This is a genomic window from Baekduia sp., from assembly GCF_035318805.1.
Lineage (GTDB): Bacteria > Actinomycetota > Thermoleophilia > Solirubrobacterales > Solirubrobacteraceae > Baekduia.
Map to the genome: position 1 here is coordinate 1 of NZ_DATHDY010000030.1, position 94,846 is coordinate 94,846.

Below are 94,846 nucleotides of genomic sequence, written 5' to 3' on the forward strand. Positions count from 1 at the left end.
ACCTCGGTGTGGACCTCGTAGGCGAAGTCCAGCGGCGTCGCGCCGGACTGCATCGACTTGACCTCGCCCTTCGGGGTGAAGACGAAGACCTCCTCGTCGAACAGGTCGACGCGGAGCGTCTCCATGAACTCCTTGGGGTCATGGAGCTCCTGCTGCCAGTCGAGCATCGACCGCAGCCACTTGAGCTTGTCGTCGGTCCCCGGGCCGCCCTCGGCGCCCTTCTTCTTGGGGTCCTGCTTGTACATCCAGTGCGCGGCGACGCCGAACTCGGCCATGTCGTGCATGTCGCGCGTGCGGATCTGGATCTCCAGCGGCAGCCCCTCCGGTCCGATGACCGTCGTGTGCAGCGACTGGTACATGTTGAACTTCGGCATCGCGACGAAGTCCTTGAAGCGGCCGGGCAGCGGCTTCCACAGCGAGTGGATGACGCCGACGGCGCCGTAGCAGTCCTTCACCGAGTCGACGACCACGCGCATGGCGGTGAGGTCGTAGATCTCGTTGAACTCCCGGCCCTTCTTGGTCATCTTGGAGTAGATGGAATAGAAGTGCTTCGCCCGCCCGGAGATCCGGGCCGCGATGCCGAGCGCCTCGAGCTCGCGCGACAGCTCGTCGCCGGCGCCCTTGACGTAGTCCTCGCGCTCCTCGCGCTGCTGGTTGACCAGGCCCTTGATCTCCTGGTACTTGCGCGGGTGCAGGGCGGCGAACGCGAGGTCCTCCAGCTCCCACTTGATCGCGTGGATGCCGAGCCGGTGCGCGATCGGCGCGTAGATCTCGAGGGTCTCCTTGGCCTTCTCGATCTGCTTCTGCTTGGGCATCGCGTCGATCGTGCGCATGTTGTGCAGCCGATCGGCGAGCTTGATCAGGATGACCCGGATGTCGGAGGCCATCGCGACCATCATCTTGCGGTAGTTCTCGGCCTGCGCCTCGTCGCGCGAGGTGAAGGTGATGCCCGTGAGCTTCGTGACGCCGTCGACCAGCGTGGAGACCTCCTCGCCGAAGAGCTCCTTGACCTCCTCCAGCGACGCCGAGGTGTCCTCGACGGTGTCGTGCAGCAGCGCGGCCACCAGCGTCTCGGTGTCCAGCCGCATGCCGGCGCAGATCTTGGCGACGCTGACCGGATGGACGATGAAGTCCTCGCCCGACTTGCGGCGCTGGTCGGCGTGGTGCTCGCAGGCGAAGACGAACGCGTCCTCGACGCGGCTCCGGTCGATCGGGAGCGCCGCCTCCTCGGCGTGCTCCTCGATGATCGCGAACAGGTCGCTGAGCAGGCGCCGCTCGTAGTCGGTGAGGTCCGGACGGGCGACCGGACGGTGCTCTTCCGGATGCGCGACGAGGTCGACGGGCGTGCGATCGGGGTGCTCGGCGGGCACCCCGCCGGTCATGCCGCCCGTGAGGTCGCGCTCGCGCTGGTCAGCCATCGCAGCCCCTCCGCGTGGCGCTGGGCCGCAGCGCGGAACGCCGGGGAGCGCTCGAGGTCGGTCGGCTGAGCCGGCGGGACGCTGACGCCGCCGGCGCCGTCGAGCTCGACGAGGCCGAGCTCGACCAGGACGGCGAGCAGGCGCCCCGCCGGGGCGACGGCGCGGTCGCCAAGCGCCGCGGCCAGCGCGGCACCGTCGCGCAGGGCGCGATAGGCGGCCACCAGACTGGGGCGCAGAGCGAGGTCTCGGTGCAGGACATCCCTCCCAAAGCGTAGCTCAGGGTCTCCCCAAGCCAGGTGGGCCATGCCCTCCGGGCCGCCGGCGAGCAGCAGCGCCTCGTGGTCGGGATGCAGCGGGGGATCGAGCGCCACCACATGGGTGTAGGCATCGGCCAGCGCGGGATCGCGCTCCAGCGCATCCCAGCTGCAGATCGAATAGCCGCCGAGGCGGCCGGTGAGCTGACGCCGGCGGACGACGGCGTCGGCGCACACGACCAGCACCGGCTCTCCGGTGTAGGCGAGCGCCGCCACCGTCCCGGCGATGCCGGCGTTGCGCCGGTCGCGGACGGTCCGGCGCCCAGCGGCCCGGCCGCGGGCGCGGTCGGCGAGCGAGGTCAGCGTCGCGCCGGACGTCGCTCCCGCGAGGGCGCTGGGCGGCGCGCCGCCGGCCAGCGCCACCGGGCCGTCGCCCCCGCCCGCGGCCACCAGCACGCGCTCCGGCGCCGCGGCCGCGATCACCGCGGCGTGCCACGCGGCGCTGCCCGGCGCGGGCTCGCCGACGAGCACCGGCGCCTCGGCGTCGGCGGGCAGCAGCTTGCGCAGCACCAGGCGCGGCTCGACCGCGCCCTGGTACTCGTTGAGCTCCAGCGTGAAGGTCGCGTGCAGGCGGCCCTCCTCGGCGCCGTCGGGCAATGCGCCGAGCCCGAAGGCGACCGCGCGCGCCCGCACGCCGCCGGCCTCGACGGTGAACCGCACGTGCTTGCCCTCGCTCATCGGGTGCGGGTCGACGAGCCGCGCGGCCGGCACGAGCAGCGAGACCGACGGGTTGCCGATCCCGAACGGCGCCAGGCGGCCGAGCTCCTCGGCCAGCTCCTGGCCCAGCTCGTCGCCGGAGACCACGGCGTCGACGCGCTCGACCGGCACGAGGTCCTCGGGTTGCAGCACCGCGGCGGCATGCGCGGCGAACGCGGCGCGGAACGCCGGGAGGTCGGCGCGGCGGATCGTGCAGCCCGCGGCGGCGCGGTGGCCGCCGTGGCGCAGGAGGTGCTCGGCCGACGCGTCCAGCCCGCCGAGCAGGTCGAAGGACGGGATCGAGCGGCCCGAGCCGGTGCCCTCGTCCTCCCCTGCGCGCAGCGCGACGAGCACGGTCGGGCGGTGCGTGCGCTCGGCGATGCGCGAGGCGACGATCCCGATGACGCCCTGGTGCCAGCCGTCGGCCCAGAGCACGTAGGCCGGCTGGTCGCCGAGGTCGGCCACCTGCGCCTCGGCCTCGAAGAGGATCCGCTGCTCGACGAAGCGCCGGTCGGCGTTCGCGCGGTCGAGCTCCTCGGCGATCTCGGTCGCGCGGCCCTCGTCGTGGGTCAGCAGCAGCTCGAGCGCCGCGTCGGCGCGGTGCAGGCGCCCTGCGGCGTTCAGGCGCGGCGCGAGGCCGAAGCCGAGCGCGCGGGCGTCGACGCGCGTCGGGTCCACGCGCGCGACACGCATGAGCGCGCGCAGGCCGACCTTCTCGGTGCGGCCCATCGCCAGCAGGCCGGAGCGCACGAGCCGGCGGTTCTCGCCCTTCAGCGGGACGCAGTCGGCGACGGTGGCCAGCGCGACGAGGTCGAGGTCGGCCAGCGCGATCGCCGCGTCGTGGCCGGCCGCCTCCAGCAGCGCGCCGGCGACCTTGTGCGCGACGCCGCCGGCGCACAGGTCCGGACACGGGTAGCCGCACACGGCCGGGTGGACGATGGGCGCGTCGGGCAGCGAGCCGTCGGCGCGCGGGCTGTGGTGGTCGGTGACCACGACGTCGAGCCCGAGCGAGGTCGCAAGCGCGACCTCGTCGACCGACGTGATCCCGCAGTCGGCGGTGACCAGCAGGCGGGTGCCGCGCGCGGCGAGCTTCTGCACCGTCGCGGCCGCGAGGCCGTAGCCGTCCTCGCTGCGGCTGGGCAGGTACCAGTCGACGTCGGCCCCGACGGCGCGCAGGGCGCGCACGAGGATCGCGGTCGACACCACGCCGTCCACGTCGTAGTCGCCGTGCACCGTGATGCGCGTCCCCGCCGTGGCGTGGCGCAGCAGGACCGCGATCGCGACGTCGAGGCCGCGGAAGTCCGAGGCGGGGTGCTCGTCGGCGCCCGCCATCCACGCGCGCGCGTCGTCCACGTCGGCGATGCCGCGGCGCACGAGCACCTGGGCGACCGGGAACGTCGTCCCGAGGTCGCGCGCGAGCGCCAGCGCACGGGCGCTGTCACACGGCGGGACGTCCAGTCGTGGCGTGAGCACCGTCGGAGAGTGGCAGCGCGACCCGACGGAACGGGCGCGCGTTCCCGCTACGTGCAGGGTTTCGGTGCGCGGGCGGACGGATCGCGCCGAGGCGGTCGGGGGGGCGCCGGGCGCGGGGCGCCGGGGCGCCCGGGCGCGGGGCGCCGGGCGCCGGCGTGTTGGCCGCCCGGCGCGGGGCGTCGGTGGTGCTGTGTGGCGTTGGAGAGGGCAGTGACGACGGAGGTTCGTCCGGGCCTGGGCGCCGTCGGTCTGCCGCGGCCCTCGGGGGCGGGTCGTTCGGGCGTGAACGGTGGGCGCGGTCGACGGACGGCGATTTGACGTTGCATCTCAACGGCAACTCGCCATCCGTCCGACCCTGGGTCGGCGAGCGGCACCTGGCCGTTGCATCTCAACGTCCAGGTGCCTTTCGCCGGCCGGACCGAGGACGGATGGCGAGGAGGGGTCGTATGCCGACCCCGGATCGCCATCCGTCTGCCGTTCGCGGCCGAACGACCCTCTCCGGCGCACGCGGAGGACAGCCGGCGCTCGCGCCCCGATGACACACTCGTCATCGCCGCCGAACCCCGCCCGCTCACCGGCCACGCCCGAGCGGGACGCCACCAGCCACCAGCCCTCCCACCTCGGCGCGCGGCGAGCCCCCGACCGAGTCCTACAAGTCGAGCGCCGGGATGCCCCGGCGGACGCCCGCGAAGTACACGGCCGCCATCCCCAGCACGGCGCCGGGCGCGGCTTCGATGGCCTGGAAGACGTGCGTGTCGCTCTGCCCCGGGATCGTGAAGCCGTTGACCAGCAGGCCGAAGATCGCGGCGCCGAACAGCGCGCCGAGGAACGCCCCGACGATGCCACCCCAGAACCGGTCCGGGATGAAGATGGCGAAGTGCCAGAGGGCGATGCCCATCATGATCCAAGCGAACATCGCCATCAGCGTGGCCTCCCGTGACGCTTGTTGCGTGCGCGCTTCGGCTTGTCGCGCTTGGGTTCCTTGAGCACCAGGTCCTCCGGCGCCGCGTCGGCGGTCGGATCCGGCGTGGGCTCGGGCTCCTGCTCGGGCTCGGCGTCCTTGCGGCGGGTCTTCGACGCCACCGACGAGGGCGCCGTCTCGTGCGCGATGTCGGCCACGAGCTCGTCGAACTCGCGCTTGGAGACGCCGCGCTCGGGATCGTCGGGCGTCGTGATCCGCCGCGACGGACGCTGCGGGCCCTTCGGGTCCACGGTGATGCCGTGGCCGGCCGTCGCGTAGGCCGGCACGATGCCGCCGCTCTCCTCGGCGATGCGGAGGCGACGGCGGCGGTAGACCTCCTCGCGCTCCTTCCAGTGCGCGAGCACCGGGGAGGCGATGAAGACCGACGAGTACGCGCCCGAGATGACGCCGATCAGCAGCGCGAAGGCGAAGTCCTTGAGCGTGGCGCCGCCGAAGAACAGCAGCGCCGTGATCGGCAGCAGGGTGCAGAACGAGGTCGCCAGCGATCGCGTCAGCACCTCGCTCATCGAGCGGTTGACGATCTGGGTGAACGCCGCACGCGGCATGCGCGGGATGTTCTCCCGGATCCGGTCGAACACGATGATCGTGTCGTACAGCGAGTAACCGAGGATGGTCAGCAGCGCCGCGACCGTCGACGTCGTCACCTCCCGGCCGGTGAGCGAGTACACGCCTGCCGTGATCAGCAGGTCGTGCATCAACGCGATCAGGACCGGGACGGCGAACTTCCACTCGAACCGCAGCGCGATGTAGAGGCTGATGACCAGCAGCGACGCGATGATCGCCTTGATCGCCGAGGACGCGACGGTCTTGCCGAACGTCGGCCCGATGGAGTCCGCCTGGTAGGCGCGTGTCGCCCCGAACCTCGACGTCAGGACGCGCTCGACGCCCGCCGCCTTCTGGCCGGTCTCGCCGAGCGAGATCTGCAGGCCGTTGGCGCCGAGCTCCTTGTCGCCCTTGACCTTCTGGACCTCGGGGTTGTTGAAGCCTGCCGCGCGCAGCGCGCTGCCGACCTGGTTCTCGGACGGGGTCTGCTGGACGAACGCCACCTTGGCGCGGGTGCCCGACTCGAAGTCGATGCCGAAGTTGAGGCCCTTGCCGCCGATCGCCAGCGCGCCGATCAGCAGGATCACGCCGGACATCGAGAAGAACCACTTCGACGCCCCCATGAAGTCCTGGGTCCACCGGCGCTTGGTCTCGCCGGCGCCGAGGGCGGCCGGATGCGAGATCCAGCGCGAGCGCTGCATCGTGCCGAGCGTCGCCTGCGTAGCGAGGACCGCGGTGAACAGCGAGGTCAGCGTGCCGATGCCCAGCGTGAAGGCGAAGCCCTTGACTCCGGCGGTCGCCAGGACGAAGAGGATGAACGCGACCATGAACGTCACGACGTTCGCGTCGATGATCGCCGCGATGCCCTTCTTGTAGCCCTGGGCGATGCCCGCGGGCACGGATCTGCCCGCGCGGATCTCCTCTTTGACGCGTTCGAAGATGACGATGTTCGCGTCGGCCGCGACGCCGATGGTCAGGATCAGCCCCGCGATGCCCGGCAGGGTCATCGTGATCGGGATGAGCTTGATCAACGCGAAGAAGTAGATCGCGTAGACGAACAGCGCCAGGACCGCGATCACGCCGAGGATGCGGTAGAAGGCGAGCAGGAAGAGCGCGACGATCGCGAAGCCGACGATGCCGGCGATCAGGCCCTGGTGCAGCGCCTGCTGGCCGAGCGTCGCGGAGACCTGCGACTGCGAGATGAGCTCGAGCTTGATCGGCAGGGCGCCGGTCTTGATCAGGTTCGCCAGGCGCTGAGCGGACTTGATGGTGAAGTTGCCCGAGATCTGCGACCCGTTGGAGCCGTCGATGCCGTCCGGGTTCTGGCGCGGATCGATGTACGGGACCGAGATGAGCCGGCCGTCGAGGACGATCGCGAAGTGGTTGGCGACCGCGGTCGAGTCCACCCCGGGCAGCAGCTGGTCGGCGCCGCGCTGGGCGATCGCCCGCGTGGTCTTCTGCCACTTCTTCTGGCCGGCGCTCGTGAAGTCGAAGGTGACCGTCGGCTGGCCGTTGCCGCCGGCGCCGTTGTCGACGTTCTGCTCGGGGTTCTTGATGTCGGTGCCGAGCAGCGCCGGGTCGTCCTTGAGGATGAAGTAGGCGTCGGCCGCCGTGGCCTGCGCGGCCTTGTCGTTGTCGTCGGCCTCGGCGCGGACGATGATGTAGCCGCGCGGCACGTTGACGTAGCTCGTCGGCTTCTTGCCGGCGGTCTGGCACGCCTCCGTCGCGTCGGCGACGGTCTCCTGCGGGCCGCAGAGGACGGTCTTGGCCTTGTCGTCGACGCCGTAGACGAGCCCGTTGGTCGTGTCGTCGGGCTCGTTGGTGGCCGGGAACTTCGAGGCGCGCTTGACGGCCTCGTAGTAGGTCTGCGTCCCGGCGCCGGGCTGGCCAGCCTGCTGGCCGCCCGTGACCGCCGTGTCGAGCGGATGGGACTTGCCGTCCGGCCCGAGGACGCTCTTCTCCCAGTCGTAGAACAGGAGCTGCGCCGTCGTGCCGACCTGCTGCTGGGCCTGGTCGGCGTTCTTGACGTCCGGCAGGGAGACGTCGATCTGGTCAGAGCCCGACCGCTGGATCTCCGGCTCGGCGACGCCGAGGTTGTCGACCCGCTGCCGCATGATGTCCATCGTGCGGTTGATGGAGTCCGACGTGACCTTCGCAAACCGGGTCGGCTTCGCCTGGTAGACGAGCGACACCCCGCCCTTGAGGTCAAGGCCCTGACGGGTCGGCTTGGACAGCGGCGACCCCGGGATGATGACCGCCAGGGAGGCGACCAGCAGCGCGGCGACGAGGCTGAGGATGATGAGATTTCGGCGGCGGTCGGTCATGCGGAGCGGACGGCAGGGTAACTGCTCGGGGCAGGGCTGACGCGACGGACTACTTGTCCGGCGTCAGGATGAGCAGCATCCCTCCGTCGTCATCGTACGCGGGGAAGAGATCGGCGGTCGCGTGGGCGGGCAGGTCGCCCTCCGCGTTGACCTGCACTGGCTGGCGGAGCTTGCGCACGCCCCACTCCAGGACGGTGCCGACCGGATCGTCGCCGTCGCCGAACCGCAGGCCGAGGACGTCGCGCACCGGGCGCCCGATGACCTTCTGGTCGTCCAGACCGGTGAGCTCGAAGGAGCCGCGGCCGCAGGCGATGACGTTGCCGTGCTGGTCGCAGGCGAAGAACGCCGCGTCGGGCGCGGGGTAGTAGTCGTCGAGCAGCTCGAAGAGGAAGCCGAAGCCACACTTCGCGCAGCCGCGGGCCTGGCGGCGGAAGCCGGCGTTGCGTTCGCTCTCGGTGGTGCGGTTGCCGCAGTTGGGACAGATGAAGAGATGAGCCATGTTCCGGCGTCGAAGGGTATCCGGGCGGGCGTCGTGGTTCGCGAACATCGACGTGCAGGCTTCATCTCCGCTCAACACGACCGCGGCCGGCGGACTCCTTCGCCGCCCGGATGAGGACCGTCAGGACGTCCAGCGCCAGGCCCTCCCGCCGGGTGCTCTGGTAGACCCCGGCCCATGGAAAGCTCCGGGCAACGGCCCGCAGAGCCCGAAGTCCCCCTGGCCGACGCCGCCATCGCGACGGAGATCGCGCATGCCGCCGCGCGCGGCCGTGGCGCCGACCGGGCCCCGACGCTCGAGCAGCTGCTGGCCGCCTTCGGCGAGACCGAACCCACGTCGGATGCCCGCCGCCGCGTGCGCGCCGCCCTGCAGGTCGCGGGCATGGGCGTGCGCCCCGACGTGCTGAACGCCGAGCCGGGACAGCGCCTGCTGCTGCTGCCGCCGGGTGCCGGCGGCAACCGGTCCCGCGGGCGCGCGGTCGGGGGTCTGCTGGCCCTCCTGGCGATCCTCGGGATCGCGGTCGGCGCCGCGGCCCTCATGGGCGGCGGCGGCAACGGGCAGCGCGCCAGCGACGACCTGCCGTCCGAGACGAGCGGCTTCCCGGTGCAGGGCGGCAGCCAGGCGAGCACGACGGCGCCGGCCGGCACGGAGACGACCGGCACCGCGACGGCCACGGAGACGACCACCGAGACCACGCCCGCCGCGACCGAGCCCACCGCCGCCGAGGTCAAGGCCAAGCGGCACGAGCGCGCGGTGCGGATCCGGCGCGAGCGGGCGGCCCGCCAGCGCGCCGCCGCGGCGAAGAAGACCGTCACCGTGCGCGTGGACGCCACCGCCCGGCCCACGTTCCTCTGCGTCGACGACGGCGCCGGCAAGCAGCTGTTCGGCGGCACGCTCACCGGCAAGCAGACCTTCAAGGGCAAGCGCGTGCGCCTCAACATCGGGCTCGCGTCGACCCTCGTCAGCGTCAACGGCACCCCGGTGCGCCTCGACGGCAGCCCCGCGGGGCTCGACGTCACGCGCACGGGCGGCGCACGCGCGCTGCCGGGCGGCAAGCGCCCCTGCAGCTGACCGGGGACTGTCCCCACCCACCCGATCGCAGACGACCCGCGACCCGACGAAGCCAGGGACTGTCCCCACCCCACCCGGGCGAGCGCTCAGAACAGCCCGGGGTCGCGCGGCGCCTCGAGGCCCAGATGGGCCCAGGCGCGCGCAGTGGCCACGCGGCCGCGGGGCGTGCGCTTGAGGAAGCCGCACTGCAGCAGGTAGGGCTCGTAGACGTCCTCGATCGTGTCCTGCTCCTCCCCCACCGTCACGGCGAGGGTCGAGAGGCCGACGGGACCGCCGTCGAACTTGGTGCAGATCGCGTCGAGGATCTCGCGGTCGAGGCGGTCGAGCCCGAGGTCGTCGATCTCCAGCAGGTCGAGCGCCGCGTCGGCGGACGACTGGTCGACGACGCCGGTGCCGCGCACGTCGGCGAAGTCGCGCACGCGCTTGAGCAGCCGGTTGGCGACGCGCGGCGTGCCGCGGGATCGCCGCGCGATCGCGGCGGCGCCGCCTGGGTCGATCGAGCAGCCGAGGATGTGGGCGCTGCGGTGGACGATCGTGGCCAGCTCGGGCCCCGTGTAGGGCTCGAGCCGGTGCTGGATGCCGAAGCGGTCGCGCAGCGGCGTCGTCAGCAGGCCCGCGCGTGTCGTCGCACCGATGAGCGTGAACGGCGGCAGCGGCACGGTCATGACGCGCGCCCCCGCGCCCTGGCCGACGGTGATCGGCAGCTCGCGATCCTCCATCGCCGGATAGAACGTCTCCTCCAGCGCGCGGCTGAGCCGGTGAAGCTCGTCCACGAAGAACACGCTGCGCGGCTCCAGCGCGCTGAGGAACGCGGCGATGTCGGCCTTGCGCTCCAGCGCCGGGCCCGCGGTCTGCACGAACGGGACCTCGAGCTCGGCCGCGAGGATCTGCGCAAGCGACGTCTTGCCCAGGCCGGGAGGTCCCGCCAGCAGCACGTGGTCCAGCGCCTCGCCACGCAGGCGCGCGGCCTCCAGCGAGACCTGCAGCTGGGCCTTGAGCGCGTCCTGGCCGACGAAGTCCCGCAGCGTCCTGGGGCGCAGCGAGCGGTCGAGGTCCTCCTCGAACTCGGCGTCGGGCGTCTGGATGCGCATCAGGCGCGTGCCGCCTTCAGTGCCTGCTGCAGGAGGTCTTCGGGCGTTTCGCCCACGGTGCCGGAGAGCAGCCGCTCGGCCTCCTCCAGGCTGAAGCCGAGCTCCACGAGCCCCTCGCGGGCCAGGCTGCGCGGATCGTCGGCGCGCCGCACGGTGATCTCGCCGCCGGCGACCGGTACGTCGTCGACGGTCACGACCTTCTCGCGCAGCTCGACGATGATCCGCTCGGCCGTGCGCTTGCCGATGCCCGGCACGGCGGTGAGCCGCTGGACGTCGCCGGCGGCCAGCGCGGCGACGAGCTCGCGCGGCGAGCCCCCCGACAGCACGGCCAGCGCCATCTTGGGCCCGACCGACTGCACGCCGATCAGCAGCAGGAAGAGGTCGCGCTCCTCCTCGGTGGCGAACCCGTAGAGCGCCAAGGCGTCGTCGCGGACGACCAGGTGCGTCAGCAGCGACACCGACTCGCCGGCGGCCGGCACGTGGCGCAGCGTCTCCGCCGAGACCGCGAGGCGGTAGCCGACGCCCGAGGCGGTCTCGACGACGACGTGGTCGGCGCGGCGGACGTGGACGTCGCCGGCGACGAGGGCGATCATCGGGCGCTCGCCATGGCCTGCGCCAGCGGCGCGTGGTTGGCGTGGCAGACGCCGACGGCGAGCGCATCCGTCGCGTGGTCGGGCAGCGGCTCGTCGGGCAGGCCGAGGACGGCGCACACCATGCGCGCGACCTGGTCCTTCGCCGCTCGGCCCGAGCCGCAGACGGCCTGCTTGACCTGCTGGGGCGTGTAGGACGCGCACGGCACGCCGCGGCGGCCGGCGGCGAGCATGACGACGCCACGCGCCTGGCCGACCGCGAAGGCGCTGCGGGCGTTCTGGCCGAAGAAGAGGTCCTCGAGCGCGACGGCGTCGGGCTCGTGGCGTTCGATCAGCGCGTCGATCTCGGCGAAGATCGAGACGAGGCGCTGCTCGAGCGGGACGCCGGCGCGCGTGGTCACGACGCCGCCGTCGAGCGCGACGAAGCGCGCCCCGCGGCGTGCGACGAGGCCGTAGCCCGTGTTGGCGAGGCCGGGATCGATGCCGAGGACATTCACAGAGGACTGCATTCTGCGGTTCGCTTCGGATGCCTCCCGCGCTGGACGCGGCGCCGCGCCTCGGCGATGTGTCCACGGTTGCGCCCGCGCGCACGAGCCCGGGTCCCTCGCCGCCGAAACGGGAAGGGTGTCGGGCGCACGCGATCTCAACAAGGACGGCCTCGGCGGCTGGGCGAAGAAGCCCTTCTCCGAGACGCGTCGACTCCGCGACGAGCTGCGCGTCTCGCACGCGCGGATCGCGTCGCTCGAGGCAGAGCGCAACGACTACCTGCGCCGGGACCGCCGTGCCGGCGTCCTGACCCACGACGCGTTCCGCGAGGCCGCGGCCGCCGCCCTGCGCGGCTCGCAGCGCCGGGGCGAGCCGGCCGCCGCCGTCCTGGTCGACATCGACGGGTTTCGCGCCCTCAACGGCCGTCGCGGCGCCGCCGCCGGCGACGCTGCCCTGGCCAGCGTCGCCGCCCGGCTGCGCGAGCTGGTGCGTGGCGGCGACGTCGTCGGGCGCACCGGTGCCGACGAGCTCGCCGTGATCATGCCGGGCGCGACGCTGGCCGGCGCGCGCGGCGTCGCCGAGCGCCTCGTCTCCGTGCTGGAGCAGCAGGGCCCCGTGACCGTCTCGGCCGGCATCGCGGTCGACGGCGGCACCGCCCAGCTCGACGGCCTGCTGGCCGACGCCGCGGCGATCCTCGAGCGAGCCCGCATCGCGGGCGGCGGACGCGTGGGCGCCCCCGGGCGCCAGCCGACGCCGGAGCCCTCGCGCGGCGCGATCGGCGCCCTGGCGCTCGCGCTGGCGGAGCGCGACCGCGGCACCGGCGAGCACGCCGAGAAGGTCGTCGCGCTGGCCGGCGCGGTCGCCCGCCGCCTCGGCATCGACGGCGAGGAGGTCGAGCGCATCGCGGCCGCCGCGCTGCTGCACGACATCGGCAAGGTCGGTCTCGCCGACTCCATCCTCAGCAAGCCCGGCGCGCTGAACGACGAGGAGTGGGCCGTCATGCGGCAGCACCCGATCGTCGGCGAGCGGATCCTGCGGGCCGTGCCGGGCCTCGGCCCCGTCGCGCGCATCGTGCGCCACGGCCACGAGCGCTTCGACGGCACCGGGTACCCCGACGGCCTGCGCGGCGAGGAGATCCCGCTCGGCAGCCGGATCGTCCTGGCCTGCGACGCCTATGACGCGATGACCTCGCACCGCCCCTACCGCGACGCGATGACCCACGAGCAGGCCGCGGCCGAGCTGGTGGCCGGCGCCGGCACGCAGTTCGACCCCCGCGTGGTCGACGCGCTGCTGCGCTACGTCGCCGACTGCCGGCCGCTGGACTACGCCGCGCGCGCCACCGACGCCCAGAGCGCGGCCGGCGCCCTCTAGCCTCGCGGAGCGGCCGGGAGCCGTTCCCAGCGTAGGGTGCACGCTGTGGACTTCGAGGCCGAAGGGTTCTACGAGGGTCTCGACGAGCAGGCGCGGGCCGAGCGTGAGGACCTCCTGCACTGGCTCGTGGAGCAGGGCTTCTCCGACCCCGAGCTGCGCCGCGCGCACCGCCGCGGCCTGCTGATCTTCCTGGCCGCCGAGCGCGAGGTCGGCGGCGAGCCGAAGTACACGGCGCAGGACGTCGCGGCGGCGTCCGGCGCGCCCGCGGAGCTGCTGGCCCACCTGCGCCGCGCGCACGGCCTGCCGGTGCCCGAGCCCGGCGCCGTCGAGCTGACCGAGGTCGACCTCGAGAGCGCGAAGGTCTCGCAGCGGTTCGTCGAGATGGGCCTCACCGAGGACCAGATGGCCGGGACCGGCCGGGTGCTCGGCCGCAGCCTCGCCACCGCGGCGGAGGCGATGCGCGCCGTGATGCTCGAGATCGTCTCCGAGCCGGGCAGCACCGAGCGCGACCTCGCCGAGCGCTACGCCGCGGCCGTCCGCGAGGTCATGCCCCTCGTCGGGCCGCTCGTGCTCGGCATGCTCAGCCAGCACCTGCGCAACATGGTCCAGGGCGAGGCGATCGGCGCGGCCGAGCGCCAGGCCGGGACGCCGCTGCCCGGCGCGCGCGACACGACCGTCGCCTTCGCCGACATGGTCGGGTTCACGCGCCTGGGCGAGGAGATCGCGCCGGAGGATCTCGGCTCGGTCGCCGAGCGGCTGTTCTCCCTGACGCGGGACGTTGTCGAGCCGCCCGTGCGGCTGGTCAAGACGATCGGCGACGCGGTCATGTTGACCTCGCCGGATCCCGCCGCGCTCGTCCGCGCCGCGCTGCGCCTGGTGGAGGCCACCGACGCCGAGAGCTCCGACGGCGCGTTCCCGCAGGTGCGCGTCGGCCTGGCCTACGGCCCGGCGGTGCCGCGCGGCGGCGACGTCTTCGGCCGCGCGGTCAACCTGGCCAGCCGCGTCACGTCGATCGCACGCGCCGGCAGCGTGCTCGCCACCCGCGACGTGCGCGACCAGGCCCCCGGCGACTTCTCGTGGTCCTCGGCGCGGGCGCGCCGCATCAAAGGGCTACCGGATCCGGTGCCGCTGTACCGGGCGCGGCGGCTCTAGGAGGCTCCTGAAATCAGGCGGTCCGGTCAGATGTGGTCGTGGACCGAGCCAGGCGCCGCACGATTCCGCAGGCAAGGCTTCCGCCTTGTCAAGGGATCGGGTGGCGATCTGGCGATGTGTCCACGGCCGCAGCTGGCCGCAGCGCCATTTTCAGGGGGCTCCTAGGCAGGTCGCGCACCGAGCGCACCGCGAGGCAGCCGATCGCGGCGGCCACGCCGATGACGGTCATGGCGGTGAGCGTCTCGTGGATCCCGACCGCCTCGGCCACAGGCCCGGCCACGATGATGCCGAGCGGCATCATCCCCGCGCTGGCGACGTAGTCGTAGCTCGACACGCGCGACAGCGACCCCTCTGGGATGTGCTCCTGCAGCGACGTCTCCCACAGCGCGAAGAACGCCGAGACGCCGATGGCCGCGCAGAACTCCACCGCGGCGATGGCGAGGATCGGCAGGCCGCTGCCGATGATCACGGCCTGGCAGGAGGCGAGCATCAGCGCGATGGCCGCGGCGCGCAGGGCGAAGCGCGGCCGCCAGCGCAGCAGCAGCAGGTCGGCGACGATCGAGCCGAGGCCGAACGCGGTGACGATGATCGCCCACGACGTCGCGCCGTCCAGCTCGTCCTCCATCAGGACCGGTCCCAGCACGTAGATCGAGGGCAGCACGACGACGTGGTAGGCGATCATCGCCAGCAGGAACGACCACACCCAGGAGCGCGTCCGCACCTCGCGCCAGCCGCCCTTGAGGTCGGCCGCGAACGGCTCCGGGTCGCCGCGCTCCACGACCCGCGGGCGCAGCGCCAGCAGGCAGAGGACCGACACGCCGAACGTCCCCGCGTCGACCAGCAGCGCGCCGCCCTCGCCCAGGGCCGCCACGAGGATGCCGCCGAGCGCCGGGCCGACGATCGAGCCCGTCGAGAACGACATGCCGCGCAGCGCATTGGCGGGCTGCAGGTGATGCGGCGCGCTGATCGTCAGCGGCATGAGCCCGCTGAACGCCGGCGAGAAGAACGAGTCCGCGGCGCCGAAGATCGCCGTCAGGACCGCGAGGTGCCAGATCTCGGCCTGGCCGGTGACCAGCAGCAGGCCGGCGATGCCCTGGCTGGCGAGGCGCACCAGGTCGGACGCGACGAGGATCCGCCGGCGCTCGACGCGGTCGGCGATGACGCCGCCGACCAACCCCAGGAAGATGAACGGCAGGAAGCCCGCCGCCGCGACGATGCCGACGTCGGTGACCGAGCCGCCGATCGACAGCACCGCGAACGGCAGGACGACCTGCGTCATGCGGTCGCCGACGACCGACAGCGCCTGGCCGAGGAACAGCAGCCGGAACTGGCGCTCCTCGCGGAGCACCGCGGGCAACATGGTGTTCTAGGAGGCGGCCATCAAGCGCTCGAGGACCTCGGCGTCGACGTCGAAGTTCGCGTGCACCGCGTCGACGTCGTCGTTGTCCTCCAGCGCGTCGACCAGGCGCAGCAGCTTGGCCGCGGTGTCCTCGTCGACCGGGACGAGCACCTTCGGGCGCTGCGTGACCTCGGCGTTCTCCAGCTCGACGCCGGCGTCCTCCAGCGCCTTGCGCACCGCCGTCAGGTCCGACGGCTCGGTGATGACCTCCCAGGCGTCGTCCTCGCGCGAGATGTCCTCGGCGCCCGCGTCGATGGCGACCATGAGGTCGTCCTCGCTGTAGCGCTCGGCGTCGACGACGATGACGCCCTTCTTGTCGAAGTTGTAGGCCACCGATCCCGGCTCGCCGAGCGAGCCGTTGCCCTTGCTCAGCGCGTGGCGCACGTCGGCGCCCGTGCGGTTGCGGTTGTCGGTGACCGCCTCGATGAGCAGGGCGACGCCGCCGGGGCCGTAGCCCTCGTAGAGGATCGTCTCCAGGGCGGCCGCGTCGGCGCCCGCGCCGGTGCCCTTGGCGATCGCGCGCTCGATGTTGTCCTTGGGCATCGAGGCGTCGCGCGCCTTCTGCACGGCCAGCGCGAGGGCGGGGTTGCCGTCGATGTCGCCGCCGCCCTCCTTCGCCGCGACGGTGACCGCCCGCGCGAGCTTGGTGAAGAGCTTGCCGCGCTTGGAGTCGACGATCGCCTTCTTGTGCTTGATCGAGGCCCACTTGGAATGTCCGGACATACGCCCCCGATTCTAGAGGGCGCGGCGGCCGAGGCGGCGTTGTCAGACCGCGAACCTGCTCGCGGAAACGCTGAAGGTGAGGGCTGTTCAGCCGATCACGGTGGACAAGTCCCACAGGCGTTCGGGGATCGACACCGATGGCCGCTCAGCGCTCACCCATGCCCTCGTCGTGCCCGCCCCGCCACCCGGTCCGCGCACGGACGCTCACGATCCTCACGGGGGCGGCGATCGCCCTCGGGCTGGCCGACCTCGCGGTGCTCGCCGGCGTGCGCCTGGCGTCGGACAGCATCGGGACGATCGCCCTCCCCGCCGCCACCGCCCTGGTGGCCGCCGGCCTCGCCGGCGCGCGCCTGGCGTGGTCGCGCGACGACCGCACGATCCTGGTGCTCCTGTGCGGCGGCCTCGCCGCGACCATGGCCGGCGGCCTGGCCGCCACGATCCTCGGCGGGCACCTCGACCGCGCCGGCGCGCCCGACGTCTTCTGGCTGGTCGCCTACCCGCCGTTCTACGCCGCGCTGATCGTGCTCGCCCGTCGCTACCTGGGCGGCGCCCACCGGTCGTTCTGGCTCGACGGCGTGCTGATCGGCCTGTGGTCGGCGTCCTACGTCAGCGCGCTCTTCCTCGACGACCTCACCGGCCTCGACGGCGCCTCGCTGGTGGTCAACGTCGCCTACCCCGCGGCCGACCTCGCGCTCCTCGGGATCCTCGTCGGCACGCTGCTGATGATCGGCCGGCCGGCGCCGCAGAGCCTCGTGCTCGCCGGCGGCCTGACGTGGACGCTCGTCTCGGACGTCCTGCGCGTGGTCGGCCTCTCGGCCGGCGACGGCGCGCTCACCCCCGCGATGGCCGTCACGTGGAGCCTGGGGCTGCTGATGATCGCCGCGGCCACCTGGGCCCCACCGGCGCCCGGCCGCGTCCTGCCCGTCGGCGGCTGGTGGGAGCTGACCTCGCCGGCCTGCATCGCCGCCATGGCGTGCGGCATCCTCGTCGCCGACCACTTCTCCCGCCTGCCGACGGCCGCGATCCTCCTGGCCGCCGCCACGTTCGCCTGCGCCCTTGCCCGCCTGGTCTGGACGCTGCGCGAGGTCCGGTCGCTGGCGCTGCACCGCCGCGAGGCGCTCACCGACGACCTCACCGGGCTGCCCAACCGGCGCGCGCTCTTCCGCGAGCTCGAGGTGCTGACCGCCGCCGGCGAGCGCTCCTCGCGCCGCCTCGCGTTGCTGCAACTGGACCTCGACGGCTTCAAGGAGCTCAACGACACGCTCGGGCACCACGCCGGCGACGACCTGCTGATCGCGGTGTCGCGCCGCCTGGAGGCCGTCGTGCCGGGCACGCTGGCGCGCCTGGGCGGCGACGAGTTCGCCGCGATCGTCCCCGAGGGCCACGACGCGCGCGCGATCGCCGAGGCCGTGGGCGTCGCGCTCAGCGCGCCCCTGGCCATCGAGGGCGTCGGCATCGCGGTGACCGCGAGCGTCGGCATCGCGCACTTCCCGCAGGACGCGCACGACTCGCGCGAGCTGGCCCGGCGCGCCGACGTCGCGATGTACGACGCCAAGCGCCTGGGCACGGTCGTGGCCGGCTACAGCGCCGAGCACGACGAGCACTCGCTCGACCGCCTCTCGCTCGCCGCCGACCTGCGCAGCGCGTTCGAACGCGACGAGCTGTGGCTGGCCTACCAGCCGCAGGTCGACATCCCGACCGGGCGGATCTCCGGCGCCGAGGCGCTGATCCGCTGGCGCCACCCCGTGCGCGGCGACGTGCCGCCCGGGATCCTGCTCCCGATCGCCGAGCGCACCGGCCTGATGCCGCAGCTGACGCTGTGGGTGCTCGACAACGCCGTCGCGCAGGCCGCCCGGTGGCGCCGCACGGGCCTGGACATCCGCGTCGCCGTCAACGTGTCGGCGATCGTGCTGGTCGACGCGGGGCTGCCCGATCGCATCGCCGAGACGCTGCGCCGCCATCTGCTGACGGCCGACAACCTCGTCATCGAGGTCACCGAGGACGCGGTCATGCGCGACCCCACGCGGGCGATCGACATCCTCAACCGCATCAAGGCCTCCGGCGTCGACATCGCGGTCGATGACTTCGGGACCGGCCAGTCGTCGCTGGAGCAGCTCAAGAACGTGCCGGCCGACGAGCTGAAGCTGGATCGCTCGTTCGTGCTGGGGATGGTCGACGATCCGCAGGACGCGGCGATCGTGGGCTCCGTGATCGGCCTCGGCCGCGCCCTCGGGCTGCGCGTGGTCGCCGAGGGTGTCGAGACGCCCCAGTCCTTCCAGCGGCTGGCCGAGCTGGGCTGCGACGTGGCGCAGGGCTTCGGCCTGGCGCGCCCGATGCCCGCAGGCCAGTTCGAGCGCTGGGCGCGCGAGCCGTCGGACCGCGCGAGGCTCCTCGTGCCGCAGCTGCACACGTCGCGGTCGGCGTGGCGGCGGCGGGCGCGGGTGGCCGCGGGGTCGTAGCCGGCCCGTCTCGGAGACTGTGTCGCTATCGCGACTGGGGACCCACCTCCGGCGGCGACGGCTGGCCGTCGTGGGCCTCGGCCTCGCTGGCCGCCTACGGCACCCCTAGCGGGTCGCCCGGTACCACTCCAGCGTCCGGCGGAGCCCCTCCTCGAGCTCGACCTGCGGCGTCCAGCCGCAGACGCGCTCGATCTTGCCGATGTCCACGTGCTGGCGGCCGAGCTCGCCGGGCGTGGCGTGCGTGGGGTCGTAGACGACGTCCAGCGGCGTGCCCGCCACGCGGCCGAGGGTGTCGACGACCTCGCGCACGCTGGTGGGTCGCCCGCTGCCGGCGTTGAACGCCTCGCCCCGGGCGCTGGGGCCGCCGTCCTCGCGGTCCAGCGCGCCGGCGAGCGCGAGGCAGGCCGCGACGGCGTCGCCGACGTGGAGGAAGTCGCGCTCGGGCGTGCCGTCGGAGCGGACCTTCGGGGCGCGGCTCCCGAGCGAGGCCGCGACGAGCTCCGGGATGAGGCGGGACGCGTGGCGGTCCCCACAGCCGTACAGGTTGGTCAGCCGTGCGACGGCGACCGGCAGGCCGTAGGCCGGCCAGTAGGAGCGGGCGATCAGGTCGGCCGCGGCCTTGGACGCCTCGTACGGCGCGGCCGCCCGGAGCGCCAGGTCCTCGGTGGACGGCTGCGCGGCGTCCGCGCCGTAGACCTTGTCGGTCGAGGCGACGACGGTGCGGGCGACGCCGCCCGCGCGCGCCGCTTCGAGCACCGCGACGGTGCCGCCGACGTTGGTGGCGAACGTCTCGGCGGGCGCGGCGCGCGCGACGCCGGCGATCGTCTGCGCCGCGAGGTGGAACACGGTCGCGACCTCGTGCTCGACGACCGTCCGGGCCAGCAGGGCGCCGTCGGCGACGTCGCCGACGACGACGTGGCAGCCGTCGCGCTCGGTGGCGGCGCGCTGGAGGACCACGACGCGCTCGCCGCGCTCCAGCAGCGCGTCGACCAGCCGGCGGCCGAGCATCCCGGAGGCGCCGGTGACGAGGGTCGCGCGGGGGCTCACGGGCCGGTCCACGTGCGCCAGGGCGGCGTGCCGGAGGCCCACAGGTCGTTGAGCAGGACCGCGTCCTTGTAGGTGTCCACGCACTCCCAGAACCCGTCGTGGCGGAAGGCGCGCAGCTCGCCGTCGGCGGCGAGGCCCTCCAGCGGCTCGCGCTCGAGGACGTGGCCCGGCTCGAGGCGCTCGAGCACCGGCGTGTCGAAGACGAAGAAGCCGCCGTTGATCCAGTGGTCGGACCGCGGCTTCTCGCGGAAGCCGACCACGCGCGCGTCGCCGTCGAGCTCGGTCACGCCGAACTGCAGCTGGGGCCGGACGACGGTCATCGTCGCCGCCCCGTCGTGCGCGGCGTGGAAGCCCAGCAGCGTGCGCAGGTCGACGTCGGCGACGCCGTCGGCGTAGGTGGCGCAGAACGTCGGGCCCGCGTCGAGATGGCCCGCGGCGGCGTGCAGGCGCCCGCCGGTCGGCGTCTCGACACCGGTGTCGACGCAGGTGACGAGCACGCCCTCGGGCCACGCGTGATCGGCGACGAACGCCTCGATCTGCTCGCCGAGGTACCCCGTGCACAGCACGAACTCGGCGAAGCCCGCATGCGCGTAGAGCCGGATCACGTGCCACAGGATCGGCAGCCCGCCGATCTCGACCAGGGGCTTCGGGATCGTTCGCGTGTGCTCCTGCAGCCGGGTGCCACGCCCGCCGCAGAGGATCGCCACCGGTGGGGTCCGCTCCATGCGGCGCGAAGGATGCCCGACGGCGCCGCGCCGCGGGGTCTGACCCCGTCACGCGGATTGGTGACGAGGACGTAGGATCCTCCGTGACATGAGCGTCCCTGCCGAGATCTTCAAGGCCTACGACATCCGCGGCATCCACGGCGAGCAGCTGGGGCCCGACGACGCCGAGCAGATCGGCCGTGCCTTCGCCCGGGTGATCGGCGAGCTGGAGGGCAAGCCGACGACCGAGCTGCGCCTCGGGCTGGGCCGCGACATGCGCCTGTCGGCCCCCGAGATGGCCGCGCGCTATCGCGACGGGATGGTCGCCGAGGGCGCGACGGTCATCGACGCGGGGCAGGTCGGCACCGAGATGTTGTACTACCTGGTCGGCTCGCGCGATCTCGACGGCGGGCTCATGTGCACCGCCTCGCACAACCCCAAGGCCTACACCGGGGCCAAGCTGGTCAAGCGCGGCGCGATCGCGCTCAGCGGCGACGAGGGCATCCAGGACATCCGGCGGATGGTCAACGCGGACCCGCCCGTCCTGGGCGACGCGTCCGCGGGCGGGCGGGCCGGTCTCGTCGAAGAGGTCGACATCTACGACGAGTTCCAGGCCGCGGCGCTGAAGGCGATCGACGCCTCCAACGTCAAGCCGCTGAAGGTCGTCGTGGACGGCGGCAACGGGATGGCCGGCCCGATGGCGGGGCCGCTGCTGCGCGACCTCGGCCTCGAGCTCGTCGAGACGTACTTCACGCCCGACGGCAACTTCCCCGACCACGAGCCCAATCCGATGTTGGAGGAGAACCGGCAGTTCATCATGGACAAGGTCGTCGGCGAGGGCGCCGACCTCGGCATCGCCTGGGACGGCGACGCCGACCGCTGCTTCTTCATCGACGACACCGGCCGCTTCGTGGACGGCGACTTCCTCACCGCGATCCTCGCCCAGCACCTGCTGCAGAAGCGGCCGGGCAGCCACATCCTCTACGACGCGCGCGCCTCCCGGGCGGTGCCCGACACGGTCGAGGCCGCCGGCGGCACGCCCCACATCAACCGCGTCGGCCACGCGTTCTTCAAGACGCGCATGCGCGACGAAGGCGCGATCTTCGGCGGTGAGGTCTCCGGCCACTACTACTTCCACGACTTCTACAACGCCGACAGCGGCACGCTGCCCGCGCTGCTCGTGCTGGAGAAGCTCAGCGTCGAGGGCAAGCAGCTCTCCGAGCTGCTGGAGCCCTACAAGGCCAAGTACTTCATCTCGGGCGAGATCAACTCCGAGATCGCCGACGCGCCGGCCAAGATGGCCGAGCTCGAGGAGCACTACGGATCGATGGACGGCGCGACGGTGACGCACGTCGACGGCGTGTCGGTCGACTTCGACGACTGGCACTTCAACGTGCGCGCGTCCAACACGGAGCCGCTGCTGCGCCTCACGCTCGAGTCGCTCGTCTCCCCGCAGGACATGGAGGCCAAGCGCGACGAGCTGCTGGCCCGGATCCGCGCGTGACCACTGCGCGCGCGATCCACGCGCTGCCCGTCCCCACGCCGTTCGCCGTCGGCCGCGTCAACTGCTATCTGATCGAGGACGACCCGCTGACGCTCGTCGACGCCGGCCCCAACTCCGGCACGTCGCTGACCGTGCTGGAGGCGGCGCTGGCCGAGCACGGCCGCCGAGTCGAGGACCTCGAGCGCATCGTGCTGACCCATCAGCACATCGACCACATCGGCCTCGCGCAGATCCTCGCCGACCGGTCGGGCGCCGAGGTGGCCGCGCTCGCATCGCTCGGCCCGTGGCTCGCGCGGTTCGGCAAGGAGATGGACGACGACGACCAGTTCTCGGAGTCGGTGATGCTGCGCCACGGCATCCCGCGCGACATCGCGATCGCGCTGCGCGCCGTCACCGCGCAGTTCCGCGCCTGGGGCTCGTCGGTGCGGGTCACGCGGCCGCTGGCCGAGGGCGACCTCCTGGAGTTCGCCGACCGCTCCTGGCGCGTGCACCACCGGCCCGGCCACTCGCCGTCGGACACGGTCTTCCTCGAGGAGGCCACGGGCGTGCTGATCGGGGGCGACCACCTCATCAAGCACATCTCCTCCAACCCGCTGATCAGCCGCCCGCTGGAGGGCGGCCGGCCGGAGGACCGCCCGAAGGCGCTGATCACCTACATGCGCTCGATGAGCGCGACGCGCAAGATGGACTTGAGCATCGTCTACTCCGGCCACGGCGACCCGGTCGAGGACCATCGCACGCTGATCGACGAGCGCTTCGACGGGCACGAGCGCCGGGTCCGCAAGATCGCCGGGATCCTCGCCGAGGGGCCGAAGTCCGGCTTCGAGATCGCCCAGCAGATGTGGGGCAACGTCGCCGTGACGCAGGCCTACCTCACGCTGTCGGAGGTGCTCGGCCACGTCGACCTGCTGCTGGAGCGCGGCGAGGTCGTCGAGGTCGAGGACGAGGGCGGCGTGGTCCGCTTCGCACCCGTGTCATGAGGCAGGCCGGGCCCGACGACGTCGCGGCGGTCGCGGCGCTGGTCGAGGCGGCGTTCGCCGTCCACGTCGCGGCCGTCGGCCGGCGGCCCGCGCCGATGGACGCCGACCACGCCTGGCACGCCGCGCACGGGGAGCAGTACGTGCTCGACGGCGCCGACGGCGAGCTGGTGTCGAGCGTCGTGCTCGTCGGCCAGACGGACCACCTGCTGGTGCACAACGTGGCGGTCTCGCCGGCCCATCAGGGCGCGGGCCGCGGCCGCGCGCTCATCGCCTTCGCCGAGGACGAAGCGCGCCGGCGCGGGCTGCCGGAGCTGCGGCTGCACACCAACGCGGCGATGGCGTCCAACCTCATCATGTACCCGCGGCTGGGGTTCGTCGAGACCGGTCGCGCGTTCGACGAGGGCTTTCACCGCGTGTTCTTCGTCAAGCAGATCTGAGCTGCGCGGCCGCGCGGCGGCGCCCGCTCACGCGACGATCTCGGCGAGCAGCGCGTCCATGGCGCGTGCGGTCGCGTCCCAGGTCAGCGGCGCTGCCTGCGACGGACCGGCCGCGCGCCACGGCGCGGGATCGTCGAGGGCCCGCTCCAGCGCGGCGGCGACCGCCTCGGGGTCGGTCGGGTCGACGAGCTGGGCGGCGTCGCCGCAGACCTCCGGCAGCGCGCCGCGGGCGCCCGCGACCACCGGCACGCCGGCGGCCAGCGCCTCCAGCGCGGTCAGGCCGAAGCCCTCGTACAGCGACGGCAGCACGAACGCGGCGGCGCCGGCGTAGAGCCCAGGGAGCAGCGCGTCGTCCACGTGGCCGAGCGTCAGGATCCCGGCGGTGTCGGCCTCGGTGCGAAACTGCGGGCGGTCGCCGCCGGCGGCGACGAGGTCGACGCCGCGCGCGGCGAGGCGGCGGGCGGCCAGGTCGAGCACGCCGAGGTTCTTGCGCGCCGTGCGGCTGGCGACGGTCAGGACGTAGGGTCGCTCGGTCAGGCCCAGCGCGGCGCGCGCGGGACCCGCTGCGGCGGCCGGCGTGAAGCGCTCGTCCACCCCGCCCGGCACGACCGCCACGCGGTCGGCGGGGACGCCCAGCAGCTCGACGACCTCGTCGCGCGAGAACGCCGACGGCGTGACGACGAGCCGGGCGCGCGCGGCGATGCGCGGGAGCACCGCGCGCTGCCAGCGCACGTACAGGTCGGAGTACCAGCCGGGCTCGCGCAGCGGCGCGACGTCGTGCAGCACCACCACGGTGCGGCGACTGGCCAGCGGCGCGAGGTTGGCCGGGCACAGGATCGCGCGCGCCCCGCGGGCCGCGGCCTGCGCCGGCAGCACGAGCTGCTCCCAGGCGTGGCCCGCACGATGGGCCAGCGCGGCGGGCGGCCGGGCCACGGCGTAGCGGTCCGGAGCCAGCGCCGGGAGCCGCGCGGTCAGCTCCCTCGCCCATCGCTCCACCCCGCCGAGCTCGGGCCGCGCGGCGGCACGGGCGTCGATGAGGACGGGCGCCGTCAGCGCGCCTCGATGTCGGCCAGGTGCGCGACGTTGGCCGCGTCGGCGGGATCCTCGCTGGGGCCGGCGGCGAACCACGCGTCGAGGATCTCGGCCAGCTCGGCGACGGAGGTCGTGCGCAGCGACAGCGCCAGGACGTTCGCGTCGTTCCAGCGGCGCGCGCCCTCGGCCGTGGCCGCATCGGCGCAGAGCGCGGCGCGGATCCCGCCCACCTTGTTGGCGGCGATCGACGCGCCGGTGCCCGTCCAGCAGCACACGACGGCCTGGTCGGCGCGGCCGTCGGCGACGTCGCGGGCGGCGGCCTCCGCGCACCACGCCCAGTCCTCGCGGGCGTCGGGCGCTAGCGCGCCGTGGGCGGCGACGACCTCGTGGCCGCGCTCGCGCAGCGCGCCGGCCACGGCGCCGGCGACGCCCGTCCGCTCGTCCGCTGCGACCGCGATCCTCATCCGCCCGAGTATGACGGCCTCGCCGCAACCTCCACCGCCCGCCGAACGCTCGTCCGCAGCGCCGCGCGCGTGCCGTGGCCCCGGTCCCCGAAGCGCCGCCGGCGCCCGTGACGGATGTCACGCGCAACCTCGTACGACCGCCACTACCGCGCCGCCGCAGCGCGCGCGATTATCCATGGATGGCCCTCCGCCGCCCATTTCCCGGTACGTCGGCGCTGGACGGTCGTCGTAGCGGAGCTGACGGATCGCCCTCGGACCGCCACCATGTCGCTGTGAGCACTGGGTGCACCGATGTTGCGATGCAGAAGTTGGGGGCCCATTGCCGGGCCGAAGCGGTGCGAGTGGCGGAGGACAAGGGATGGCTGTGACCGAGGGCCTGGACTACATGCCGCTGGAGGGCCGTCTAGGCTCCGCGACGATGGAGGGCTCGTCCAACGCTGCGGGAGTGACGCCGGAAGGCGTTCGCGCCGGGGATCGCGCCGCGCTGCAGGCGCTGGTGGACCGCCGCGGACCCGCGGTGGTCGCGTTCTGCATGCAGGTGTGCGGTCCGCAGGCCGCCGACCGCGCGGCCGCCGAGGCGTTCGCGCGCTTCCGCGCCGCGGTGCGCGACGCGCCCGAGCTACGGGGCCTGGATCCCGAGGCGCTGCTGCGCGGCGCCACCCGCCACGCCGCCGCGTCGATGGCCCGCCAGCCGTCGGGCCCGCCGCCGCACGGCCGCCTGCTCAGCCGCGGCACGCAGACGTGCGAGCACGTGCCGACGATGCTCGCCGCGCGTGCCAACGGCGCCCTCGGCGACGCCGATCTCGACCGCCTCGCCCGCCATCTCGACCGCTGCGAGCGCTGCGACGCGCTCGCCGAGATCTTCCGGCGTGCGGAGCTGGCCTACCAGGACCCGGTCGTCGACACGCTGGGCACCGACACCTCCACCGTGCTGCTCGTCGCCCTGCAGTCGGTCTCCGAGCACGGCGTCGGCACCGCGCCCGCGCCGTCGCCCGACGCCCCGGCCGCCGAGCCGCTGGACGGCGCGTTCGGCCACCTGCCCGACCTCGACGACGAGGTGCCGATCGAGCCGCCGGCGCCGCTGGAGACCACGCAGGTCGACGAGCTCGCCGCCGAGCCGCTGGCCGCCGAGCCGTCGCCCGCGGACACGCCGCCCGCGCCGGTCATCGCCGCGGCGGTCGAGGGCGAGATCGCGTTCTTCGCGACCGGCGAGCACGACGCGGTCGACCCCGGCGCGACCGTCGAGTGGGACGAGCTCCCCGACGTCGCCCCCGAGCACGAGCCCGGCGTCGTCGAGGGCGGCGGCCCGGCCGCCGGGCTGCTGGAGGGCGGACACACGCGCCGCACCCGGCCGCGCCCGCTGTTCGTCGCGCTGCCCGTGCTCCTGATCGCCGCCTGCGCCGCGGGCGCGCTGGCGCTGGCCGGCGTGTTCGGCGGCAACGACGCGACGCCGCCCGTCGAGCGGACCGCGCCCGCGCGGGTCCAGGCGCCGGTGACCACGCCGCTGCCGGTCACCGTCAAGGCGGCGCCGCCCGCCGCGACCGCCGGGGCGGGCACGACCGGGGCCGCGGGGACGGCCACGACCGGGGCGGCCGGGACGGCCAGCACCCCGACTCCCGGCGCCACCGCGCAGGGCGCGCCGGACGCCAGCAGCACGACACCCTAGAAGCGAGTAGAACGCGCCGCGCGCCCGTCCGCAAGTACGCTCGCGGACATATTCGCCGGTGGCCCCACACACCACACCCCTGCGGATCAGGCGCCGCCGGCCCGCTGCGCGTCGTGGCCTGCGTGCCCGCCGGACCTGACCGAGCTCCCGCCGTTTCACAACGAGCCGGTCCTCGACCTGACCTCGGCCGCCCAGCGCGAGCAGCTGCGGGCCTGGAGGTCATGCGCGTCGCCGCCGAGGTGGTGCCCGGGCAACGTCACCTCAAGCGGACGGTCGTCGAGATGGGCGGCAAGAACTGCGTGATCGTCGACACCGACGCCGACCTCGACGGCGCCGTCCACGCCATCGTCCACTCGGCGTTCGCCGACGCCGGGCAGAAGTGCTCCTCGGCGTCGCGCGTGCTCGTCCACGAGGCCGTCGCCGACGCGGTCGTCGCGCGGCTCGCGCACGCCGTCGACCGGCTGCGCGTCGGCCCGGCCGACGCGTTCGACACGTCGGTGGGCAACCTGTACGTCAACCGCGCGATCACGGGGGCCATGGTCGGGCGCCAGCCGTTCGGCGGCAACCGCCTGTCGGGCACGGGCTCCAAGGCCGGCGGCCCGGACTACCTGCTGCAGTTCGTCGATCCGCTGGTCGTGACGGAGAGCACCGTCCGCCACGGCGCACCGCGCTGAGAACGTCACGGCGCGAGAGCAACCGGACTCGCGGGTCCGGTTCGCTAAGGTATCCGGACTCCAAGGTCCATTTATGCCCCATCTCACTCCCCACGCCCGTCCCAACCCCATGCGCAGCCTGCTCATCCTGAGCACGGCCGCCCTCGCCTTCGCGCTCGCCCAGACGACGCTCATCCCCGCCCTCGGAGATCTCAAGACCCAGCTGCACACCGATTCCTCCGGCGTCGCCTGGACGCTCACCGGCTACCTCGTCGCCGCGGCGATCTTCACCCCCCTCTTCGGCCGCCTCGGCGACATGTTCGGCAAGCGCCGGATGCTCGTCGCCTCGCTGGCCGCGTTCGTCTTCGGCTCGCTCGTCGCCGCGCTCGGCTCGTCGCTGGAGATCGTCGTCCTCGGCCGCGTCCTGCAGGGCGTCGGCGGCGGCATCTTCCCGCTGTGCTTCGGGATCATCCGCGACGAGTTCCCGCGCGACCGCGTTGGCCAGAGCATCGGCCTCATCTCGGCCACGCTGGGCATCGGCGGTGGCCTCGGCCTGGTCATCGGCGGCCTGCTCGTCGACCATGCGACCTACCACTACATCTTCTGGCTCAGCGCCGTGATGTCGGCCGCCGCAGCCGTCGCGATCTGGCTCTACATCCCCGAGTCGCCCGAGCGCACGCCCGGCAAGGTCGACCTCCGCGGCGCCTTCGTGCTCGGCGTCGGGCTCGTGCTGCCGATGATCGCCATCTCGCGCGCCAACACGTGGGGCTGGAGCGCGCCCGAGACGCTCGGCCTCATCGCCGCCGGCCTGCTCGTCCTCGCCGCCTGGGTGCAGCTGGAGCGCAAGACCGAGGAGCCGCTGGCCGACGTCACCGTGCTGGCCTCCGCTCCGGTCCTCATGACGAACGTCGCGACGCTGTTCATCGGGTTCGGCATGTTCGGGTCCTACATCCTGATCCCGCAGCTCGCCGAGGCGGCCAAGTCCACCGGCTACGGCTTCGGGCTCTCGGCGACCGCCGCGGGCGTGCTGATGCTGCCCTCGGCGCTGGCCATGTTGTTCGTCGGCCCGCTGTCGGGCATCCTGGGCGCACGCATGGGCAACAAGGTGCCGCTCACGCTCGGCGGTCTGGCGACCGGCGCCGGCATGATCCTCATGGGCTTCATGCACGGCTCGGTGGCCGAGATCCTGATCTTCAACACCATCACCTCGGTCGGCGTCGGACTCGCCTACGCGGCGATGCCGAACCTGATCGTCGACGCGGTCCCGCGCCACCAGACGGGCCAGGCGACCGGCTTCAACGCCGTCGTCCGGTCCGTGGGCTCGTCGCTCGGCTCGCAGGTGACCGCGGCGGTGCTCGCCGGCAGCGTCCTGGGCGCGACCGGCCTGCCGGGCGACAGCGGCTATACCGCCGCGTTCGTCATCAGCGGCGTCGTCGCGCTCGTCGCGGCGGGCGCGGCCGTCCTCATCCCCCGCACCAGCCACGGCCACGGGACCGTCGGCGCCGAGATCGGCGCGGCGGCTCCGCTGGGCGAGCCGGTGCCGGTCTACGCCAACGCGGAGCGCTGAGCCATGGCCCTCGCCACCGATCCCCGTCCCCGCCGTGCCGACGCGCTCCGCAACCGCGAGCGCGTCATCCGCGCCGCGGCCGCGGTGTTCGCCGAGAAGGGCATGGAGGCCGGGATCCCGGAGATCGCCGAGCGCGCCGGCGTGGGCAAGGCCACCGTCTACCGCAGCTTCCCCTCCAAGGAGCACCTCGTCGCCGCGGTGGCCGCCGAGCGCCTGGACTGGATCACGACGCTCGCGACGCAGGCGCTGGCCGAGGAGGACGCGGGCGCGGCGTTCGAGCACGTCATCCTGGCCATCGCGGAGCGGCAGGCCGGCGACTGCGCCGTCGCCGGCAGCCTGGCCGCCGACATCCACCTGCCCGAGCTCGACGCCGCGCGCGCGACGGCCCACGCCAGCCTCGACGCGCTCGTCGACCGCGCTCGCCTCGCCGGCGCCCTGCGCGACGACGCAGGCGCCGAAGACCTCCGCGTGCTCTTCACCGGCGTCGCGCACGTGCTGCGCTCATCCAGGGAGCACGACCCCAGCGTCTGGGGCCGCTACGGCGAGCTGATCGTCAACGCGCTGCGCGCGCGCTGAGCGCGGGCGCTAGGAGACTGTGTCGCTATCGCGACTGGGGACCCACCTCCGGCGGCGACGGCTGGCCGTCGTGGGCGCCGGCCTCGCCGGCCGCGCCTACGGCACCCCTACCCGGCGGCCGACACGCGAGCTCGAACCCGGTCCAGGAACTGCGCGTGGAGGCGGTGCTCGCCGGAGAGCTCGGGGTGGAAGGCGACGACGGTGATGTCGCCCTCGCGCGCTGCGACCGGGTGGCCGTCGACCGAGGCCAGGATCGCGACGTCCGGACCGTGGTCCTCGATCCACGGCGCGCGGATGAAGACCGCGTGCACGGGCTCGTCGAGGTCCGGGAAGTCCAGGTCGGTCTCGAAGGAATGCAGCTGACGGCCGAACGCGTTGCGGCGTGCGGCGATGTCCATCAGGCCGAGGTGGTCGCGGTCGAGCATGATCAGCCCGGCGCACGTGCCGAGCACCGGCGCGCCGGAACGCACGAGCGCGGCCAGCGGCTCGGCCAGGCCCTCGCGGGCGATCCCGAGCGTCATCGTCGTCGACTCGCCGCCGGGCAGCACGAGGCCGTCCAGTCCGTCGAGGTCGGCCGGCGTCCGCACCTCGCGCACGCCGGCGCCGAGGTCGCGCAGCATGCGCGCGTGCGCGTCGAAGCCGCCCTGCAGCGCCAGGACGCCGACGACCGGAGCGCCGCTCACCGAGGCGCTACCAGCCGCGATTGGCGAGGACCTGCGACGCGTCCAGCTTGCGCACCTCGAGCGACTGCATCGCCTCGCCGAGTCCCTCGGACACGGCCGCGACGCGCCCGGCGTCGGCGAAGTGCGTCGTCGCCTCGACGACGGCGCGGGCCATAGCCTCGGGGTTGGACGACTTGAAGATGCCGGAGCCGACGAAGACCGACTCGGCGCCCAGCTGCATCATCAGCGACGCGTCGGCGGGCGTGGCGATGCCGCCGGCGCTGAACAGCGGCACGGGCAGCTTGCCGGCGCGCGCGACCGCGCGCACGATGTCGTAGGGCGCCTGCAGCTCCTTGGCCGCGACGAACAGCTCGTCCTCGTCCAGCGTCGTGAGGCGGCGGATCTCGCCGCGGATCGAGCGCATGTGGCGCACGGCCTCGACGATGTCGCCGGTCCCGGCCTCGCCCTTGGAGCGGATCATCGCGGCGCCCTCGCCGATGCGCCGCAGCGCCTCGCCGAGGTTCGTGGCGCCGCAGACGAACGGCACGTCGAACGCCCACTTGTCGATGTGGTTGGCCTCGTCGGCCGGCGTCAGGACCTCGGACTCGTCGACGTAGTCGACCTCGAGCGCCTGGAGCACCTGGGCCTCGGCGAAGTGGCCGATGCGGGCCTTGGCCATGACCGGGATCGTCACGGCCTCCTGGATGCCCTTGATCATCGCGGGGTCGCTCATGCGCGCGACGCCGCCGTCGCGGCGGATGTCTGACGGCACACGCTCGAGCGCCATCACGGCAGCCGCGCCGGCGTCCTCCGCGATCTTGGCCTGCGCGGCATCGACGACGTCCATGATGACGCCGCCCTTCAACATCTCCGCCAAACCGGCCTTGACCCGGAACGTCGCTTCGTCTCGCATACGAGCCCCATGATAGGGGTCCTCCGCGGCGACCAGCCTCCGCCAGTTACTTCAGGCGGAAGGCTTTGATCCGATCGGCGTACTGGTCGGCATCCCGGCTGTACACGCCGTACGCCAGCGCCTGGATCGTCGACAGCAGCGCCGTGTGCGAGCGCACGTAGGCGGGCGAGTTGCTCGAGTAGTACAGCTTGATCTGCGCGAGCTTCGCGACCTCCGACAGCGTGGCGTCGACCACCGCCAGCGTCGGCGCCTTGCGGTGGCGGGCGAGCTTCATCGCACGCACGACCAGCGGATGCGGGCGGCCGGCGCTGAGGCCGATCACCAGCGTCCCCTCGTCGATGCGGCCGAGGCGGCTGAGCGCCTCCTGCGACGGGCTGGCGACGATCTCGGCACGCAGGTCCAGCAGCATGAGCAGGTGGCGCATGTAGCTGGCGAAGAACGCCATCTGGTCGGTGCCGCAGACCAGCACGCGGTCGGCCGCGACGATCGCGTCGATCGCGGCCTCGACGTCGGAGCGCGAGACGCGCCGCGCCGTCTCCTCGACGTTCTGGTAGTCGGCCGCGATCGCGGTCTCGAACTCGTTCTGGTCGAGCGAGAACAGCGGCTCGGGCGAGGTGGTGCCCGCGGGCGCCCCGGCCGCACCGGCCGCCACCTTGCGGCGGTACTCCTCCCGTGCGGAGTGCTGGAGCTCGGGGAAGCCCTCGAACCCGAGCGCCTGCGAGAACCGCACGACGGTCGAGCTCGAGGTGTTCGCGCGGCGCGCTAGCTCCTCGGCAGTCTGGAAAGCCACCTCGTCCAGGTGATCGACGATGTACTGCGCGACGTCCTTCTGGGATCGCGAGAACTCGTCGAAGCGTGCCTGGATATAGGCGGAAAGGGTCTGGTGGCCGCGCGCCTCGTGGGGCGGGGCCGTGATCGTCGCAGCCGTCCTCTTCATGGGCGACCGGTCTTTCGACACCCCGGAGGCGGAGTCCTCCAAAGAGCGTGCCGAAGATCCTCGCGGGCCGCTCGCAGACGACGCGCGCCCGGCGGTGGCCGGGCGCGACGTCGCTGTGCGTGCGAGCCCTCGCCGCTTCCGCCAATCGGGGCTCGCAGGAGGGACGCAGGCGGGGGGTATGGCGCCGAACGCATCCCTCAGTTGGTGTCCCTATGGGCTCCCCGCCGGCGCGGCGTCGGGAACCGACTCCGGCGTCCGGGTGTCCGCCGTGGGACGCCGGCTGTGCTTGGGTAGGAGCGTCACGTGAGCTCGCGCCAGGTCATCGAGGATGCGGCGGAACGGTCGCGGGTCACGTTCCACGACCGCGTCGCGCGCCTGCGCGCGCTGGCCCCCACCCTGTTCATGGGCGCGATCGGCGCCGGCATCGCCTGGCTCGTCGCGACGCACATCGTCGGCGAGACGGGAGCGTTCTTCGCCCCGGTCGCCGCGATCATCACCCTCGGGCTGACCGTCGGCTCGCGGCTGAACCGCGCGATCGAGCTCTCGATCGGAGTGCCGCTCGGCATCGCGCTGGCCGACGTCATCGTCCTCGAGGTCGGGTCGGGCACCGTGCAGCTGATCTGCATTGTGTTCCTCGCCACCTCCCTGGCGGTGTTCCTCGGCGGCGGGCCGCTGCTGGTCACCCAGGCGGCGGTGTCGGCGATCCTGGTGGTGACGCTGCAGCCGCCCACCAACGGCCTCTCCTTCTCCCGCGCGGCCGACGCGCTCATCGGCTGCAGCGTCGCGCTGATCCTCAACTTCGTCATCGCGCCGATCGACCCGGTGGCCTTGGTCCGTCGCGAGGCCGCGCCCGTGCTGCGCGAGCTCGCCGGGGTGCTGGAGGACATCGTCGCCGCGCTCGAGACCCGCGACCGGGAGGCGGCGTTGACCGCGCTGGGCCGGGCGCGCGACATCGACGCCTACACCCAGCGCTTCCTGGAGTCGCTGACGATCGGACGCGAGACGGCGGCCGCCGCGCCGCAGCGCTGGTCGGACCGCGGGCCGCTGGCGGTCTACAGCGAGGCCGGCGGCCAGATCGACCTCGCCGTGCGCAACGTGCGCGTGCTGGCCCGCGGCGTGGTGCGGGCCATCGAGGTCGGCGACCACGTGCCGGCCGAGGTCGGCGAGGCGATCGGCGAGCTGGCCGGCGCCGTGCGCAGGCTGGAGCCGTGGCTGGACGACCCGCGGCGCGCCACCGGGGTCGTCGAGCCCGCCGTGCGGGCCGCCCGCCACGCGAGCGCCGTGCTGGAGCAGACGACCAACCTGTCGGTCAGCGTGATCATCGGCCAGATCCGCTCGACGGCGGTCGACCTCCTGCGCAGCGTCGGCATGTCGCCCGACGACGCTCGCGCCCTCATCCGCGGCGACCCCGCGCCGATCGTGGACGCGTAGCCTTCAGACCCGCTCGACGGCCAGCAGCACCGCATCGTCCTGCGGCTCGCCGCCGGCGAACGCCACGAGCGCGTCGCGCACGGCGTCCACGAGCTCGCCCGCGCCCGCGCCGGGGCCGGCGGCCTCCAGCGCGGCGCACAGCCGGTCGAGGCCGAAGCGCTCGTCGCCGTCGGTCGCCTCGGTGACGCCGTCGGTGAACAGCAGCAGCACGTCGCTGCGCCGGACCTCCACGTCCTCGTGCGCGCGGCCGTCCTCGGACTCCGGCAGGCCGAGCATCCGCCCCACCGGCCCTACGGCTCGCGCCCGTCCGTCGCGTACGAGCACCGGCGCCGGGTGCCCGGCGCACACGATCCGCGCCCGCGCGGGCCCGCCGCCCTCGCCCTCCTCGAGCACGACCGCCGCCGCCGTGCACAGCACGCGCTCGGGCTCCGGCTCGGCGGCGAGCGTCCGGTCCAGCAGCGTCATGCCGTCACGGGGATCACCGGTGAGCGCCGTTGCGGTGGCGATCGTGTGGCGGATGCGCGGCGTCAGCGCGGCGGCGCCCACGCCCTTGCCGACGACGTCGCCGACCAGCACGAGCCAGCGCCCGTCGCCGGCGGGTTGGATGTCATACAGGTCGCCCCCCACCTCGTTGGCCTCGCCCGCCGCGCGATGGCGCAGCGCCGCGCGCCACCCGGGCGGCTCCGGGAGCTCGCGCGGCAGCATGCTGGCCTGCAGCACGTGGGCGATCTCGCCGCGCTCGGTGTAGAGCCGCGCGTTGTGGACCGCCGCGCCGGCCCGGCGTCCCAGCTCCTCGGCCAGCGCGACGTCGCTCGGGGTGAACCGCCGCGCGCGGTCGGTCAGCACCAGCGTCAGCGCGCCGATCACGCGGCCGGTCACCTCCAGCGGCACGATCAGCGCCGAGCTCAGGCCCACCCTCCGCAGCACGGCCAGGTGCTCCTCGTCGCGGGCGATGACCGCGAGCATCTCGTCGGTGACGTCCTGGGTGAGGCTCGTCGCGCCCTTGCGGATGACGGCGGCCACGCCGGCGCGATCGGACGGCGCGATCGGGTACCGCCTGCGGAACTCGCGGGCGAGGCGCACCTGGTCGGGATCGACGTGCGCGACCGCGACCTGCTGGATCTCTCCGCGGCCGTCGAGCAGGTCCACCGCGCACCAGTCGGCCAGCGTCGGGACCGCGAGGCGCGCGACGTGCTGCAGGGTCTGCTCGTAGTCCAGCGACGACGCGAGCGTGCGCGCCGCCTCGTCCAGCACGCGCCGGACGATGTCGGCGTCGGCCGCGTCCGTCACGTCCTCGATGACGTTGACGGCGCCGACGAGCGCCCCGTCGTCGTCGAGCAGCGGCGTCGCCTTGACCAGCGACCACCGCAGCTCGCCGGCGGTCACGTCGATCCAGCGCACGAGCTGCGGCTCGGCGCTCTGGCCCTGCAGCACCCGCCGCCCGGGCAGCTCGCCGGCCGGCAGCGGCGTGCCGTCGGGTCGGTACTGGCGGTAGCGGGCCAGGAGCGTCGCCGGGTCGGAGGCCAGGAAGTCGTCCAGCGTCGCGAAGCCGAGCATGTCGAGCGCCGCGCGGTTGGCGAACCGCAGCCGCCCGTCGGCCGACTGCACGGTCACGGCCTCCGCGAGGGTGCCCAGCGCGGCCGCGAGCTGGCGCTCGGTCAGGGCCAGCGACCCGGTCCGCGGTCCGATCATCGACGGATCATGCCGTGCCGGCGGCGTCGAGGTCCAGCACCGTCTTCAGGCGCGAGGCGGCTGGCTGCAGCGCACGGCGCGGTCCTTGCCCTGGGCCTTGGCCGCGAGCAGGCACTCGTCGGCGGCCTTGAAGAGCGCCGCGACGGTCCCGGCGTCGCCGGGGGCGACCGCCACGCCGGCCGAGGCGGTGATCGGGCCGGCGACCGACCAGGTGGCGGCGCGCACCGCCTCGACGAGCCGGTCGGCGCAGCGCGCGGCCTCGCCCTCGTCGGCGTTGGGCAGGATGACGCCGAACTCCTCGCCACCGGTGCGGCACACGACGTCGCCGGCGCGGACGTGGTCCTCCAGGACCTCACCAAAGCCGATCAGGACCTGGTCGCCGACCGGATGGCCGTGCACGTCGTTGACGCGCTTGAAGTCGTCGACGTCGAGCAGGACGAGCCCGACGGGCGCCTCGTCGCGCTGGGCGCGCGCGAGCTCGGCGGCGAGCCGCTCGTGGAAGTGGCGCCGGTTGAAGAGGCCGGTCAGCTCGTCGGTGCGGGCCTGCTCGGAGAGCAGCTCGCGCCGGCGCGCGTTGTCGTAGGCCAACGCCGAGAGCATGGCGAAGCGCTTGATGAGCTGCGCCTCCTCCGGCGAGAAGGTCGGGATCGTCCCCTCGAAGCCGGGCGCGGAGTCCTCGCGCCACACGTTCAGCGTGCCGATCACGCGGCCCGCGACGATCAGCGGGCAGAACACGATCGCCTCGAGGTCCTGGGGCGTGCCGTCGATGATGTAGCGGCCGAACCACGGGTGGCCGGGCTCGAGGTGCACGAGCTGGCGCGACTTGACGACCTTGCCGGTGATCGAGTCGTCGAGCTTGGGCGCGTCGGCCATGGTCTCCTCGACGAACTGGCCCTCGGCGAAGACGGGGACGAGCGCGTGGCGCTCGAAGTCGACCTCGTAGATGGCGAGGCTCGTGTAGGGCACGATGCCGTTCAGCGCGCGCGCCATCGAGGACAGCGTCGCGTCCAGCGACTGCTCGGCGAGGACGCCGGCGACCGCGTCGATGATCGACTCGAGACCTCGTACGACCCGGGTGGCGGAGACGAGTTGCATGCGCTCCCCCCGAGGATCGGCCGGCCGGGGTCTCAGATTGAGGCGGCGGGTACCGGTGCGAACGTTGTTGCGAGCTTTGGGCAGGGTCGGACATGGCGTGTCCGAACGCGTTGACCATCGTTGCTTCAGCAACTATTGTGTGAGCAAGCGTGATGCCCGACGCCCTCAGCCCTCGCCACCTCGCCCAGCGCGTGGCCCAGATCGCCGCGCTGGTGATCGTCGCCGTCCTGCTGCTGGCGACGCTGCCGGGCCTGAGCGAGGTGCGCGACCGGTTCAGCGACGCGCGCGGCGGCTGGGTCGCCGCGGCGCTCCTGCTCGAGGTCGGCTCGATCGTCTCCTTCGTCGTCGTGTTCCGGGGCGTGTTCTGCGTCCGGATGCCGTGGGGCTTCAGCGCGCAGGTCGGCCTCTCCGAGCAGGCGGCCAACGTGCTCCTGCCGGCCGGCGGCGCGGGCGGACTCGCGCTCGGCGCCTGGGCGCTCAACCGCGCCGGGATGTCGTCGGGCCACATCGCCCGCCGCACCGTCGCGTTCTTCCTCATCACCAGCTCGACGAACTTCATCGTCGCCGTGCTCGCCGGCATCGGGCTGCTCACCGGGATCCTGCCCGGCGAGGCGACGTTCGCGCTCGCGGCGGTCCCGGCCGGCCTCGCCGTGCTGACGATCTCCATCGTGCTGCTCCTCCCCCGCGTCCTGCCAGCGGGCTCCGGCGCCGACGGCAAGGTCCGCCGCGCCGCGGCCACGGTCGCCGAGGGCGTGCGGGACGCCGGTGCGCTGGTGCGCTCCGGCCGCCCGTCGGTCATCGGCGGCGCCGCGGGCTACCTCGCCTTCGACATGGCCGCGCTGTTCGCCGCGTTCCACGCCTTCGGCCACGCGCCGGCCGCCGGCGACTTCCTCTTGGCCTACGTGATCGGCCAGCTCGGCGGCCTCGTCCCGCTGCCCGGCGGCGTCGGCGGCACCGACGGCGGCCTGGTCGCCGCGCTGGCCCTCTACGGCACCCCGCTGGCCTCGGCCACTGCGGCCGTCCTGGCCTACCGCGCCTTCCAGCTCGGCCTCCCGGCCCTGACCGGGACCGTGGCGTTCGGCCGCCTGCGCCACACGCTCTCGCGCGACACGCGCGCCGCCGCCGGCTGCGAGCCGCTCGCCGCGCCGCTGCGCCAGCCGGCGGCCGCGCCGGTCGCCCAGCACGTCGCGGCCTGAAGCAGGAGCGTGGGTCCCTAACCCGCCGCGGGTTTCGCCCCCTGGGCGAAGACCCGCAAGGGAACCTGGCCCTCTGGGCCAGTGTTCCCCTAGGACTTCCCGACGGCCGGTGTCGTGAGCCAGGCCTCGAGCTCGGCGAACGGCATCGGCCGGCCCAGGAGGTAGCCCTGGGCGAGGTCGCAGCCGAGGGCCCGGAGGAAGGCGAGCTGCTCGGAGGTCTCGATGCCCTCGGCCGTGACGGTGCGGCCGAGCGCGTGGGCCATGCCGACGACGGCCGCGACGATCGCGCCGCTGCTGGTGTCGGCGGGTAGCCCGGCGACGAACGAGCGGTCGATCTTGATGCCGTCGATCGGACGCTCCTTGAGCATCGACAGCGACGAGAAGCCCGTGCCGAAGTCGTCGAGGACGAGCTGGACGCCGAGCGCGCGCAGCTCGGCGAGCGTGTGGGCGGTCGCCGGATCGGATCCCAGCAGCGCGGTCTCGGTGATCTCGACGACGAGCCGCTCGGGCCGCAGGCCGCTGTCGCTCAGCGAGGCCTGCACGCCGGCCGCGAAGGCGGGATGGCGCAGCTGGCGCGGCGAGACGTTGACGCCGAGCGCCAGCGCGGTCCCGGTCGCGCGATGCACGTCGGCGATCGCCGCACAGGACTCGCGCAGGACCCACGCGCCGATCGCGTCGATCAGGCCGGTCTCCTCGGCGATCGGGACGAACTCGTCCGGGCCGACCTCACCGAGCTCGGGGTGCGTCCAGCGCAGCAGCGCCTCGACGCCGTGCGTCGAGCCGTCGAGGAAGCGCGCAACCGGCTGGGCGACCAGGTGGAACTCGCCGCGGTCCAGCGCGCCGCGCAGCGCCGCCTCGACCTCGAGGCGCCGGCCCGCGCCTTCGGCGGCCTGGCCGGGGCCATGGCGATGGCGGTTGCCGCCCTCCTCCTTGGCGGCGTACATCGCCTCGTCGGCGCGGCGGATCGCCTCGTGCGCGTCGACCTCGCCGCCGGGCACGACCGCGATGCCGACGCTCGCGGTCGGCGACATGCCGCCCGCGGCGCCGCGCTTGGCGGCCATGACCGCCTCGATGATCCGATCGGCGATGACCGTCGCCCCGTCCGGGTCGATGCCCTCGCAGACGGCGATGAACTCGTCGCCGCCGAAGCGCGCGACCGTGTCGCCCGGCCGGACGCAGCCCGAGATCCGCTCGGCGACCTCGCGCAGCACCGCGTCGCCGACCTCGTGGCCGAGCGTGTCGTTGACGAGCTTCAGCCGGTCCAGGTCGATGAACAGCACCGCCAGCGACGTGCCGCTCCGGCGGCCGCGGGCGAGCGCGTGCGTGAGCCGGTCGAACAGCAGGGTGCGGTTGGGCAGGCCGGTGAGCGGGTCGTGCGTGGCGCGGTGCACGAGCTCGTCGGTGGCGCGCTGGCGCTGGATCGCGATGCCCGCCAGGTGGGCGGCGTCGCGGATGAAGCGGCGGTGCTCCTCGGTGGGCTCGCGCGGGGCCGATCCGTACAACCCGAAGGTGCCGAGCACGTCGCCGCCGGCGCCGAGGATCGGGAACGACCAGCAGTGGCGCAGCCCGTGCTCGCGCGCCAGCTCCCGGAACGGCGCCCAGCGCGGGTCGGTCTCCAGATCGGCCGAGACGACCTCGACGCCGTGGAACGCGGCCGAACCGCACGAGCCGACCTCCGGCCCGATGACCAGGCCCTCGAGTTTGGCGAGGTACTCCGGCGGGAGCGTCGGGGCGGCGCCGTGGTGCACGGTGCGCAGGACCGCGTCGAGCAGCAGGACCGAGCCGCGCAGCCGCGGGTCGTAGCCCTCGATGCTCAGCACGACCTCGTCCAGGATCTCGCGCAGCGGCGCGTCGGCGCTGATCAGCTCGTGGATCCGGTTGTGCGCCGCGACGAGCGCGTTGGCGCGGCCGAGGGCCCCCGCCGCGAGCCGCAGGGCGATCTCCCCAGCGATCGCGTCGCTGAAGTCGCCGAGCAGCGCCAGGTCGGCCGCGGTCCACCCGCGGGGCTCCTGCTGGGTGACGCACAGCGAGCCGACCGGCTGGCCGTGCACCGTGATCGGCGTGCCGGCGTAGGCCACGATGCCGTGCTCGACGACGCCGACGTGATCGGCCAGCTGCGGATGGTCGCGCGCGTCGTCGACCGCCAGCGGGCTGGCGCCGGAGATGACGTACTGGCAGATCGACAGCTGCGCCGGGGCGGTCCGGATCGGCTCGGCGCCCTCGAGCCCGATCACGCTCTTGAGGTATTGCCGGCGATCGTCGAAGAGCGTGATCAGCGCGATCGGGGCACGCAGCGCGCGGGCGGCCAGCGCCGCCCAGCGGTCGAAGGCCTGCTCGGGCTCCGAGCTCATGAGCCCGGTGCGGTCGAGGACCGCCAGCCGCGCGGGATCGGCCAATGCGGCCGCAACGCGCTCGGGATGGAACCGTTCAGGATCGAAGGACACCGCTTCCCCTGTCATCGGTCAGTCCTGCCCAGCGTCGCATCCCTCGGTCAGGGGAGAGCGGCGCCGCGGGCTCAGAGACGGAAGGCCGCGATCGCGTCGCGCAGCTCGCTCGCGGTGCGCGCCAGCTCGTGCGCGGACGCGGCGACCTGCTGCGTGGAGGCCGACGTCTGCTGCGTCGAGGCCGACACCTCTTCGCTGGCCGCCGAGGAGTCCTCGGCGACGTTGGCGATCTCGGCGACCTCCTCCTGCACGCGCGCCAGCTCGCCGACCACGCGGTCGGCGGCGTCGGCGATCGAGTTGACCTGGCGCGTGACGTCGTCGACGGCGCTGCCGATGGCCTCGAAGGCGGCGGCGGCCTGCTCCACCGTGGCGCTGCCCTCGCCGGTGCGCTCGGCGCCGTGCTCGACGGCGCGAACCGCCCGGCCGGTGCCGTCCTGCATCTCGGTGATGAGCACCGAGATCGAGCGCGCCGCGACCTGGCTCTCCTCGGCGAGCTTGCGGACCTCCTCGGCGACGACCGCGAACCCGCGGCCCTGCTCGCCGGCGCGGGCGGCCTCGATCGCGGCGTTCAAGGCCAGCAGGTTGGTCTGCTCGGCGATGCCGGAGATCGACGCGACGATGCCGCCGATCTGCTCCGACTTGCCGGCCAGCTCGCGGATCGCCTCGGTCGCGTCGCCGGAGGCGTCGCGGACGGCGGCCATGGCCTCGGTGGCGGCGTGCGCGGCGGCGACGCCGTCGCCGACCACGGCGGTCGTGCGCTGCGCGGCCTGCGCCGTGTCCTGTGCGGTGCGGGCGCTGTCGCGCACCGCGTCGCCGACCGAGTCGGTGCGCTGCCGCGCGCTCGCGACCATGCGGGTCTGGCGCTCGGCACCGTGGGCGACGCCCTCGACCGCCGTGGCGATCTCCTGGACGGCGCGGCCCGTCTGCTCGGCCGTGCTCGACATCTCGTGCGACGCGGTGCTGAGCTGGTCGGCGCTGCGCGCGACGCCGCCGATCATGTCGGCCAGCGCGGCGCGCGTGCGCTCGTAGGCGCGCAGCGACTCGCCGGTGCCGGCGATCGCCTCGTTGAGCGTGCGCCCGGCGCGGGCGATCTCGTCCTCGCCCCTGACCTCCAGCGGCTCGGTGGTCGAGGTGACGGGCTTGGTCAGGTCGCCCGTGGCCATCGCGCCCATGCCGTCAGACAACGCAGCGATGTCGACCGCCGACAGCTGGTCGAGGCGCTCGACGAACGCGCCGATCGGCCGGGTCAGCCGGCGGGCGATGACCATGACGGCGCCGACGAGCAGGATCAGGGCCAGCAGGCCGACGGCCAGCAGTTTCTTGCGCAGCGCGCTGACCTCGGCGAAGACCTCGCTCTTGGGCGCGACGGTGATGAAGCCCCAGCCGCCGGTCTTGACCGGCGACCAGGTGATGAGCACGCGACGGCCGGCGTGGAACGGATCGTCGGCCTCGACCTGGCCGGCGCGGCCGGCCTTGACGCCGGCGGCGACGCGGGCGAGGACCGGGGCGTCCTCCGACCGCGCGACCTGCGCGAGCGTCTTGGTGCCCACAAGCTTCTTGTCGGGCGCCGACGCGAACGTGCCGTTGTTGGACACCAGCATCGCGTAGCCCGACTGGAGGACCTTGATGCGACCGACCTGGGCGTTGGTCTGGTTCAGCGCGCGGTCGATGCCCACGACGCCGATGAACTTCCCGCCGCGCAGGATCGGCATCTCGTAGCTGGTCATGAGCGTGCCCTCGTACAGGTAGGGCTGGACCACGAGCGGCTTCTTGGTGGCCTTGGGCACGTCGTAGTAGTCGTTGCCCTCCATCGAGTCGACCGGCACGTTGGCCAGCGCGCCGCCGGCACGGGTGAAGTAGGGCGAGAACCGACCGGCCTTGGCCTGGCCCGGGACGCCGGCGAACGCCGCGTCGCGGCCGTCGAACGCGTTGGGCTCGTAGCCGAGCCAGAAGCCGAGGAGGTTGGGATGCGCCCGGGCGACCTGCTGCAGCATGCGCTGCGCCTCGGCGCGGTCGCCGTGGTGGTAGGAGGCCATCAGCGCCGCGAGGTTCACGCTCGTGTCCTGCTGCTCGCGGAAGTTGCTGTCCTCGGCGGCCGCGTGGCGGCCGGTCAGCTCGGCGAGGCGGCCCGAGACCGCCTTGCGCTGCGACTTGTCGGCCGTGTCGATGGCGATGAGCGTCAGGGCGGCGATCGCCACGACCGCGATCGGCACGATCGCGAGGATGAGCTTCAGGCGCAACGAACGCAGGGGCGGCATGCCCTGGGAGGTCGGCCGCTACACGGACAGCTTGAACCGCCCGGCCAGGCGGTGCAGCTCGCGCGCGCTGCCGGCGAGCTCCTCGGCGCCGGAGGCGATCTGCAGCGTCGAGGACGAGGTCTGCTGCGTCGAGGCGGCGACCTGCTCGCTGGCGGCCGAGGACTCCTCGGCGATCGACGCCACCTCCGCGATGTCCGCGGTCATCTTGGCCGAGCGCACGGCGATCCCGCCGACCGCCGCGGCGATCTCCGCCACGCGCGAGCTGGTGACCTCGACGGCCTCGCCGATGGCGGCGAACGATGTCCGCGCGGCCTCGACCGTGGCGACGCCCTCCTCGGTGCGGGCGGCGCCGTCTTCGACGACCTGCACCGCCCGCTCGGTCTCGGTGCGGATCTCGCCCACGACCTCGGCGATCGACCGCGCGGCCTTCTGGCTCTCCTCGGCCAGCTTGCGCACCTCGTCGGCCACGACGGCGAAGCCGCGGCCCTGCTCGCCGGCGCGTGCCGCCTCGATCGCGGCGTTCAAGGCCAACAGGTTGGTCTGCTCGGCGATCCCGCCGATCGTGTCGACCATCGACCCGATGCGCGAGGAGCGCTCGCCCAGCGCGCGGATCGTCTGCGTGACCTCGGCGGACGCGCCGCGGACCTCGGACATCGCCTCGGTCGCCGCGCCGACGGCGCTGGCGCCGTCGTGGGCCAGCTGCTGGGCGCGGCCGGCCTCCTCGGCGGCCTGCTGCGCGTTGGCGGCCGACTCCCGCGTGGAGGCCGAGACCTCGGTCGACAGCGCGCGCACGGCCTCGACGGAGCGGACCTGGCGCTCGGCGCCGTGGGCGACCTCGCCGACCGCACGGGAGATCTCGTCCACGGAGCGGCCCGACTCGGCGGCCTCGCCGGCGACGCGCGAGGACAGGTCCGAGACGCGGTCGGCCGCGGAGGACACCTCCCCCACCATCGCGCGCAGGTTGGTGGTCATGCCCGCCAGCGCGCGGCGCAGCTCGTCGTCGCCGGAGTGCGGACGCAGCTCGCCGGAGAGGTCGCCGCGCGCGATCCGGTCGGCGTGGGCCGAGAGGCCGCGCAGCTCGCCGAGCAGGTGGGCGAGCGACAGGGCGAGGCGGCCGGAGTTGTCGTGGTCGGAGACGTGGAACGCCTTGACGTCGGGATGCAGGTTGCCCTCCGAGATGGCCTGGGCGACCGCCGACATCGGCACGAGCTGGCGCTTGGTCTCGAGCATCGACCAGACCGCCAGGAGGACGCCCATGAGCAGCGCGGCGACCGAGCTGATGACGAACACGGACCGCAGGTGCGCGGCGTCGCCGGCGACGGAGTCGGCGTGCACCGACTTCATGCCGTGCGCGATGACGGCGACGAGGACGGTCTGGGCGACCAGGTTGGCCACCAACACGGTGTAGACGCGCAGGTGCGCGGACTGCAGACGGCTGACCCGGTGGGCCTCGGGCGGCAGCGCGGGCTCGGCGGGCTTGTTGGTGTTCATGGTCTGCGTCTCCCTCTCAGGCGGTCAGCGTGAAGCGGTTGGCCAGGTGGTGCAGCTCGGTCGCGCTGGCGGCGAGCTCCTGGGCGCTGGAGGCGATCTGCTGCGTCGACGCGGTGGTCTGATGCGTCGAGGCGGCGACCTGCTCGCTGGCGGCCGAGGACTCCTCGGCCACCGCGGCGACCTCGGCGATGTCTGCGGTCATCCGCGCGGAGCTGAGCGCGATGGCGCCGACGGCGGCCGCGATCTCCGCGACGCGCGAGCTGGTGATCTCGACGGCCTCGCCGATCGCGGTGAACGACGCGCGGGCGGTCTCGACCGTGTGGACGCCGTCCTCGGTGCGCTGGGCGCCCACCTCGACGACCTGCACGGCGCGATCGGTCTCGCCGCGGATCTCGGTGACCAGCGCGGCGATCGAGCCGGCGGCCTGGCGGCTCTCCTCGGCCAGCTTGCGCACCTCGTCGGCCACGACGGCGAAGCCGCGGCCCTGCTCGCCGGCGCGCGCCGCCTCGATCGCGGCGTTCAAGGCCAACAGGTTGGTCTGCTCGGCGATCCCGCCGATCGTGTCGACCATCGACCCGATGGCCGACGAGCGCTCCCCGAGCGCGCGGATGGTGCGCGTGACCTCGGCCGAGGCGCCGCGGACCTGCTCCATGGCGTCGGTGGCGGCGCCGACGGCGGCCGCGCCGTCGTGGGCGAGCTGCTGGGCGCGGCCGGCCTCGTCGGCGGCCAGCTGCGCGGTCGCGGCGGAGTCCTGGGTCGAGGCCGAGACCTCGGCCGAGAGCGTGCGGACGGCGTCGACCGAGCGCACCTGGCGCTCGGCGCCGTGGGCGACCTCGCCGACGGCGCGCGAGATCTCCTCGGCGGAGCGCCCGGACTCGTCGGCCTCGGCCGCGACGCGGTCCGAGACGCCGGAGACCTGGTCGGCGGCCGCCGTGATCTCGCCGACCATGGCGCGCAGCCCGTCGGTCATGCCCGCCAGCGTGCGCCGCAGCTCGTCCTGCTCGGAGCGCGGGGCCAGGTCGCCGGAGAGGTCGCCGGCGGCGATGCGATCGGCGTGCGCGGCGACGGTGCGCAGCTCGTCGAGCATCGTCCGGATCGCGCCGGCGGCGCGGCCGAGCTCGTCGTACTCGTGCGCGACGAGGTCGCGCTCGGCGGCCGGGTGAAGGTCGCCGGCGACGATCGCGGTCGTGACGTCGTGCAGGGCGACCAGCCGCGCGTTGAGGTCCCTGGACGACTTGACGCTGACGATGCTGCGCACGACGAGCACGCCGATCGCCAGGACGAGGTAGACGACGAACAGCCAGCCGAGCTTGTGCTCGTAGTTGGCCTTGGTGAGTCCGCCCAGCTCGTGGGCGACGAACACGATGTAGGTGATCTGGACCGCGATCAACCCCACCATCATCACCGCGAGGTTGCGCGTGGTCGACGCGCGGGCCCCAACCCGTGCGCCGGGCTCCTGCTCCTGCTGTGCGTGCACCCTGGCTCCTCCGTGAATACGGGCTACGCCCGGGTAGTCGGTCACCCGATCGGGTGACTTGAGGGGCCGCGTCAGGCCACGTCGGAGACCGGCTGGAAGTCCAGCAGCGGCACCAGCGGCTCGTCGAACGGGCGGTCGTGGCGGTCCAGTTTCAGCGCGGCGAAGGCCTCGACGCAGGCGGGATCGAACTGCGTGCCGGCCTCGGCCTGCAGGCGCGCGACGGCCTCGTCGTGGCCGAGCGCCGGGCGGTAGGAGCGGTCCGAGGTCATCGCGTCGTAGGCGTCGGCGACGGCGAGGATGCGCGCGTCGAACGGGATCGCCTCGCCGGCGAGGCCGTCGGGGTAGCCGCGGCCGTCGTAGCGCTCGTGATGGTGGCGGGCGCCGGGGACGTAGATCGCGAAGCGGGCGACCGCCCCGATGATGTGCGCCGACAGCGCGGGGTGCCGGCGGACCTGCTGCCACTCGTCGTCGCTGAGCGCGCCGGGCTTGTGCAGCACGCTGCGCTCGAGGGCGACCTTGCCGACGTCGTGGAGCATGCCGGAGAGGTGGATGCGCTCGCAGTCGACGTCGGGCAGGCCCAGGGCGTGCGCCAGCTGCACGGCGTAGCCGGCGACCTTCTCGGAGTGCCGAGCGGTGTAGGGATCGCGCGCGTCGATGGCGCGCACGAACGCGAAGATGGTCTCCTGGTTGAGCGCCTCGAGCTCCTGGACGCGCTCGAGCAGCGAGCGCGTCAGGCTGCCGCAGACCCAGCCGACGAGCATCATCGCGCCGCCGCGCACCAGCCAGGCCTGGTCGACCTGGTCGGACTTGCCCAGCAGCGCCAGGGCTCCGGGCTCGGCCAGCGCGGCGCAGGTCGCGCCGGCGACGAGCCCGACCCGCGGGCCCCAGAGCACGGCCGCGAGGACCACGGCGATGTAGTACAGGTGCGTGATCGGCGTCGGCGGACCGCCGACGGCGACGACCAGCCCGGTGATGAGCACGACCGCCAGCAGGACGGCGGCGACCGCGACGGGGCGCCTGCGCCAGGTGGCGAGGACGTGCGCGATCTCCGGTTGCGGAAGGTTCATGCGCAGCGTCACCCACGTGGTCATCGGCCACCGACCGCCGCGGCTTGACCCGCCGGGCGACCACCTCGGCGTGTGGTGGGTGTGGCTCGGCGGAAGCGTTCGCCGCTACGGCCCCTGGAGATACGCCGCGATCAGCGCATCGAGCCCTTGGGCGGCGGCGCGGTCGGCGATGAGCTTGCGGTCGAGGTCGGCGACCGCGTCGGTGACGGCCAGTCCGTCGCGGGTGTCGAGGCGGTCGAGGTTGGTCCGGGCCAGGTCGTAGCGGCGGCGGCGAAGCTGCTCGACGTGGCCGGCCGTGAGCGGCACGTCGACGGTGCCCGAACCCGGGTCGGGCGCCCAGCCGAGGGCGTCGAGGACGGCGATCGCATCGCGGTAGATCGACACCAGCGCACGCTGGGCCGGCGCACCGAGGGTGGCGATGTCCTCGAAGTACTCGTGGTTGGCCTCCAGGACCACCAGGGTCTGGAGGCGCAGGATCTCGCCGAGGTATGGGTCGACGGCGATGACGCGCTCGTCGTTACGCTGCGTGGTGCTCACGGAGTACGCGCTCCTTGGGCCATGCCCCCGGCCGCTGACACGGCGCGGGGGCGCTTTGTTGATGAGGTTGCGCCATGCTACTCAGCGGCGCGGACCGCTTGTCAAGGGACGGGCGGGGTCCTGCCGGTGCGGCGCTCGCTCGACCCGTGCGCCATGGGCATGAGGGTGGCGACTCGAGCGTGTTGGCCCTACTCAGCCATCCTTGTGCCGATTCGTACGATCTCGTTGGTCGAGAGATGCGGAGTTTCGGCAGCAAGTTGGGGACCCGCTCGCCGAGCAGAGCCAGCTGCCGCCCGCCGTCTTAGCCTGGATCCCGTTCCATCCGGTGGTAGTGGTGAGGTGACCTCCCAGATCGGGCGCGCGGGCGCCACCGGGCACAAGCTGCTGCGCGCCCGCCGACTCGGGCTTTTGGAACCGGAAGATCATGGCCAGGTTGCAACGGCGGGCTGGACCTACTCGATCGGCGTGCGCCAGCAGCAGCACATCCAGGCCGCGACCGCCGCGATCGATGAGACCAACTGGGAGCCGCGCTTCCCCTCAGGCAAGTTCTACGCCAACGCCCGGAAGGTGATCGCCGCGCTGGCCCACAACCTGTTGCGCTGGACGCATCTGATCGCGCTGCCCGGCTAACCCGTCCGGACGGCCCTCACACACCCCCGACCAGATGCCCAAGCCTCCGACCCCGCCGCTCACCCCGCCCACACGCCGATCAAACGGTGGATCGAGGCTCAGCAATGGAACCATGGCCGTCAGACGCGGGCTCGGCGTTCAGAACGCCGAGCCCGCAGACCCAACTTCGCTACTGCGTGGCCTTCCGGACGGCCGCGAGCGGGTTGCAGTTCGGACCCGCGACCTCCGCCTTGAGCGCGCTGAGATCACCGGCGCTGATCCCGTCTGCGACGCGGGCGGAGCGCTGAGCGATCTCGCCTGCGATCTCGGAGGACTTGAAGACGCCCCATCGGGGGACGTCCGTCGCGATTGTTCGGGCGACGTCGGCGGCATCGGGATCGTCGAGCGCCGCGTTGTACCAGTCGCAGCGGAGGTTGTTGAGGATTACGAACTCGAGCAGGCTCGCGCTCGTGCCGCCTTGGTCGGCTGCGGCGACGAGGCCGACGTCGTCGAGGCTGTCGGCTTCGGGCAACGGGAGCGTTGCGGCGAACTGGTCGGCGTAGGCCTTGATCTCCGTGTACGTCTGGAGGTACGGCCCGGCGTTGAGGTCGGCCGGGGCCGGCCTCTCCTTCAGCTGCGCGGACTTGGCGATGAGGGCGGCGTTGGCCTCGGCACGGGTCGGCTTCTGGGCCTCAGCGGGCAGGCCGATCGCGGCGGCTCCGATCAGGAGGCCAGCAGCTGCGGTGAGTACTGCGTAGCGCTTCATGTGACCGTTCTCCTAGTAGATGGCGGAGCCGTCGTGGTCGGTAAACGAGCTGCCTAGCGAACGACCCCGGATGACGAAGCAGGTGCCGTTGGTGAAATAGTATCCGGAGCCTCCGGCTGAGCTGATGTTGATGTACTGGTACGAAGTCGAGCCCGTCGAGAAGTCATTGTACTGGTAGGCGGAGTAGTCGCTGCAGTAGTTGTAACTGATGCGGCTCGGCTGCGGCGGGGAGTCCAGCCACCGGTAGCGCTGGTCGGGGTAACTCCCGATCGTGCGGTTGCCGCCGTAGGTCGTGACGGTGGTCCACATGTCGAAGTTGGGCAACAAGGCGTCGGCTTGGGCGACGGACGTCATCGACAGCGCTAGCGCGACGACGCAGGCGCCCGCAAGCAACATCTTGAGCACGGCTGCTCCTTCGGTGAGGGGTTGGTGATGAACAGGAAGCGCGCGCAGCCTATAGGAGGGGTGCTTAGCGGTCAACCGTTCTCTTCTTATTTAGCTCAAGGCCACGGCCGCGCGCGCTGTCGTCCGCGGAGCGCCGGGAGGAATCGGTCGCGCTCCGGCATCGGGGACGAGAACCATCATCATCGCTCAGGGTCGTGAACCGTGGACGCGGCGACTGGCGCCCCGCTCCGGTCCAACGCGGCAGGAGCCCGGGTGCCAGCAACGCCGAACCGAGGGACGGAACTCCGACAACGCCCAAATCACAGGTTCGAGTACTTCTGGTACATCGCGACAAAGCCCAGCACGAGCCCTACGACCCCGCCCACGATGCCGCCCGAGACGGCGGCGTGGGCCAGCTTGCCCGCGACGAACACCCCGGCCGCGGCGAGCAGTGCCGCGAGGACCAGCGGAAGGAGCCCGGCGTCCGTGGATCGACCCTCCGCGGCGCAGGCCGCTTCGCGCGCTGTGACCAGTCCGACCACGACGACGAACGCGAGAACAAGACGCGCGGCATGGGACGGCCTCCGGTCGCCTCCGTGCCGCTGGACCGGAACGACCGTATCCCACTTGCTGACCATCTCCCGGGAACCCGGGTGCACGGTCGGTGCAACGTCCAGCTCGGAGCTCAATCAGAATCCGGAGATTGCAGGACTTGCCCCATGGGCCGGCCGGGAGTCGAACCCGGATCTGATGGATTATGAGTCCACTGCTCTTCCCATTTGAGCTACCGGCCCGCCAGCGATCCTAGGGGACCCGAGCGGGTGGTCAGACCTACTCGTCCTTCGGTGGATCTCGGGGTTCGAGCTGCAGCTCGTCGTGGGCCGGGAGGCCGGCTTCGAGCTCGCGGCCCCGCTCCAGCTCGGCGTTCAGCTCGGCGCCCACGAGCACCGCGATGTTCGAGATCCACAGCCATACGAGGAACGCCACGACGCCGCCCAGGGCGCCGTAGGTCTTGTTGTAGGACGCGAAGCTCGCGACGTAGACCGCGAACGCGGCCGAGGCGATCAGCCAGATCACCAGCGCCACGAGCCCGCCGACGGTGATCCACCGGAAGCCGGGCTGCTTCACGTTCGGCGCGGCGTAGTACAGGATCGAGAACATCGTCGCGACGACCAGGGCGATCACCGGCCACTTCGCGATGTCCCAGGCCGTCACCGCTACGCTGCCGGCGCCGATGACGTCCCCGAGCTGCCGCGCGACGGGACCCGTGACGACGACCGCGATCGCACACAGCGCGAGCAGCAGGATCATCACGGTGGTGACGGCCACCTGGATGGGGCGCAGCTTCCAGAACGGCCGGCCCTCCCCCACCTCGTAGATCGCATTGCACGCGCGGGCGAACGCCCCGACGTATCCCGAGGCGCTCCAGATGGCCAGGACGAGCCCGACGACGAACGCGAGGCCCGCGCTGCTGCGGCCGTTGGCGACCTGCTTGATCGCCCCGGAGAGGATCTCGTTGGCCGGGCCGGGCGCGAGCTTGCCCAGGTTGTCGAGCAGCGGCTGGGTCGCCGACGGGCCGACGAGCCCGATGATCGACACCAGCGCGATGATCGCGGGGAAGATCGCCAGCACCCCGTAGTAGGTCAGGGCCGCCGCCCAGTCGGTCAGGTTGTCGGCCTTGAACTCCTTGAAGGTGCGCTTGAGCACGCCGCCCCAGGAGCGGGCGCTGAGATCCTGCGGGCTGTCGGGGACGTCGTGGTCGCGCTGCGCGCCGGTCGTCGGGCCGCCGTCCTTGGTGAAGCGGCGCTCGGGAACTGAGGGTCGAGCCATGCCCGCGGCGTACCCGGCGCCCCGCCCATCGCGAACCAGGGCTCGACGCCTGGCGCGTCGCCGCCCTACGTCCCGGCCGTCACCTTCGCCACGGCGCGCTCGAGCTCGCCCGGCGAGAACGCGCCCTCGAAGCGCGTCGAGACCACGCCGTTGCGGTCGATCACGAACGTCCACGGCTCCGTCTGCAGGTGGAACGCCACGAGCTGCGGCCGCAGGCCCTTCGAGGCGTTGTTGTCGGCATAGACCTCGTTGTGGATGAACGAGGCCTTGTCGCCGAACTTGGACTGCACCTGCGCGACGACGTCGACCACCGGGCCGCACACGCGGCTCTGGCAGAGCTGCGGCGTGGCGAACGTCAGCACGACGGGCTTCTTGCCCACCACGTCGGCGAAGTCGTCCTTCAGCAGCGAGGTCGCCGGCGGGAGGCGCGTGTCGATCTTCGCCACGTCCCCGGCGACGTCGGCCGGCGTCTGGGTGTGCACGACCGGCGCCTTCTGCCCGGGCCCGGGCGGCGTCTTGCCCTGCGCGCCGACCTTCACCGCGATCGGGCTCGTCGCGACGACGCGCCCGTCGAGCTTGGCCAGCGCGAGCATCGCGTAGCGGCCGTTGCGCTTGAACGGCACGTCGGCGACGTAGACGCCACGCGCGGCGTTGGGGTCGGTCGCGGTCTGCTTGCTCTCGAACTGCGGCGAGACCTTCAGCGACTCGCTGCGCGCGAGGTATGGCCCGTGCGCCCCCGCGCCGTCGACCTTGCCGACGTAGAGCGCCACCCCGGCGCCGGCGATCTGCTTGCCGGCGTTGTCGAAGAGCGCGAAGCCGATGCGGTCCTTGCCCTTCTCCAGCAGCGACACGCTGGGCACGAGCGTCGGCCCGCTGGGCAGGTTGCCGATCACGTCGGGCAGCGTGTGGCCCTCCGCCGGGGGGAAGTCCTCCGCGCTCGCGGTGGGCACCGGCTCGGCGGGCGCGGCCGTGTCCTTTCCGCTGCTGCCGGAGGAGCCGCACCCGACGGCGACGAAGAGCGGCGCGGCAAGCGCGAGCAGCGCGCCGAGCAGGCGGGAGGAGGGAGCGACGCGGACCATGGCGCCGGGAAGGCTAGTGGGGTGATTGGATACAGCGCGCCGGTGTCGTGTTAAGCGGAGATGAGGGAGAGATCCAACGTGGCGCAGCGTGCAGCGATCGTGACGGGCGCGTCGAGCGGCATCGGGCTGGCCATCGCGGAGGTGCTCGGCGAGGAGGGCTACTCGCTGACCGTCGCCGCACGCCGCCCCGAGAAGCTCGAGCAGGCCGTGCAGGGCCTGAAGGACAAGGGCTACGAGGTCGAGTCCGTCGCCGGCGCGCTCGGCGACGAGGAGGGCGTCAAGGCGGTGGTGGCCGCCCACCGCGAGCGCTACGGGCGGCTCGACGTGCTCGTCAACAACGCGGGCGTCGGCATCGGCGCGCCCGTCGCCGAGATCGACACCAAGAAGCTCGACATGCAGCTCGGCGTCAACCTGCGCTCGATCATCCTGTTCTACCGCGAGACCGTCGACCTGCTGCGCGCCGCGGCCAAGGACCAGGGCACGGCGCTGGTGGTCAACACCGCGTCGATCTCGGGCAAGCGCGGCCAGCCGTGGCTGTCGGTCTACTCGGCCACCAAGGGCGCGGTCGTCACGTTCACCGAGGCCATGCACAAGGAGCTGTCGGGCGAGGGGATCAAGTCCACCGCCTTGTGCCCCGGCTTCGTCGACACGCCGATGACCGAGTTCGTCAAGGGCCAGGTCCCGGCCGAGCAGATGATCACGCCCGGCGACATCGGCGAGGCGGTGCGGCTGCTGCTGAAGGTCTCCCCCGCCTGCATCATCCCCGAGATCCAGTTCATCCGGCCGGGCGACTGAGGCTCCGCACGCGCCTCGCGGCCGCGCCGGTCGCGGGCGATCGCCTAGTCTGCGGACCTTCCGCGGGGTCGAGGTGGCTTCAGCGTACGCCGAGGCGGTCGGGACGCCAAGGCGATCTCCTCCTCGTGAAAGGAACGTTGCATGCAGTTGGGTGTCCACATCGGCTACTGGGGCCTCGGGCTCACCAGCGCGGACCAGCTCGCCATCGTCCAGGAGGCCGAGCGGCTCGGCTACGACAGCGTCTGGACCGCCGAGGCCTACGGGTCGGACGCGGCGACGATCCTCTCCTGGCTCGCCGGCCAGACGACGACGATCAAGCTCGGCTCCGGGATCTTCCAGATGCCGGGACGCAGCGCGGCGATGACGGCGATGACCGCCGCGACGATCGACCAGCTCTCCGACGGCCGCATGCTGCTGGGCATCGGCTCGTCGGGCCCGCAGGTCTCCGAGGGCTGGCACGGCGTGCGGTTCGGCCAGCAGCTGCAGCGCACGCGCGAGTACATCGAGGTGGTCCGCAAGGCGCTGGCGCGCGAGCGGCTGGAGTACCACGGCGAGACGATCGAGCTGCCGCTGCCCGACGGGCCCGGCAAGGCGCTGAAGCTGACGATCGCGCCGGTGCAGGAGAACATGCCGATCTACCTGGCGGCGATCGGACCCAAGAACACCGCCTTGGCCGGCGAGGTCGCCGACGGCTGGATGCCGACGCTGCTGTCCCCCGAGCACCTGCCGCTGCTGCGCGAGTCGCTGGAGGAGGGCGCGGCGCGCGCGGGCCGCTCGCTCGACGCCTTCGACATCGCGCCGACCGTCAACGTGAACATCACCGACGACGTGGAGGGCGCGCGCGACGCGGTCCGCCCGTTCATGGCGCTCTACGTCGGCGGCATGGGATCACGCGACAAGAACTTCTACAACACGCTCGTGCAGCGCTACGGCTTCGAGGACGCGGCCCAGCAGGTCCAGGACCTGTACCTGGAGGGCAAGAAGGAGGAGGCCGCCGCGGCGCTGCCCGACGAGCTGATCGACCTGGTGTCCTTGGTCGGCCCGGCCGACCGGGTGCGCGAGCGCCTGCGCGCCTACGCCGACGCGGGGGTCGGCACGCTCGGCGTGTCGCCGATGGCGTGGACGCGCGACGAGCGCATCAAGCAGCTGCGCCTGGTCGCCGAGCTGGCGGAGGACGTGATCTGAGAGCGCTGCTCGGCGCGTTCGGCGACGCCGGCCACGCGTTCCCGATGATCGCGCTGGGCCGGGCGCTCCGGGCGCGCGGCCACGAGGTCGTCGTCGAGACGTGGACGCGCTGGCAGGCGGACGTCGAGCGCGAGGGCCTGCGCTTCGCGCCGGCACCGGAGTACCACGTCTTCCCCACGCTCGAGCGCCCGCTCAAGCCGTACGAGGCGGTGGTGCGCGCGACGGGCGTGACGCGCGAGCTGGTGCGCGTCGAGCGGCCCGACGTGGTCGTGGCCGACATCCTGACGCTCGCGCCGGCGCTGTCGGCGGAGCTGGAGGGCGTGCCGTGGGCGACGCTCGTGCCGCACGTCGACCCGCGGGGCGCGGCCGGGTTCCCGCCGTATTCGGTGGGCGCGCGGCTGCCGCGGACGGCGGTCGGGCGCCGGTTCTGGGGGCTGTTCGATCCGGTGATCGGGCGCGGGCTGGAGCTGGGGCGCGCCGAGCTGAACGAGACGCGCCGGCGGCTCGGGCTGGGCCCGCTGGCGCACGTGCACGGCGGGATCAGCCGGGAGCTGGCGATGGTCGGGACGTTCCCGCAGCTGGAGTATCCGCGCGGCGGCGGCGGTGCCGAGCCCGGCACGCACGTGGTCGGGCCGCTGCAGTGGGAGCCGCCGTTCGGCGAGGTGGAGCTGCCCGACGGGGATCCGTCCTGGCCGGTCGTGCTGGTCGCGCCGTCGACCGCGCAGGATCGCGAGCACGTGATGCTGCGCGCGGCGCTGGAGGGGCTTGCGCGACTGCCCGTGCGCGTGCTGGCGACCACGAACCGGCGCGCGCCCGCGACGCCGCTGCCGGTGCCCGCCAACGCGCGGCTGGTCGACTGGGTCTCGTACTCGCAGACGATGCCGCGCTGCGACGTGGTGGTCTGCCACGCCGGCCACGGCACGCTGGCGCGCGCGCTGTCGAGCGGCTGCGTCGTCGTCGCCTGCCCGGCGGCGGGCGACATGAACGAGAACGCGGCGCGGCTGGACTGGGCGAGAGCCGGCGTGCGGCTGCCGCGCCGGCTGGTGTCGGCGCGCGGGCTGCGGGTGGCGGTGCAGCGAGCGCTGGCGGATCCGTCGCTGCGGGCGCGAGCACGCGAGCTCGCGGCCTGGCACGCGCGGCGCGACCCGGCCGATCGGGCGGCGGAGCTGGTCGAGGGGCTGGCGGCGCGCAGGGCCTGATCTCCGTCCGAGACACGAACTAGTGTTCGTGTCCGTGGAGCGGGAGTGGCTGGCAGCGAAGCTCGAGGCGGGCGCGTCGTACGAGACGATCGCGCGTGAGGCTGGGTGCTCGCCGTCGAAGGTGTCGTATTGGGCGGGGAAGTGGGGGCTGACGTCCGCGCATACCGAGCAGCACGCCGCCCGAGGGGGCATCGACGAGGCGCTGCTCCGTGATCTCGCCGCGCAAGGGCGCTCGATCCGCGCCATGGCGGCGGCGCTCGACCGCAGCCCTACGACCGTCCGCCACTGGCTCGGCAAGCTCCAGATCCGGACGCCGGCGGCGATCCGCATCGCCGAAGGACGCGCTGCGCGGGAGACCGGCACCGAGCACCCGCTGCTGACCTGTCCGATCCACGGGTTGACCCGTCATGTCGGCCGTGACGACGGCTTCCGTTGCGCCCGCTGCCGATCTGACCACGTCACGGAGCGACGGCGCCGGGTGAAACTGCTGCTCGTCGAGGACGCAGGCGGCGCCTGCGCCATCTGCGGCTACGACCGCTACCCCGGTGCCCTTCAGTTCCATCACGCAGACCCGACCTCCAAGGCGTTCGAGATCAGCGGCCGGGGCGTGACGAGAGCGCTCGAGGCTGCACGAGCCGAGGCGCGCAAGTGCGTCCTGCTGTGCGCGAACTGCCACGCTGAAGTCGAACGCGGCGTGACCGATCTTCCCGTAAGATCGAGTCCGCCCGGGCAAGTCCCGGGTAGCGCAGCATCCGATCCGGGGTAGCTCAATCAGGCAGAGCATTCGACTGTTAATCGAAGGGTTGTGGGTTCGAGTCCCACCCCCGGAGTTCCAGAAGCCCGCCTCTCGAGGCGGGCTTCCTCGTTCTCAGTCGGTCGGGCGACCCTCTTCCATGCGCTCGCCCAGGTGCTGGTGGAGGCGCTGCTCGACGTTGGCGCGGCGGGCCACGAGCTCGGTGATGCCGCCGCTGCGCGCGACCTTCGCCGCGGAGATCTGGCGGTTGATGTGGGCCAGCTCGACGCGCGCCAGCTGGCTCTGCAGCACGGCGCGCGACAGGTCGCTCTGGTCCGCCGCCGCGACCAGCCCGACGATCAGGCGGCGCAGGGGCTCGTCGTCGCCCTCGGCCAGCCCGTGCACCGGCGCCTCCCAGTGCTCGCGGAGGTAGCTGGCCGCTCGCCGGTTCAGGTCGTCGGTGAACGCCTCGTCGGGCAGGCGCGACAGCGTGTCCCGGCCGTCGTCCTTCATGCCGACGCAGTAGGCCAGCAGGGCGCGCTCGGCGCGCACGGCCGGGTCGCTGGAGACGGGCAGCGCCTCGGGCTCGCGGCGCGGCGCGGGCCCGCCGCTGCCCCAGCCGTTGCCGCCACCGCGGTGGCCCGGCGCGCCCGCGCTGCCCGGCGCGGGCAGCCACGAGGACACCAGCGACGGGGCGAGGTCGACGCGGTCGGCGACGTGCGCCAGCAGCTCCTCACGCAGCGCGCTCGGAGGCAATGTGGCGAAGGCCGGCTTCAGCGCGGCGATCACCGCGTCCTTGCCCTCGGCCTGGGTCAGGTCGCCGCGTTCCAGCTCCCGCTCGATCTGGAACCGCACGAACGGGACGGAGGACTCGACGAGGGCGCGAGCCGCGTCGGCGCCCTGCTGCTGGACGAGGTCGGCGGGGTCCAGGCCCTTGGGCAGCGGCACCACGCGCAGCTGCAGCTGGCGACCCGCGGCGAGCCGCGCCGCGCGCAGCATCGCCTCCTGGCCGGCGCTGTCGGCGTCGAGGGCGAGCAGGATGGTCTTGCCGAGCTTGGCCAGCTCGCCGACCTGCTTCTCGGTCAGCGCGGTGCCCATGATCCCGACGACGTTCTGCATCCCGGCCTGGTGCAGCGCGAGGACGTCGGTGTAGCCCTCGGCGACGATCACCTCGTCCGCGCGCGCGGACGCGCCGCGCGCGAGGTGCGCGCCGAAGACCATGTCGCCCTTGGTGAACACCTCGCCATCGGCCGAGTTGAGGTACTTGGGTTGCTGGTCGGTCCCGAGCGCGCGGGCCCCGAAGCCGAGGATCCGCCCGCGCGCGTCGCTCAGCGGGAACATGATGCGCCGGCGGAAGCGGTCGTAGATGCGCCCCTCGCCCTTGGCCCGCACCGCGAGCCCCGCGTCGAAGAGCTCCTTGTTGCCGTAGCCGCCTTGGCGGCCGGCCGTCAGCAGCTTGTCCCAGGCGCTCGGCGCGTAGCCGACGCGGAAGGTCCGCAGCGTCTCGTCGCTCAGCCCGCGCTCGGCGAGGTACAAGCGCGCCGGCGCAGCCTCGGCCGAGTCCCAGAGCCACTTCTCGTAGAAGCTCGCGGCGCGCTCGAGGAGCGCGAGGAGCCGGTCGCGCTGGCGCCGCCGCTCCGCGGCCGCCGGATCCTCGTCCTCGACCGCGATCTCGACCCCGTAGCGCTGCGCGAGGCTCTCCAGCGCGCCCACGAAGTCCAGGCCCTCGGTCTCCATGACGAACCGGAACGCGTCGCCTCCCACCCCACAGCCGAAGCAGTGGTAGAAGCCGTCGTCGGCGTTGACGCTGAACGACGGCGTGCGCTCCTCGTGGAACGGGCAGAGGCCCTTGAAGCGCCCGGGGCCGGCCCGGCGCAGCTCGGTGCGCGTCGAGACGAGGTCGACCATGTCGACCGCCTCGCGGACCTTCTCCTTGCTGTCGTCGGCGTAGCGGGGCATGCGGCAGCACGGAGCATAGGCGGCCCCGCGCAGGGGTCTGCTGCTGATCCGGGCGCGCCGGCTCGCGGCTGGATGGTCGGCCCACGCGGCGGCAGCAAACCCGTGGAGCAAGGCGCCTACAGCGCGAACGCCTCCGGCACCGTCAGATCCTCGTACGCGCGGATGCAGTAGCGGTCGGTCATGCCGGCCAGGTAGTCGGTCACGCGCTGGGCGTGGTCGGCGCCCGCGACCCCGCCGCCGTCGGGCAGCTGCCCGGGCTCGGCGACGAAGTGCTCGAACAGCGTGCGCAGAACGTGCCCGATCTTGACGTGCTCGCGGCGCGCCGGCGGACCGAGGTAGACGTGCTCGAACATGAACGTCCGCAGCTCGTCCATCGCCGCGCCGGCGTCCTCGCCCTGGCGAATCGCGCCGGCGCTCTCGGAGTGCTCGACGAGGTCGTGCACGAGCGCGTCGATGCGCTGCGAGCCGGTGTCGCCCAGCACGGCGATCGGCTCCAGCGGCAGGTCCTCCTCGCGCAGCACGCCGGCCCGCACCGCGTCGTCGATGTCGTGGTTGAGGTACGCGACCCGATCGACGAGCCGGACGATCGCGCCCTCCAGCGTGCGCGGCGGCGCCGCCCTCCCGGAGTGGCCGAGGATCCCGTCGCGGACGTCGTCGCCGAGGTTGAGCCCGATCCCGTCGTTCTCCAGGACGTCGACGACCCGCAGCGAGTGCTCGTAGTGGCGAAACGTGCGGCCGAAGCGCTCCTGCAGGCAGCGGTCCAGCACCGCCTCGCCGATGTGGCCGAACGGCGGGTGGCCGAGGTCGTGGCCTAGCCCGATCGCCTCGGTCAGGTCCTCGTTGAGGCGCAGCGCCCGCGCGACCGTACGCGACACCTGGGTGACCTCGAGGGTGTGCGTCAGGCGCGTGCGGTAATGGTCGCCCTCGGGTGCCACGAAGACCTGTGTCTTGTGCTTGAGCCGGCGGAAGGCCTTGCTGTAGACGATGCGGTCGCGGTCGCGCTGCATCGGCGTGCGCAGGCCGCAGTCGGGCTCGTGGACGGCCCGGCGCGCCGGGTAGGAGCGCGCGGCAAGGGGCGACAGGTGCTGGTCCTCCCACGCCTGCTGCCGGGCGGCGAAGGCGGCGGCGACGGGGCCTGGTGCGGTGGCGACGTCCACACGACGATCGTCGCACACCGGCCGGGCCGTCCGGGGCCGTGTGCGTGACCCGTCGCAGGCTCCGGCGCCGTTCGTCACAGGTTCGTCACAGGGCCAGGCCCCACCACGAGGGAGCCATCTCGTCACGGGCGCGTCCTCGCGCAGGGTGCTCGCTAGGTTCACGACATGCTCGCACTGGTCGTCGCCGCCGATCCGCCGTACGCCACGCTGGCCGAGGCGCCCGATCCGCGGCCGCTGCCGTCGGAGGCGCTCGTGCGGGTCAGGGCGGTCTCGCTGAACCGCGGCGAGGTGCGGCACCTGGCCACCATGGATCCCGGGGCGATCACGGGCTGGGACCTGGCCGGCCAGGTGGAGCAGGCGGCCGCCGACGGCAGCGGGCCACCAGCGGGCGCGCGCGTGGTGGGGCTCAAACAGCCGGTGGGCGCGTGGGCCGAGCGGGCCGCGGTGCCCACCGAGCTTCTGGCCGAGCTGCCCGACGAGGTCACCTTCGAGCAGGCCGCCTGCCTGCCCGTGGCCGGGCTGACGAGCCTGCTGGCGTTGCAGATCTGCGGCTTCGTGCTCGGCCGGCGCGTGGCGATCACCGGCGCCTCGGGCGGCGTCGGCCGGATGGCGATCCAGCTCGCGCGCGACGGTGGCGCGCACGTCACCGCCATCGCCCGCCGCATGGAGGGTCTCGCGGAGCTGGGCGCCGACGAGGTCGCGCCGTTTCTCGCGCCCGAGGGCGAGGGCTTCGACGCGATCCTCGACGCGATCGGCGGCGACGTCCTGGGGGCGGCGATCCAGCGCGTCAACCCGGGCGGCACCGTCGTCAGCTACGGCTCCACCGTGCCCGAGCCCGTCACCTACCCCACGCGGGCGCTCTTCGGCGAGTCGCCGGGGGCCACGGTGCACGGGCTGTTCGTCTTCCCGGAGCTGCGCCGGCAGCAGTCCGGCTCGCGCGATCTCGCGCGGCTCGCCGAGCGCGTGGCCGCCGGCCGCCTGGACGTGCAGATCGATCTCGTCGCCTCATGGCGCGAGGCGGACCGCGTGCTGAAGGCCTTCCTCGACGGCGAGGTGTGTGGCAAGGCGGTGCTGAACGTGGACTGACGCCCCCGTCCCCTTGCCGCGCGCACGCCGCCGGAGCGCGCGGAGCGCGACGGGGTCCTCGTGGGTGCGCTGCTCGGTCCAGGGGTCGCCGTCGTTGTGGTAGCCGTTGCGCTCCCAGAAGCCCGGCTCGTCGTGGTCCAGCAGCTCGATCGACTGGACCCACTTCGCCGACTTCCACAGGTACCGCGACGGCACGACCAGCCGCGCCGGGCCGCCGTGCGCGGGGGCCAGTGGGGCGCCGTCGGCCTGGTGGACGATCAGCGCGTCGGCGGCGCGCAGCGCCTCCAGGGGCAAGTTGGTGGAGTAGCCGCCGTAGGCGTGGATCAGCGCATGCGTGGCGTTCGCGTGCGGCCGCGCCCGCTCAAGCAGCTCTCCGACGCGCACGCCGGTCAGGGCGGTGTCGAAGCGCGACCAGCGCGTCACGCAGTGCAGGTCGCTGACCTGCTGCACCTGCGGCAGCGCCTGCAGCTCGTCCCACCGCAGCGCGTAGGGCTCCTCCACCTCGCCATAGAAGGACAGCGACCACCTCGCCACGTCCACGTCGGGCGTCGGCCCGACCGTCAGCACCGGCCACTTCACGGTCGGCGACTGGCCGGGCGGCAGGCGCGCCGGGTCGATGCCGAGCTTGGTCGCGCGCTTGCGCCCGCGGGCGCCGAACACCGAGGACGTGAGCTTCATCGCGTCGCCAGGTCGGGGTCGACGTTGCGGACCGCGGCCTGCGCCGCCGCGACGCGCGCGACCGGGACGCGGTAGGGCGAGCACGACACGTAGTCCATCCCCGAGTGATGGAAGAAGTCGATGGAGTCGGGATCGCCGCCGTGCTCGCCGCAGACGCCGAGCTTGAGCTCGGGCTTGGTCTTGCGTCCCAGCCACGCGCCCATGCGCACGAGCTGACCGACGCCCGGCCCGTCGAGCGTCTCGAACGGCGAGCGGTCGAAGACCCGCATCTCGATGTACCGCGCGAGGATCCGCCCCTCGATGTCGTCGCGCGAGAACCCCAGCGCCGTCTGGGTGAGGTCGTTGGTCCCGAACGAGTAGAAGTCGGCCTCGTGGGCGATCTCGTCAGCGCGCAGGCACGCGCGCGGCAGCTCGATCATCGTGCCGATCGAGTAGTCCTCGCCGCGCGTCAGCGAGTGCCGGCCGGCCACGCGCTCGATCAGCTCCCGGAGCAGCGCGAGCTCGCGCCGGTAGTCCACCAGCGGCACCATGACCTCGACGTGCACGTCGACGTCGCGCCCGCGCGCGGCGACCAGCGCCCGGAAGATCGCCTCGATCTGCATCTCGTAGATCGCCGGGTAGAGGATGCCGAGGCGCACGCCGCGGGTGCCGAGCATCGGGTTGACCTCCTGCAGCGCGCGGACGCGCTCGAAGGTGTGCTCGAGCCGGCCGAGGTCGTCGGAGCGCTCGACGCGCGCGCGCTCCACCTGCGCCTCGACGTCGTGCAGCTTGGGCAGGAACTCGTGCAGCGGCGGATCGAGCAGGCGGATGGTCACCGGCAGCCCGTCCATCGCCTCGAAGATCCCCTCGAAGTCCGACTGCTGCGGGCCGAGCAGCTCGTCCAGCGCGGCGCGGCGCTGCTCGTCGTCGGAGGCGAGGATCACGTTGACCATCTTCTCGTGACGATCCTCGCCGAAGAACATGTGCTCGGTCCGGCACAGGCCGATGCCCTGCGCGCCGAACTCCCGCGCCTTGCGCGCGTCCTCGGGCGTGTCGGCGTTCGTCCGCACGTCCAGCCGCCGCAGCTCGTCGGCCCAGCCCAGCACCGTCCGGAACTCCGCGCTCATCTCCGGATCGATCAGCGGGACGTCGTCGGTCGTGATGCAGCCGGTGGTCCCGTCGATGGCGACCAGCTCGCCCTCGCGCAGCACGACCTGGCCGTCCAGCCGGACCTCGCCGGCCTTCACGTCGATCTCCAGCGACCCGGCGCCCGTCACGGCCGGCACGCCCATGCCCCGCGCGACGAGCGCCGCGTGCGAGGCCTTGCCGCCCTCGGAGGTCAGGACGCCCTTGGCGGCGTGGAAGCCCGCGACGTCCTCGGCCTCGGTGAACGGCCGCACGAGCACGACGTCGCGTCCGTCGGCTGCCGCGGCCACCGCGTCGTCGGCCAGGAAGACGATCTCGCCCTTGGCCGCCCCGGGTGACGCGGCCACGCCCTTGGCCAGCACGTTGAACTCGGCGCCCGGATCGAACGTCGGGTGCAGCAGCGCGTCGAGCTTCTCGGCCTCGATCGTGGCCAGCGCGGCGCCCTTGTCCAGCAGGCCCTCGCCCACCGCGTCGACCGCGAACCGCACCGCCGCCTGCGCCGGGCGCTTGGCGTTGCGCGTCTGCAGCATGTAGAGCCGGCTCTCCTCGACCGTGAACTCCGTGTCCTGCATGTCGCCGTAGTGCTGCTCCAGCGTCCGCAGGATGTCCATCAACTGCTTGTGGACCTCGGGCTGCCAGTCCTTCAGCTCGCGGATGTCGCGCGGCGTTCGCACGCCCGACACGACGTCCTCGCCCTGCGCGTTGGGCAGGAAGTCGCCCGACGGCTCGGGCTCGCCCGTGACCTCGTCGCGCGAGAACGCGACGCCCGACCCCGACGTGTCGCCCTTGTTGCCGAAGACCATCTGCTGGATGTTGACCGCCGTCCCCCACTCGTCGGGGATGTGGTTGATGCGCCGGTAGGAGACCGCGCGATCGCCCACCCACGAGTCGAACACCGCACGGATCGCGCCCTGCAGCTGCTCCTGCGGATCGGCGGGAAACTCGTAGAACCCCTTGAACGTCTGCGTCAGCTCGCGCAGCGCGTCGACGTCCAGCTCGGTGTCGTCGCGCACGCCGCGCTCCTTCTTGGCGGCCTTGATCGCGTCCTCGAAGCGCTCGCCCTCGATCCCCACGACCACGTTGCCGTACATCTGCACGAAGCGCCGGTAGGAGTCCCAGGCGAAGCGCTCGTTCCGGGTCTTGCGTGCGAGCCCTTCGACCGACTCGTCGTTGAGCCCGAGGTTCAAGACGGTGTCCAGCATGCCGGGCATCGACTCGCGCGCGCCGGACCGCACCGAGACCAGCAGCGGATCGTCGCTGTCGCCCAGCGCCTTGCCCGCGTGCTCCTCGAGCCGCGCCAGCGCGGTCGCCACCTGCTCGTCGAGCCCCTCCGGGAACGCCTGCTCGGCATTCATGTAGGCCACGCACGCCTCGGTCGTGATCGTGAATCCCGCGGGCACGCGGTCCGCGCCGAGCACCCGCGTCATCTCCGCGACGTTGGCCCCCTTCCCGCCCAGGAGATCGCGCATCTCGCGGGAGCCCTCGGCGAACTCGTAGACCCACTTGTCGGACGTTCCGTCGGCGCTGCCCATGGCGCCAGACCCTATCCGCGCGACGCAGCGCGCAAACGGACGTGGGCGTGGTGCTCGACCGTCTCGGCGATCGCACGCTCCGCCTGGCGCAGGGCACGGGGCGACCCGGCGGGCGCCTCGGCCAGCGGGCGGGCCAGCGCGTCGGTCATGAACGCGTGCGCCTCCTCGGCCAGCGCGAAGCCGCCGGCCTCGCACGCCGGGCAGACCACGCCGCCCGCGGCGCCGCTGAAGCCGACGAGGTGCTCGCGCTCGCCGCACGCCGCGCAGGCCGCCAGCTGGGGCGCGAACCCGGCGGCCACGAGCAGCTTGAGCCGGAACGCGAGCTGGTTGGCGAGGTCGGCGTGGCGCGCGTCGGCCTCCAGCAGCGCGAGCTCGTTGCACAGCAGGTGGAAGACCGGCGGCTGGGCCTCGGCCTCGCCGAACAGGCGGTTGACGGCGTCGCAGGCGCGCGCGGCCGCGTCGAGCGTCGGGCCGCCGTCGCGTAGGCGCGGGTGGGCGTCGATCGTCTCCGCGCTCGTGACCGTGAGGAGGTCCGAGCGCCCCTCGTGCAGGACGAGGCGCAGCCGGAAGAACGGCTCCAGGCGCCCGCCGAAGCGGCTGCGCGTCTTGCGCACGCCCTTGGCGATCGCGGAGATCCGGCCGCGCTCGGGGGTGTAGAGGTGGAGGATCCGGTCGGCCTCGCCGAACCGCATCGAGCGCAGCACGACGGCCTCGGTCTTCAGCGGTCCGGACATGGTCCTGCCTCGGCGGGCGGTCGCAGAACCGTCGCTATCCTTGCTGAAGTAATGGCCAACGTCACCGTCTACACCACCGACCCGTGCTCGTTCTGCGTCCGGGTCAAGCAGCTGCTGAACGCTCGCCGGGTCGAGTTCGACGAGATCAACCTCGCACGCGATCCGGACGGCCGCGCGGAGCTGCTGCAGCGCACCGGCATGATGAGCTTCCCCCAGGTGCTCATCAACGACGAGCTGGTGGGAGGCTTCCAGGAGACGCTGGCCGCGGATCAGTCAGGGCGACTGGCTGAGCTGCTGAAGGCCGCCGCCTGACCCGCGGCCGGGGCTGGCAGGACTCGCACACGTACGTCCCGCGCCCGGCCGCGACGAGCTTGATCACCGCCGTGCCGCAGGTGTGGCACGGCTCCCCGCGGCGAAGGTGCACCAGGAACTCGTTCTGGAACGAGCCCTGCACGCCGTCGGGGTGGCGGAAGTCGTCGATCGTCGATCCGCCGGCGTCGATGCCCGCCACCAGCGTCACGCGCACCGCGTCCGCCAGCGCCTCGCACTGCGCGCCGGTCAGCTTCCCGGCCGGGCGCAGCGGATGGATCCGCGCCCGGAACAGCGCCTCGTCGGCGTAGATGTTGCCCACGCCGGCGATGTGGCGCTGGTCCAGCAGGAAGGCCTTGATCGGTGCGCGCCGGCCGCGGGCCAGCGCGCGCAGCCGCGTGCCGGTCAGCTCGGGACCCAGCGGCTCGATGCCCAGCCGCCCGGCGAAGAACGCGTCCAGCGCGTCGGAGCCCAGCACCAGCTCGCCGGTGCCGAACCGGCGCGGATCGCAGAACCGCAGCGCCCGGCCGTCGTCGAGCGTGAAGATCACGCGCTGGTAGGGCGTCTCCGGCGCGCAGTCCAGCAGCAGCGTGCCGGTCATGCGCAGGTGGACGAGCAGGAAGACCTCGTCCTCGAGCTCGAAGACGAAGTACTTGCCCCGGCGGCTCACCCGTTCGATGCGCCGCCCCTCCAGCGCGCCGCTGAGGTCCTCCGCGCCGACCGGCGAGCACCACCGCGCGTCGCGGATCTCCAGGCGCTGCAGGGTCCGCCCCTCGAGGTGGGGCGCCAGCTGGCGGCGGATCGTCTCGACTTCGGGCAGCTCGGGCATCGCTGCCTTCAGGGTACGCGGCGCCGACCCCCTAGACCGGCGGGACCTCGCTGAACGCGTCAGCGGTGCTGAACCCGTCGCCGGTGATCGGCACGCCCGGGAGCTCGGCGACCTCGCGGCCCGTCAGCCACCGCAGGACCGTCGCGCCGACGTCGGCCATCGGGCCGTCGTGGCGGTGGCTGTCGCCGTCCTCGTAGACCGCCAGCAGCGGGACGTGCTCGCGGGTGTGGTCGTTGTGGTCGGTGTCGGGATCGACGCCGTGGTCGGCGGTGAGGATCAGCAGGTCGTCGGGCCCCAGCAGGCGCACCCACATGCCGACCGCCTCGTCGATCTCGCGCAGCGCGGCGTGGAAGCCCTCGACGTCCTTGCGGTGGCCGTAGAGCTGGTCGGTCTCGACCAGGTTGACGAAGATCAGCCCGCGCTCGAGCGTGCGCAGCAGCTCGGTGGTCGCCTGGAGCGCCTGTGCGTTGGTCTTGCCGGCGTGGGCGACGTCGATGGACCGGCCCGCGAAGAGGTCGTGCACCTTGCCCACCGAGTGCACGGGGACCTTGTCGTCGTGCAGCTCGTCGAGGTAGGTGCGCGACGGCGGGTCGACCGAGAAGTCCTTGCGCCCGGTCGTGCGCGTAAACGCGCCGGGCACGCCGGTGAACGGCCGGGCGATGACCCGGCCGACCGCGTGCTCACCGGTCATGACCGTGCGGATCTTCGCGCAGACCGCGTGCAGCCCGGGCTCGGGCAGGACGTCGTCGTGCGCGGCGATCTGCAGGACCGAGTCGGCCGAGGTGTAGAGGATCAGCTCGCCGGTCTGCAGGTGGTGCTCGCCGTAGTCGTCGATCACCGCCGTGCCGCTGTATGGCTTGTTGCAGCAGAACGTGTGACCGCTGACGGCCTTGATGCGCTCCACGACTTCGGGCGGGAAGCCGTCGGGATAGGTCGGCAGCGGCGCGGGCGTCACCGCGCCCATCAGCTCCCAGTGGCCGGTCGTCGAGTCCTTGCCGGGCCCGAGCGGGTGCAGGCGCCCGTGCACCGCGGGGGCCGAGGACGGCGGCACGCCGAGGATCGCGGTGATGTTGCCCAGGCCCAGGTGTCCGAGGTTCGGCACCTTCAGCCCGCCGACAGCCTGGGCGACGTGCGGCAGCGTGTCGGCGCCGGCGTCCCCGTAGTCCGCCGCGTCGGGCAGGGCGCCCACCCCGCAGGCGTCCAGGACGACGACGAGGGCGCGACCCTTCACGACCTCGGCTTGGTCACGTGCAGCGACCGCAGCAGCGGACGGAACACCTCGGCATCGGTCTTGCGGAAGCTGTCGGCGTCGGCGTAGGCGTCGATGACGATCTCCGCTCCGTTGGCGTAGATGTGCGTGGAGCGGATCGTGCGCGGCTGGCCGGCGATGTGCTGGCGGGCGCGGATCTGGACGGCAGGCTTGCCCGCGATGGTGGTCGGGGCGGTCTTGATCTGCTCGAAGGTGACGTCGCGCTTGCGGGCGGCCTTCAGCAAGGCGTCGCGCGCGGCCTTCAGCTCGGCCTGGCTCTTGGGGAGCTTCTGGGTGCGGGGATAGCGCCACACGGCGACGGTCGCCTGGCCGGCCTGCGCCGTGGCGACGAGAGCGCCCTTGCCCGAGTCGACGGTCCACCCTGTCGGCGCCGTGAAGCTGATGCCCTGCGCCGGGTAGGCTCCGCCCGGCACCTGGACGGCGGCGGTCGTCGTGGACGTCGGCGAGTCGCTGCCGCAGCCGGCGACGGCCAGCGCGGCCACAGCCGCAGCGGTGAGTGCGAAGGAGGCGGGTCGACGCATGGACCGGTCATCGTGACACGGACCGGCGCCGGAATGGACGTTCATCCGCGTCCGCCGGCACGCGGGTGGGGGCCCATCCGCGAGCGCGTCGGTCATGCCGCCGAGCCCCCCGCGCGCGGATGGGCGCTGAAGTACACGTCCTTCAGGCGCTCGGCCGAGAGATGCGTGTAGATCTGCGTCGTGGCGATGTCCGCGTGGCCGAGCATCTCCTGCACGGCGCGCAGGTCGCAGCCGCCGGCCAGCAGATGGGTGGCGAAGGTGTGGCGCAGCGTGTGGGGGCTCATCCGATCCTGCAGCCCGACCGACCGGGCATGGCGCTGGACGATCTTGTAGAGGCCCTGACGGGTGAGGCCCGTGCCGCGGCGGTTGACGAACAGGTGGCGGTCGTCGGTCGCGGCGGTCAGCGCCGGCCGGCCCCGCTGCAGGTAGAGCGTGACGGCGGCGACCGCCTCACGGCCGACGGGCACCAGACGCTCCTTGGAGCCCTTGCCGCGAGCGCGCAGGACGCCGGCCTCGAGGTCGAGGTCGCCGACCTCGAGGTCGATCGCCTCGCTGGCGCGCAGTCCGCAGGCATACATGAGCTCCAGCAGCGCGCGGTCGCGCTGCGCCGCGGGCTCGGTGCCCTTCGGCGCGCGCAGGAGCCGGTCCACGTCGCCGCGCGAGAGGACCTTCGGCAGCTTCTGGCTCTTGCGCGGCGCCCGGAGGTCGGCGGTCGGGTCGTGGCCGATGAGCGACTCGCGGCGCAGGTGGCGGTAGAACGAGCGCAGGCACGCGGCCTTGCGCTGCAGCGTGGCGGGCCGGGCCGCGGGCCGGGTCTCCGAGCCGGCGGCCAGCGCGTCGAGGAACCCGGCGAGGTCGCTGTGCTGGGCCTCGAGCACGTCGGTGCGGGTGGCGCGCAGGTGCTGGCCGAACTGCAGCAGGTCGCTGCGGTAGGCCTCGAGGGTGTTGCGAGACAGCCCACGCTCGAACTCGAGGTAGGCGAGGAAGTCGAGCACGTGGAGCTCGAGAGCCCGGGTGTCGGGCGCTGCCGGGGCGACGGCCATGGTGGTCACTGGTTCGGGGCCGACCGGCCAGCTCCTCGCGATGCAAGGAACCTGCCGGCCGGCCGCCGAGCGCTGCTAGCCGGTTGACAACGCGGGAGGAGGAACCCACGCTGACACGGATGCCAGAACGGACCGGCTGCTGTGTCGTCGGTGGCGGCCCCGCCGGGCTGATGCTCGCGGTCGTGCTGGCCCGCGGCGGCGTTGCGGTGACGGTTCTGGAGAAGCACGACGACTTCCTGCGCGACTTCCGGGGCGACACGGTGCACGCCTCGACCCTGACGCTGCTCGACGAGCTCGGACTCGGCGAGCGGTTCTCGGCGATGCCGCAGCGCGTGGTGCAACACCTGCCGCTCCCGCTCCAGGCGGGCACGAGCTTCGTGGTCGATCTCGGCCTGCTGCCCGGGCCGCACAAGCACATCGTGATGGTGCCGCAGTGGGAGTTCCTGGAACTGCTCGCCGATGCCGGTCGCCAAGAGCCGTCCTTCACGCTGCGCAGGGGCGTCGAGGTCACCGGGCTGCTGCGCGAGCACGGGCGGGTGGTCGGCGTGCGGTACCTCGACGCCGACGGCAGCGACGGGGAGCTGCGCGCAGCCTTGACGGTCGCGTGCGACGGCCGGACGTCTGCCGTACGAGGCGCCAGCGGGCTGCGCGTGCGCGAGTTCGGGGTGCCGATGGACATCTGGTGGTTCCGCGTACCCCGCCGCGGGGCCGACCTCCAGGGCCTCGACGTGCGGGTGGACGACGCGGCACTGCTCGTCATGATCGACCGTGGCGGCTACTTCCAGGTCGGCTACCAGATCCGCAAGGGCAGCGACGCCCGGCTGCGCGCGGAAGGCATCGAGGCGTTCCGCAGGCGCATCGCGGCGCTCGCTCCGGAGCTCGCCGACCGGCTCGGCGCGGTGCGCGGCTGGGACGACGTCAAGCTGCTTGCCGTGCGCCTCGATCGGATGCCGCGCTGGTTCGACCCTGGCCTGCTGTGCATCGGAGACGCGGCCCACGCGATGTCCCCGGTCGGCGGGGTGGGGATCAATCTCGCCATCCAGGACGCCGTCGCCGCCGCACGGTACCTCGCCGCGCCGGTAGGCCGTGGCGAGGTGCGTTTGGGCGACCTGGCGCGCGTGCAGGTGCGCCGGTGGGCGCCGACGTTCGTCACGCAATCGCTGCAGCGCCTTGCCCACCGGCTTGTCTTCCAGCCGGTCCTCTCGGGACCGCTCGGCCAGGGCGACGGCGGCCCGCACAGGCCGTCGCGGCTCACTCGGCTGCTGCGGCGGTTCCCGCGACTCCAGGCGATCCCCGCCTACATCGTCGCGATCGGCGCGCTCCCCGAGCACGCCCCGTCGTTCGCGCGCCGATCGTCGAGCGAGTAGGCGACGCACGCCTCGATCTGTCGAGCGCTGCTACTGCAGGAAGCCGGCGAGGTCGGTGGTGGCGGGCAGGCCCTTGACCTTCTTGGCGGCCTTCGCCGAGACGCGGTACTCGATCGCGCCCTGGGAGATCCGCAGCACGTGGTTGCGGGAGGTCAGCGTGTAGTCGGCGCTGCGGCCGTCCTTGGTCAACCGGAACGTGCCGGAGCACGTGCGCTGCTGGTTGACCTTCTTGACCGGCGGGCACGTGACCTTGATCTTCGATGCCGTCGCGCCGCCGGGCGTGAGGCGCGCGACGTCGCGGATGCCCTTGCGCATCGCGGCGTCGGCCTGGGGGTTCTTGATCGCGGCGCCGGCGGTGGCCGCGGGCGTGGCGGCGACGGCGACCGCGAGCAGGGCGAGGGGGAGGACGTTCGAGCGGGTCATGCTCGTTCAACGGCGGGCCGGGCCGAAGGTCACACCCTCGCGGGCAAGTGTGGTGGTAGCCGTACCTGCCGCTACACGGGGCTGACGGCCGGGCTGGGAACGACAGGCCCAGGCCCGAACGTCGCGGCGTTCCCGCTCGCCGATGATCCACCGCCCGCTTCCGAGGGCCACTGTCCCGTCGCCCTCCCGCTTAGGAATACAACGCAATGGGTCAGCGCGCAATCGCACTCGCCGAACTCGCCCGCCGGGTCGCCGCACCGGTGAGCCGTCACCCCCGCAGGCGATAGGCCGACGCCTCAGCCGCGTCGGCCGCCTGCGCCGCCGCCGCGGCCCGGGCCGCCCGCGGGTCGTCGGGCTCGAGCGCTCGGTTGACGCGGACGAGCGTCGCCGCCGTGCGCGCGCCGGCGGCGGCGAGCGTGACGGCGACCAGCACGTCGGGCCGCTGGTCGCGCTCGCTGTGAGGCACGACCTCGAGCGCCACGTCGGCGATGTCGCGTGCCACCTCGGCGATCGCCAGCGGGACGTCCGCCGCGCGCAGAAGCGTCTGGGTCATCCGCTGACCGGTGTCGTGGGCGGGAAGCGGCACGGCCCCGGGCCCGGTCGGACCGCCGCGCGCCGACGCGTTGGGGTGGGTCCGCACCAATGCGGCCCGCGCTTCCCGGAACGCGTCGACGTCGAGGTCGATCAGCGCCTCGGCCTGCGCCCGCAGGGACTCCGCGCCGGCGATCGCGCCTCCGGACTCGACCCAGGATGTGCGCGTCGCGCGCGCGACCTTCGCGGTCAGCGCCGCCGCCATAGCGACGGTGATCGCCGCAGCGGGGCCCGCCGCGGCGGTCTCATGGGACGACGCGAGCGCCGCCGTGACGTCGCACAGCGAGCGATGCGCAAGGCGTCGATTCGCTCGGGCATGCTCGGGATCGCCCACACCAGCAGTCGTACCCGCTTATCGCGCGACGCGTTCGATCTCGGCCTCAACCCGCCGCGTCGAGATGACGTCGCCCTTGGAGCGGAACAGCTCTCGGGCGCAGCACAGCGTGTCGCGCGCGTCGCGCGCTCGTCCCATGAGCTCCAGGATCTCGGCCAAGTCCACGTTGAGGTAGGCGCGCAGATGGATGTCGTCGGTGGCGCCGGAGAGCTCGAGCGTCTGCCGCATGAGCACCTCGGCGTGGTCGAGGTCACCGGCGCGGGCGCGGACCTTGGCGTCCACGGCGCGCCAGCGCATCTGGGCGTCGACGTCGTCGGCGGGGGACAGATCGCGTGCCCGGAGCGCGATCTCGCCGGCCTCGTCGTACCGGCCCTGCCGGTAGACCGCCTCCGCCAAAGCCCCAAGCCGCGTGACGAGGAAGCTGCCCTCGCCCATCCGCTCCAGGGTCGCGCAGGCGTCGCGCAGATCCGCCTCGGCGCGTTCCGGCACCCCGGCGAGCATCTCGACGACGAAGGCTTCCTGGGAGGCGCCGGCGGCAGCGAGCGTCATGCCCATCTCAGCGGCCATGGCGCGCCCGCGAGCCAGGAGCGCCCGGGCCTGCGGCACGTCGCCGCCCATCGCGCGCATCGGCGCCTGCTCGATGATGCCGAAGGCCTGAAGGCGCCGGTCATCCGGGTGCTCGCGCATCACGCCCTCGCAGCGGCGAATGCCCTCACGAGCCGGAGGCGCGCCGATCCAGGCGCTGATCATCAGCCAGGTCAGCGCCTCGGATTCCAGACGCCGGTCGCCGGCCGCCCGTGCATGTCGCGCCGCCTCGCGCCAGGCGGGGTCCGCCTGGGCAGCGCTGCCCCGCTGGAAGCGACACGTGGCCAGCACATGCCACGCGCGTCCGAGCCCGGTCTCATCACCCAAGGACGCGAGCTCCTCGACGGCCTGCTCGGCCACACCGATGACATCCTCGACCAGCGCGGCCTGCCAGAGGTCCAGCTCGGCGCGGCCGACACGCGCGCGCCACGCGATCCCGCGCTGCCCACGCGCCGCGGCGAGAACGACCGCCTCGTCGAGGACTCGGCGGGCGGCGCCGAACTCGCCCACCTCGACCAGCGCCTTGCCGAGATCAGGCAACAGCGCCACGCGCGCGACCGACGTCGGGTCCATGAGGCCGGCCGCGCGGGTGAGGAGCTTGGCGGCGGCGGTCATGTCGCCGCGGCTCAGTGCACGGCCGCCGGCGCGCTGCAGAAGGGCCGCCGCCCGCGCCGCGAGCCGGTCCTCGTCGGGTCCGAGCGGCCGCAGCTCGGCGCGCAGCTCGTGGGCGCGCTGGAGATGGTGGGCGATGATCTCCTCCGACTGGCCTTGGCTGGTCGTGTCCTCGTCCTCGAGCCAGTCGGCGAAGCGCTCGTGCAGTTGGGCGCGGACGTCCTTGAGGATCCCCGAGTAGGCGGCATCACGGATGAGCAGGTGCCCGAACCGGAACGCCGGGTTCCCGCCGGGATGCGAGAGCGCGATGCAGATCAGATCCTTGTCGGTGAGGCCGGCCAGCCCCCGGTCGACCGCACCGCGCAGCTCGGCCGGGCACAGCTCGACCAGCGGCGTCCGCCAGAACTCCTCGCCGATGACGGACGCGCGTTCGACGATCGCCCGCTCGGATCCCGGCAGGCGATCCAGCCGGGCCGCCAGGACCGCATGGACCGTCGGCGGCAAGGCGATCTGCGTCAGCTCGCCCATCGGCTCGCCGCCCCGGAGGGCTCCGTCGTCGATCAGCGTGCGGACGAGCTCTTGGGCGAACAGCGGGTTCCCGCCCGACACCGCGACCACGCGATCCACCAAGGTGGGCGGGAGCGACGAGGCCCCGAGCGTCGCGAGCGCGACCTTCGACGTGGACTCCGTGTCGAGCGGATCCAGCTCGATCACCGTCGCGGGTCCGCCGGCCCCCACGAGCTCGGGCCGTGCCGCGCGCAGGTCGGGACGGGCCAGGCACACGAGCACCGTGGGCGCTTCCCGCACGGCGCCTGCCATCACCTCCAGCCCTTCGTGGAACGCGGTCTCGGCCCAGTGGACGTCGTCGAAGACCACGAGCGTCGGCCGGCGCCGCCCGAGCGCGGCCAGCAGTCGGCCGACCGCCCAGAAGGTCTCAGCGGGCGAGCGTGAAGGCTCGTCGATCCCGAGCAGCCCTCCGACGTGACCCGCGACGAGACGGCCGTCGCGTTCGCCGGCGACCACCTCCGAGATCTTCGCTCGGATGACGGCATCGTCGTCGGCATCGTCGACCCCGGCCGCATCGCGCACCACCTCCACGACCGGCCAGAAGGTCAGGCCTTCGCCATACGGCAGGCAGCGCCCGCGCGTCACGCGAGCATCGGGGCGCACCCGCTCCACGAGCGCCTCGACCAGACGCGACTTGCCGACGCCGGCATGGCCGAGGACGACCACCAGCGGCGACCCTGGACGCTCGCCGGCTTGCGCGAAGATGCTGAGCAGTCGGTCGAGCTCCCGCTCTCGTCCGACCAGTGGCGGCCCGGCGCCTGGCGCTTCCGCGGCTGGCAGGCCGGCCAGACGCCACGCCGGCATGGGCTCGAGCTTGCCCTTCAGCCGCAGCGGTGCGATGTCCTCCACCGCGACCCGATCGCCGAGCAGTCGTCGCGCTCCGGGACCGAGGAGGATGACGCCGGCGCCTGCGGCCTGTTGCATGCGGGCAGCCACGTTGACGACGTCGCCGTGGACGAAGTGCTCTCCGCCGGCGCCGTCGCCGGCCACGACCTCGCCGGCTTCGATCCCGATGCGGTGCGCCAGCTCCAGGCCGTATGACGTCAGCAGCTCATCGTTGACCGAGCGGAGGGCAGCGCACATGTCGGTGGCGGCGCGGGCCGCGCGCAAGGCGTGGTCCTCGTGCACCACCGGCACGCCGAACACCGCCATCACCGCGTCGCCGATGAACTTCTCGACGGTTCCGCCGTGGCGTTCCAAGGCGGTGCGCATGGCCGCGAAGTAGCGGCTCATGACCTTGCGCACCGACTCCGCGTCCAGGCGCGCGGCCAGCGCCGTCGAGTCGACGAGGTCGCAGAACAGGACGGTGACAGGCTTGCGCAGCTCCTCCTGCCTGCGCGTCACCGGCTCCAGCGCCGACCCGCAGTACGGACAGAAGCGGGCGCCCGACGGGGCGCGCTCACCGCACCGCAGGCAGTGGGCTGACATCGTCTCGCTCCCTCAGATCCCGTGAGATCAACCGGCCCTGGGCCGTGGCCACCAGTCTAGGGGCGGGACCGCTGCGGCCGTCAGCGCCCCCCGCCACCGCGGACGATCGCGGCAGCGTTCAAGACCACCGTGCGGCCGCGCTCGAGACGGACCAGGCCACGGGCCTCGCATTCGCGCAGGACGCGGTTGACGGTCGCGCGCGACGTGCCGGCCAGGCCGGCGATGTCCTCCTGGGTCAGCGGGATCGCGACCTCGCCGTCGCGGCCCTCGCCGTACAGCGCGGCGAGCTCGGCGACGCGCCGCAACACGCGGCGGTCGGCCGGCACGTAGAGCGCGTCGACCAGCTGCGCCGACAGCGCGTCGAGCCGCGTCGCCAACGCCCGAACCAGCACGTCGAGCGCCTGCGGGTGCCGGCGCTGCAACGCCGCGAAGTCGACCTGGTGCAGCGACCGCGTCTCGCCTGGCTCCAAAGCCAGCACGGTGGCCGTCCGCCGGCCTTCCTCCGTCAGGAGCGCCACCTCGCCGAACGTCTGACCCGGTGACAGTAGCGCGAGCGTCGCCGTGTCGCCCAGCGGCGTGACGATCCGTACCGCGAACCGACCACGGACGATGAGGTGCATCGTGTCGGCCGGGTCGTCGCGATGGAAGACGACCTCGTTGCGCGCGAACGTCCGGCGCCGCGCGACCATGAGCAGCTCGCGTCGCTCATCCACGCTCAGACCGCTCAGCAGGTTCCACTCCATGACCGGCCGCGACGATCTCAGACTCGCCCGGACGCCGCAACGCATCGCGAGATCGGGCGTCCGGTACCCGAACGCCCGTGCGCCTCCGTGTGTGACGGCGGTGACACTGCCGGTGTCGCGAGGCAGCACGACCGCGGACACGAGGTCGCCGAACGTGTGGACATCGCCTTTCCAACCGGGCCCAGCGCCCAAGGAGACACCATGTCGCACAACATCACGAAGTTGCTCGTCGCCACCGTGGCCGCCGCCTCCGTCGCAACGTCCCCGGTCGCCGCGAGCCAGGTGGCGGAACGGGCGCCCGGAGCCGGAGTCGCGGCGTCGACCACGCACCTCGCCGCGATCGGGCACGCGGCGACGCGCGGTAGCGCAGTCCACAAACGCCACCGCACCCGGTGTCCGAAGGGCAAGAAGCGAGTGGGCCGTCACTGTCGGCCTCTGACCCAGCGCAAGCCCGCCTCCGCGCCGCCTGCCGTGCCGCCCGCCGCGGCCGACAAGCCGGTGCCGCAGGCGCCCGCGAGCGCGCCTTCCGGGGACGCCCCGAAGGTGCAGGCCGCAGTCCAGGGCAGTCCGTGGACGGACCTCGGAATCATCAGCACGCCCCTGGACAACACGACGTCGTGCTTCTCGTCGCCGACGGCTTCTGGCGACGGCGTCACCAACAACGCCAACGGCGGCTACGTCGTCGCGAACTTCCCCAACGTCGGCGGCCTCTACGTCCAGCCGTGGCTCTACATCTACCACGGGCGCACCCAAACCGATGAGTGGGTGCCCATGGCGGGTGGGTCGAGGTGGATCGGGCCGCTGGTCCAGCGCGACTACCAGGCGCCCGCGGCGACGACCGACTGGACCATCTCCCCCGGCCAGGACGCGTACATCAAGGTGCTCTGGCAGATCGCGGACCCGTCCGTCATGACGATGGCCGCTGGGTGGGCGCCGAGCTACCGCGAAGGCGGCTTCACCGGCTACACCGACTGGTGCTACTACCCATAGGTTGCCGGCGTCGTTCGCCGGAGGGGCGCGGTCGACGTACCGCACCGGGGGCGGGACCGCTGACGGTCGCGCCCCTTCGGCGCGGTCGGCCAGGTCACCAAGGGGCCGCGCTCCACACCCTCCCTGGCTACTTCCCCCGGAAAAACTCGTGATGTGAATCGGGGTCTGTCCGGCCGGTTTGACAGTGTTTGGCCTGCAAATCGGTGGTTTGGAGGATGGATGCTACGACTTGTTGGGCCTCAGGCGGAGTGCCTGTTTGACGTTGGGTTGCCGATCGAGGTGCGCGAGCTGCCCGAGGATCTGGCGGCGCTGGACGTGCTGCTGGACGATCGCGCGTTGCTGGCGCCGATCTGGGAGGCGTGGGCGCTGTCGGCGCGCTGCCAGGGGCGGCCGTCGATCGCGATGGACCGCTATGTGCGGTTGATGGTGATCAAGATGCGGACCGGCTGGGGCTACGAGACGCTGGTGCGCGAGGTCAGCGACTCGATTCATCTGCGGCGCTTTTGCCGGATCGCGCTGACTGAGCGCGTGCCGGATGAGTCGACGGTGCGCAAGCTGACGCGCCGCCTGGGGCCCGATGTTGTGGATGAGATCACGCGGGCGGTGATCGACAAGGCCACGCGCGAGCGGCGTTTCATCGCGCGGGCGCTGCGGATCGACTCGACCGTGGTGGAGTCCGACATCCGCTACCCCAACGACGCCGCGCTGGCGGCCGACGCCACGCGCGTGCTCGCGCGCGAGGCGCGCAAGGTCAAGGCGCTGGCCGGCAAGGGCGCGCGCGGGGTGCGTGACCGCTCGCGGTCTGCGGGCCAGAAGCTGCGCGCGATCAGCCGCACCGTCGCGCGCCGCACCGGGCAGGCCAAGAGCACGGTGCTGCGGTTGACCGGTGAGGCCGGGCAACTGGTGCAGCGGTCGGTCGACGAGGCGCGCAAGCTCGCCCAGCAGTTGCGCCAGCGCGCGCGCGGGCGCGGCGCCAAGGCCAAGCAGCGCGCCGCCGATCGCCTCGACGGGCTGGCCGATCGCGCTGAGAAGGTCGCGCGGCAGATCACTCAGCGCCTGGCTGGCGAGAAGATCACCGACCGCCTGGTCTCGATGGCCGATCCCGACGCGCGTCCGATCCGCAAGGGCAAGCTGCGCTCGCCGACCGAGTTCGGCTACGTCTTCCAACTGGCCGAAGTCACCGAGAACACCAGACGCGGCGCGCGCGGTCTGATCCTGCCGGCACCCACCAGGATCGGCTCACCCAACGAGTCTGACCTGCTGGGCGCCACCGCCGCCGAGTTGCGAAGAGCCGGACTGAACCCGCGCGACGTCGCGTTAGACGGTGGCTTTGCACCAGGTCCCGTTGCCGAGCACCTGCCCGACGCCAGCAAGGTCTTTATCGCCGGGCGCCAGAGCGCCGGCACTGCGCACGCCGACCGGCGCCTGGCGCGCTACCGCGTCGGCGCCGAAGGCCGCATCAGCCACCTCAAACGCGGCTACGGCATGCGCCGCACCCGACTCAGAGGACAGCCCGGAGCACGAACGTCGGTCGGCTGGTCGATCCTGACCTACAACCTCGACACCCTCGCCATCCGACTCGCCTGACAGCATCCGATCCGCACCGGGACCCATCCAAACCGGAGCCGATTTGCAGGCGGCCGCCCCACCCGGGGCGGCCGTTTTCGTTCCTCACCCCGGCGCTTCCGCAGCAGCGTTTTTCCGGGGCAAGTAGCTAGAACCCCACGTCGCCGATCGTCTGGACCTTGGTGTGGCCGTCGCGGAAGCGCGCGATCACGCGGACCTGCCCGGTCGGGAACGAGCCGTCGTAGACCGCGAGGATCGCGTGAGCCGGGCCGCCGGGGATGAGCGTCCGCACGTCGCGCGGCGTCTCCAGGGTCACGGAGACCACGTCTGGCGCGACGCGGCCGTTGTAGATCATCAGGCCGGGCTGGGTGCGCCGCGCGATGCGGCCGGTGCCGCCGCTGTCGCCGCCCTCCTCGGCCAGGTCTCCCCCGCCGGTCGAGTAGCCCAGCAGCACCGGTACGCGGCGAAACAGCTTCGCCTCGTCACCTCTCGAGCAGCCCGAGCCGCCGCCGATCTGCAGCTCCGACAGCGTGTCGCGCCGGTAGTCGACCCCGCCGACGCGCTCGCCGACGATGCGCCCGCCGGTGCCCAGGCACCAGCCGCCGTCGGCCGAGCGGCCCGCGACCAGCCCGAACGGAAGGCCCCCGTTGGGATCCGGCGCGCGGGCCGCCAGCTCGGGCTGTCCGGTCCCCGGCTTCGCCGTCGGGTCCGCGCCGTGGAACACCGAGGGCGCGCCGGGGCGCACGACGGGCAGGCGCACGGTGCGGCCGGGGTACGCGACGCTCCCGGTGATCCGGTGCTGGTCGAGCTCCGGCCCGGCGACCGCCAGGAACGCGCGATGGGCGGTGGGCGCCGGTGCGACGGTGCGGTCGCCGAGCTTCAGCGTGACGTCCCGGGCGGCGCTGCCGGCCACGCCCCAGACCAGGGTCGACTTCACGCGCGCCGCGGGCGCCGAGGGCTCGGTGATCGTCGAGAGGGTCTCGAACTGCGGGGAGCGGCGCAGGTCGGCGGCGCGCGAGCCGCACCAGGTCCCGGTGCCCGGCGACGTGACCCGCAGCGGGCGGAACGTGCCCTCCGCGTCGAGCCAGCCGAACTGCCCGCGGTGGAGCCGGCCGAGCTGCGCGCACAGGTTGTGGCCGATCACCGGGTCGACGCCGTGACGCCGGCTCGCGGGCTTGACCACGCGCGCCGCGCGGAACACGCGCACCGCCCACTCCGGCCCGCCGAGCGGATCGGCGGCCCGGGCCTCGACGCGGGGCGTGCCCTCGAGCCGCAGCTCGACGTCGGCGCGCGTCGGCCACGCCGGGGCGGTGCGCACGACGCCGGCGGGACCCGCGGCCGCGGGTGGGGCCACCGCGGTCGTGGTCGCGACGTGCTCGCCGGCGCTCGTGCGCGGGATCGCGAACGCCGCGACCGTGCCGAGCAGCAGGCCGAGCAGCGCGCCGAGCAGGATGAGCGGGCGGACGGTCACGGCTTCCTCCCGGCCGGCGGCACGGGCCGCGGGCGGTCGCGGCTGGCGAGCTTGTGGTGCACCAGGCCGGTGCTCCCGTGGGCGACGACGGTCCGGCCGCTCTTGAGCCGCAGCCGCACGGTGATCGAGGCGAGATCGACCTTCGGGTCCAGCACGGAGAGGAACACGCGGCTGGGCGGGATCGTCAGCCGCCGCGGCCGTCCGGTGCCGACCTGGACCGACACCGCGGCGACGTCCTCGCCGGCGCCGCCCCAGACGGCGGTGCGCGCGGGATGCCGACCCCAGTTGCCCTCGCCCTGCAGCTCGAAGGGCCGGCCGCCGGTGCCCGGCCGGATCTTGCGCACCGCGAAGTACCAGCCGCGTCGGTGGCGCCCCTCGCCCAGGTCGCCGCAGCCCGTCGGGCTCTGGGGCCCGCCGGCCACCTGGCGCGCCCAGCGGAAGGCGGTGCATGAGCGCCGGTCACCCGAGACCATGTAGGCGGTGGTGCGCCACGCCGGCCCGCCGAGCGGGTCGGGAACCACGAAGGCGCTGCGGCCGAAGTCGTGGACCTCGTGACGCCCCGAGGCGAACGTCAGCGTCGCGCGGATCGCGTTGTCCTCCGGGTAGCCGCGCAGGACCGTGGCGAACACGCCGTCGCGCACCGGCGCGCGCACGGAGCGCCCGAGCGTCTCGACGTCGACGCGGCGCAGGTCGCTCCCGCCGAACCCACTGACGACCGTGCGCACGTCGGCGCGCTGCTTGGCGTCGAACACCCGCGCGCCGACCAGCGAGGCGGCGCCCCTGCGCTCCGACCCGCACGAGTCGCTCACGCCGTCGGCGATCGTGCGGAACCGGCCGTCGAGGCCGACGAGCCCGAACTGCCCGTCGACGACCTGGCCGACCGTGCTGCAGAGCAGGCCCGTCTCGCTGCGCGCGACGCGGACCGTCCACGGCGGGATCCCCGCGGCGGGATCGGCGGCGCGCAGCTCGCTGACGCGCGAGGTGTTCGGCACCGGCGTCTGCTCGGGCGGCACGGCGTCGGGAGCGGGGATCGCGCTGCCCCGCAGCGCCAGCAGCGTTCCGGCGGCGGCCGTTCCCGCGGTCGGCACGAGGATCGCGGCCGCGACGAGCAGCGTGCGCAGCGGCGGCCGGCGCCGCGGGACGCGCGTGGTGCCGCGCCCCGCTGCGCCCGCCGCCGCCCGCCGCCGCGCGGCCTCGACCAGATCGCGCTCCAGGCCGTCGATGAAGTCGCTCACTGCGAGTCCGCCTCCATTCGCGTCCGCAGCCCCGAGAGCCCGCGGCTCACGCGCTGGCGCACGACGGCCTCGGAGACCTGCAGGTCGGCGGCGATGTCGCCGTAGTCGCGTTCGTGGACGATCCGCGCCAGGACCGCGTCGCGCTGCTCGGGCGGGAGGTCGGCCACGAGCGCATCCGCGCTCAGGCCCCGCGAGAGGTCGACGAGCTCCTCGATGCGCTCCAGGTCGCGGTCGGTCAGCGCCCGCGGCGGCATCCCCAACCGCGTGCGGGCGCGATCCTCGACCTGGCCGCGCCGGACGCTGTCGACCAGCCGCGAGCCCGCCATCGCCAGCAGCCATGCGCGCGCCGGAGCGCGCCGCGGGTCGTAGCGGTCGGCGTCCTCCAGGGCGGTGGCGAAGACCTCGGCGCACAGGTCGGCGGCCAGCTCCGGCCGCCGTGTACGCGAGAGCAGGTAGGCGAGCACGGCCCGGACGTGGCGCCGGTAGAACAGGCCGAACGCCTCGGGATCGCGCGCGGTGGCGGCCAGCAGCGCGGCGTCGGTGGGCTCGTCGGGGGCCACACCTCCTCTACGTGCGGGCCGTGAGCGTTGTGACGCGTTACCTCGCAGCGCGGCGCCGCTCCAGCAGGAGGAGGCCGATGAGCGTCTTGGAGTCGCTGACCTCGTCGATGGCCTGGGCGAGGCGGTCGACCGGCCAGCGGACGATCTCGATGCGCTCGTCTTCGCCCGAGTCGTGCTCGCCGTCGGCGTCGCTGAGCTCCTCGGCGAGGAAGAGGTGCACGACCTCGTCGGTGAAGCCGACCGACGAGCGGTAGGCCTTCAGGGGCGTCCAGCGCGCGGCCTGCTTGCCGATCTCCTCGGCCAGCTCGCGGCGGGCGGACTCCAGCGGCGTCTCGCCGTCCCGGTCCAGCCGCCCGGCGGGGATCTCGAGGCTGTCGGGGTCGCCGACCGGCTCGCGCGGCTGGCGGACGAGCCAGATCGCCTCGTGGTCGACGGCGACGATCCCGACCGCGCCGGTCGTGTGGACGATCTCGCGGTCGGCCGTCTTGCCGTCGGCGTAGCGGAACGTGTCGTTGGTGACGGTGACGATCCGTCCCTCGTACTTCGTCTCGCCGGCGATGCGCTCGAAGGTGCGCTCGTCGTGGGCCATGCGGAACGCCCTACCCCTCCGCCACCGCGTCCAGCAGCGCGTAGGTCACGTCCAGCATGCCGTCCAGCGCGGCGACGCTCACGCGCTCGGTCGGCTCGTGGTTGCGCTCGGTGCCGTTGGCGAGGCAGACGGTGTGGAGGCCGGCCACCTCGAAGGCGTTGGCGTCGGCGCCGCCGCCGGAGGCGATCGGGCGCGGCGTGTAGCCGCAGGCGTGCAGCGCGCGCTGCGCGGCGAGCACGGCCGGCGAGCTCGGCTTGTGGCGGTAGCCGTCGAACAGGCGCTCGACGGTGACGTCGAGGTCGCACTCGCACAGCGGCTCGTTGGCGGCGTCGTGGCAGTGGTCGACCATCTCGGCGACGATCGCCTCCGCCTTGGCGGGGTCGAGGGAGCGCGTCTCGCCGAGGATCGCGCAGCGATCGGGGACGACGTTGGTCGCCCCGGCCGACCCGCCGGAGATCCAGCCGATGTTGGCGGTCGTCTCGTCGTCGAGGCGTCCGAGGCGCATGGCGGCGATCGCCCGCGCGGCGGCGACGATCGCCGAGCGCCCGTCCTCGGGACGGATGCCGGCGTGCGCGGCGCGCCCGCGGAACTCCGCCTCGAGCCGGTAGTAGGTCGGTGAGGCCATGACGATCTCCCCGATCGGCGTGGCGTGGTCGAAGACGTAGCCGAACGGGCTGCGCAGCTGGGAGACGTCGAACGCCTTCGCGCCCGCCAGCGCGGTCTCCTCGCGCACGGTGAACAGGAGCTCGAGGTCGACGGGCGCGGGTGGGTGGGCCGGGTTCCGCGCGCGCTCGGCCGCCAGCAGCATGACCGCGACGGCGGCCTTGTTGTCGGCGCCGAGGATCGCGTCGTGGCGGTTCTCCCAGCCGTCGTCGACCAGCACGGGCTCGATCGGCGTCGTGCCGTGCGGGACCGTGTCGAGATGCGCGCACAGCAGGACGGAGCGGCGGTCGGGCGCGACAGCGGGGTCCGTCCCCGCCGGGGGCGCGTACCGCGTGAACACGTTGCCGTGCGCGTCGGTGCTGCAGGCGTAGCCGGCGCGCTCCAGCAGCGCGGTGACGTGCGCGCCGACCGCCGCCTCCTCGCCGGAGGGCGACGGGATCGCGCACAGCTCCGCGAAGACCTCGTTGAGGCGGCGGCGCTCCGCCGCCGAGGCCCGTGTCATCGGGCCGGCCTCGCCGCGGGCACGGTCGTCGCCGACCGCCAGTGAAGCGCCCTCACCGCGTCTCGGCGGGCTCAGCCTCCGACGAGCGCGACGCGCGGACCTCGCCCTCGGGGTGCTGCTCCTCGGCGCGGCGCAGCGCGGCGCGCACGAACTCGCGGAACAGCGGCGCCGGGCGCTCGGGGCGCGACTTGAACTCGGGGTGGAACTGCGAGGCGACGAAGAACGGGTGGTCGTGCAGCTCGATCATCTCGACGAGGCGCTCGTCGGGCGAGGTGCCCGAAACGACCAGCCCGGCGCTCTCGAGCCGCTTGCGCAGCGAGATCGACACCTCGTAGCGGTGACGGTGGCGCTCGTAGATGACGGCCTCGCCGTAGATCTCGCGCGCGGCCGTATCGGCGTGGACCTTCACGGGATCGGCGCCGAGGCGCATCGTGCCGCCGAGGTCGGAGACCTCCTTCTGCTCGGGCAGGAGGTCGATGACGGGCCACTCGGTCTCGATGTCGAACTCGGTGGAGTTCGCGCCCGGCATGTCGGCCACGTGGCGGGCGAACTCGCAGACGGCGATCTGCATGCCCAGGCAGACGCCCAGGTACGGAATCCGGCGCTCGCGGGCGACGCGTGCCGCGCGGATCTTGCCCTCGATGCCGCGGCCGCCGAAGCCGCCCGGGATGAGGATGCCGTCGGCGTTGCTGAGCCGCTGCACGGCCATCTCGTCGGTTTCGAGCGTCTCGGAGTCGACCCAGTCGACCTCGACCTTGGCCTCGTGCAGGAAGCCGGAGTGGCTGAGGGCCTCGGTGACCGACTTGTAGGCGTCCTCGAGCGCGACGTACTTGCCGACGAGCGCGATCTTGACCGTCTGCGTCGCGCGCTCGGCGCTGTCCATCAGCGCGCGCCACGCCGACAGGTCCGCCTCGGGCGCGTCTTCGACGCCGAAGTACTCGCAGATGAAGTCGTCGACGTCGTGGTCGGCGTACCAGAGCGGCACCTTGTAGATGTTGTCGACGTCGACCGCCGAGACCACCGCCTCGACCGGCAGCGACGCGAACAGCGCGATCTTCTTGCGGATGTCGAGGTCGAGCTCGTTCTCGGCGCGGCAGAGCAGCATGTCGGGCTGGATGCCGATCCGGCGCAGCTCGTTGACGGAGTGCTGCGTCGGCTTGGTCTTCAGCTCGCCCGCGTGCCCGATGTACGGCACCAGCGTCAGGTGCAGGAACATCGTGTTGCGCCGGCCGACGTCCACCGGGAACTGGCGGATCGCCTCGAGGAACGGCAGCGATTCGATGTCGCCGACCGTGCCGCCGATCTCCGTGATGACGAAGTCGACGTCGTTGGTCTCGCCGATCAGCTTGATGCGGTGCTTGATCTCGTCGGTGATGTGCGGGACGACCTGCACCGTGCCACCGAGGTAGTCGCCGCGGCGCTCGCGCCGGATCACCGAGTTGTAGATCCCGCCCGCGGTGACGTTCGACGCGCGGCTGGCGTTCGAGTCCGTGTAGCGCTCGTAGTGGCCGAGATCGAGGTCGGTCTCCGCGCCGTCCTCGGTGACGAACACCTCGCCGTGCTGGTAGGGCGACATCGTGCCGGGGTCGACGTTGATGTACGGATCGAACTTCTGGAGGCCCACCGTGAAGCCCTTGGAGACCAGCAGCCGACCGATCGAGGCGGCGGCGATGCCCTTTCCGAGGGACGAGACGACACCGCCCGTCACGAAGATGTAGCGGGTCTTGCGGTGGGCTTCAGGCACTGAACGCTCGTCTCGGAAGGGGTAACGGGGTAACGCGATCCAAGGCAGCCAGGGTAGCCGCCAGAACGGACGACGTAATGTGGAGCGCCCAACCGAGGACCAGAAGGCATGGACAAGATCGCAAAGACCGAGGATCAGTGGCGCGAGGAGCTCTCGCCCGACCAGTACGCGGTGCTGCGCCGCCAGGCCACCGAGCCGCCCTTCACCGGGAAGTACGTCGACAGCAAGGAGGCCGGCGTCTACCGCTGTGCCGGCTGCCAGGCCGAGCTGTTCCGCTCCGATGACAAGTTCGACTCCCGCTCGGGCTGGCCGAGCTTCACCGACCCGGCGCTCGCCGAGGCCGTCGAGCTGCGCCAGGACACGTCCCACGGCATGGTCCGCACCGAGGCCGTCTGCGCCAAGTGCGGCGGCCACCTGGGCCACGTGTTCGACGACGGCCCGGCCGACAAGGGCGGCATGCGCTACTGCATCAACTCCTGCGCCCTGGAGCTGGACCCGCAGGAGTCATAGGACCAGGACCGTTCGGGCCGCGGTTGTGCGGCCGGAGCGGCGTGGTGCGCTCGGTGGCGTCGGTGCTTCGGGTGGGTGCTGCGGGCGGGGCTGGCTGGGCGGCACTCCGCGATGCTCGCCACCGCCCCTGCGCGACGCGCTCGCGTGTTCGTGCCTCGGGCGCTCGCTGCTCGCTCGCGCTGCTCGTGACGACGCGATCTGCCCTGGCATCGATCGCGCGCTTTCGCTCCGGAGCGGATGTCGACATCGACGGAGAGCCGCCTCGGTTCAGCGCCGCGGCAGCGCCCCTCCGCCCGGCGCGGCGCCCCGCGCCGGCGCTTCGCGCTCACGGCGCAGGCGCGTCGCGTCGTCCGCCTTCGGGTTCGCCTGAGCCCCGCGCCGACCACCACCGCCCCAGGCGCCCGCCCGACCGTCGAGGGACGACTGAACCGCGACTGTCGCGGTTGAGTCGTCCCTCGATCCCGCCCGCGGCGGGAGCGTGGGCGGCACATCCGTGGCGCTCGTCACGGAGTGCCACCTCGGCTCGTCCTCGGGGCAGCGCTCCGCGAGCGGCCACGGCGAGCGCTGAGGGTGCGCAGCCGCCGGCAGGGAGCTGTGGACGTAGCGGGGGTGCGTGATGTCGTCATCCGTCGCGGAGCGGCTAAGCGCGGGATCGATGCCCCCACAGCCGGCGCCACCCCGGCAGCGATACGAACGGCCAGCGCCCGATCCTCGGCGACGCGAGCGCGAAGCGCAGCGCGGGGACGACGTCACGCAACCCCGCCGACCACCAACGCCCGCGCACTACGCCCGAGCGTCGAGGGACGACTCAACCGCGACTATCGCGGTTGAGTCGTCCCTCGACGGCGCCCGTGGCGTGGTTTGCGGCCCGAGCGCGCGGCCCGCAAACCACGTCACGCGGCCTTGCGGAGCTCCTTGGCGTGACGGCGAGCCGCGACGTCGTCGGCTGGCGCGCCGAGCATGCGGACGAGTTCGCCTACGACCTGCTTCTCCTGGAGCTCGGAGACCGTGGTGAGCGCCGGCTCGCGGCCGGTGTCCTTGGCGATCGAGAAGTGGCGCGCCGCGAGTGAGGCCACCTGCGGCAGGTGCGTGATGCACACGATCTGACGGCCCTCGGCCAGGTGGCGCAGCTGCTCGCCGACCGCGCGGGCCGTGTGGCCGCCGATGCCCGCGTCGACCTCGTCGAAGACCAGCACCGCATCCGACCCGTCGTCGGCCGCGGGTGGGCGGGAGCCGAGGATCGCCAGCATGACGCGCGAAAGCTCGCCGCCCGAGGCCGTCTCGCGCAGCGGCGCCGGCGGCACGCCGGGGTTGGGAGCGATCAGGAACTCCACGGCGTCGGCCCCCGTGGGGCCAGCTTCGCGCTCGGCCAGCGCGATCTCGAAGGTCGCCGCCTCCATCGCCAGCTCCGTCAGCCGGCCGCGCACGTCCTTGGCCAGCGACTTGGCGGCCTTTCCGCGCGCGGCGCGCAGCTTCAGCGCCAGCGCCTCGCGCGCCTGGCGCGCCTCGCCCAGCTCGGCCTGGGCCTCCTCCAGCGCGACCTCCGCGCGATCCAGGTCGGCGATCCGCGCCCGGCACTCGTCCGCGTGGGCGAGCACCGCCGCGATCGTGCCGCCGTGCTTGCGCTTCAGCCGGTCCCACGCGCCGAGGCGCTCCTCGATCACGTCCAGCCCACCGGTCTCGGCGTCGAGGCCCTCGCCGTAGACGCGCAGCTCCCCGGCCAGGTCGTCGACCTCGATGGCCATCGCGCGCCAGCGGTCGGCCAGCGCGTCGAGCTGACCGTCCACGCCCGCCACGCCGTCCAGCAGCGCGCCCGCGCTCGCCAGCACCCCTGCCACCCCGCCCTCGTCGGCGGTCACCGCCTCGGCCGTCCCGAGCGCCGCGGCGCGCAGCGCCTCGACGTGGCGCAGGCGATCGCGCCGCGCCGTCAGCTCGGCCTCCTCGGCCTCCGACGGCTCGGCGGCCTCGATCTCGGCGAGCTCGAACTGCAGGAGGTCCAGCTCGCGATCGCGCGCGCCGGCGCGCTCGCGCAACTCGTCCAGCGAGCCTTCCAGCTCGCGCACCCGCGCGTGCAGCCTCGTATAGCGCTCCCGCCGCGCCCGCTGCTCGGGCCCGCAGGCGCCGTCGAGCACCTCCAGCTGCGACGAGGCCAGCATCAGCTTGCGGTGCTCGTGCTGGCCGTAGAACGCGATGAGCCCCTCGGCCGCCTCCCTCAGGTCGGCGACCGACGCGGAGCGTCCGTTCAGGTACGCGCGCGTGCGGCCCTCGGCCGACACCCGCCGTGCGAGCACGAGCTCGTCGGCATCGGGCGCGACGCGATCGCCCAGCAGCGCCCGCAGCCCGGAGGGTAGGTCGAACACGCCCTCGACGTAGGCCTCCGCGGCGCCCGGCCGCACGATTCCGGACTTCGACCGGCCGCCCAGCAGCAGGTCCAGCGCGTGGGCCAGCACGGTCTTGCCCGCGCCCGTCTCGCCGGTCAGGACGTTCAACCCGGGAGCGAGCCGCAGCTCGGCGCGCTCGATCAGCAGGAGGTTCTCGACACGCAGCTCGTGCAGCACGCCGCATGGTCTACCAGCGGCGCCGGACGAACACGCGTTCGCCCGGCGTTCCGGCACGGTTCCGTGACGAAGGCGCGCTACGACGCCAGCCGTCCGAACCGCTCCCGCACCCGCAGGTAGAACGAGGCGCCGGGCACCTGGGCGAGGTCCGCGGCCTCGCGGACGAAGCGCGACGCCAGCGCCTCCCCCGGTCCCAGCTCCCCAGCCGGCCGCCCGTCGATCGACACGTCGACCGGCTCGCGCGAGCGGTTGTGGACCTCGAGCACGTCGGTCGGCGAGACCACCAGCGCCCGCGCCGTGAGCGAGTGGGGCGCGATGAACGACACGACGTAGCCCTCCACGCCCCACGCCAGCACCGGCCCGCCGTTGGCGAGGTTGTAGCCCGTCGAGCCCGCGGGCGTGGAGATCACCAGCCCGTCGCAGCGCACGGAGCCGACCTCCTGGCCGTCGACCACGTAGGCCAGCGTCGCGACGCGCTCGCCGAGCTTCCGGTGGAAGGACACGTCGTTGATCGCGGCCTGCGCGCCGCCCGGCGTCTCGAGCGCCAGCGCCGGCAGCGTCATGACGTCGAATTCGCCACGGAACGCCTTGGCGAACCCCTCGCCCACCTCGTCGGGGTCGATCGTGGCCAGGAACCCGACCTCGCCGAAGTTCACCGCGAACACCGGGACGCTCGTGCCCGCGTAGCGCCGCAGCGCGCGCAGGATGGTCCCGTCGCCGCCGAGCACGACGCAGAGGTCGACGTCGTCGCTCAGCGGTGCGTCGAGCTCCAGCCCCTCGGCCGGCGCGAGGTCGTGCTTGGCGACCTCCTCGCGATCGAAGCGCAGGACGTAGCCGGCGTCGATCGCCGCGCGGCGCAGCGAGTCCAGGGCCGTCGCGGTCTGGTCCGGCCGCCCATGCGTGAGCACGGTCGCGGTGCGCGGGCTCACGCCTGCACCGCGGTCTCGGTCGCCGCCGCGGAGGCGACGATGCCGGCGTCGTCCAGCGCGCCGGCGCGGCCGCCCTCCGCCAGCCATGCGAAGGACTCGCGGTTGCCCTTGGGGCCGGGGAGCCCCGACGACACGAACCCGAGGACCGACACGCCCGAGGCGTCGCGCACGTTGCGCGCGACCTCGACCAGCGCGGCGCACCGGGCCTCCGGCTCGCGCACCACCCCGCCACTGCCGATCCGGTCGCGGCCGACCTCGAACTGGGGCTTGATCATCGTGAGCGCGTCGAAGCGCGGTGCGGCACAGGCGAGCACGGCGGGCAGCACCTTCGTCAGGGAGATGAACGACACGTCGGCGACGATCAGGTCGGGAGCGTAGGGCAGCTCGTCGCGTTGCATGCGGCGGGCGTTGGCGCGCTCGATCACGGTCACGCGGTCGTCGGTGCGCAGCGACCAGTCCAGCTCGCCGTAGGCGACGTCGTAGGCCACGACGTGCTCGGCGCCCTCCTGCAGCAGGCAGTCGGTGAAGCCGCCCGTCGAGGCGCCGACGTCCAGGGCGCGGCGCCCGGCGACCTCGACCCCGAGCGCCGCCAGCGCGTTGGCGAGCTTGACCCCGCCGCGCGAGACGAAGCGCGGGCGCTCGTCGACCGCGACGACGACGTCCTCGGGCACGAGCTGCCCGGGCTTGGCCGCCCGATCGCCGCGGGCGCCGACGCGCACCTCGCCTGCCATGACCGACGCGGCCGCGCGCGAGCGTGACGGGAAGAGCCCGCGCTGGTGCAACAGGGTGTCCAACCGGACCTTGGCCACGCGGAAACCGTACCGTCGCGGCCAGCGGCCCCCGGTGCGAGCCGCGCGGCGGGTCTCCGCAGGGGCCCGCCGGCGCCGCTCAGCGGAGCACTGTGTCCGTGCTCACAGTGCTCCCGTCCCACATGCGGCATCTTGTGTTCAGCGAAGGGAACGGCGGCCAGCAGGGCCGCAGCGACACCCAAGACTTCTCTCATCGCTCGCCGGCTTCGGCCGGTCCCACATACGACACACATAGCAGTATCTCTCCTCCCCTGAAACGGCCTGCCTCTCCCGGCGGGCCGTTTCTCTTTGTGCGGACGCCCGGTCGACAACCGGCCATCGCCGCTCAGGATCCGCACCGGTCCGACCGATGACGGAAGGGATGGCCGAGCACCTCACCCTGGCGGCCACCGCGCCCCCCAGCGCCCCCGCCCACGACGCGGAAGTCCTCTTCGCGCGCCAGCCGATCCTCGACGCCGACAGCCGGCTGGCCGGCTACGAGCTGCTGTACCGCGGCGAGGGTCAGGAGAGCCCGCACGCCGCGACCTCGCGCGTGGCGGCCAGCGCCCTGAGCGATCTCGGCCTGCGCAGCGCCACCGGCGGCGCCCCGGCGTTCCTGAACGTCACGACCGAGTTCCTGCTGGCGATGGACCCGCTGCCGTTCGGCCCGGAGGGCGTGATCCTCGAGATCGCCGCCGACCGCGTCCCCGACGGCCCGCTGCTGGACCGCCTCGGCCGCCTGCGCCAGCACGGGTACATGCTGGCCCTCGACGGCTACGCGGGCCAGCCCACGGCCGAGCCGTTGCTGGACTTCGCCGCGCTGGCGAAGGTCGAGGCGCGCGACTCGGGCGCCAGCCAGCTGACGACGCTCGTCGCCAAGCTCCGCGGTCGCGGCCTGCGCCCCGTCGCCACCGGCGTCGAGTCGCACACCGATCACGACCGCTGCGTCGACGCCGGCTTCGAGCTCTTCCAGGGCGACTTCGTGTGCCGCCCGCGCGAGATCATGGGCCACAACGTGCCGACAGCGAGCATCGGCGCGCTGCGACTGGCCGCCGGGATCTCGGCGGCGGACACCAGCGTCGACGAGCTCGAGAAGGCCATCGCGCTGGATCCGGGCCTGAGCCTGCGGCTGCTCCGCTTCGTCAACAGCGCCGCGTTCTCCCTGCGCCACCAGATCAAGTCGGTCCGCCAGGCGATCGTGCTGCTGGGCCCGCGCACCGTGCGCCAGTGGGCGATGCTCCTGCTGCTCTCGGGCATCGACGAGCAGCGCGGCCCCCTCCTCATCACGGCGCTGTCGCGCGGCCGCACCTGCGAGGCGATCGCCCGCCGGCTCGGCGCCGACGACGCCGACGCCTACTTCTTCACCGGGATGCTCTCGGTCGTCGACGCGCTGCTGGACAAGCCGATGGACGAGGCCGTCGCCGACCTGCCGCTCTCCGAGGACGTCGTCGCCGCGCTCGTCGACCGCGCCGGCGGCAAGGGGCGCACGCTGACGATGGCCGAAGCCTGCGAGCGGGGCGCGTGGGACGAGGCGGCGCTGCCCGGCCTGGACGCCGGCGAGCTCGGCGTGCTGCACGTCGAGGCGCTCACGTGGGCCGACGGCACCGCCGCCGGCCTGATGTGAGCGCGCCCTAGTCCTCCGCGCCCAGGCGCCGCGCGCAGGACGCCGAGCCCAGCCACGTGTGCGGGGCGCCGGCCCAGCACCAGCCGAGCTTCGGCGCGCCCTTGCTGATCCACAGCGCGGTCACGCGGCGGTCGCCGCAGCGCGAGCCGACGAGCGAGAAGCCGGCGTTCTCGGCGACCGCCTCGGGGAACTGCGTCACCAGCGCGACGCCCTCATCGATGGTCAGCACCGACCGGTCACGGTCCTCGATCTGTGGCAGCGCCGCCTCCGGCGGGACGTTGCGCGTCGCGAAGCCGAGGTCGACGTCGGCGATCAGATGGGCGTCGCCGGCCGGCACCTCCACCCCGTCGATCGGCGTGAAGCCGGCCAGGTCGTCGGCGTCGATGACCGCGAAGCCGCGGCGACCGCGGCGCTCCACGCGGGTGATCGCGCCGTCGACGGGCACCAGCCCGGGGCCGATCACGAGGACGAACGGCACGACGCCCTGAGGCGCCCACGCGCCGGTGTCGAGGTCGGCGAGGCGCGCCTTGAGCGGCTGCAGCCGGGCGGCGAACGTGGCCGGCGACAGCCCCGCCGCCGCGGGGTAGCCGGTCTGGAGCAGGACGTCGACCTGGCGGTCGAACTCGGCGCCAAGGGCCACCGGAACGGAGGAGGAGGGAGAGGAGGTCAGCGGCATCCGGCGAACTATCACCCATATGGATGATAAGGTCAACCCCATGGCTGACAGCGTCGAGCCCACCCCAGCGCCGGCCCACGGCCGGCGCGCTCCCGCCCCGGGCCAGCGGCGCCGCGACGCCGAGCGCACCCGCCGCGCACTGCTGGACGCCGCGCTGGCCGAGTTCTCCGCCAAGGGGCTGGCCGGCGCCCGGGTCAGCGCGATCGCCGCGCGAGCCGGCGTCAACAAGCAGCTCATCTCCTATTACTTCGGTGGCAAGCAGGGGCTCTACCGGGCGCTGGCCGAGCGCTGGCTCGAGCACGAGGCGGAGCTGAACCGCGACGAGCTCTCGCTGGGCGACGTCGTCGCGGGCTACATCGCCGACAGCGTCGCCCAGCGCGACGTGCACAAGGTCTTGCTGCGCGAGTGCCTCGACGACGCGCCCGCCGCGGAGCCCGTCGTGGCCGACCGCGACGAGGTCGCCGGGCTGCGTCGCCGCCAGGAGGCGGGCGAGATCGCCGCCGACCTCGACCCCGCGCTGCTGCTCCTGGCCCTGCAGGGGATGGCCAGCGTCGGCATCGTCTTCCCCGGCGACGTGCGCGCGGTCACCGGCCTCGATCCCGCGCTGCCCGAGTTCGCCGAGCGCTACGGCGCGCTCGTGCGCCGGATCGTCGCGGCGCTCGCGCCCGCGGCGGGCTGACCCACCCTAGATGCCGGCGGTCTCGCGGGCCGCGTCGCCGAACCAGGCGATCAGCTCGCCGGCGGCGTCGACCACGCCGCCCCAGCGCAGGAAGCCGTGGACCAGGCCGTCGAAGGTCCGCTCCTGCACGCCGATCCCGCCGGCTCGCAGGGCGGCCGCGAGGCGCAGCCCGTCGTCGCGGACCGGATCGAGCTCGGCGACCGCGACCCAGGTCGGCGGCAGGCCGTCGTGGTCGGTGGCCAGCAGCGGCGCCGCGTCCGGGTCGCCGGCGCCGGCGCCGTCGAGGTAGAAGTCCCAGCAGCGCCGCATGTCGGCCCTGGTGAGCAGCGGGCCGTCGGCGAACCGGCGGTAGGACGCGCTCTCCAGCGTCGGGTCGAGCGCCGGATAGGCCAGCAGCAGCGCGCGCAGCGGCGGCCGGCCGTCGGTCCGCGCGTGGCGTGCGGCGACGACCGCGAGCTGGCCACCGGCGCTGTCGCCGCCCAGGACGACGTGGGCCGGGTCGATCCCCAGCTGCCGGGCGCCGACCTCCGAGCGCACCCAGGCGACGGTCGCGTCGGCGTCGGCGACCTGCACCGGCCAGCGGAGCTCGGGCGCCAGCCGGTACTCCACCAGTAGGACCTTGGCGCCCGAGGCGTTGGCCAGCGAGCGCGCGACGCGGTCGAAGGTCGGGATGTCGCCGACGTACCAGCCACCCCCGTGCAGCCAGACGATCACGCTGCCGGTCTCGGCGGCGTGCTGGGGCGCGTAGAGCCGGGCGGGCAGGCGGATCTCGCCGTGGGGCACGACGAGGTCGACCGCCGACGCCACGGGCTCGGCCGCGCCGCCCAGGCGCAGCGTCGCGTCGAGGTACTCGGCGCGCTCGGCCGCGAGGTCGGCGGGCGCCGGCTCGCCGTCGCTCGCCATCGCCTCCAGCAGCGCGCGGACCTGCGGGTGGACGGCGTCGAGCACTCGCGGCCACGCTATCCCACCGGCGCGCGAACGAGCCCCTGGGCGAGTTCGCGCAAGGGAACCTCGCCCCCTGGGCGAGCGTTCCCCTAGGCCTCGGAAAGCACTTCGCCGCGACCGGCGAAGAGCGCCGCCTCGACGCGGCGCGCGATGTCGCGCCCGGTGAAGCCGACCTCGGCGTGCAGCAGCGCGGGCTTGCCGTGCGTGACGTAGCGGTCGGGCAGGCCGACCCGCAGGATCGGCGGCACGGCCACGGCGGCGTCGTTGAGCGCCTCCCACACGCCGGACCCGAAGCCGCCCGAGAGCACGCCCTCCTCGACGGTGACCAGCAGCTCGTGGTCGGCCGCGAGGGTCCGCATCAGCTCGCGGTCGATCGGCTTGGCGAAGCGCGCGTCGGCGACCGTGACGTCCAGGTCGTGCTCGGCGAGCACGTCGGCGGCCTCGAGCGCCTTGCCGACGCCGCTGCCGTAGCCGATGAGCGCGACGCGCGAGCCCTCGCGCAGGATCTCGCCGGTCCCGATGGGGATCGGCCGCACGTCGGCGGCCGCGGGCAGCGCCACGCCGACGCCCTCGCCGCGCGGGTAGCGCAGGCCGAACGGGCCGCCGTGGGTCAGCGCCGTGCGCAGCAGGAGCTTGAGCTGCGCCTCGTCGCGCGGCGCGGCGAGCGTGATGTTCGGCAGCGGCCGCAGGTAGGAGATGTCGAACGCACCGTGGTGCGTCGGGCCGTCGTCGCCGACCAGGCCGGCGCGGTCCATCGCGAACGTGACGTCGAGCTCCTGGAGGCAGACGTCGTGGACGATCTGGTCGAACGCGCGCTGCAGGAACGTCGAGTAGATCGCGCAGACGGGCTTGGCGCCCTCGAGCGCCAGGCCGGCGGCGAAGAGCACCGCCTGCTGCTCAGCGATGCCGACGTCGAAGTAATGGTCGGGCTCCGCCTTCTGCAGGAGGTTCAGGCCGGTGCCGGAGTTCATGGCGGCGGTGATGCCGACGACGCGGCGGTCGCGCCGGACCTCCTCGATCAGCGCCTCGCCGAAGACCTGCGTGTACTGCGGCGGCGCAGGCGCCGCGACGGGGGCCGACGACGATGCGGGCTTGGCCACAGTAGGCGCGCGGTTGGTGATGGAGTTGGGCTTGGCGGCGTGCCAGCGCTCCATGCCGGCCAGGCCACCCTCCTCAGCGGGCGTGAACCCCTTCCCCTTGACCGTGGCGGTGTGGACGACGACCGGCCGCCCGGCCTCGAGGGCCGCCTTCAACGCGGCGCGCAGCGCGCCGACGTCGTGGCCGTCGATGACGCCCATGTAGGCCCAGTCGAGCTCTTCCCAGAACAGGCCGGGCGCCCAGAACGACTTGATGGACTCCTTGAGCTGCGGACCGAGGCGGTCGAACGCCGCCCCGATGCCGCCGGGCAGCGTCGTCAGCTTCTCCTCGACGCCCTCGCGGGCGTGCCACAGCTTCGGGTTGAGCCGGATGCGGTTGAAGTACCGCGAGAGCGCGCCGACGTTGGGCGCGATCGACATGCCGTTGTCGTTGAGCACGACGACGATCGGCGTGCCCAGGCCGCCGGCCTGGTGGATGGCCTCGAACGCGACGCCGCCGGTCATGGCGCCGTCGCCGATGACGGCGACGACCTTGCCGGCGTCCACGTCGCCCGCGAGCTTCATGCCCTCCTTGATCCCGACGGCGTAGCCGATCGAGGTCGACGCGTGGCCCGCGCCCATGATGTCGTGCTCGGACTCGTGGATCGCGCAGAACGGGGCGAGGCCCTCGTACTGGCGGATCGTCGAGAGCTGGTCGCGGCGACCGGTGAGGATCTTGTGCGGATAGGCCTGATGGCCAACGTCCCAGAGGATCTTGTCCTTGGGCGAGTCCAGCAGCGAGTGCAGCGCGACCGTGACCTCGCACATGCCGAGGTTGGCGCCGAAGTGGCCGCCGATCTCCCCGACGGTGTCGATGATGTGCTCGCGCACCTCCTGCGCGACCTGCTGGAGCTCCGCCTCCGTGAGGCCGTGCAGGTCCTGCGGGCGGTCGATGCGGTCCAGCAGGCGGTTGGTGGGCGTCATGAGGTTCGCGTGAAGATGAAGTCGGTGATCTGCTCCAGCTCGGCGGCGCCGTGCGGAGCGGAGCCCGACAGCGTAGCTCTGGCTGCGGCATGACAGTCGGCTGCGAGCTTCCTGGCGCCTTCGAGTCCGAACTCGGTCACGTACGTCCGCTTGCCGTGGCGCTCGTCGCTGCCCTGCGGCTTGCCGAGCCCCTCGTCGGTCCCCGTGACGTCCAGGATGTCGTCGACGATCTGGAACAGGACGCCGAGCTCGCCGGCGTAGCGGCGCCAGCTGGCGGTGGCCGGCTCGTCGTCCTCGACGGCGCCGGCCAGCAGCAGCGCGCACACGACCGAGGCGCCGATCAGCCGGCCCGTCTTGAGCTCGTGCAGCCGGCGCAGGTCCGCCGGCGTCTCCGAGACGCCGGCGACGTCGAGGTACTGGCCGCCGACCATGCCGTCCACGCCGGTGGCCGCCGCCAGCTCGCGGGCCGCGGCGAGCACCTGGGCGGGTTCGCCGGGCTGAGCGGTCAGCAGGTGGCGGAAGGCCTCGGCGTACAGCGCGTCGCCGGCGAGGATCGCGACGTCCTCGCCGAACTTCACGTGGCAGGTCGGACGACCGCGACGCAGGTCGTCGTCGTCCATCGCCGGCAGGTCGTCGTGGATGAGCGAGTAGGTGTGGATGAGCTCCAGCGCCGCGGCGAGTGGCAGGACCGAGTCCGCGTCGCGCCCGATCGCGCCCGCTGTTGCTAGCGCGAGTACGGGCCGGATGCGCTTTCCGCCGGCCAGCAGGCTGTAGCGCATCGCGTCCTCCAGCCCGCTTGTCGCCGGGGTGACGGACGGAAACCGCAGGCCCTCGAGATATTCCTCGACGCGATCAGCGAGGTGATC

At 73.3% G+C, this 94,846-nt stretch carries 81 protein-coding genes, 2 tRNA genes and 1 pseudogene; 27 read left to right on the top strand and 57 right to left on the bottom strand.

Going from position 1 to position 94,846, the window contains the following annotated elements:
• From VK501_RS07415 to VK501_RS07435, 5 genes are all read right to left on the bottom strand, one after another.
• A partial coding sequence (locus tag VK501_RS07415; RefSeq protein ID WP_324336183.1) for a RelA/SpoT family protein occupies positions 1-1,418 on the bottom strand: 1,418 nt, incomplete at its 3' end.
• The gene (gene recJ / locus VK501_RS07420) at positions 1,379-3,901 is read right to left on the bottom strand and encodes a single-stranded-DNA-specific exonuclease RecJ (protein ID WP_324336185.1); all 2,523 of its coding nucleotides are present in this window, start codon (positions 3,899-3,901) and stop codon (positions 1,379-1,381) included. The genes VK501_RS07415 and recJ, both read right to left, overlap by 40 nt.
• 649 nt (positions 3,902-4,550) lie before the next feature.
• On the bottom strand, positions 4,551-4,823 hold the full coding sequence (locus VK501_RS07425; RefSeq protein WP_324336187.1) for a hypothetical protein: 273 nt from the start codon (positions 4,821-4,823) through the stop codon (positions 4,551-4,553).
• Positions 4,823-7,750, bottom strand: a complete 2,928-nt coding sequence (secD, locus tag VK501_RS07430) for a protein translocase subunit SecD (RefSeq protein ID WP_324336189.1) — start codon at positions 7,748-7,750, stop codon at positions 4,823-4,825. The genes VK501_RS07425 and secD overlap by 1 nt, the downstream gene beginning before the upstream one ends.
• Before the next feature lie 49 nt (positions 7,751-7,799).
• A complete protein-coding gene (locus VK501_RS07435) occupies positions 7,800-8,249 on the bottom strand; it encodes a PAS domain-containing protein (protein ID WP_324336191.1) in 450 nt (149 codons plus the stop codon).
• A gap of 174 nt (positions 8,250-8,423) precedes the next feature.
• Here VK501_RS07435 and VK501_RS07440 point away from each other — a divergent pair, with 174 nt between their 5' ends.
• Positions 8,424-9,317 (top strand): hypothetical protein, encoded by an 894-nt coding sequence (locus VK501_RS07440; protein ID WP_324336193.1) that lies wholly within the window; start codon positions 8,424-8,426, stop codon positions 9,315-9,317.
• A gap of 86 nt (positions 9,318-9,403) precedes the next feature.
• Here the strand turns inward: VK501_RS07440 and ruvB are convergent, their stop codons facing one another.
• The 3 genes from ruvB to ruvC are packed head-to-tail and all read right to left on the bottom strand — an operon-like array spanning position 9,404 to position 11,495.
• Positions 9,404-10,408: a Holliday junction branch migration DNA helicase RuvB gene (ruvB, locus tag VK501_RS07445; protein WP_324336195.1), complete on the bottom strand. Its 1,005-nt coding sequence runs from the start codon at positions 10,406-10,408 to the stop codon at positions 9,404-9,406.
• Positions 10,408-11,001 carry a Holliday junction branch migration protein RuvA gene (gene ruvA / locus VK501_RS07450; RefSeq protein ID WP_324336197.1) on the bottom strand — a complete coding sequence of 198 codons (594 nt, stop codon included), beginning with the start codon at positions 10,999-11,001 and terminating at the stop codon, positions 10,408-10,410. The genes ruvB and ruvA overlap by 1 nt, the downstream gene beginning before the upstream one ends.
• Positions 10,998-11,495, bottom strand: a complete 498-nt coding sequence (gene ruvC / locus VK501_RS07455) for a crossover junction endodeoxyribonuclease RuvC (protein ID WP_324336199.1) — start codon at positions 11,493-11,495, stop codon at positions 10,998-11,000. Before ruvC ends, ruvA begins: the two co-directional genes overlap by 4 nt.
• A 127-nt stretch (positions 11,496-11,622) precedes the next feature.
• Here ruvC and VK501_RS07460 point away from each other — a divergent pair, with 127 nt between their 5' ends.
• Positions 11,623-12,855, top strand: a complete 1,233-nt coding sequence (locus VK501_RS07460; RefSeq protein WP_324336201.1) for a diguanylate cyclase — start codon at positions 11,623-11,625, stop codon at positions 12,853-12,855.
• Positions 12,856-12,900: 45 nt separating this feature from the next.
• Positions 12,901-14,007, top strand: a complete 1,107-nt coding sequence (locus VK501_RS07465) for an adenylate/guanylate cyclase domain-containing protein (RefSeq protein ID WP_324336203.1) — start codon at positions 12,901-12,903, stop codon at positions 14,005-14,007.
• 88 nt (positions 14,008-14,095) lie between these two features.
• Here the strand turns inward: VK501_RS07465 and VK501_RS07470 are convergent, their stop codons facing one another.
• Both VK501_RS07470 and VK501_RS07475 read right to left on the bottom strand, forming a co-directional pair.
• Positions 14,096-15,367, bottom strand: coding sequence for an MFS transporter (locus VK501_RS07470; RefSeq protein ID WP_324336205.1), 1,272 nt, complete (start codon positions 15,365-15,367; stop codon positions 14,096-14,098).
• A 6-nt stretch (positions 15,368-15,373) separates the two neighbouring features.
• Entirely contained in the window at positions 15,374-16,129 is a 756-nt protein-coding gene (locus tag VK501_RS07475; RefSeq protein ID WP_324336207.1) for a YebC/PmpR family DNA-binding transcriptional regulator, read from the bottom strand.
• 158 nt (positions 16,130-16,287) lie between these two features.
• Here VK501_RS07475 and VK501_RS07480 point away from each other — a divergent pair, with 158 nt between their 5' ends.
• Positions 16,288-18,588 (top strand): bifunctional diguanylate cyclase/phosphodiesterase, encoded by a 2,301-nt coding sequence (locus VK501_RS07480; protein WP_324336209.1) that lies wholly within the window; start codon positions 16,288-16,290, stop codon positions 18,586-18,588.
• A gap of 105 nt (positions 18,589-18,693) precedes the next feature.
• Here VK501_RS07480 and VK501_RS07485 read toward each other — a convergent pair whose 3' ends face one another.
• Positions 18,694-19,635: an NAD-dependent epimerase/dehydratase family protein gene (locus tag VK501_RS07485; protein WP_324336211.1), complete on the bottom strand. Its 942-nt coding sequence runs from the start codon at positions 19,633-19,635 to the stop codon at positions 18,694-18,696.
• Positions 19,632-20,360 (bottom strand): sugar phosphate nucleotidyltransferase, encoded by a 729-nt coding sequence (locus VK501_RS07490; protein WP_324336212.1) that lies wholly within the window; start codon positions 20,358-20,360, stop codon positions 19,632-19,634. The genes VK501_RS07485 and VK501_RS07490 overlap by 4 nt, the downstream gene beginning before the upstream one ends.
• 88 nt (positions 20,361-20,448) lie before the next feature.
• Here VK501_RS07490 and manB point away from each other — a divergent pair, with 88 nt between their 5' ends.
• The 3 genes from manB to VK501_RS07505 are packed head-to-tail and all read left to right on the top strand — an operon-like array spanning position 20,449 to position 23,260.
• Positions 20,449-21,843, top strand: coding sequence for a phosphomannomutase/phosphoglucomutase (manB, locus tag VK501_RS07495; protein WP_324336214.1), 1,395 nt, complete (start codon positions 20,449-20,451; stop codon positions 21,841-21,843).
• A complete protein-coding gene (locus tag VK501_RS07500) occupies positions 21,840-22,823 on the top strand; it encodes an MBL fold metallo-hydrolase (RefSeq protein WP_324336216.1) in 984 nt (327 codons plus the stop codon). Before manB ends, VK501_RS07500 begins: the two co-directional genes overlap by 4 nt.
• Positions 22,820-23,260: a GNAT family N-acetyltransferase gene (locus tag VK501_RS07505; protein WP_324336218.1), complete on the top strand. Its 441-nt coding sequence runs from the start codon at positions 22,820-22,822 to the stop codon at positions 23,258-23,260. The genes VK501_RS07500 and VK501_RS07505 overlap by 4 nt, the downstream gene beginning before the upstream one ends.
• A 27-nt stretch (positions 23,261-23,287) precedes the next feature.
• On the opposite strand, the gene VK501_RS07510 is transcribed toward VK501_RS07505, so the two are convergent.
• Positions 23,288-24,256: a glycosyltransferase family 1 protein gene (locus VK501_RS07510; RefSeq protein ID WP_324336219.1), complete on the bottom strand. Its 969-nt coding sequence runs from the start codon at positions 24,254-24,256 to the stop codon at positions 23,288-23,290.
• Positions 24,257-24,309: 53 nt separating this feature from the next.
• The gene (locus tag VK501_RS07515; protein WP_324336220.1) at positions 24,310-24,756 is read right to left on the bottom strand and encodes an RpiB/LacA/LacB family sugar-phosphate isomerase; all 447 of its coding nucleotides are present in this window, start codon (positions 24,754-24,756) and stop codon (positions 24,310-24,312) included.
• A 358-nt stretch (positions 24,757-25,114) separates the two neighbouring features.
• Here VK501_RS07515 and VK501_RS07520 point away from each other — a divergent pair, with 358 nt between their 5' ends.
• From VK501_RS07520 to VK501_RS07535, 4 genes and pseudogenes are all read left to right on the top strand, one after another.
• Complete coding sequence (locus tag VK501_RS07520) at positions 25,115-26,422, top strand: zf-HC2 domain-containing protein (RefSeq protein WP_324336222.1); 1,308 nt, start codon at positions 25,115-25,117, stop codon at positions 26,420-26,422.
• Positions 26,423-26,670: 248 nt separating this feature from the next.
• Positions 26,671-27,096: pseudogene (locus VK501_RS07525) on the top strand (aldehyde dehydrogenase family protein); the annotation flags it as partial.
• A gap of 109 nt (positions 27,097-27,205) precedes the next feature.
• Positions 27,206-28,642 (top strand): MFS transporter, encoded by a 1,437-nt coding sequence (locus VK501_RS07530; protein ID WP_324336226.1) that lies wholly within the window; start codon positions 27,206-27,208, stop codon positions 28,640-28,642.
• A gap of 3 nt (positions 28,643-28,645) precedes the next feature.
• Positions 28,646-29,218 (top strand): helix-turn-helix domain-containing protein, encoded by a 573-nt coding sequence (locus tag VK501_RS07535; RefSeq protein WP_324336228.1) that lies wholly within the window; start codon positions 28,646-28,648, stop codon positions 29,216-29,218.
• Between the two features lie 107 nt (positions 29,219-29,325).
• On the opposite strand, the gene pdxT is transcribed toward VK501_RS07535, so the two are convergent.
• Genes pdxT through VK501_RS07550 form a run of 3 tightly spaced genes read right to left on the bottom strand, consistent with a single transcriptional unit; the run spans position 29,326 to position 31,730 of the window.
• Positions 29,326-29,901, bottom strand: a complete 576-nt coding sequence (pdxT, locus tag VK501_RS07540; protein ID WP_324336230.1) for a pyridoxal 5'-phosphate synthase glutaminase subunit PdxT — start codon at positions 29,899-29,901, stop codon at positions 29,326-29,328.
• Positions 29,902-29,908: 7 nt separating this feature from the next.
• A complete protein-coding gene (pdxS, locus tag VK501_RS07545) occupies positions 29,909-30,793 on the bottom strand; it encodes a pyridoxal 5'-phosphate synthase lyase subunit PdxS (RefSeq protein ID WP_324336232.1) in 885 nt (294 codons plus the stop codon).
• Between the two features lie 46 nt (positions 30,794-30,839).
• Positions 30,840-31,730 carry a MurR/RpiR family transcriptional regulator gene (locus VK501_RS07550; protein ID WP_324336233.1) on the bottom strand — a complete coding sequence of 297 codons (891 nt, stop codon included), beginning with the start codon at positions 31,728-31,730 and terminating at the stop codon, positions 30,840-30,842.
• Between the two features lie 303 nt (positions 31,731-32,033).
• Between VK501_RS07550 and VK501_RS07555 the strand changes: the two genes are divergently transcribed.
• On the top strand, positions 32,034-33,161 hold the full coding sequence (locus VK501_RS07555) for an FUSC family protein (protein WP_324336235.1): 1,128 nt from the start codon (positions 32,034-32,036) through the stop codon (positions 33,159-33,161).
• Between the two features lie 3 nt (positions 33,162-33,164).
• Here the strand turns inward: VK501_RS07555 and VK501_RS07560 are convergent, their stop codons facing one another.
• Positions 33,165-34,853: a SpoIIE family protein phosphatase gene (locus tag VK501_RS07560; protein ID WP_324336237.1), complete on the bottom strand. Its 1,689-nt coding sequence runs from the start codon at positions 34,851-34,853 to the stop codon at positions 33,165-33,167.
• Positions 34,854-34,898: 45 nt separating this feature from the next.
• On the bottom strand, positions 34,899-35,948 hold the full coding sequence (locus VK501_RS07565; protein WP_324336239.1) for a sensor domain-containing diguanylate cyclase: 1,050 nt from the start codon (positions 35,946-35,948) through the stop codon (positions 34,899-34,901).
• Positions 35,949-36,100: 152 nt separating this feature from the next.
• Between VK501_RS07565 and VK501_RS07570 the strand changes: the two genes are divergently transcribed.
• On the top strand, positions 36,101-37,144 hold the full coding sequence (locus VK501_RS07570; RefSeq protein WP_324336240.1) for a lysylphosphatidylglycerol synthase domain-containing protein: 1,044 nt from the start codon (positions 36,101-36,103) through the stop codon (positions 37,142-37,144).
• Between the two features lie 89 nt (positions 37,145-37,233).
• Here VK501_RS07570 and VK501_RS07575 read toward each other — a convergent pair whose 3' ends face one another.
• The 6 genes from VK501_RS07575 to VK501_RS07600 form a co-directional block, all read right to left on the bottom strand.
• On the bottom strand, positions 37,234-39,588 hold the full coding sequence (locus VK501_RS07575; RefSeq protein WP_324336242.1) for a putative bifunctional diguanylate cyclase/phosphodiesterase: 2,355 nt from the start codon (positions 39,586-39,588) through the stop codon (positions 37,234-37,236).
• Between the two features lie 71 nt (positions 39,589-39,659).
• Complete coding sequence (locus VK501_RS07580; protein WP_324336244.1) at positions 39,660-41,846, bottom strand: methyl-accepting chemotaxis protein; 2,187 nt, start codon at positions 41,844-41,846, stop codon at positions 39,660-39,662.
• 18 nt (positions 41,847-41,864) lie between these two features.
• Positions 41,865-43,337, bottom strand: coding sequence for a methyl-accepting chemotaxis protein (locus VK501_RS07585; RefSeq protein ID WP_324336246.1), 1,473 nt, complete (start codon positions 43,335-43,337; stop codon positions 41,865-41,867).
• 16 nt (positions 43,338-43,353) lie between these two features.
• Positions 43,354-44,814 (bottom strand): methyl-accepting chemotaxis protein, encoded by a 1,461-nt coding sequence (locus tag VK501_RS07590; RefSeq protein ID WP_324336249.1) that lies wholly within the window; start codon positions 44,812-44,814, stop codon positions 43,354-43,356.
• 71 nt (positions 44,815-44,885) lie between these two features.
• Entirely contained in the window at positions 44,886-45,905 is a 1,020-nt protein-coding gene (locus VK501_RS07595) for an HD domain-containing phosphohydrolase (RefSeq protein WP_324336251.1), read from the bottom strand.
• An 81-nt stretch (positions 45,906-45,986) separates the two neighbouring features.
• Positions 45,987-46,418 carry a hypothetical protein gene (locus tag VK501_RS07600; protein ID WP_324336253.1) on the bottom strand — a complete coding sequence of 144 codons (432 nt, stop codon included), beginning with the start codon at positions 46,416-46,418 and terminating at the stop codon, positions 45,987-45,989.
• Between the two features lie 339 nt (positions 46,419-46,757).
• On the opposite strand from VK501_RS07600, the gene VK501_RS07605 reads away from it, so the two are divergent.
• Positions 46,758-47,048 (top strand): hypothetical protein, encoded by a 291-nt coding sequence (locus tag VK501_RS07605; RefSeq protein ID WP_324336255.1) that lies wholly within the window; start codon positions 46,758-46,760, stop codon positions 47,046-47,048.
• Between the two features lie 169 nt (positions 47,049-47,217).
• On the opposite strand, the gene VK501_RS07610 is transcribed toward VK501_RS07605, so the two are convergent.
• The 6 genes from VK501_RS07610 to VK501_RS07635 all read right to left on the bottom strand — a co-directional run bounded on the left by VK501_RS07610 (position 47,218) and on the right by VK501_RS07635 (position 51,086).
• On the bottom strand, positions 47,218-47,793 hold the full coding sequence (locus VK501_RS07610; protein ID WP_324336257.1) for a hypothetical protein: 576 nt from the start codon (positions 47,791-47,793) through the stop codon (positions 47,218-47,220).
• 12 nt (positions 47,794-47,805) lie between these two features.
• A complete protein-coding gene (locus VK501_RS07615) occupies positions 47,806-48,198 on the bottom strand; it encodes a hypothetical protein (RefSeq protein WP_324336259.1) in 393 nt (130 codons plus the stop codon).
• Between the two features lie 299 nt (positions 48,199-48,497).
• Positions 48,498-48,866: a hypothetical protein gene (locus tag VK501_RS07620; RefSeq protein ID WP_324336261.1), complete on the bottom strand. Its 369-nt coding sequence runs from the start codon at positions 48,864-48,866 to the stop codon at positions 48,498-48,500.
• 31 nt (positions 48,867-48,897) lie between these two features.
• Positions 48,898-48,971 (bottom strand) — tRNA-Ile (locus VK501_RS07625).
• Between the two features lie 37 nt (positions 48,972-49,008).
• Positions 49,009-50,007 (bottom strand): YihY/virulence factor BrkB family protein, encoded by a 999-nt coding sequence (locus VK501_RS07630; protein ID WP_324336263.1) that lies wholly within the window; start codon positions 50,005-50,007, stop codon positions 49,009-49,011.
• A 65-nt stretch (positions 50,008-50,072) separates the two neighbouring features.
• Positions 50,073-51,086 carry a hypothetical protein gene (locus VK501_RS07635; RefSeq protein ID WP_324336265.1) on the bottom strand — a complete coding sequence of 338 codons (1,014 nt, stop codon included), beginning with the start codon at positions 51,084-51,086 and terminating at the stop codon, positions 50,073-50,075.
• A gap of 78 nt (positions 51,087-51,164) precedes the next feature.
• Here VK501_RS07635 and VK501_RS07640 point away from each other — a divergent pair, with 78 nt between their 5' ends.
• The 5 genes from VK501_RS07640 (at position 51,165) to VK501_RS07660 (ending at position 55,095) form a co-directional block, all read left to right on the top strand.
• Positions 51,165-51,881, top strand: coding sequence for an SDR family oxidoreductase (locus VK501_RS07640; RefSeq protein ID WP_324336267.1), 717 nt, complete (start codon positions 51,165-51,167; stop codon positions 51,879-51,881).
• 141 nt (positions 51,882-52,022) lie between these two features.
• On the top strand, positions 52,023-53,066 hold the full coding sequence (locus tag VK501_RS07645) for an LLM class F420-dependent oxidoreductase (RefSeq protein ID WP_324336270.1): 1,044 nt from the start codon (positions 52,023-52,025) through the stop codon (positions 53,064-53,066).
• Between the two features lie 44 nt (positions 53,067-53,110).
• A complete protein-coding gene (locus tag VK501_RS07650) occupies positions 53,111-54,265 on the top strand; it encodes a glycosyltransferase (protein ID WP_324336272.1) in 1,155 nt (384 codons plus the stop codon).
• Between the two features lie 28 nt (positions 54,266-54,293).
• Positions 54,294-55,031 carry a hypothetical protein gene (locus tag VK501_RS07655; RefSeq protein WP_324336274.1) on the top strand — a complete coding sequence of 246 codons (738 nt, stop codon included), beginning with the start codon at positions 54,294-54,296 and terminating at the stop codon, positions 55,029-55,031.
• Positions 55,022-55,095: transfer RNA gene (locus VK501_RS07660), tRNA-Asn, on the top strand. The genes VK501_RS07655 and VK501_RS07660 overlap by 10 nt, the downstream gene beginning before the upstream one ends.
• Before the next feature lie 38 nt (positions 55,096-55,133).
• Here VK501_RS07660 and dnaG read toward each other — a convergent pair.
• The gene (gene dnaG, locus VK501_RS07665; protein ID WP_324336276.1) at positions 55,134-56,957 is read right to left on the bottom strand and encodes a DNA primase; all 1,824 of its coding nucleotides are present in this window, start codon (positions 56,955-56,957) and stop codon (positions 55,134-55,136) included.
• Positions 56,958-57,073: 116 nt separating this feature from the next.
• Positions 57,074-58,114 carry a deoxyguanosinetriphosphate triphosphohydrolase gene (locus tag VK501_RS07670; protein ID WP_324336278.1) on the bottom strand — a complete coding sequence of 347 codons (1,041 nt, stop codon included), beginning with the start codon at positions 58,112-58,114 and terminating at the stop codon, positions 57,074-57,076.
• Between the two features lie 165 nt (positions 58,115-58,279).
• Between VK501_RS07670 and VK501_RS07675 the strand changes: the two genes are divergently transcribed.
• Positions 58,280-59,200 carry a zinc-binding dehydrogenase gene (locus tag VK501_RS07675; RefSeq protein ID WP_324336280.1) on the top strand — a complete coding sequence of 307 codons (921 nt, stop codon included), beginning with the start codon at positions 58,280-58,282 and terminating at the stop codon, positions 59,198-59,200.
• On the opposite strand, the gene VK501_RS07680 is transcribed toward VK501_RS07675, so the two are convergent.
• The 3 genes from VK501_RS07680 to recO are packed head-to-tail and all read right to left on the bottom strand — an operon-like array spanning position 59,120 to position 63,269.
• Complete coding sequence (locus tag VK501_RS07680) at positions 59,120-59,878, bottom strand: sulfite oxidase-like oxidoreductase (protein ID WP_324336281.1); 759 nt, start codon at positions 59,876-59,878, stop codon at positions 59,120-59,122. The genes VK501_RS07675 and VK501_RS07680 overlap by 81 nt on opposite strands.
• Positions 59,875-62,535 (bottom strand): pyruvate, phosphate dikinase, encoded by a 2,661-nt coding sequence (ppdK, locus tag VK501_RS07685; RefSeq protein ID WP_324336283.1) that lies wholly within the window; start codon positions 62,533-62,535, stop codon positions 59,875-59,877. The genes VK501_RS07680 and ppdK overlap by 4 nt, the downstream gene beginning before the upstream one ends.
• Before the next feature lie 11 nt (positions 62,536-62,546).
• The gene (gene recO, locus VK501_RS07690) at positions 62,547-63,269 is read right to left on the bottom strand and encodes a DNA repair protein RecO (protein WP_324336285.1); all 723 of its coding nucleotides are present in this window, start codon (positions 63,267-63,269) and stop codon (positions 62,547-62,549) included.
• Between the two features lie 51 nt (positions 63,270-63,320).
• Between recO and VK501_RS07695 the strand changes: the two genes are divergently transcribed.
• On the top strand, positions 63,321-63,581 hold the full coding sequence (locus tag VK501_RS07695; RefSeq protein WP_324336287.1) for a glutaredoxin domain-containing protein: 261 nt from the start codon (positions 63,321-63,323) through the stop codon (positions 63,579-63,581).
• On the opposite strand, the gene mutM is transcribed toward VK501_RS07695, so the two are convergent.
• The 4 genes from mutM to xerD all read right to left on the bottom strand — a co-directional run bounded on the left by mutM (position 63,493) and on the right by xerD (position 67,241).
• The gene (gene mutM, locus VK501_RS07700) at positions 63,493-64,407 is read right to left on the bottom strand and encodes a bifunctional DNA-formamidopyrimidine glycosylase/DNA-(apurinic or apyrimidinic site) lyase (protein WP_324336289.1); all 915 of its coding nucleotides are present in this window, start codon (positions 64,405-64,407) and stop codon (positions 63,493-63,495) included. The genes VK501_RS07695 and mutM overlap by 89 nt on opposite strands.
• 31 nt (positions 64,408-64,438) lie before the next feature.
• Complete coding sequence (locus VK501_RS07705; RefSeq protein ID WP_324336291.1) at positions 64,439-65,638, bottom strand: phosphopentomutase; 1,200 nt, start codon at positions 65,636-65,638, stop codon at positions 64,439-64,441.
• Positions 65,635-66,198, bottom strand: coding sequence for a hypothetical protein (locus VK501_RS07710; RefSeq protein ID WP_324336292.1), 564 nt, complete (start codon positions 66,196-66,198; stop codon positions 65,635-65,637). Before VK501_RS07710 ends, VK501_RS07705 begins: the two co-directional genes overlap by 4 nt.
• Positions 66,199-66,290: 92 nt before the next feature.
• Positions 66,291-67,241: a site-specific tyrosine recombinase XerD gene (gene xerD, locus VK501_RS07715; protein WP_324336295.1), complete on the bottom strand. Its 951-nt coding sequence runs from the start codon at positions 67,239-67,241 to the stop codon at positions 66,291-66,293.
• A 119-nt stretch (positions 67,242-67,360) separates the two neighbouring features.
• Between xerD and VK501_RS07720 the strand changes: the two genes are divergently transcribed.
• Positions 67,361-68,608, top strand: a complete 1,248-nt coding sequence (locus tag VK501_RS07720; protein WP_324336297.1) for an FAD-dependent oxidoreductase — start codon at positions 67,361-67,363, stop codon at positions 68,606-68,608.
• A 30-nt stretch (positions 68,609-68,638) separates the two neighbouring features.
• Here VK501_RS07720 and VK501_RS07725 read toward each other — a convergent pair whose 3' ends face one another.
• From VK501_RS07725 to VK501_RS07740, 4 genes are all read right to left on the bottom strand, one after another.
• Positions 68,639-69,031 carry a hypothetical protein gene (locus VK501_RS07725; RefSeq protein ID WP_324336299.1) on the bottom strand — a complete coding sequence of 131 codons (393 nt, stop codon included), beginning with the start codon at positions 69,029-69,031 and terminating at the stop codon, positions 68,639-68,641.
• Positions 69,032-69,299: 268 nt separating this feature from the next.
• Entirely contained in the window at positions 69,300-69,956 is a 657-nt protein-coding gene (locus VK501_RS07730) for a cyclodeaminase/cyclohydrolase family protein (protein WP_324336301.1), read from the bottom strand.
• 18 nt (positions 69,957-69,974) lie between these two features.
• The gene (locus VK501_RS07735) at positions 69,975-73,148 is read right to left on the bottom strand and encodes an ATP-binding protein (protein WP_324336303.1); all 3,174 of its coding nucleotides are present in this window, start codon (positions 73,146-73,148) and stop codon (positions 69,975-69,977) included.
• An 80-nt stretch (positions 73,149-73,228) separates the two neighbouring features.
• A complete protein-coding gene (locus VK501_RS07740) occupies positions 73,229-73,861 on the bottom strand; it encodes a Crp/Fnr family transcriptional regulator (RefSeq protein ID WP_324336305.1) in 633 nt (210 codons plus the stop codon).
• Positions 73,862-74,362: 501 nt separating this feature from the next.
• Here VK501_RS07740 and VK501_RS07745 point away from each other — a divergent pair.
• Both VK501_RS07745 and VK501_RS07750 read left to right on the top strand, forming a co-directional pair.
• Positions 74,363-74,881, top strand: coding sequence for a hypothetical protein (locus VK501_RS07745; RefSeq protein WP_324336306.1), 519 nt, complete (start codon positions 74,363-74,365; stop codon positions 74,879-74,881).
• Positions 74,882-75,148: 267 nt separating this feature from the next.
• A complete protein-coding gene (locus tag VK501_RS07750) occupies positions 75,149-76,468 on the top strand; it encodes a transposase (protein WP_324336308.1) in 1,320 nt (439 codons plus the stop codon).
• Between the two features lie 127 nt (positions 76,469-76,595).
• Here VK501_RS07750 and VK501_RS07755 read toward each other — a convergent pair whose 3' ends face one another.
• The 6 genes from VK501_RS07755 to VK501_RS07780 are packed head-to-tail and all read right to left on the bottom strand — an operon-like array spanning position 76,596 to position 83,211.
• On the bottom strand, positions 76,596-77,918 hold the full coding sequence (locus VK501_RS07755) for a hypothetical protein (RefSeq protein ID WP_324336310.1): 1,323 nt from the start codon (positions 77,916-77,918) through the stop codon (positions 76,596-76,598).
• A complete protein-coding gene (locus VK501_RS07760) occupies positions 77,915-79,153 on the bottom strand; it encodes a hypothetical protein (protein WP_324336312.1) in 1,239 nt (412 codons plus the stop codon). The genes VK501_RS07755 and VK501_RS07760 overlap by 4 nt, the downstream gene beginning before the upstream one ends.
• Positions 79,150-79,713 (bottom strand): sigma-70 family RNA polymerase sigma factor, encoded by a 564-nt coding sequence (locus VK501_RS07765; protein ID WP_324336314.1) that lies wholly within the window; start codon positions 79,711-79,713, stop codon positions 79,150-79,152. Before VK501_RS07765 ends, VK501_RS07760 begins: the two co-directional genes overlap by 4 nt.
• Before the next feature lie 37 nt (positions 79,714-79,750).
• Positions 79,751-80,302 (bottom strand): NUDIX hydrolase, encoded by a 552-nt coding sequence (locus VK501_RS07770; RefSeq protein ID WP_324336316.1) that lies wholly within the window; start codon positions 80,300-80,302, stop codon positions 79,751-79,753.
• 10 nt (positions 80,303-80,312) lie between these two features.
• Positions 80,313-81,467: a M20/M25/M40 family metallo-hydrolase gene (locus VK501_RS07775; protein ID WP_324336318.1), complete on the bottom strand. Its 1,155-nt coding sequence runs from the start codon at positions 81,465-81,467 to the stop codon at positions 80,313-80,315.
• A gap of 52 nt (positions 81,468-81,519) precedes the next feature.
• Positions 81,520-83,211 (bottom strand): CTP synthase, encoded by a 1,692-nt coding sequence (locus tag VK501_RS07780; RefSeq protein ID WP_324336320.1) that lies wholly within the window; start codon positions 83,209-83,211, stop codon positions 81,520-81,522.
• Between the two features lie 108 nt (positions 83,212-83,319).
• On the opposite strand from VK501_RS07780, the gene msrB reads away from it, so the two are divergent.
• Positions 83,320-83,721: a peptide-methionine (R)-S-oxide reductase MsrB gene (gene msrB / locus VK501_RS07785; RefSeq protein ID WP_324336322.1), complete on the top strand. Its 402-nt coding sequence runs from the start codon at positions 83,320-83,322 to the stop codon at positions 83,719-83,721.
• 893 nt (positions 83,722-84,614) lie between these two features.
• Here the strand turns inward: msrB and recN are convergent.
• The 3 genes from recN to VK501_RS07800 all read right to left on the bottom strand — a co-directional run bounded on the left by recN (position 84,615) and on the right by VK501_RS07800 (position 88,017).
• Complete coding sequence (recN, locus tag VK501_RS07790) at positions 84,615-86,279, bottom strand: DNA repair protein RecN (RefSeq protein WP_324336324.1); 1,665 nt, start codon at positions 86,277-86,279, stop codon at positions 84,615-84,617.
• Positions 86,280-86,356: 77 nt separating this feature from the next.
• Positions 86,357-87,208: an NAD(+)/NADH kinase gene (locus VK501_RS07795; protein ID WP_324336326.1), complete on the bottom strand. Its 852-nt coding sequence runs from the start codon at positions 87,206-87,208 to the stop codon at positions 86,357-86,359.
• Positions 87,205-88,017, bottom strand: a complete 813-nt coding sequence (locus tag VK501_RS07800; protein ID WP_324336328.1) for a TlyA family RNA methyltransferase — start codon at positions 88,015-88,017, stop codon at positions 87,205-87,207. The genes VK501_RS07795 and VK501_RS07800 overlap by 4 nt, the downstream gene beginning before the upstream one ends.
• A gap of 361 nt (positions 88,018-88,378) precedes the next feature.
• Here VK501_RS07800 and VK501_RS07805 point away from each other — a divergent pair, with 361 nt between their 5' ends.
• Positions 88,379-89,620: an EAL and HDOD domain-containing protein gene (locus tag VK501_RS07805; protein WP_324336330.1), complete on the top strand. Its 1,242-nt coding sequence runs from the start codon at positions 88,379-88,381 to the stop codon at positions 89,618-89,620.
• A gap of 7 nt (positions 89,621-89,627) precedes the next feature.
• Here VK501_RS07805 and VK501_RS07810 read toward each other — a convergent pair whose 3' ends face one another.
• Positions 89,628-90,296, bottom strand: a complete 669-nt coding sequence (locus VK501_RS07810; protein WP_324336332.1) for a DUF5701 family protein — start codon at positions 90,294-90,296, stop codon at positions 89,628-89,630.
• 40 nt (positions 90,297-90,336) lie between these two features.
• On the opposite strand from VK501_RS07810, the gene VK501_RS07815 reads away from it, so the two are divergent.
• A complete protein-coding gene (locus tag VK501_RS07815) occupies positions 90,337-90,975 on the top strand; it encodes a TetR family transcriptional regulator (RefSeq protein ID WP_324336334.1) in 639 nt (212 codons plus the stop codon).
• Positions 90,976-90,981: 6 nt separating this feature from the next.
• Here VK501_RS07815 and VK501_RS07820 read toward each other — a convergent pair whose 3' ends face one another.
• From VK501_RS07820 to VK501_RS07830, 3 genes are all read right to left on the bottom strand, one after another.
• Complete coding sequence (locus tag VK501_RS07820) at positions 90,982-91,923, bottom strand: alpha/beta hydrolase (RefSeq protein WP_324336336.1); 942 nt, start codon at positions 91,921-91,923, stop codon at positions 90,982-90,984.
• Positions 91,924-92,009: 86 nt separating this feature from the next.
• Complete coding sequence (gene dxs, locus VK501_RS07825; protein ID WP_324336338.1) at positions 92,010-93,980, bottom strand: 1-deoxy-D-xylulose-5-phosphate synthase; 1,971 nt, start codon at positions 93,978-93,980, stop codon at positions 92,010-92,012.
• The coding region (locus VK501_RS07830) for a farnesyl diphosphate synthase (RefSeq protein ID WP_324336340.1) at positions 93,977-94,846 on the bottom strand (870 nt) is incomplete at its 5' end. The genes dxs and VK501_RS07830, both read right to left, overlap by 4 nt.

Bases quoted from the DNA above. Each gene is read 5' to 3' on its own strand.
- VK501_RS07425 (WP_324336187.1), bottom strand. From the start codon at position 4,823: ATGGCGATGTTCGCTTGGATCATGATGGGCATCGCCCTCTGGCACTTC.
- secD (WP_324336189.1), bottom strand. From the start codon at position 7,750: ATGACCGACCGCCGCCGAAATCTCATCATCCTCAGCCTCGTCGCCGCG.
- VK501_RS07435 (WP_324336191.1), bottom strand. From the start codon at position 8,249: ATGGCTCATCTCTTCATCTGTCCCAACTGCGGCAACCGCACCACCGAG.
- VK501_RS07440 (WP_324336193.1), top strand. From the start codon at position 8,424: ATGGAAAGCTCCGGGCAACGGCCCGCAGAGCCCGAAGTCCCCCTGGCC.
- ruvB (WP_324336195.1), bottom strand. From the start codon at position 10,408: ATGCGCATCCAGACGCCCGACGCCGAGTTCGAGGAGGACCTCGACCGC.
- ruvA (WP_324336197.1), bottom strand. From the start codon at position 11,001: ATGATCGCCCTCGTCGCCGGCGACGTCCACGTCCGCCGCGCCGACCAC.
- VK501_RS07470 (WP_324336205.1), bottom strand. From the start codon at position 15,367: ATGTTGCCCGCGGTGCTCCGCGAGGAGCGCCAGTTCCGGCTGCTGTTC.
- VK501_RS07475 (WP_324336207.1), bottom strand. From the start codon at position 16,129: ATGTCCGGACATTCCAAGTGGGCCTCGATCAAGCACAAGAAGGCGATC.
- VK501_RS07480 (WP_324336209.1), top strand. From the start codon at position 16,288: ATGCCCTCGTCGTGCCCGCCCCGCCACCCGGTCCGCGCACGGACGCTC.
- VK501_RS07490 (WP_324336212.1), bottom strand. From the start codon at position 20,360: ATGGAGCGGACCCCACCGGTGGCGATCCTCTGCGGCGGGCGTGGCACC.
- manB (WP_324336214.1), top strand. From the start codon at position 20,449: ATGAGCGTCCCTGCCGAGATCTTCAAGGCCTACGACATCCGCGGCATC.
- VK501_RS07505 (WP_324336218.1), top strand. From the start codon at position 22,820: ATGAGGCAGGCCGGGCCCGACGACGTCGCGGCGGTCGCGGCGCTGGTC.
- VK501_RS07515 (WP_324336220.1), bottom strand. From the start codon at position 24,756: ATGAGGATCGCGGTCGCAGCGGACGAGCGGACGGGCGTCGCCGGCGCC.
- VK501_RS07520 (WP_324336222.1), top strand. From the start codon at position 25,115: ATGGCTGTGACCGAGGGCCTGGACTACATGCCGCTGGAGGGCCGTCTA.
- VK501_RS07530 (WP_324336226.1), top strand. From the start codon at position 27,206: ATGCGCAGCCTGCTCATCCTGAGCACGGCCGCCCTCGCCTTCGCGCTC.
- VK501_RS07535 (WP_324336228.1), top strand. From the start codon at position 28,646: ATGGCCCTCGCCACCGATCCCCGTCCCCGCCGTGCCGACGCGCTCCGC.
- pdxS (WP_324336232.1), bottom strand. From the start codon at position 30,793: ATGCGAGACGAAGCGACGTTCCGGGTCAAGGCCGGTTTGGCGGAGATG.
- VK501_RS07550 (WP_324336233.1), bottom strand. From the start codon at position 31,730: ATGAAGAGGACGGCTGCGACGATCACGGCCCCGCCCCACGAGGCGCGC.
- VK501_RS07560 (WP_324336237.1), bottom strand. From the start codon at position 34,853: ATGATCGGACCGCGGACCGGGTCGCTGGCCCTGACCGAGCGCCAGCTC.
- VK501_RS07565 (WP_324336239.1), bottom strand. From the start codon at position 35,948: ATGCAACTCGTCTCCGCCACCCGGGTCGTACGAGGTCTCGAGTCGATC.
- VK501_RS07570 (WP_324336240.1), top strand. From the start codon at position 36,101: ATGCCCGACGCCCTCAGCCCTCGCCACCTCGCCCAGCGCGTGGCCCAG.
- VK501_RS07580 (WP_324336244.1), bottom strand. From the start codon at position 41,846: ATGCCGCCCCTGCGTTCGTTGCGCCTGAAGCTCATCCTCGCGATCGTG.
- VK501_RS07585 (WP_324336246.1), bottom strand. From the start codon at position 43,337: ATGAACACCAACAAGCCCGCCGAGCCCGCGCTGCCGCCCGAGGCCCAC.
- VK501_RS07595 (WP_324336251.1), bottom strand. From the start codon at position 45,905: ATGACCACGTGGGTGACGCTGCGCATGAACCTTCCGCAACCGGAGATC.
- VK501_RS07610 (WP_324336257.1), bottom strand. From the start codon at position 47,793: ATGAAGCGCTACGCAGTACTCACCGCAGCTGCTGGCCTCCTGATCGGA.
- VK501_RS07630 (WP_324336263.1), bottom strand. From the start codon at position 50,007: ATGGCTCGACCCTCAGTTCCCGAGCGCCGCTTCACCAAGGACGGCGGC.
- VK501_RS07635 (WP_324336265.1), bottom strand. From the start codon at position 51,086: ATGGTCCGCGTCGCTCCCTCCTCCCGCCTGCTCGGCGCGCTGCTCGCG.
- VK501_RS07645 (WP_324336270.1), top strand. From the start codon at position 52,023: ATGCAGTTGGGTGTCCACATCGGCTACTGGGGCCTCGGGCTCACCAGC.
- VK501_RS07650 (WP_324336272.1), top strand. From the start codon at position 53,111: ATGATCGCGCTGGGCCGGGCGCTCCGGGCGCGCGGCCACGAGGTCGTC.
- dnaG (WP_324336276.1), bottom strand. From the start codon at position 56,957: ATGCCCCGCTACGCCGACGACAGCAAGGAGAAGGTCCGCGAGGCGGTC.
- VK501_RS07675 (WP_324336280.1), top strand. From the start codon at position 58,280: ATGCTCGCACTGGTCGTCGCCGCCGATCCGCCGTACGCCACGCTGGCC.
- VK501_RS07680 (WP_324336281.1), bottom strand. From the start codon at position 59,878: ATGAAGCTCACGTCCTCGGTGTTCGGCGCCCGCGGGCGCAAGCGCGCG.
- ppdK (WP_324336283.1), bottom strand. From the start codon at position 62,535: ATGGGCAGCGCCGACGGAACGTCCGACAAGTGGGTCTACGAGTTCGCC.
- recO (WP_324336285.1), bottom strand. From the start codon at position 63,269: ATGTCCGGACCGCTGAAGACCGAGGCCGTCGTGCTGCGCTCGATGCGG.
- VK501_RS07695 (WP_324336287.1), top strand. From the start codon at position 63,321: ATGGCCAACGTCACCGTCTACACCACCGACCCGTGCTCGTTCTGCGTC.
- mutM (WP_324336289.1), bottom strand. From the start codon at position 64,407: ATGCCCGAGCTGCCCGAAGTCGAGACGATCCGCCGCCAGCTGGCGCCC.
- VK501_RS07710 (WP_324336292.1), bottom strand. From the start codon at position 66,198: ATGCGTCGACCCGCCTCCTTCGCACTCACCGCTGCGGCTGTGGCCGCG.
- xerD (WP_324336295.1), bottom strand. From the start codon at position 67,241: ATGGCCGTCGCCCCGGCAGCGCCCGACACCCGGGCTCTCGAGCTCCAC.
- VK501_RS07720 (WP_324336297.1), top strand. From the start codon at position 67,361: ATGCCAGAACGGACCGGCTGCTGTGTCGTCGGTGGCGGCCCCGCCGGG.
- VK501_RS07725 (WP_324336299.1), bottom strand. From the start codon at position 69,031: ATGACCCGCTCGAACGTCCTCCCCCTCGCCCTGCTCGCGGTCGCCGTC.
- VK501_RS07735 (WP_324336303.1), bottom strand. From the start codon at position 73,148: ATGTCAGCCCACTGCCTGCGGTGCGGTGAGCGCGCCCCGTCGGGCGCC.
- VK501_RS07770 (WP_324336316.1), bottom strand. From the start codon at position 80,302: ATGGCCCACGACGAGCGCACCTTCGAGCGCATCGCCGGCGAGACGAAG.
- VK501_RS07775 (WP_324336318.1), bottom strand. From the start codon at position 81,467: ATGACACGGGCCTCGGCGGCGGAGCGCCGCCGCCTCAACGAGGTCTTC.
- msrB (WP_324336322.1), top strand. From the start codon at position 83,320: ATGGACAAGATCGCAAAGACCGAGGATCAGTGGCGCGAGGAGCTCTCG.
- VK501_RS07805 (WP_324336330.1), top strand. From the start codon at position 88,379: ATGGCCGAGCACCTCACCCTGGCGGCCACCGCGCCCCCCAGCGCCCCC.
- VK501_RS07810 (WP_324336332.1), bottom strand. From the start codon at position 90,296: ATGCCGCTGACCTCCTCTCCCTCCTCCTCCGTTCCGGTGGCCCTTGGC.
- VK501_RS07815 (WP_324336334.1), top strand. From the start codon at position 90,337: ATGGCTGACAGCGTCGAGCCCACCCCAGCGCCGGCCCACGGCCGGCGC.
- dxs (WP_324336338.1), bottom strand. From the start codon at position 93,980: ATGACGCCCACCAACCGCCTGCTGGACCGCATCGACCGCCCGCAGGAC.